At 72.2% G+C, this 115,343-nt stretch carries 99 protein-coding genes and 2 pseudogenes (2 of these 101 only partly in view); 65 read left to right on the forward strand and 36 right to left on the reverse strand.

The features are described from left to right. The 4 genes from OHT01_RS30660 to OHT01_RS30675 form a co-directional block, all read left to right on the forward strand. Positions 1–666 carry the 3' portion of an HAD hydrolase-like protein gene (locus OHT01_RS30660; RefSeq protein WP_328556339.1) on the forward strand. 363 nt of this gene lie to the left of the window's left edge, so only the last 666 of its 1,029 coding nucleotides appear in the window; its start codon lies beyond the left edge, outside the window; it ends in the stop codon at positions 664–666. Between the two features lie 61 nt (positions 667–727). After that, the gene (locus OHT01_RS30665) at positions 728–1,771 is read left to right on the forward strand and encodes a FecCD family ABC transporter permease (RefSeq protein WP_328556340.1); all 1,044 of its coding nucleotides are present in this window, start codon (positions 728–730) and stop codon (positions 1,769–1,771) included. An 11-nt stretch (positions 1,772–1,782) separates the two neighbouring features. Continuing rightward, on the forward strand, positions 1,783–2,862 hold the full coding sequence (locus tag OHT01_RS30670; RefSeq protein ID WP_328558330.1) for a FecCD family ABC transporter permease: 1,080 nt from the start codon (positions 1,783–1,785) through the stop codon (positions 2,860–2,862). Next, positions 2,859–3,818 (forward strand): ABC transporter ATP-binding protein, encoded by a 960-nt coding sequence (locus tag OHT01_RS30675; RefSeq protein WP_405917486.1) that lies wholly within the window; start codon positions 2,859–2,861, stop codon positions 3,816–3,818. The genes OHT01_RS30670 and OHT01_RS30675 overlap by 4 nt, the downstream gene beginning before the upstream one ends. Positions 3,819–3,849: 31 nt before the next feature. Here OHT01_RS30675 and OHT01_RS30680 read toward each other — a convergent pair whose 3' ends face one another. Then, complete coding sequence (locus OHT01_RS30680) at positions 3,850–4,197, reverse strand: SCP2 sterol-binding domain-containing protein (RefSeq protein WP_328556341.1); 348 nt, start codon at positions 4,195–4,197, stop codon at positions 3,850–3,852. 42 nt (positions 4,198–4,239) lie between these two features. Between OHT01_RS30680 and OHT01_RS30685 the strand changes: the two genes are divergently transcribed. The 6 genes from OHT01_RS30685 (at position 4,240) to OHT01_RS30710 (ending at position 10,903) form a co-directional block, all read left to right on the forward strand. Next, positions 4,240–4,557: a hypothetical protein gene (locus OHT01_RS30685; RefSeq protein ID WP_328556342.1), complete on the forward strand. Its 318-nt coding sequence runs from the start codon at positions 4,240–4,242 to the stop codon at positions 4,555–4,557. 54 nt (positions 4,558–4,611) lie between these two features. Continuing rightward, positions 4,612–5,427, forward strand: a complete 816-nt coding sequence (locus OHT01_RS30690; RefSeq protein ID WP_328556343.1) for a TlyA family RNA methyltransferase — start codon at positions 4,612–4,614, stop codon at positions 5,425–5,427. Next, on the forward strand, positions 5,424–6,329 hold the full coding sequence (locus OHT01_RS30695; RefSeq protein WP_328556344.1) for an NAD kinase: 906 nt from the start codon (positions 5,424–5,426) through the stop codon (positions 6,327–6,329). Before OHT01_RS30690 ends, OHT01_RS30695 begins: the two co-directional genes overlap by 4 nt. A gap of 138 nt (positions 6,330–6,467) precedes the next feature. Beyond that, positions 6,468–8,210: a DNA repair protein RecN gene (recN, locus tag OHT01_RS30700; RefSeq protein ID WP_328556345.1), complete on the forward strand. Its 1,743-nt coding sequence runs from the start codon at positions 6,468–6,470 to the stop codon at positions 8,208–8,210. A gap of 317 nt (positions 8,211–8,527) precedes the next feature. Then, positions 8,528–9,298 (forward strand): hypothetical protein, encoded by a 771-nt coding sequence (locus OHT01_RS30705; RefSeq protein ID WP_328556346.1) that lies wholly within the window; start codon positions 8,528–8,530, stop codon positions 9,296–9,298. Between the two features lie 456 nt (positions 9,299–9,754). Continuing rightward, positions 9,755–10,903, forward strand: a complete 1,149-nt coding sequence (locus OHT01_RS30710; RefSeq protein ID WP_328556347.1) for a glycosyltransferase family 4 protein — start codon at positions 9,755–9,757, stop codon at positions 10,901–10,903. Here the strand turns inward: OHT01_RS30710 and OHT01_RS30715 are convergent. From OHT01_RS30715 to OHT01_RS30725, 3 genes and pseudogenes are all read right to left on the reverse strand, one after another. Continuing rightward, positions 10,900–12,528: a PucR family transcriptional regulator gene (locus tag OHT01_RS30715; protein WP_328556348.1), complete on the reverse strand. Its 1,629-nt coding sequence runs from the start codon at positions 12,526–12,528 to the stop codon at positions 10,900–10,902. The genes OHT01_RS30710 and OHT01_RS30715 overlap by 4 nt on opposite strands. A 111-nt stretch (positions 12,529–12,639) precedes the next feature. After that, a pseudogene (locus OHT01_RS30720) lies at positions 12,640–12,729 on the reverse strand (BBE domain-containing protein); the annotation flags it as partial. 69 nt (positions 12,730–12,798) lie between these two features. Beyond that, positions 12,799–14,601, reverse strand: coding sequence for a glycoside hydrolase family 15 protein (locus tag OHT01_RS30725; RefSeq protein ID WP_328558332.1), 1,803 nt, complete (start codon positions 14,599–14,601; stop codon positions 12,799–12,801). Between the two features lie 539 nt (positions 14,602–15,140). Here OHT01_RS30725 and OHT01_RS30730 point away from each other — a divergent pair. The 15 genes from OHT01_RS30730 to OHT01_RS30800 all read left to right on the forward strand — a co-directional run bounded on the left by OHT01_RS30730 (position 15,141) and on the right by OHT01_RS30800 (position 32,823). Beyond that, positions 15,141–16,808, forward strand: a complete 1,668-nt coding sequence (locus OHT01_RS30730) for a CTP synthase (protein ID WP_328556349.1) — start codon at positions 15,141–15,143, stop codon at positions 16,806–16,808. 127 nt (positions 16,809–16,935) lie between these two features. Further along, complete coding sequence (locus OHT01_RS30735; RefSeq protein WP_328556350.1) at positions 16,936–17,562, forward strand: NUDIX hydrolase; 627 nt, start codon at positions 16,936–16,938, stop codon at positions 17,560–17,562. A 313-nt stretch (positions 17,563–17,875) separates the two neighbouring features. After that, complete coding sequence (locus OHT01_RS30740; protein ID WP_328556351.1) at positions 17,876–19,957, forward strand: tetratricopeptide repeat protein; 2,082 nt, start codon at positions 17,876–17,878, stop codon at positions 19,955–19,957. 162 nt (positions 19,958–20,119) lie between these two features. Continuing rightward, a complete protein-coding gene (gene ald / locus OHT01_RS30745; protein WP_328556352.1) occupies positions 20,120–21,244 on the forward strand; it encodes an alanine dehydrogenase in 1,125 nt (374 codons plus the stop codon). Between the two features lie 424 nt (positions 21,245–21,668). Continuing rightward, positions 21,669–22,796, forward strand: coding sequence for a ParA family protein (locus OHT01_RS30750; RefSeq protein ID WP_328556353.1), 1,128 nt, complete (start codon positions 21,669–21,671; stop codon positions 22,794–22,796). Next, a complete protein-coding gene (locus OHT01_RS30755) occupies positions 22,781–23,359 on the forward strand; it encodes a hypothetical protein (RefSeq protein WP_328556354.1) in 579 nt (192 codons plus the stop codon). The genes OHT01_RS30750 and OHT01_RS30755 overlap by 16 nt, the downstream gene beginning before the upstream one ends. Positions 23,360–23,377: 18 nt before the next feature. Next, complete coding sequence (locus OHT01_RS30760) at positions 23,378–24,712, forward strand: segregation and condensation protein A (protein ID WP_328556355.1); 1,335 nt, start codon at positions 23,378–23,380, stop codon at positions 24,710–24,712. Beyond that, the gene (gene scpB, locus OHT01_RS30765) at positions 24,709–25,365 is read left to right on the forward strand and encodes an SMC-Scp complex subunit ScpB (RefSeq protein WP_328556356.1); all 657 of its coding nucleotides are present in this window, start codon (positions 24,709–24,711) and stop codon (positions 25,363–25,365) included. The genes OHT01_RS30760 and scpB overlap by 4 nt, the downstream gene beginning before the upstream one ends. Further along, on the forward strand, positions 25,365–26,594 hold the full coding sequence (locus tag OHT01_RS30770; RefSeq protein ID WP_328556357.1) for a pseudouridine synthase: 1,230 nt from the start codon (positions 25,365–25,367) through the stop codon (positions 26,592–26,594). The genes scpB and OHT01_RS30770 overlap by 1 nt, the downstream gene beginning before the upstream one ends. A 198-nt stretch (positions 26,595–26,792) precedes the next feature. Next, on the forward strand, positions 26,793–27,761 hold the full coding sequence (locus tag OHT01_RS30775; RefSeq protein WP_328556358.1) for a sigma-70 family RNA polymerase sigma factor: 969 nt from the start codon (positions 26,793–26,795) through the stop codon (positions 27,759–27,761). Further along, the gene (locus tag OHT01_RS30780; protein ID WP_328556359.1) at positions 27,758–28,348 is read left to right on the forward strand and encodes a TIGR03086 family metal-binding protein; all 591 of its coding nucleotides are present in this window, start codon (positions 27,758–27,760) and stop codon (positions 28,346–28,348) included. Before OHT01_RS30775 ends, OHT01_RS30780 begins: the two co-directional genes overlap by 4 nt. Positions 28,349–28,372: 24 nt before the next feature. Further along, entirely contained in the window at positions 28,373–29,845 is a 1,473-nt protein-coding gene (locus OHT01_RS30785) for an MFS transporter (RefSeq protein WP_328556360.1), read from the forward strand. Positions 29,846–30,205: 360 nt separating this feature from the next. Beyond that, on the forward strand, positions 30,206–30,946 hold the full coding sequence (locus OHT01_RS30790; protein ID WP_328556361.1) for an NUDIX hydrolase: 741 nt from the start codon (positions 30,206–30,208) through the stop codon (positions 30,944–30,946). A gap of 11 nt (positions 30,947–30,957) precedes the next feature. Then, positions 30,958–31,980, forward strand: coding sequence for an ADP-ribosylglycohydrolase family protein (locus OHT01_RS30795; protein WP_328556362.1), 1,023 nt, complete (start codon positions 30,958–30,960; stop codon positions 31,978–31,980). Between the two features lie 3 nt (positions 31,981–31,983). Then, positions 31,984–32,823: a nucleotidyltransferase domain-containing protein gene (locus tag OHT01_RS30800; protein WP_328556363.1), complete on the forward strand. Its 840-nt coding sequence runs from the start codon at positions 31,984–31,986 to the stop codon at positions 32,821–32,823. On the opposite strand, the gene OHT01_RS30805 is transcribed toward OHT01_RS30800, so the two are convergent. The 4 genes from OHT01_RS30805 to OHT01_RS30820 form a co-directional block, all read right to left on the reverse strand. After that, positions 32,791–33,444 (reverse strand): nucleotidyltransferase domain-containing protein, encoded by a 654-nt coding sequence (locus OHT01_RS30805; protein WP_328558333.1) that lies wholly within the window; start codon positions 33,442–33,444, stop codon positions 32,791–32,793. The genes OHT01_RS30800 and OHT01_RS30805 overlap by 33 nt on opposite strands. A 156-nt stretch (positions 33,445–33,600) precedes the next feature. Beyond that, positions 33,601–34,011, reverse strand: coding sequence for a QcrA and Rieske domain-containing protein (locus OHT01_RS30810; protein WP_328556364.1), 411 nt, complete (start codon positions 34,009–34,011; stop codon positions 33,601–33,603). Next, the gene (locus OHT01_RS30815; protein WP_328556365.1) at positions 34,008–34,589 is read right to left on the reverse strand and encodes a DUF6529 family protein; all 582 of its coding nucleotides are present in this window, start codon (positions 34,587–34,589) and stop codon (positions 34,008–34,010) included. Before OHT01_RS30815 ends, OHT01_RS30810 begins: the two co-directional genes overlap by 4 nt. 25 nt (positions 34,590–34,614) lie before the next feature. Beyond that, on the reverse strand, positions 34,615–35,292 hold the full coding sequence (locus tag OHT01_RS30820) for a hypothetical protein (protein ID WP_328556366.1): 678 nt from the start codon (positions 35,290–35,292) through the stop codon (positions 34,615–34,617). A 327-nt stretch (positions 35,293–35,619) separates the two neighbouring features. On the opposite strand from OHT01_RS30820, the gene aroH reads away from it, so the two are divergent. The 5 genes from aroH (at position 35,620) to der (ending at position 40,326) form a co-directional block, all read left to right on the forward strand. Beyond that, positions 35,620–35,982: a chorismate mutase gene (gene aroH / locus OHT01_RS30825; protein ID WP_328556367.1), complete on the forward strand. Its 363-nt coding sequence runs from the start codon at positions 35,620–35,622 to the stop codon at positions 35,980–35,982. Next, the gene (locus tag OHT01_RS30830) at positions 35,979–37,064 is read left to right on the forward strand and encodes a prephenate dehydrogenase (RefSeq protein WP_328556368.1); all 1,086 of its coding nucleotides are present in this window, start codon (positions 35,979–35,981) and stop codon (positions 37,062–37,064) included. Before aroH ends, OHT01_RS30830 begins: the two co-directional genes overlap by 4 nt. A 339-nt stretch (positions 37,065–37,403) precedes the next feature. Next, positions 37,404–38,099, forward strand: coding sequence for a (d)CMP kinase (gene cmk, locus OHT01_RS30835; protein ID WP_328556369.1), 696 nt, complete (start codon positions 37,404–37,406; stop codon positions 38,097–38,099). Further along, positions 38,057–38,770, forward strand: coding sequence for a lysophospholipid acyltransferase family protein (locus OHT01_RS30840; RefSeq protein WP_328556370.1), 714 nt, complete (start codon positions 38,057–38,059; stop codon positions 38,768–38,770). The genes cmk and OHT01_RS30840 overlap by 43 nt, the downstream gene beginning before the upstream one ends. A 77-nt stretch (positions 38,771–38,847) precedes the next feature. After that, entirely contained in the window at positions 38,848–40,326 is a 1,479-nt protein-coding gene (gene der, locus OHT01_RS30845) for a ribosome biogenesis GTPase Der (RefSeq protein WP_328556371.1), read from the forward strand. Positions 40,327–40,419: 93 nt separating this feature from the next. Here der and OHT01_RS30850 read toward each other — a convergent pair whose 3' ends face one another. Both OHT01_RS30850 and OHT01_RS30855 read right to left on the reverse strand, forming a co-directional pair. After that, positions 40,420–40,755, reverse strand: a complete 336-nt coding sequence (locus tag OHT01_RS30850; RefSeq protein WP_405917496.1) for a hypothetical protein — start codon at positions 40,753–40,755, stop codon at positions 40,420–40,422. A gap of 319 nt (positions 40,756–41,074) precedes the next feature. Then, entirely contained in the window at positions 41,075–41,848 is a 774-nt protein-coding gene (locus tag OHT01_RS30855) for a hypothetical protein (RefSeq protein ID WP_328556372.1), read from the reverse strand. A 536-nt stretch (positions 41,849–42,384) separates the two neighbouring features. Between OHT01_RS30855 and OHT01_RS30860 the strand changes: the two genes are divergently transcribed. Together OHT01_RS30860 and OHT01_RS30865 are read left to right on the forward strand one after the other, a co-directional pair. Continuing rightward, the gene (locus OHT01_RS30860; protein ID WP_328556373.1) at positions 42,385–43,083 is read left to right on the forward strand and encodes a transglycosylase family protein; all 699 of its coding nucleotides are present in this window, start codon (positions 42,385–42,387) and stop codon (positions 43,081–43,083) included. 119 nt (positions 43,084–43,202) lie between these two features. After that, complete coding sequence (locus OHT01_RS30865) at positions 43,203–43,901, forward strand: LysM peptidoglycan-binding domain-containing protein (protein ID WP_328556374.1); 699 nt, start codon at positions 43,203–43,205, stop codon at positions 43,899–43,901. Here the strand turns inward: OHT01_RS30865 and OHT01_RS30870 are convergent. The 3 genes and pseudogenes from OHT01_RS30870 to OHT01_RS30880 form a co-directional block, all read right to left on the reverse strand. Continuing rightward, positions 43,789–44,517: an ABC transporter ATP-binding protein gene (locus OHT01_RS30870; protein ID WP_328556375.1), complete on the reverse strand. Its 729-nt coding sequence runs from the start codon at positions 44,515–44,517 to the stop codon at positions 43,789–43,791. The genes OHT01_RS30865 and OHT01_RS30870 overlap by 113 nt on opposite strands. Further along, the gene (locus OHT01_RS30875; protein WP_328556376.1) at positions 44,514–47,531 is read right to left on the reverse strand and encodes an ABC transporter permease subunit; all 3,018 of its coding nucleotides are present in this window, start codon (positions 47,529–47,531) and stop codon (positions 44,514–44,516) included. Before OHT01_RS30875 ends, OHT01_RS30870 begins: the two co-directional genes overlap by 4 nt. Positions 47,532–47,647: 116 nt before the next feature. Further along, positions 47,648–48,124, reverse strand: a pseudogene (locus tag OHT01_RS30880) (hypothetical protein); the annotation flags it as partial. 122 nt (positions 48,125–48,246) lie between these two features. Between OHT01_RS30880 and OHT01_RS30885 the strand changes: the two are divergent. The 4 genes from OHT01_RS30885 to OHT01_RS30900 all read left to right on the forward strand — a co-directional run bounded on the left by OHT01_RS30885 (position 48,247) and on the right by OHT01_RS30900 (position 51,802). Beyond that, positions 48,247–48,789, forward strand: a complete 543-nt coding sequence (locus OHT01_RS30885; RefSeq protein WP_328556377.1) for a hypothetical protein — start codon at positions 48,247–48,249, stop codon at positions 48,787–48,789. Between the two features lie 6 nt (positions 48,790–48,795). After that, entirely contained in the window at positions 48,796–50,076 is a 1,281-nt protein-coding gene (locus OHT01_RS30890) for an ABC transporter substrate-binding protein (protein WP_328556378.1), read from the forward strand. A 157-nt stretch (positions 50,077–50,233) separates the two neighbouring features. Further along, positions 50,234–51,235 carry a helix-turn-helix transcriptional regulator gene (locus OHT01_RS30895; protein WP_405917501.1) on the forward strand — a complete coding sequence of 334 codons (1,002 nt, stop codon included), beginning with the start codon at positions 50,234–50,236 and terminating at the stop codon, positions 51,233–51,235. A gap of 351 nt (positions 51,236–51,586) precedes the next feature. Next, positions 51,587–51,802 (forward strand): I78 family peptidase inhibitor, encoded by a 216-nt coding sequence (locus OHT01_RS30900; protein ID WP_328556379.1) that lies wholly within the window; start codon positions 51,587–51,589, stop codon positions 51,800–51,802. Between the two features lie 153 nt (positions 51,803–51,955). Here OHT01_RS30900 and OHT01_RS30905 read toward each other — a convergent pair whose 3' ends face one another. Both OHT01_RS30905 and OHT01_RS30910 read right to left on the reverse strand, forming a co-directional pair. Continuing rightward, complete coding sequence (locus tag OHT01_RS30905; protein ID WP_328556380.1) at positions 51,956–52,990, reverse strand: phosphatase PAP2 family protein; 1,035 nt, start codon at positions 52,988–52,990, stop codon at positions 51,956–51,958. Positions 52,991–53,241: 251 nt separating this feature from the next. Continuing rightward, positions 53,242–54,423, reverse strand: a complete 1,182-nt coding sequence (locus OHT01_RS30910; RefSeq protein WP_328556381.1) for a glycosyltransferase family 39 protein — start codon at positions 54,421–54,423, stop codon at positions 53,242–53,244. Positions 54,424–54,681: 258 nt separating this feature from the next. On the opposite strand from OHT01_RS30910, the gene OHT01_RS30915 reads away from it, so the two are divergent. Then, the gene (locus tag OHT01_RS30915; RefSeq protein ID WP_328556382.1) at positions 54,682–56,370 is read left to right on the forward strand and encodes an MFS transporter; all 1,689 of its coding nucleotides are present in this window, start codon (positions 54,682–54,684) and stop codon (positions 56,368–56,370) included. 172 nt (positions 56,371–56,542) lie between these two features. Continuing rightward, the gene (locus OHT01_RS30920) at positions 56,543–57,733 is read left to right on the forward strand and encodes an acyl-CoA dehydrogenase family protein (RefSeq protein WP_328556383.1); all 1,191 of its coding nucleotides are present in this window, start codon (positions 56,543–56,545) and stop codon (positions 57,731–57,733) included. Between the two features lie 51 nt (positions 57,734–57,784). Here OHT01_RS30920 and OHT01_RS30925 read toward each other — a convergent pair whose 3' ends face one another. Beyond that, entirely contained in the window at positions 57,785–58,222 is a 438-nt protein-coding gene (locus tag OHT01_RS30925) for a cell division protein SepF (protein WP_328556384.1), read from the reverse strand. Positions 58,223–58,511: 289 nt separating this feature from the next. Between OHT01_RS30925 and OHT01_RS30930 the strand changes: the two genes are divergently transcribed. Further along, positions 58,512–59,687 carry a DUF5685 family protein gene (locus tag OHT01_RS30930; RefSeq protein ID WP_328556385.1) on the forward strand — a complete coding sequence of 392 codons (1,176 nt, stop codon included), beginning with the start codon at positions 58,512–58,514 and terminating at the stop codon, positions 59,685–59,687. 104 nt (positions 59,688–59,791) lie between these two features. Here OHT01_RS30930 and OHT01_RS30935 read toward each other — a convergent pair whose 3' ends face one another. Continuing rightward, positions 59,792–60,748 (reverse strand): ABC transporter substrate-binding protein, encoded by a 957-nt coding sequence (locus tag OHT01_RS30935; protein ID WP_328556386.1) that lies wholly within the window; start codon positions 60,746–60,748, stop codon positions 59,792–59,794. A gap of 412 nt (positions 60,749–61,160) precedes the next feature. On the opposite strand from OHT01_RS30935, the gene OHT01_RS30940 reads away from it, so the two are divergent. The 8 genes from OHT01_RS30940 to OHT01_RS30975 all read left to right on the forward strand — a co-directional run bounded on the left by OHT01_RS30940 (position 61,161) and on the right by OHT01_RS30975 (position 72,691). After that, a complete protein-coding gene (locus OHT01_RS30940) occupies positions 61,161–62,009 on the forward strand; it encodes an amino acid ABC transporter permease (RefSeq protein ID WP_328556387.1) in 849 nt (282 codons plus the stop codon). After that, the gene (locus tag OHT01_RS30945) at positions 62,006–63,769 is read left to right on the forward strand and encodes an FAD/NAD(P)-binding protein (protein ID WP_328556388.1); all 1,764 of its coding nucleotides are present in this window, start codon (positions 62,006–62,008) and stop codon (positions 63,767–63,769) included. Before OHT01_RS30940 ends, OHT01_RS30945 begins: the two co-directional genes overlap by 4 nt. A gap of 49 nt (positions 63,770–63,818) precedes the next feature. Continuing rightward, entirely contained in the window at positions 63,819–64,601 is a 783-nt protein-coding gene (locus tag OHT01_RS30950; protein ID WP_328556389.1) for an amino acid ABC transporter ATP-binding protein, read from the forward strand. A gap of 125 nt (positions 64,602–64,726) precedes the next feature. Further along, a complete protein-coding gene (locus OHT01_RS30955) occupies positions 64,727–65,509 on the forward strand; it encodes a DUF1684 domain-containing protein (RefSeq protein WP_328556390.1) in 783 nt (260 codons plus the stop codon). A 263-nt stretch (positions 65,510–65,772) separates the two neighbouring features. Beyond that, positions 65,773–66,672 (forward strand): S1 family peptidase, encoded by a 900-nt coding sequence (locus tag OHT01_RS30960; RefSeq protein WP_328556391.1) that lies wholly within the window; start codon positions 65,773–65,775, stop codon positions 66,670–66,672. Positions 66,673–66,886: 214 nt separating this feature from the next. Further along, positions 66,887–67,813, forward strand: a complete 927-nt coding sequence (locus OHT01_RS30965) for a slipin family protein (RefSeq protein ID WP_328558335.1) — start codon at positions 66,887–66,889, stop codon at positions 67,811–67,813. A gap of 349 nt (positions 67,814–68,162) precedes the next feature. Next, positions 68,163–71,720, forward strand: coding sequence for a DNA polymerase III subunit alpha (locus OHT01_RS30970; protein WP_328556392.1), 3,558 nt, complete (start codon positions 68,163–68,165; stop codon positions 71,718–71,720). Then, complete coding sequence (locus OHT01_RS30975; protein WP_328556393.1) at positions 71,717–72,691, forward strand: DNA polymerase Y family protein; 975 nt, start codon at positions 71,717–71,719, stop codon at positions 72,689–72,691. Before OHT01_RS30970 ends, OHT01_RS30975 begins: the two co-directional genes overlap by 4 nt. Before the next feature lie 66 nt (positions 72,692–72,757). On the opposite strand, the gene OHT01_RS30980 is transcribed toward OHT01_RS30975, so the two are convergent. Then, entirely contained in the window at positions 72,758–73,132 is a 375-nt protein-coding gene (locus OHT01_RS30980) for a cupin domain-containing protein (protein WP_328556394.1), read from the reverse strand. A gap of 102 nt (positions 73,133–73,234) precedes the next feature. On the opposite strand from OHT01_RS30980, the gene OHT01_RS30985 reads away from it, so the two are divergent. Together OHT01_RS30985 and OHT01_RS30990 are read left to right on the forward strand one after the other, a co-directional pair. Continuing rightward, the gene (locus OHT01_RS30985) at positions 73,235–73,681 is read left to right on the forward strand and encodes a MarR family winged helix-turn-helix transcriptional regulator (RefSeq protein WP_328556395.1); all 447 of its coding nucleotides are present in this window, start codon (positions 73,235–73,237) and stop codon (positions 73,679–73,681) included. Between the two features lie 170 nt (positions 73,682–73,851). Continuing rightward, a complete protein-coding gene (locus OHT01_RS30990; RefSeq protein ID WP_328556396.1) occupies positions 73,852–74,712 on the forward strand; it encodes an esterase/lipase family protein in 861 nt (286 codons plus the stop codon). 233 nt (positions 74,713–74,945) lie between these two features. On the opposite strand, the gene OHT01_RS30995 is transcribed toward OHT01_RS30990, so the two are convergent. Beyond that, the gene (locus OHT01_RS30995; protein WP_328556397.1) at positions 74,946–76,010 is read right to left on the reverse strand and encodes a lytic polysaccharide monooxygenase auxiliary activity family 9 protein; all 1,065 of its coding nucleotides are present in this window, start codon (positions 76,008–76,010) and stop codon (positions 74,946–74,948) included. A 195-nt stretch (positions 76,011–76,205) separates the two neighbouring features. On the opposite strand from OHT01_RS30995, the gene OHT01_RS31000 reads away from it, so the two are divergent. Then, positions 76,206–76,691, forward strand: a complete 486-nt coding sequence (locus OHT01_RS31000; RefSeq protein WP_328556398.1) for a GNAT family N-acetyltransferase — start codon at positions 76,206–76,208, stop codon at positions 76,689–76,691. 148 nt (positions 76,692–76,839) lie between these two features. Here OHT01_RS31000 and OHT01_RS31005 read toward each other — a convergent pair whose 3' ends face one another. After that, on the reverse strand, positions 76,840–76,974 hold the full coding sequence (locus OHT01_RS31005; RefSeq protein WP_328556399.1) for a hypothetical protein: 135 nt from the start codon (positions 76,972–76,974) through the stop codon (positions 76,840–76,842). Positions 76,975–77,135: 161 nt separating this feature from the next. Here OHT01_RS31005 and OHT01_RS31010 point away from each other — a divergent pair, with 161 nt between their 5' ends. Then, a complete protein-coding gene (locus tag OHT01_RS31010) occupies positions 77,136–77,759 on the forward strand; it encodes a class I SAM-dependent methyltransferase (RefSeq protein ID WP_328556400.1) in 624 nt (207 codons plus the stop codon). A 181-nt stretch (positions 77,760–77,940) separates the two neighbouring features. Here OHT01_RS31010 and OHT01_RS31015 read toward each other — a convergent pair whose 3' ends face one another. Both OHT01_RS31015 and OHT01_RS31020 read right to left on the reverse strand, forming a co-directional pair. Beyond that, positions 77,941–78,441, reverse strand: a complete 501-nt coding sequence (locus tag OHT01_RS31015; RefSeq protein ID WP_328556401.1) for a DUF402 domain-containing protein — start codon at positions 78,439–78,441, stop codon at positions 77,941–77,943. After that, positions 78,422–79,351: a GNAT family N-acetyltransferase gene (locus tag OHT01_RS31020; protein WP_328556402.1), complete on the reverse strand. Its 930-nt coding sequence runs from the start codon at positions 79,349–79,351 to the stop codon at positions 78,422–78,424. Before OHT01_RS31020 ends, OHT01_RS31015 begins: the two co-directional genes overlap by 20 nt. Before the next feature lie 71 nt (positions 79,352–79,422). Here OHT01_RS31020 and OHT01_RS31025 point away from each other — a divergent pair, with 71 nt between their 5' ends. Beyond that, positions 79,423–79,797 carry a GntR family transcriptional regulator gene (locus OHT01_RS31025; RefSeq protein WP_328556403.1) on the forward strand — a complete coding sequence of 125 codons (375 nt, stop codon included), beginning with the start codon at positions 79,423–79,425 and terminating at the stop codon, positions 79,795–79,797. 851 nt (positions 79,798–80,648) lie between these two features. Here the strand turns inward: OHT01_RS31025 and OHT01_RS31030 are convergent. Continuing rightward, positions 80,649–81,743, reverse strand: coding sequence for a DUF5925 domain-containing protein (locus OHT01_RS31030; RefSeq protein ID WP_328556404.1), 1,095 nt, complete (start codon positions 81,741–81,743; stop codon positions 80,649–80,651). 167 nt (positions 81,744–81,910) lie between these two features. On the opposite strand from OHT01_RS31030, the gene OHT01_RS31035 reads away from it, so the two are divergent. Further along, the gene (locus OHT01_RS31035; protein ID WP_328558336.1) at positions 81,911–83,338 is read left to right on the forward strand and encodes a GH39 family glycosyl hydrolase; all 1,428 of its coding nucleotides are present in this window, start codon (positions 81,911–81,913) and stop codon (positions 83,336–83,338) included. Positions 83,339–83,395: 57 nt separating this feature from the next. Here OHT01_RS31035 and OHT01_RS31040 read toward each other — a convergent pair whose 3' ends face one another. The 5 genes from OHT01_RS31040 to OHT01_RS31060 all read right to left on the reverse strand — a co-directional run bounded on the left by OHT01_RS31040 (position 83,396) and on the right by OHT01_RS31060 (position 90,961). Further along, on the reverse strand, positions 83,396–87,403 hold the full coding sequence (locus OHT01_RS31040) for a lipopolysaccharide biosynthesis protein (protein ID WP_328556405.1): 4,008 nt from the start codon (positions 87,401–87,403) through the stop codon (positions 83,396–83,398). Continuing rightward, on the reverse strand, positions 87,396–88,193 hold the full coding sequence (locus OHT01_RS31045) for a polysaccharide deacetylase family protein (protein WP_328556406.1): 798 nt from the start codon (positions 88,191–88,193) through the stop codon (positions 87,396–87,398). The genes OHT01_RS31040 and OHT01_RS31045 overlap by 8 nt, the downstream gene beginning before the upstream one ends. After that, entirely contained in the window at positions 88,190–89,209 is a 1,020-nt protein-coding gene (locus OHT01_RS31050) for a glycosyltransferase family 2 protein (RefSeq protein ID WP_328556407.1), read from the reverse strand. Before OHT01_RS31050 ends, OHT01_RS31045 begins: the two co-directional genes overlap by 4 nt. Next, positions 89,206–90,024, reverse strand: coding sequence for a glycosyltransferase family 2 protein (locus tag OHT01_RS31055; protein ID WP_328556408.1), 819 nt, complete (start codon positions 90,022–90,024; stop codon positions 89,206–89,208). Before OHT01_RS31055 ends, OHT01_RS31050 begins: the two co-directional genes overlap by 4 nt. A 511-nt stretch (positions 90,025–90,535) precedes the next feature. Further along, a complete protein-coding gene (locus tag OHT01_RS31060; RefSeq protein ID WP_328556409.1) occupies positions 90,536–90,961 on the reverse strand; it encodes a hypothetical protein in 426 nt (141 codons plus the stop codon). Positions 90,962–91,299: 338 nt separating this feature from the next. On the opposite strand from OHT01_RS31060, the gene OHT01_RS31065 reads away from it, so the two are divergent. Beyond that, entirely contained in the window at positions 91,300–92,106 is an 807-nt protein-coding gene (locus OHT01_RS31065) for an SGNH/GDSL hydrolase family protein (RefSeq protein WP_328556410.1), read from the forward strand. Between the two features lie 96 nt (positions 92,107–92,202). On the opposite strand, the gene OHT01_RS31070 is transcribed toward OHT01_RS31065, so the two are convergent. The 4 genes from OHT01_RS31070 to OHT01_RS31085 all read right to left on the reverse strand — a co-directional run bounded on the left by OHT01_RS31070 (position 92,203) and on the right by OHT01_RS31085 (position 99,155). Next, positions 92,203–93,846 (reverse strand): serine/threonine-protein kinase, encoded by a 1,644-nt coding sequence (locus OHT01_RS31070; protein WP_328556411.1) that lies wholly within the window; start codon positions 93,844–93,846, stop codon positions 92,203–92,205. A 45-nt stretch (positions 93,847–93,891) separates the two neighbouring features. After that, positions 93,892–95,772 (reverse strand): urease accessory protein UreH domain-containing protein, encoded by a 1,881-nt coding sequence (locus OHT01_RS31075; protein ID WP_328556412.1) that lies wholly within the window; start codon positions 95,770–95,772, stop codon positions 93,892–93,894. Further along, positions 95,769–97,505 carry a tetratricopeptide repeat protein gene (locus OHT01_RS31080; protein ID WP_328556413.1) on the reverse strand — a complete coding sequence of 579 codons (1,737 nt, stop codon included), beginning with the start codon at positions 97,503–97,505 and terminating at the stop codon, positions 95,769–95,771. Before OHT01_RS31080 ends, OHT01_RS31075 begins: the two co-directional genes overlap by 4 nt. A 111-nt stretch (positions 97,506–97,616) precedes the next feature. After that, positions 97,617–99,155, reverse strand: a complete 1,539-nt coding sequence (locus OHT01_RS31085; RefSeq protein WP_328556414.1) for a DUF4331 domain-containing protein — start codon at positions 99,153–99,155, stop codon at positions 97,617–97,619. Between the two features lie 375 nt (positions 99,156–99,530). On the opposite strand from OHT01_RS31085, the gene OHT01_RS31090 reads away from it, so the two are divergent. The 3 genes from OHT01_RS31090 (at position 99,531) to OHT01_RS31100 (ending at position 101,314) form a co-directional block, all read left to right on the forward strand. Beyond that, positions 99,531–100,073, forward strand: a complete 543-nt coding sequence (locus OHT01_RS31090; RefSeq protein ID WP_328556415.1) for a sigma-70 family RNA polymerase sigma factor — start codon at positions 99,531–99,533, stop codon at positions 100,071–100,073. A gap of 55 nt (positions 100,074–100,128) precedes the next feature. After that, positions 100,129–100,929, forward strand: coding sequence for an anti-sigma factor (locus OHT01_RS31095; protein WP_328556416.1), 801 nt, complete (start codon positions 100,129–100,131; stop codon positions 100,927–100,929). Positions 100,930–101,044: 115 nt separating this feature from the next. Further along, entirely contained in the window at positions 101,045–101,314 is a 270-nt protein-coding gene (locus OHT01_RS31100) for a hypothetical protein (RefSeq protein WP_328556417.1), read from the forward strand. Positions 101,315–101,473: 159 nt separating this feature from the next. Here the strand turns inward: OHT01_RS31100 and OHT01_RS31105 are convergent, their stop codons facing one another. The 4 genes from OHT01_RS31105 to hmgA all read right to left on the reverse strand — a co-directional run bounded on the left by OHT01_RS31105 (position 101,474) and on the right by hmgA (position 106,149). After that, positions 101,474–102,682 carry a CaiB/BaiF CoA transferase family protein gene (locus OHT01_RS31105; RefSeq protein WP_328556418.1) on the reverse strand — a complete coding sequence of 403 codons (1,209 nt, stop codon included), beginning with the start codon at positions 102,680–102,682 and terminating at the stop codon, positions 101,474–101,476. Positions 102,683–102,753: 71 nt separating this feature from the next. Then, the gene (locus OHT01_RS31110; RefSeq protein ID WP_443043471.1) at positions 102,754–103,968 is read right to left on the reverse strand and encodes a type ISP restriction/modification enzyme; all 1,215 of its coding nucleotides are present in this window, start codon (positions 103,966–103,968) and stop codon (positions 102,754–102,756) included. Between the two features lie 41 nt (positions 103,969–104,009). Beyond that, positions 104,010–104,759 carry a GntR family transcriptional regulator gene (locus OHT01_RS31115; RefSeq protein WP_328556419.1) on the reverse strand — a complete coding sequence of 250 codons (750 nt, stop codon included), beginning with the start codon at positions 104,757–104,759 and terminating at the stop codon, positions 104,010–104,012. Positions 104,760–104,808: 49 nt separating this feature from the next. After that, positions 104,809–106,149 (reverse strand): homogentisate 1,2-dioxygenase, encoded by a 1,341-nt coding sequence (hmgA, locus tag OHT01_RS31120; protein ID WP_328556420.1) that lies wholly within the window; start codon positions 106,147–106,149, stop codon positions 104,809–104,811. Between the two features lie 296 nt (positions 106,150–106,445). Here hmgA and OHT01_RS31125 point away from each other — a divergent pair, with 296 nt between their 5' ends. The 8 genes from OHT01_RS31125 to OHT01_RS31160 form a co-directional block, all read left to right on the forward strand. Further along, positions 106,446–106,958 carry a hypothetical protein gene (locus OHT01_RS31125; protein WP_328556421.1) on the forward strand — a complete coding sequence of 171 codons (513 nt, stop codon included), beginning with the start codon at positions 106,446–106,448 and terminating at the stop codon, positions 106,956–106,958. A gap of 172 nt (positions 106,959–107,130) precedes the next feature. Next, positions 107,131–107,748, forward strand: a complete 618-nt coding sequence (locus OHT01_RS31130) for a TetR/AcrR family transcriptional regulator (RefSeq protein ID WP_328556422.1) — start codon at positions 107,131–107,133, stop codon at positions 107,746–107,748. Positions 107,749–107,988: 240 nt separating this feature from the next. After that, a complete protein-coding gene (locus tag OHT01_RS31135; RefSeq protein ID WP_443043472.1) occupies positions 107,989–110,298 on the forward strand; it encodes a molybdopterin oxidoreductase family protein in 2,310 nt (769 codons plus the stop codon). Between the two features lie 187 nt (positions 110,299–110,485). Next, on the forward strand, positions 110,486–111,163 hold the full coding sequence (locus tag OHT01_RS31140; protein ID WP_328556424.1) for a hypothetical protein: 678 nt from the start codon (positions 110,486–110,488) through the stop codon (positions 111,161–111,163). A gap of 52 nt (positions 111,164–111,215) precedes the next feature. Beyond that, positions 111,216–111,926, forward strand: coding sequence for a class F sortase (locus tag OHT01_RS31145; protein ID WP_405917525.1), 711 nt, complete (start codon positions 111,216–111,218; stop codon positions 111,924–111,926). A 238-nt stretch (positions 111,927–112,164) separates the two neighbouring features. Then, positions 112,165–113,508, forward strand: coding sequence for an ABC transporter ATP-binding protein (locus OHT01_RS31150; RefSeq protein ID WP_328556426.1), 1,344 nt, complete (start codon positions 112,165–112,167; stop codon positions 113,506–113,508). 102 nt (positions 113,509–113,610) lie between these two features. Further along, the gene (locus OHT01_RS31155; RefSeq protein WP_328556427.1) at positions 113,611–114,999 is read left to right on the forward strand and encodes an aldehyde dehydrogenase family protein; all 1,389 of its coding nucleotides are present in this window, start codon (positions 113,611–113,613) and stop codon (positions 114,997–114,999) included. Between the two features lie 10 nt (positions 115,000–115,009). After that, positions 115,010–115,343, forward strand: partial view of a Zn-dependent alcohol dehydrogenase gene (locus OHT01_RS31160; RefSeq protein WP_328556428.1) — the 5' end (the start) only. It continues 749 nt past the right edge of the window; the window shows 334 of its 1,083 coding nt (coding positions 1–334); it begins with the start codon at positions 115,010–115,012; the stop codon falls past the right edge of the window.

Consider the following 115,343-nt stretch of genomic DNA (forward strand, 5'->3'; position numbering starts at 1 on the left):
GGGCTGGAGCCGGTCGACTCCGCGGAGGACGAGCCCGTCGCGGTCGTTCAGGGGTACGGCGGTCCCGATCTGACCTGGTCGCGCTTCGCGGAGGCCTGCTACGCCATCGCGCGCGGTGTGCCCTGGTTCGCCTCCAACACCGATCTGACGATTCCGGGCGCACGCGGGATCGCGCCGGGCAACGGCGCGGCGGTCGAGGTCGTCCGCATCGCCACGGGCGCCGAGCCGCAGGTGGCGGGCAAGCCACTGCCCCCGATGCACCGAGAGACGATTCTGCGGACCGGGGCGAAGCGGCCGCTGGTGGTCGGTGACCGGCTGGACACGGACATCGAGGGCGCGTTCAACGGCGAGGTGGACTCGCTGCTCGTCCTCACCGGCGTGACGGACGGGGCGCAGCTCCTCGCCGCTCCGCCGCAGCACCGGCCGACGTATGTCGACGCCGATCTGCGCGGGATGCTCACCGGTCAGCCGGAGGTCGTCGAGGCCGGCGACGGGTTCCGCTGCGGGGGCTGGACGGCGACGGCCGGAAGCGGGGAGCTCGAACTGACGGGCGAGGGCGAGGCCCTCGACGGTCTGCGGGCCCTGTGTGCCGCCGCCTGGACGGCCGCCGGAGAAGGCGGTTGCGAGCTGGACGGGGGCAAGGCGCTGGCGCGCCTGGGGCTGTAGGCGTCACGGCTGGGGGTGCGGGCGGATCATCGTCGATGCGAGGGTAGGCTAACCTAACCTCGTGTTGGTCGACAGTCCTCCTGAACAGCGCGCGGAAACCGCCCCCGCGCCCCCAACCCGCCGGGCGATACGGACTCTTGGGCTCCTCGTCTCCGTGGGTGTCCTGCTGCTGGTCGCCCTGGCGAGTGTGGCGATCGGGGCGAAGGCACTGCCGCTGGACCAGGTGTGGCACGGCCTGTTCCACGACTCGGGGACCTACTCCGATGTCGTGGTCGGCGACCGGATCTCCCGAACCGTGCTCGGGCTGCTGGTCGGCGCCGCGCTCGGGCTGTCCGGCGCCGTCCTCCAGGCGCTCACCCGCAATCCGCTGGCCGACCCCGGTCTGCTCGGCATCAACGCGGGCGCGTCCGCCGCGGTCGTCACCGCGATCACCTACTTCGGCGTCACCTCGCTGAGCGGCTATGTCTGGTTCGCCTTCGTCGGGGCGGCCGCGGTCGGGGCCCTGGTCTGGTTCCTGGGCGGCAGCCGGGGCGCGACGCCGGTACGGCTCGCGCTGGCCGGAACCGCCATCAGCGCCGCGCTCTACGGCTATCTGCAGGCCGTGATGATCATGGATGACGCGGCGCTGGGCAAGATGCGCTTCTGGACGGTCGGTTCGCTCGCCTCCGCGACCGACTCGACGATCAAGCAGGTGGCCCCCTTCCTGGCCGTCGGCACGCTGCTCGCGCTGGCCCTCGCCAGGCCGCTGAACGCGGTGGCCATGGGCGACGACACCGCCCGGGCGCTCGGCGCCAACCTGAACCGCACCCGCGCGCTCTCCATGGCCGCCGCCACCGTGCTGTGCGGCGCCGCTACCGCCGCCTGCGGACCGATCGTGTTCGTCGGGCTGATGGTCCCGCACGTCGTCCGCTCCTTCACCGGCCCCGATCTGCGCTGGATCCTGCCGTACGCCACGGTTCTGTCGCCCGTGCTGCTGCTCGGCGCCGATGTCCTCGGGCGGATGGTCGCCCGGCCGGCGGAGCTCCAGGTCGGCATCGTCACCGCGGTGCTCGGCGGTCCGGTCTTCATCTTTCTCGTACGGCGACGGAGGACGGCGCAGCTGTGACGACCCGACGTATCCGACCGGCCGGGGCCCAACGCCTCCCGGCATCTCCCGCCCGCCGTGTCCGGGCCGTCCGCACGGGCGGCGGCGGGCTGTCCGTCCGCCTGGACATCCGCACCTTCGCCGTGGTCGTGCTGCTGCTGGTGGCCGCGGCCACCGCGAGCGTGGTGCTCATCGGCACCGGCGACTTCCCGATCCCGCCCGGTGACGTGCTCAGGACCCTGGCGGGCGACGGCAGCGCGAGCCAGGAGTTCATCGTCCACGACCTGCGGCTGCCGCGTGTCCTCGTCGGGCTGCTGGTGGGGGCCTCGCTCGGGCTGGGTGGAGCGCTCTTCCAGTCCATCTCGCGCAATCCGCTGGGCAGCCCGGACGTGCTCGGCCTCGGGCAGGGTTCCACGGCCGGCGCGCTCATCATGATCGTGCTGTACTCGGGCAGCGCCACCGAGGTCGCACTCGGGGCTCTCGTCGGCGGCCTCGTGACCGGGCTCGCCATCTATCTGCTCGCGTGGAAGCGGGGGGTGCACGGCTATCGGCTGGTCCTGGTCGGTATCGGTGTCTCCGCGATCGTCACGGCGGTCAACGGCTATCTCCTCACGAAGGCCGACATCGTCGACGCGGCCCGCGCCGTCGTCTGGATGACCGGCTCCCTCAACGGCCGTGACTGGGCGCAGGTCTGGCCGCTGCTCATCATGTGCCTGGTCCTCGTCCCTCTCGTGCTCGGCAACGCGCGCGGGCTGCGGATGATGGAGATGGGCGACGACGTGTCGTACGCCCTCGGAGTGAGCGTCGAGCGGACGCGACTGCTGCTGATGGTGGCCGCGGTCCTGCTCACCGCGGGCGCCACGGCCGCCGCGGGACCGGTCGGTTTCGTGGCGCTCACCGCGCCGCAACTGGCCCGGCGGCTCACCCGGTCGCCCGGACCCAATCTGGTGCCGTCCATGTGCATGGGCGCGACCCTGCTCATCGTCGCGGACTGGGCCTCGCAGCGGGCGTTCGGCGCCGACCAGTTGCCCGTCGGCGTCGTGACGGGAGTCCTCGGCGGCGTCTATCTGCTGTGGCTGCTGGTCACCGAGCGCAAGGCGGGCCGGATATGAGCGGCCCGGCCCGGCCGAGTGTGAACGTCGAGGCGAACCCGACCGCGAGCGGCCCGGCGAACCCGACCGCGAGCGGACCGAAGAGCGCGGCGCGGGTGAACGACCGGGCGCACGAGAACATCCCAAGGAGCACTGTGAACCGCCTGTCCGCCGACAACGTCACCCTCGGCTACGACCAGCGCGTCATCGCGGAGAAGCTGTCGGTGGAGATCCCCGACAACTCGTTCACGGTGATCGTCGGCCCGAACGCCTGCGGCAAGTCCACACTGCTGCGCGCCCTCTCGCGCATGCTGAAGCCCTCGGTGGGGCGTGTGCTGCTGGACGGACAGGTCATCCAGTCGATGCCCGCCAAGAAGGTGGCCCGCACCCTCGGACTGCTGCCGCAGTCGTCGATCGCGCCGGACGGGATCACGGTCGGCGACCTGGTCGGCCGGGGCCGCTACCCGCACCAGGGTCTGCTGCGCCAGTGGTCGGCGCAGGACGAGCGGGTGGTCCGGGAGTCGATGGCCTCGACCGGCGTCGCCGAGCTCGCCGATCGCTTTGTCGACGAATTGTCCGGCGGTCAGCGCCAGCGGGTGTGGATCGCGATGGCGCTCGCCCAGCAGACCCCGCTGCTCCTCCTCGACGAGCCGACCACCTACCTCGACATCCAGCACCAGATCGACGTCCTCGACCTGTGCGCCGAGCTCCACGAGACGCGGGGCCGCACGCTGGTCGCCGTCCTGCACGACCTCAACCACGCGGCTCGGTACGCCACCCACCTGATCGCCCTGCGCGGCGGCGAGGTCGTCGCCGAGGGCGCGCCGAACGACATCGTGACGGCCGACCTGGTCGAGGAGGTCTTCGGGCTGCGCTGCCAGGTCATCGACGACCCGGAGACCGGGACACCGCTCGTGGTGCCCGCGGCGCGCAGGGCACGGGCGAGGGCCGCCACGGCCGCCGAGGAAGCGTCCTGAGCCGGGGCTACAGAAGCGTGCCGAGCCGGAGCTACAGAAGCGTCCTGAGCCGGAACAGGTCGCGCAGGCCCGCCTCCAGCTTCACCCGGCCCGATCCCCAGGCCTTCGCGAAGTTCAGCTCGCCGTTCACCATGGACACCAGGTCGTCGCCGCTCATGGTCAGACGGATCTGGGCCCTCTCCGGGGGCGGCCCCTGCAGCGTGTCGAGCACCTCGATCCGGCCACCCCTGAGCCGGCCGACGAAGGTGATGTCCAGGTCGGTGATACGGCAGCTCAGCGAGCGGTCCAGGGCCGCCGCGGTGCGGACGTCGCCTTCGGCGCTCGCCATGTTGTCCGAAAGTTTGTCGAGTGCGGTGCGGCACTCCTCAGTCGTCGCCATCGTGATCGACGGTACCGCAGCCCTTCGCGGTAGCGTCGGGGCATGAACGACTCAGTGCCCGAGGGCGCGCTCCCCGAGGCCGTGACCGCGGCGGAGCCCGGCCCGCCCGCCGGAGCGGCGCCGCAACCCGCGTACGACCCCGCCGCGCCGGCCCCGCTGAACGTCCCGCGCGTCCCCTCGGGCGACGCCGGCGTCGACCAGCGGCTCGACCGGCTGGCCGACGCCGACGACCTCGCCACGGACGGACATGTCGAGGTGTACGAGGATGTGCACCGGGGGCTGCGCGACGCGCTCACCGCGCTCGACGTCCGTCCGGGAGTTCCGGCTCCCGCCGGTCAACCGACCGCCGGCCCTCGATGAGACCCTTCGGGGCACACCCGTCCATGCCGTACGACCGCAGGAGCTGAACCGAACGTGGCAGGAGTGGCACGCCGCCGCCTCGACGCCGAGCTGGTCCGCAGGAAGCTCGCCCGTTCACGCGAGCACGCCGGACAGCTGATCGCCGCGGGCCGGGTCAGCGTGGGCAAGACCCTCGCGACCAAGCCCGCCACCCAGGTCGAGACCGCCGCGGCGATCGTGGTCAGCAAGGACGACGACGACCCCGACTACGTCTCGCGCGGCGGACACAAGCTCGCCGGCGCGCTCGCCGTCTTCGTGCCCGAGGGCCTGAAGGTCGAGGGGCGGCGGGCGCTGGACGCCGGCGCGTCCACCGGGGGCTTCACCGACGTCCTGCTGCGCGCGGGCGCCGCCCACGTCGTCGCCGTGGACGTCGGATACGGACAACTCGCCTGGTCTCTCCAGAGCGATGAACGCGTCACCGTCAAGGACCGTACGAACGTACGCGAGTTGACGTTGGAGGCGATCGATGGGGAGCCCGTGGACCTTGTTGTCGGGGATCTGTCCTTCATCCCGCTCGGACTGGTGCTGCCCGCCCTCGCGCGGTGCACGGCGCCGGATGCCGACCTGGTGATGATGGTCAAGCCGCAGTTCGAGGTGGGGAAGGACCGGCTGGGCAGCGGCGGTGTCGTGCGCAGCCCGGAGCTGCGCGCCGAGACCGTGCGCGGTGTGGCGGGGCGGGCCCACGAACTGGGGCTCGGAGTGAAGGGCGTCACCGCAAGTCCGTTGCCCGGACCCTCGGGCAATGTCGAGTACTTTCTGTGGCTGCGTGCCGGGGCACCCGAACTCGACCCGGCCGACGTTGACCGTGCAGTGGCGGAGGGGCCGCGTTGACACAGACCCGAGCTCGTACAGTTTTCCTGCTGGCCCACACCGGGCGGCCGGCAGCCATCCGCAGCGCCGAACTGGTCGTCCAGGGGCTGCTGCGCTCCGGGATCGGCGTACGGGTGCTGGCGGCCGAGGCTGCCGATCTGCCGCTGCCGGACGAGGTGGAACTGGTCCAGGAGGCCACTCCGCAGTGCCTCGACGGCTGCGAGCTGCTCATCGTCCTCGGCGGTGACGGAACGCTCCTGCGCGGCGCCGAGTTCGCCCGTGCCTCCGGGGTGCCGATGCTCGGCGTCAACCTCGGACGGGTCGGCTTCCTCGCCGAGGCCGAGCGCGACGACCTGGACAAGGTGGTCGACCGGGTCGTCACCAGGGCCTACGAGGTCGAGGAGCGCATGACGGTCGATGTCGTCGTGCACCGCAACGGCGACATCGTGCACACCGACTGGGCGCTGAACGAGGCGGCCGTGCAGAAGGTGTCCGCCGAGAAGCTCCTCGAAGTGGTGCTGGAGATCGACGGGCGGCCCGTCACCGGGTTCGGCTGCGACGGGATCGTCTGCGCGACCCCGACCGGTTCGACGGCCTACGCCTTCTCGGCGGGCGGGCCCGTGGTCTGGCCCGAGGTCGAGGCCCTGCTGATGGTGCCGATCAGCGCGCACGCCCTGTTCGCCAAGCCGCTGGTCACGTCACCGGACTCGGTGCTCGCGGTGGAGGTGCTGCCGCACGTCCCGCCGGGCGTGCTGTGGTGCGACGGGCGGCGGACCGTGGAGCTGCCGCCCGGCGCGCGCGTCGAGGTGCGGCGCGGCGCCGTGCCCGTGCGGCTTGCCCGGCTGCACCACGCGTCCTTCACCGACCGGCTCGTCGCCAAGTTCGCGCTGCCGGTCTCCGGGTGGCGCGGAGCACCGCACTAGAAACGCGCCCGGCACCCGGTTCTGCCCGGGTGCCGGGGCACTTCCACGCGGGTCCTCGGCGAACGAGACCACCCCCGGAAGGTAACGCTCGGTTCTCTTTGCGGGGGGCGGCGTCGCACGGGGCTGGGAAAACCTCGTATGGTCGGGGACGTGTTGGAGGAGATGCGGATACGGTCGCTCGGAGTCATCGACGACGCGGTCGTCGAGCTGTCACCAGGCTTCACCGCCGTGACCGGTGAGACCGGCGCGGGCAAGACGATGGTGGTCACCAGCCTCGGGCTGCTGCTGGGCGGGCGCGCGGACCCGGCCCTCGTGAGGATCGGCGCCAAGAGCGCGGTCGTGGAGGGGCGGATCAGCGTACCCGCGGGCGGGACGGCCGTCGTACGGGCCGAGGAGGCGGGCGCCGAGCTCGAAGACGGTGTTCTGCTCATCAGCCGTACCGTTTCCGCCGAGGGGCGCTCACGCGCGCACCTGGGCGGGCGCTCGGTGCCGGTGGGCGTGCTCGCCGAACTCGCCGACGAACTCGTGGCGGTGCACGGCCAGACCGACCAGCAGGGGCTGCTCAAGCTGTCCCGGCAACGGCAGGCCCTCGACCGGTACGCGGGTGACGCGGTCGCCGTGCCGCTCGCCAAGTACACGGGCGCCTACCGCCGGCTGCGGGCCATCTCGGCCGAGCTGGACGAGATCACCACGCGCGCCCGGGAACGGGTCCAGGAAGCCGACCTGCTGCGCTTCGGACTCGACGAGGTCGCGGCCGTGGAGCCGCGCGCGGGCGAGGACGTCGAGCTGGCGGCGGAGGCGGAGCGGCTCGGTCACGCGGAGGCGCTCGCATCGGCCGCCACGGCCGCGCACGCGGCGCTGGCCGGCAATCCCGAGGACCCGGAGGGCATCGACGCGGCCACACTGGTCGCGGGCGCCCACCGTGCCCTGGAGGCCGTACGGTCGCACGACTCGGCCCTCGCCACGCTGTCCGGGCGGATCGGCGAGATCGCCATCCTGCTCGGCGATGTGGCGGGCGAACTCGCGGGCTACGCCGACGACCTCGACGCCGACCCGCTGCGGCTGTCCGCGGTCGAGGAGCGCCGGGCCGCCCTCACCCAGCTGACCCGGAAGTACGGCGAGGACATCGACGCCGTGCTCGCCTGGGCCGAGCGGAGCGTCGAGCGGCTCACCGAACTGGAGGGCGACGACGACCGGCTCGACGAGCTGACCGCCGAACGGGACGCGCTGCGCGGCGAACTGGGCGGACTCGCCCAGGCGCTGACGGACGCCCGTACCGAGGCGGCCGAGCGGTTCGCCGCGGCCGTGACCGCCGAACTGGCCTCGCTCGCCATGCCGCACGCTCGCGTGTCCTTCGAGCTCCGGCAGACCGACGACCCGGAGGGGGTGGAGGTCGGCGGACGCACGGTGGCCTACGGCCCGGCCGGTGTCGACGAGGTGGAACTGCTGCTCGCCCCGCATCCCGGGGCGCCGCCGAGGCCCATCGCCAAGGGGGCGTCGGGCGGTGAGCTCTCACGCGTGATGCTCGCTGTGGAGGTCGTGTTCGCGGGAACGGACCCCGTACCGACGTATCTCTTCGACGAGGTCGACGCCGGGGTCGGCGGCAAGGCCGCGGTCGAGATCGGGCGGCGGCTGGCGCGGCTCGCCAGGACCGCGCAGGTCGTCGTCGTGACGCATCTGCCGCAGGTGGCCGCCTTCGCCGACCGGCAGTTGCTGGTCGAGAAGACGAACGACGGGTCGGTGACCCGGTCCGGCGTGAAGGTGCTGGAGGGCGAGGACCGGATCCGCGAGCTGTCCCGGATGCTCGCCGGTCAGGAGGACTCCGAGACGGCTCGGGCCCACGCGGAGGAACTGCTCGCAACGGCCCGCTCCGACGGCTAGGACCGGTCGTCCGGTCGATCATGGCCGGAGACACGGCGCCCGGCACCGCGTCTCGCCGCGCTGTCGGGCACGCCCGCGTACGCCCGGATCGGGGGCGGCTCTCCACCGTGCGACACACGGCACCGGAGGGCCGTCGCCCGCTGCGACGCGAAGGGTCGGTCAGGCCGGACAGGCCTGACCGGGCGGCCCGCCCCGCGTGGCCGGGCCGCCCGCCGAGCGGATTCCGCCCTGGCCGCTCGTCCGCCCTGCGCGGCCGCTCATGTCGCCCCGTGGCCCCGGCGTCCGGACCGTCGCGCGAGCCCGTCTAGGGTGATCGCATGATCATGCGTATGGGCCGGAGTGCCGGATTCGGTACCGCCGCCGCGGTCACCCGCGCGTGCTTCGTCGCCCTGCGGTCCCGCCCGCCGGGCGGCGCCGCCCGCTGGACCCGCGCCAACTACGCCGGGCGGACCGTCGGGCTGTACGCGGGCCCCGCGACCGCCGTGGGCTCGGCGTTCGGGGCCGCGCGCGTCCACCCCGCCGCCGGGCTGGCCGTCGCCGTCGCCGGTGTCTGCGGGGCGTACGACGATGTCGCCGGAGCGGAGGACCCCCGGCGGGGGTTCCGGGCGCATCTGGGGGCGTTGCGCGGCGGTGAAGTGACCAGCGGGGCGGTCAAGTTGTTCGGGATCGCGGCGGCGGGGCTGGCGGCAGGCGCGGTTCTCAAGGAGCGGCCCGTCGACAGACTGCTCGCGGGGGTCGTGATCGCCGGTACCGCGCATCTCGTCAACCTTGTCGACGTGCGGCCGGGGCGGGCCGCCGGTGCCGTCCTCGCGCTGGGCGTGCCCGGAGTGCTGCGCGGCGGGCCCGCGGGCCGACTGTCCGCCGTGGCGATGGGCGCCGTGGCCGCCGTACTCGCCGACGACCTCGGCGAGCGCGCCATGATCGGTGACACGGGCGCCCACGCCCTGGGCGCGACGCTGGGTACCGCCGTCGCCCTGGGCAACGGGCGGGCGGGTCTCGCCGCCCACGCGGCGGCGCTGGTGGCCGCGACGGTCCTCGGGGACAAGGTCAGTCGGGCGGCGAGGACGTTGGGGCGAACCGGGGAGTGAACGGCCCGCGACGCGCCGCCCGCCGTGCGACGCGCCTCGTGGTGCGAGGGCGCACTCCCGCCGTGGGAGATGCCTCGTGGTGCGGAGGCGGATCTTCGCCGCGGGCGTGCCCTGTGGTGCGAGGGCGCGTTTTCGATGACCTGGATGGTTTGCGAGGCGGGAGGGGGCTTCTGGGCGTCGGAGGGCCCGCGATGCCTGGGTGGTTGCGGGTGCCGGGAGTCTGCCGGTGTGGTTCCGCCGTCACCGGATGGGCTACACGTCACTCGTGAGGGTGATCGTCGTCGCAGGGTTGCCCCGTCTGACGTGCCCTCGTCGTGATGGCGGTGCCGGAACGTCCGAGCGGCCTGGCATCCTTGGCGTCAGTACGCGGTGCACGACGTGCGGTGAACCCCCCTCCGCCCGACCCTCTGTACGTTTCCTCGTGACCGTCCGACGCCGAATCAGGAGCCCGGCCACGTGAGCCACGTGAGCAGCCACTCACCGCACGGCCAGTCGCCGCTGCGCACCGTACAGGTGCTCGGCGGCGGAAGCGCGGGCAGCAGCGCGCATGTGCGGTCGCTGGCCTCGGGCCTGGTCGCCCGGGGGGTGCGGGTCACCGTGTGCGCTCCGGCCGAGGCCGACCGCGTGTACGGGTTCACCGGAGTGGGCGCGCACCACGTTCCGGTGCCCCGCAGCAGTGATCCCGCCTCCGTGTCCGCGCTGCGGGCCGCCTGCGCGGACGCCGATCTCGTACACGCGCACGGGCTGCACGCGGCGCTGCGGGCGGCGCTGGCGCTGAGCGGGCGGCGCGTTCCCCTCGTCGTCACCTGGCACACCCGCTCTGAGGCCGACGGTGCGCGGGCCCACGTACTGCGGCTCCTTGAGCGGCGGGTGGCCAGAGCCGCCGCCGTGGTGCTCGGGACCTCGTCCGACCTGGTGGACCGGGCGCGCCGCCGGGGAGCGCGTGACGCGCGACTCGCCGCCGTCGCGCTGCCCGCGCCGCGCCCGCCCGTCGAGCCCGCGGAACCCGACCGGTCCCGGCACAAGGCGCGGGCCGAACTCGGCTCCACCGACCGGCCGTTGCTGATGGCGGTGGGTTCGCTCGACCGGCACCGCGGCTATCACACCCTGCTGGACGCGTCGACGGCGTGGTGCCGGCTCGATCCCGTGCCGCTGCTGGTGATCGCGGGGGAGGGGCCGCTGCGCGCCGCTCTCCAGCGCCGGATCGAGGACGAGGAACTGCCGGTCCGGCTCGTCGGGCGCCGCGACGACATCACGGAACTGATCGCGGCCGCGGACCTCGCGCTGCTGCCGAGCAGGTGGGAGTCCCGCTCGGTGCTGGCGCAGGAGGCCCTGCACGCGCGTGTGCCGCTCGTCGCCACAGCGGTCGGGGGCATCCCCGAAATGGTCGGCGACGCGGCCGAGTTCGTCCCCTACGGGAACGCGAAGGCGCTCGCCGACGCCGTCGTACGACTGCTCGCCGATCCGGAGCGTCGCCAGGTTCTGCGGGAGAAGGGTGCCCGGCAGGCCGCCACTTGGCCGACCGAGGACGAGACCGTCGCCCAAGTGCTCAGCGTCTACGACGAGTTCACCCAGCCCCGACCGCTGGGCCGAAACACGCCCTAGGGAACATGCCGGCGCGCCCGCAGTGCCAGGCTCAACGCCAGTACCGTCTGCGGGTCGTCCAGGTCAGTGCCCAGCAACTCGCCTATCCTGGCGAGCCGGTTGTAGAGGGTCTGCCGGTTGAGGTGCAGCTCGCGGGCGGTCTCGGCCTTGCGGCCCGCGTGCGCCAGGTACGTCTGCAGGGTGGGGAGCAGGGGCGGCTTGGAGCGCAGGTCGTGGTCGCGGAGGGGACCGATCGCGCGCTCCACGAAGGCGGCCAGGTCGGGGTGCTCGCGCAGCCGCCACAGCAACAGGTCGATGTCCAGACGGCGGGCGTCGTACCAGGGGCGGTCCGTCAGGCCCTGTGCCGCCGTGGCCGTCTCCGCCGCGTGCCGCAGCCCCGCCGACGCGGCCGCCCAGCCGCCCGCGACGCCGACCACCACTACCGGCGGCTGCGCCCCGGGCCGCTGCATGCCGGCGCGCTCCACCCCGGCGCGCAGCGCCGCCGCGACACGGTCCGCGACGGCCGCCCGCTCCGACTCCGAGCGCAGGCCGAGCAGCAGCGGGACCCGCCCCTCGACCGGGCGGACGCCCAGCAGGACCGGGACACCCACCGACGCCAGCTCCTCGGCGACCGCGCGGGCCAGGACCGCCCAGCCGCCACCGGGGGCCAGACCGTCGGCGAGTCGCATCACGACCGGCAGGAGCGGGCCGGTGCCGGGCTTGAAACCGAGCACCCGGGCCTGCGCGGGCGCGTCCTCGGCCTCGATACGGCCCTCGGCCAGGTCGGTCAGGAAGTCGCCGCGCCCCCGCGCCGCCAGTTCCTCCTCCTGGCGGGCCTGCATCAGCACGACGGCCAGGATGCCCGCGGCCCGCTCGGCGGCGATCCGGTGCACCGGGGCGACCGGCGCGCCGACCGGCAGCAGCACCAGGCGGGCGCGTACGGAGCCGGTGCCGGGGCCACCGCCGGGCACGTCGACCAGGGTGGTTCCCGCGGGCGGGTCCTCCTTGTGCTGGCCGCGCAGCCCCTCCCAGACCTGGAGCGGGTCGGCGCCCGCGGACCCTGCTCCGGCGGCGTACAGGAGCTGTCCGTCGGCCGACTCCAGGAAGACCGGGTTGCCGCTGAAGTCGGCGAGGATACGCAGGACTTGAGGCACTCCGCCGCCGCCGAGCAGGGCCTCGGTGCAGCGCCGGTGGACCTCCTCGGCCTGCTGGAGCAGTGCGTAGTGGCCGTTGACGATCTCGGTGTGGACCTCTTCCGTGACCGTCACGAAGGGCACCTCGCGGTGGAGCTGGACCAGCGGCAGGCCGGTGGACCGCGCCGTCTCCACGAGCGCGGCCGGCAGCCGGGTGAAGCGCGGGCCGAGCTCCACGACGAGCGCCGCGATCCCGCGCTCGGCCAGGGTGCGGACGAACGCGCGCTGGTCGGCCGGACGCGTGCCGAGACCGTATCCCGTGGTCAGCAGCAGTTCGCCGCCCTTGAGCAGCGAGGCGATGTTCGGGACCTCGCCGGCGTGCACCCAGCGCACGGTCCGCTGCAGCCGGTCGGCCCCCGCGATGATCTCCGGCAGCCCGCTGCGCAGTCCGGGCAGCTCAAGGGCGCGCTGCACGGTGATTCCGGCGCCTTGGGTGTCGTAACGGCTGTCCATGCAGCGGACGCTACCCGCGGACGGGTTCCCGGGGCATCTCCGGCCCCCGACCGGCGACGAACGACCGGCGATGGGCGACGGTCGGGGGCCGGAGCGCCGGGGGCGGCGCGGTCAGGCGGCCGCGCGTACCGGGGTGATGTTGTGGTTGAAGCGGAAGACGTTGTCCGGGTCGGACTCGGCCTTCACGGCGGCCAGCCGCCGGAGGCGGGTACGGCGGACGGGGTGCGCCGGGGACGGTCCGTCCGTCCGGCGCACCCGCTCCGGGCGGGCTCAGCCGCCGTACGCCCCGCTCGCCGTCAGCCGCAGGGCCGTGTCGATCAGCGGAACGTGGCTGAAGGCCTGAGGGAAGTTCCCGACCTGGCGCTGCAGACGCGGGTCCCACTCCTCGGCCAGCAGGCCGAGGTCGTTGCGCAGGGCCAGCAGCCGCTCGAAGAGCTTGCGGGCCTCGTCGACCCGGCCGATCATCGCGAGGTCGTCCGCCATCCAGAACGAACAGGCGAGGAAGGCGCCCTCGTCACCCTCCAGACCGTCCACGCCCGCGTCCTCGCCGGAGGTCGGATAGCGCAGGATGAAGCCGTCCGAGGTGGACAGCTCGCGCTGGATCGCCTCGATGGTGCCGATCACACGCTTGTCGTCCGGCGGCAGGAAGCCCATCTGCGGGATCAGCAGCAGCGAGGCGTCGAGTTCCCGCGAGCCGTACGACTGGGTGAACGTGTTCCGTTCCTTGTCGTAGCCCTTCTCGCAGACGTCCCGGTGGATGTCGTCGCGCAGTTCGCGCCACTTCTCCAGCGGACCGTCGGCGTCCCCGGACTCGATGAGCTTGATGGTGCGGTCCACCGCGACCCAGGCCATCACCTTGGAGTGCACGAAGTGCCGCCGCGGGCCCCGGACTTCCCAGATTCCTTCGTCCGGCTGGTCCCAGTGGTCCTCCAGATAGCGGATCAGCTTCAACTGGAGGAGCGAGGCGTAGTCGTTGCGGGAAAGGCCCGTCATATGGGCCAGGTGGAGGGCCTCGGTGACCTCGCCGTAGACGTCGAGCTGGAGCTGGTGCGCGGCGCCGTTGCCGACCCGGACGGGCGCCGAACCCTCGTACCCGGGAAGCCAGTCGAGCTCGGCCTCGCCCAACTCCCGTTCCCCCGCGATGCCGTACATGATCTGGAGGTTCTCCGGGTCGCCCGCGACCGCGCGCAGCAGCCACTCGCGCCAGGCGCGGGCCTCCTCGCGGTAGCCGGTGCGCAGCAGCGAGGAGAGGGTGATGGCCGCGTCGCGCAGCCAGGTGTAGCGGTAGTCCCAGTTGCGTACGCCGCCGATCTCCTCCGGGAGGGAGGTGGTGGGCGCGGCGACGATGCCGCCCGTGGGCGCGTACGTCAGGGCCTTCAGTGTGATCAGGGAGCGGACGACGGCCTCGCGGTAGGGGCCGTGGTACGTGCACTGGTCGACCCAGTCGCGCCAGAACTCCTCGGTCGCCTCCAGGGACTGCTCCGGCTCGGGCAGCGCGGGCGGCTGCTTGTGCGAGGGCTCCCACGAGATCGTGAAGGCGATCCGGTCGCCCGGCGCCACCGTGAAGTCGGCGTACGTGGTCAGATCCTTGCCGTACGTCTCGCAGTCCGTGTCGAACCAGACCGAGTCCGGTCCGGCGACCGCGACCGTGCGCCCCTCGTGCCGGTGCACCCAGGGCACCACACGGCCGTACGAGAAACGCATCCGCAGCGCGGAGCGCATCGGCACCCGGCCGGTGACGCCCTCGACGATCCGGATCAGCTGCGGCGCGCCGTCACGCGGGGGCATGAAATCGGTCACCCGGACCGTGCCGCGGGGTGTGTCCCACTCGGATTCGAGGATCAGCGAGTCGCCGCGGTACCGGCGGCGCGCCGCGGTGGGCGGCTGGGCGTCGGCCGCGTGGGCGGGCCCGAGCCGCCAGAATCCGTGTTCCTCCGTGCCGAGCAGTCCCGCGAAGATGGCATGGGAGTCGAAGCGGGGCAGGCACAGCCAGTCGACTGTGCCGTCCCGGCAGACCAGCGCGGCTGTCTGCATGTCTCCGATGAGTGCGTAGTCCTCGATGCGCCCGGCCACGTGCATCTCCAGTCGAACGGCCACGGCGCCCCTGCGCGGGGCGGTCGCTCTTGCGGTCAAAGGGAACGTAGGTACTGCGGAAATCTAGGCAATGGGGAGTCGGTAACTGCGGAACGTCGATGATGGGGGACGTCCGTCCTGCGTCGCTGCGAAACGTCAGTTGTCGGTTGCGATGGGCGATGCGATTGTCGTCTCGAAACGAACTGACAGGCCCTCTTTGTTCCGGATACGGACGGGATGGTGCCGTGTGCCGGACAGGCTCGGCAGCGAGTGTCCGAGCAGGATACGACGCACGTGGAAGATCCGCGTGCTGCTCCGGGCAACCCGGCTGAGCCGATCGAGTGAGCGGTGTGCGGGGTGTGTGCCCAGGTGTGCGCGGAGCGTGGCCGGAAGCAGCCTCGTCCGGTCGCTGATACCCTGGTAGCCCGTGGACCGGTGGGCAAGAAACCCCCGAACCGCAGCGACGGCACCCCCGGAAATCTCCGGGTCCCACGCCGGCACGCACCCCAGACCGCGACCACGGGAGCCCCCTCTTGGCCATGCCGCCCAGTGCTTTTCGAAACAGCACAGCCACGACGACCAAGCACATCTTCGTCACCGGGGGTGTCGCCTCCTCCCTCGGCAAGGGACTGACGGCCTCCAGCCTGGGCGCGCTGCTCAAGGCGCGGGGTCTGCGGGTCACGATGCAGAAGCTCGACCCGTACCTGAACGTCGACCCGGGCACCATGAACCCGTTCCAGCACGGCGAGGTGTTCGTCACCAACGACGGCGCCGAGACCGACCTGGACATCGGGCACTACGAGCGCTTCCTCGACGTGGACCTGGACGGTTCGGCCAATGTGACCACCGGCCAGGTGTACTCCACCGTCATCGCCAAGGAGCGGCGCGGCGAGTACCTCGGTGACACCGTGCAGGTCATCCCGCACATCACCAACGAGATCAAGCACCGCATCCGCCGGATGGCGACCGACGACGTCGACGTCGTCATCACCGAGGTCGGCGGCACGGTCGGCGACATCGAGTCGCTGCCGTTCCTGGAGACGGTCCGCCAGGTCCGTCACGAGGTCGGCCGCGACAACGTCTTCGTCGTGCACATCTCGCTCCTGCCGTACATCGGCCCGTCGGGCGAGCTGAAGACCAAGCCGACGCAGCACTCGGTCGCGGCGCTGCGCAACATCGGTATCCAGCCGGACGCGATCGTCCTTCGGGCCGACCGCGAGGTCCCCACCGCCATCAAGCGCAAGATCTCGCTGATGTGCGACGTCGACGAGGCCGCCGTGGTGGCGGCGATCGACGCCAAGTCGATCTACGACATCCCGAAGGTCCTGCACACCGAGGGCCTCGACGCCTACGTCGTCCGCAAGCTGGACCTGCCGTTCCGCGACGTGGACTGGGCGACCTGGGACGACCTGCTCGACCGCGTCCACAACCCCGTCCACGAGATCACCATGGCGCTCGTCGGCAAGTACATCGACCTGCCCGACGCCTACCTCTCGGTCACCGAGGCGCTGCGCGCCGGCGGGTTCGCCAACAAGGCCCGCGTCAAGATCAAGTGGGTCACCTCGGACGACTGCAAGACCCCGGCGGGCGCGGCCAAGCAGCTCGGCGACGTCGACGCGATCTGCATCCCCGGCGGCTTCGGCGACCGCGGTGTCTCCGGCAAGGTCGGCGCGATCCAGTACGCCCGCGAGAACAAGATCCCGCTGCTCGGCCTGTGCCTCGGCCTGCAGTGCATCGTGATCGAGGCCGCGCGGAACCTGGCCGACATCCCCGACGCCAACTCCACCGAGTTCGACTCCGGCACCGGCCACCCGGTCATCTCCACGATGGCCGAGCAGCTCGACATCGTGGCGGGCGAGGGAGACATGGGCGGCACCATGCGCCTGGGCATGTATCCGGCCAAGCTCGCCGAGGGCTCGATCGTGCGCGAGGTGTACGACGGCAAGGAGTACGTCGAGGAGCGCCACCGTCACCGCTACGAGGTGAACAACGCCTACCGCGCCGAGCTGGAGAAGAAGGCCGGTCTGCAGTTCTCCGGCACCTCCCCGGACGGCAAGCTCGTCGAGTACGTCGAGTACCCGCGCGATGTCCACCCGTACCTGGTGGCGACGCAGGCGCACCCCGAGCTGCGCTCGCGCCCGACCCGTCCGCACCCGCTCTTCGCGGGCCTGGTCAAGGCCGCGGTGGCGCGCAAGACGGGCAAGTAGGGCCAAGTAAGGCCAAGCGGCATCAGGTTGTACGGTGACCGGGGTGCGGGTCCGCGGGTGTTCCCGCGGGCGCGTGCCCCGGTTCCGTCACCGGACCGGACTCTTTTTGCGTGTGGGAGGACAGGCCATGACGATCAAGGACACCCCCGAGGAGTGGGAGGTCCGGGCGACCGAGACCCCCTTCAAGGGCAACAAGACCTCGGTGCGCACCGATGACGTGGTCATGCCCGACGGATCGGTCGTCCGCCGCGACTACCAGGTCCACCCGGGCTCCGTGGCCGTACTCGCCCTGGACGCGGATGACCGTGTCCTGGTCCTGCGCCAGTACCGCCACCCGGTACGCCAGAAGCTGTGGGAGATCCCGGCGGGCCTGCTCGACATCCCCGGCGAGAACCCGCTGCACGCCGCCCAGCGCGAGCTGTACGAGGAGGCGCACGTCAAGGCGGAGAACTGGCGGGTGCTGACCGACGTCTACACCACGCCCGGCGGCTGCGACGAGGCCATCCGGATCTTCCTGGCCCGCGAGCTGTCCGAGGCGCAGGGCGAGCGGTTCGAGGTCGAGGACGAGGAGGCCGACATGGAGCTCGCCCGCGTCCCGCTCGACGAACTCGTCGGCGGTGTGCTCGCCGGCGACCTGCACAACAACTGCCTGGTCGTGGGTGTCCTCTCGCTCGTCGCCGCGCGCCAGGGCGCCGGACTCGACGCGCTGCGTGAGGCCGGGGCGCCGTGGCCCGCACGCCCCTTCGAGGCCTGATCCCGCCTCCGGAGGGTCCCTCCGGGGCCTGATTCCGTCTCCCGGGGGCGACCGCCGGGGCATCGTCCCGCTGCCGGACGGTCCCTTCGAGGGCCGGTCACACCGCCGGAGCGCCTGTGCCGTCCCGCCGTCCCGCCCCGGACGGGTCGTATACGTCCGTTCGGGGCTGCCGGTCCTACGATCGCTTGATCCGATCGGGGGACGTCTCCGCCACGCTCCGCCCGGATCGTCGCAGAGCGTGAACTAGGCTCTGGAAACGCCCGCACCGGAGTCCCGGCGGGCTTGCGCGTGCGGTGGAACGGGAGCGTGGCCCGTGGCGGATCAGGCGGTGGACGACGGCGGCACCAAGGTGTCGGCCAAGGGGCAGCGCCCGGCTGCCGGGTCCGCTCCTACGAAGAGTCAGTTCCTGGGCCGTGCAAGAGAGTTGAAGGAACTCCGGGCGGACATCGAGCGGGCGGGGCTCGACACCATCGCGGGCCGCAAGGCCCCGCGGGCGCGGGTGCTGCTCATCGCGGGCAAGCCCGGCTCCGGCCGCACCGCGCTCGCCGGCCGGCTCGCCGCCCAGGTCGCCGAGAGTTACCCCGACGGCATCCTGCGCGCCAAGCTCACCGAACCCGACGGCACCCCGGTGCCCACCGAGGTCACCGCGCGGGAACTGCTCACCGCCCTCGGACTCTCCACACCCCCCGGAGCCGACGCCGACGACCTCGGCGAGCGGCTGCGCGAGGCCCTGGCGATCCGTCGGGCGGTGCTCCTGCTCGACGACGCCGCCGACGCCGAGCAGGTCGACGCGCTGCTGCCCGACTCCCCGGACTGCCTGGTCATCGCCGTCTCCGGCGGGCCGCTGACGGGCATCGCGGACGTCCGCCCCTGCACGCTCGGCGGTCTGGACACCAAGTCGGCCCTGGAACTCCTGGAGCAGTTCACCGGCTCGGTGCGCGTCACCGTCGACCCGCTCGCCGCCGAGGGTCTGGTCGAACTGTGCGCGGGCCAGCCCACCGCGCTGGTGCTGGCCGGCGGCTGGCTCGCCGCACGCCCCGCCTCCGCCGTCGCCGATCTCGCCAAGCACCTGCGCACCGAGGGCGAGGACGGTACACCGCTGGCCCGTGTCTTCCGGCTCTCGTACGCCTCGCTGCCGAGCACCGCCGCGCGGATACTGCGACTGCTCTCGCTGGCCCCCGCGGGACTCGTCGACCCGCACACCGCCTCCGCGCTGGCCGGCTGCTCGGTCCAGGTGGCGCAGACCACGCTCGACGAATTCGTCGCCCTCGGCCTGCTGCGGTCGGTTCCCTCACCGCTGCCGCAGTACGAGGTACCCGGCTGTTTCCAGCCAGTGCTCAGGGCGCTCGTCGAGACCCATGACCGGCCCGCCGAGGTGCAGCTGGCCCGCGCCCGCATGCTGGAGCGGACCGTACGCCTCCTGGTGTCCTGCCGCGCCATCACCGAGACCGACAGCTCGCCGGCCCGCGAGAAGCTCGCCGGAATGCCCCGTGCCCTGCGGTTCTCCAGTCCCCGGGCGGCCGAGGACTGGCTGCGGCTGCGCCGGCCCGCGCTCCTCGCCTCGGCCCGGCTGGCCGTCGCCGACGGGGAGCTGGACACCCTCGCCCGACGGCTGATGGCCGCCCTCGTGCGGGCGATGGTCGTCCATTTCGGCACCCAGGCCGCGGCGTCCGAGCTGTACGGGATCCACCGTCTCGTCCTGGACGTCGCCGAACGCCGGAACCTGCCCCGGGAGAAGGCCGCGGCCCTGCTCAATCTCGCGGACCTGGACGCGCAGACCGGCCGTACGACCGACGCCCTCGCCCGCTACCGGGCCGCGCTGGACGCCGGACGCGAGGCGAACGACCCGTACGCGACGGGCCGCGCGATGGAATCCGTAGGCGGCGCCCACCAGGAACTCGGGGACTACGACCGGGCCGCCGACTGGTACGGCAGGGCGCTCGCCGAGCGGCTCGCGCGCGGCGAGCGCGTGGACGCCGCCCGGCTGTACGGACGCATCGCCACCGCGCACACCTACGCGGGCCGCTACGGCGAGGCGCTGGTCAACTGGCGCGCCGCGGTCGCGGGACACCGCAAGAACGGTGATGTCGCCGCCCAGGCAAGGGCGTTGAGCGAGACGGCGCGCGTCCAGGAGTACGCGGGACGGCCCGAGGAGTCGTTGCGCACCTGCCAGGAGGCGGTCGAGTGGGCGCGCCGCGCGGACGACGTACGCCTGCAGGCCGCGTTGCAGCTCAGGCTGGCCGACACCCTGGACCGGCTCGGCGACCCGGCTGCCGCCCGGCTGCACCGGGCGGCGGCCGAGCGCATGCTGGGAGATGAGCTGCCGGAGAGCGCATCCGACATGGAACACGACGCTAACGCCTACGAAATCCGCAGTGCATCCGCTGAAGATTGATGCATTGAAAGGCTAGACAGAGAGAATCCCTTCATTAGACTGGCTCCGCCGCGTTCTTCCGTGGTGTCTCCCGGTGTGCTGCCGTACGTCGGGTATGACATGCATTGCCTGGCTTGCATCGCCTCGGCATGCATAGCCCCAGAGCCCTCTGAGTCAAGGACCGTGATCGACGTGAAGGTCGGCATCCCCCGCGAGGTCAAGAACAACGAGTTCCGGGTGGCCATCACCCCCGCCGGCGTGCACGAGCTCGTGCGCCACGGCCACCAGGTCTTCGTCGAGCAGAACGCCGGTGTCGGCTCCTCGATCACGGATGAGGAGTACGTCCACGCGGGCGCGCAGATCCTCCCCACCGCCGACGAGGTCTGGGCCACCGCCGACCTGCTGCTGAAGGTCAAGGAGCCCATCGCGGAGGAGTACCACCGCCTCCGCAAGGACCAGACGCTCTTCACCTACCTGCACCTGGCCGCGTCCAAGGAGTGCACGGACGCCCTGCTGGAGTCCGGCACCACGGCGATCGCGTACGAGACCGTCGAGCTGCCGAGCCGCGCGCTGCCGCTGCTCGCCCCGATGTCCGAGGTCGCGGGCCGGCTCGCCCCGCAGGTCGGCGCGTACCACCTGATGCGCGCCAACGGCGGCCGGGGTGTCCTGCCCGGCGGTGTCCCCGGTGTGCTGGCGGCCAAGGCCGTCGTCATCGGCGGCGGTGTGTCCGGCTGGAACGCCGCGCAGATCGCCATCGGCATGGGCTTCCACGTGACCCTGCTCGACCGCGACATCAACAAGCTCAAGGAAGCGGACAAGATCTTCGGCACGAAGATCCAGACCGTCGTCTCCAACGCCTTCGAGCTGGAGAAGGCCTGCCTGGAGGCCGACCTCGTCATCGGTGCCGTGCTGATCCCCGGTGCCAAGGCTCCGAAGCTGGTCACCAACGAGCTCGTCTCGCGGATGAAGCCGGGAAGTGTTCTTGTCGACATCGCGATCGACCAGGGCGGCTGCTTCGAGGACTCGCGTGCCACCACGCACGCCGAGCCGACCTTCCCGGTCCACAACTCGGTCTTCTACTGCGTCGCCAACATGCCCGGCGCGGTGCCCAACACCTCGACGTACGCGCTGACCAACGCCACGCTGCCGTACATCGTCGAGCTCGCCAACCGCGGCTGGGCCGAGGCGCTGCGCCGCGACGCCGCGCTGGCCAAGGGGCTCAACACCCATGACGGCAAGGTCGTTTACCGTGAGGTCGCGGAGGCGCACGGCCTGGAGCACCTCGAACTGGAGACCCTGCTCGGCTGAGTCTCCCGAAGGCTCCAGGAGTCGACATTGCGGCCGACTCCTGGCCGACAAAAGGCGATACGTCAACACGGGTCGTCAACAGCGCGTACCCGGCCGGACCTTGCCCGACAAGGTCCGGCCGGGTGTGTGTCGGGTCACTTTGCGACACTCGTTCAACTCGCCACGAACGTAACTCTTCAACCGATTCGCACACCGGTGAAACCTGCCGTGCGACGGCCTTACGCCCTTGACAGAGGGGTGTTCGGTTGCCGACACATCGGGTCGGGTCCGGCGGATTGTGTTGCTGCGGACCGGTGACACGCCATAGAGTCGCCAACCGTCGGCATGGTGCCACGCTGACCTATCGAGAAGTTTCCTGGTCACCAAGGAGGTAAGACGACTTGTGAATGAGTCGACATTTACTCCCGGGGGTGGTCAACCAGGAATGCCGGCGCGGGGCCAGAGCCCCACGGGGCTCGAGGCTGTCGGCTCCGTCGCTGTCCGCACCTTCGCAGCCCATCAGAGTCCCCGGATGACTCAGACAGCACACCCGAGCATGGATGGCCATCACGTGAACGCCATGGCCGGCAACGGAAGTGGCGAGAACCACACCCACTTCGCCGACTACGACGAACTGCCCGAGGGGCACTTCTACGACCCCGACGCCGAGTACGAGCCCGACCCGGAGTACGCGGCCACGCTCGCGCCCGACGCGGCCCGTCAGCGCCGTGAGCGCATCGGCCCGACGGGGCGCCCGCTGCCGTACTTCCCGATCCCGGGTCCGCTGACCAGTCACGGCCCCGCGACGATCATCGCGATGTGCAACCAGAAGGGCGGCGTGGGCAAGACCACGTCGACCATCAACCTGGGAGCCGCGCTCGCGGAGTACGGACGCCGGGTGCTGCTCGTCGACTTCGACCCGCAGGGCGCGCTGTCCGTGGGTCTCGGCGTCAACCCGATGGAGCTCGACCTCACCGTCTACAACCTGCTCATGGAGCGGGGCATGGCGGCCGACGAGGTGCTCCTGAAGACGGCGGTCCCGAACATGGACCTGCTGCCCAGCAACATCGACCTGTCCGCCGCCGAAGTGCAACTGGTGAGCGAGGTCGCCCGCGAGTCCACGCTCCAGCGCGCCCTGAAGCCGCTGCTGGCCGACTACGACTACATCGTGATCGACTGTCAGCCCTCCCTCGGCCTGCTCACCGTGAACGCGCTGACCGCGGCCCACAAGGTGATCGTGCCGCTGGAGTGCGAGTTCTTCGCGCTGCGCGGTGTCGCGCTGCTCACCGAGACCATCGAGAAGGTCCAGGAGCGGCTCAACCCCGATCTGGAGCTCGACGGCATCCTCGCCACGATGTACGACTCCCGCACGGTGCACAGCCGTGAGGTGCTCGCGCGCGTCGTCGAGGCCTTCGACGATCACGTCTACCACACCGTGATCGGCCGGACCGTCCGCTTCCCGGAGACCACCGTCGCCGGCGAGCCGATCACCACCTACGCCTCCAACTCCGTCGGTGCCGCCGCCTATCGCCAGCTCGCCAGGGAGGTGCTCGCCCGGTGTCACGCCGAGTGAGTCTGCCGGGGGCCGACGAACTGTTCCGTACCACCGGGGGCATGGCACTCCAGTCATCCACCCCCAACCGTCGGACCAACGGCGAGGCCCGGGTGCCGGCTCCGGCCGGCGAGAGCGACGCGGCGGCGGGGGAGGACGCGCCCCAGTCGGTGCCCGTCCAGGGCGGTGACGGCGAGGGCGACGAACATGTCGCCGCCGGCGCCGAGTCGTCCGGCGCGGGGGAGTCCCGCAGCCGGGGCGGCGCCCCGGACCGTTCGGGGCGGCGTCAGCCGGGGCAGGAAGGTTCTGGCGCCCCTTCCACGTCGGTGCAGTCGTCCCGCAAGCGGGCGCGCGCCGCCAACCGCCGGCCCAGCGGGCGGGAGCGGCACGACGAGAAGATCACGGTGTACGTGTCCGCCGAGGAACTGATGGACCTCGAACACGCGCGCCTGGTGCTCCGCGGTGAACACGGGCTCGCCGTCGACCGGGGACGGATCGTCCGCGAGGCGGTCGCCGTGGTCCTCGCCGATCTGGAATCCCGGGGGGACGCGAGCATTCTCGTACGACGGCTGCGCGGGCGGTAGCGGTAGCCTTCGACGGCTATGACCTCGAACGTCCCGCCCCCGTCCGCCGCCTCCGGCGGCCGTAGGCGTGCGCTGGGGCGCGGTCCTGGGACCGCCCCGGCGCCGGTCGAGGCCCCGTCCGAGCGGTCCGTCCCGCCGGCCGGACCACCCGAGGCCCCCACCGAGCCGCCCGGGACGCCCCGTGAGGCGGCCGAGAGCCCCGCAGACCCCGAGACACCGACCGAGCCGCCCCCGGCGCCAGGGACCCCCGCGGAGCCGCCTGAGGCGCCTGCGGAGGCGCCGGGAGCCTTCGCCGGGCCCGAGACGCCGGTCGAGCCGTTCGAGACGCCCGCGGAGCCGCCTGAGACGCCCGAGCCGCCTGAGGCGCCCGCGGAGCCGTCCGAGGCGCCCGTGGAGGCGCCTGGAGCCTTCGCCTCGACCGGGACGCACGTCGAGCGGGCTGCGACGCCAGGGACGGCGTCCGGACCGGCTCCGGGGGCCGAGGTGTCCGCCGAGGGCTCCGACGCCGCCGACGACTCCCGTGACGGCGTCTTCAAGGTGCGGCTCTCGAATTTCGAGGGGCCCTTCGATCTGCTGCTCCAGCTCATCTCCAAGCACAAGCTCGATGTCACGGAAGTGGCGCTCTCCAAGGTCACCGACGAGTTCATGGCGCACATCCGGGCGATGGGCCCGGACTGGGACCTCGACCAGACGACCGAGTTCCTGGTCGTCGCGGCGACCCTGCTCGATCTGAAGGCGGCCCGGCTGCTGCCGACCGCCGAGGTCGAGGACGAGGCCGATCTGGCCCTCCTGGAGGCGCGGGACCTGCTGTTCGCGCGGCTGCTCCAGTACCGCGCGTACAAACGGATCGCGGACATCTTCAACGCGCGCCTCGAAGAGGAGGCCCGCCGCTACCCCCGTACGGTCGGCCTGGAGGCGCAGTACGCCGAGCTGCTGCCCGAGGTCGTCATCAGCATCGGGGCGGAGGGGTTCGCGAGGCTCGCCGTGAAGGCGATGCAGCCGAAACCCAGGCCTCAGGTGTACGTCGACCACATCCACGCGCCGCTCGTCAGCGTCCAGGAACAGGCCCGGATCGTGGTGGCGCGGCTCAGGGAACTCGGCGAGGCCAGCTTCCGCTCGCTCGTCGAGGACACCGAGGACACTCTCACGGTGGTCGCCCGCTTCCTGGCCCTGCTGGAGCTCTACAGGGAGAAGGTCGTCGCCCTGGACCAGGAGGAGGCCCTAGGGGACCTGATGGTGCGCTGGACGGGCGGAGAGGGCGACGACCGGCCCCGGGTGACCGACGAGTTCGACCGGCTCCCGGAAGCGGTGAAGGACGACACGGGGCGCGGGACCAAGGAGGAGAAGGCGTGAGCGAGGAGACCACCCACACCCCCGCGGGGCCGCGCACCGCCGCGGACCTCGAACTCGGGCCCGCCCTGGAGGCCGTCCTGATGGTGGTGGACGAACCCGCCACCGAGGAACACCTCGCCAAGATCCTGGAGCGGCCCAGACGGCAGGTCGCGGACGCGCTGCGCGCGCTGGCCGACGAGTACACCGTCCAGGGCCGTGGTTTCGAGCTCAGACTGATCGCGGGCGGCTGGCGTTTCTACTCGCGTCCCGCCTACGCGAGCGCCGTCGAACGCTTCGTCCTGGACGGCCAGCAGGCCCGCCTCACCCAGGCGGCCCTGGAGACGCTGGCCGTCGTCGCGTACCGCCAGCCGGTCAGCCGATCAAGGGTCTCGGCGGTCCGCGGAGTCAACTGCGACGGCGTGATGCGGACCCTCCTGCAGAGGGGTCTCGTCGAGGAGGCGGGCACGGAACCCGAAACAGGTGCGATCCTGTACACGACGACGAACTACTTCCTGGAGCGAATGGGCCTGCGTGGTCTGGACGAGCTCCCGGAGCTCGCGCCCTTCCTCCCCGAGGCGGACGCGATCGAAGCCGAGACGCTGGAAGGGGTCCCGTCGTTCGATCCGGATGCACCGGATGCAGATGCAGACGACACGACGACGACGGAACTTTGATGCGAAGCAGTGGCAGCGGCAGTGGCAGGAACAGCGGGCGCGGCAACCCGCGGGGAACCGGCGGGAGTGGCGGTTCGCGCGGTAGCGACAGCCCCCGTGGAACCGGCGGGGGCGGTGGCTCACGTGGGAGCGGCAACCCGCGTGGGGCCGGCGGTGGCGGTACCCGCGGGGCGAGCGGTGGCGGCTCACGCGGGACGGGCGGGAGCGGCTCCCAGCCGAGGAGCGCGGCGGGTCGCGACGACCAGCCGAAGCGTCCCAGCAAGCCCCGTCCCGAGGAGCGCCGCTACGACGTAGGCCCCGGCGGCACGCACGAGGGCCCGAAGTCCGGGCGCGGAGCCTCCGCGCGCGGAGGCGCCAAGGGCGGCCCCAAGCAGGGCCAGCAGCGCGGCGGCCGGACGGAGCCCGCGCGCTCCCGTGAGTACGAGACGCGGACCGAGGAGCGCAACCGCGACCGGTACGCGGGCAAGCCGGACATCAAGTTGCCCAAGACCTTCCCGGGCGCCGAGGAGGAGGGCGAGCGCCTGCAGAAGATCCTCGCGCGAGCGGGCTACGGCTCCCGGCGCGCCTGCGAGGAGCTGGTCGACCAGGCCAGGGTCGAGGTCAACGGCCAGATCGTCCTGGAGCAGGGCCTCCGTGTCGACACGGAGAAGGACGAGATCAAGGTCGACGGGCTGACGGTCGCCACGCAGTCGTACCAGTTCTTCTCGCTGAACAAGCCGGCCGGTGTCGTCTCCACGATGGAGGACAACGAGGGCCGCCAGTGCCTCGGCGACTACGTCACGAACCGCGAGACCCGGCTCTTCCACGTGGGCAGGCTCGACACCGAGACCGAGGGTGTCATCCTGCTCACCAACCACGGCGAGCTGGCACACCGGCTGACCCACCCGAAGTACGGCGTGAAGAAGGTCTACCTCGCGCACGTCGTGGGCCCGATCCCGCGTGACCTGGGCAAGCGTCTCAAGGACGGCATCCAGCTGGAGGACGGGTACGCCAAGGCGGACCACTTCCGTGTCGTCGAGCAGACCGGCAAGAACTACCTCGTCGAGGTGACCCTGCACGAGGGCCGCAAGCACATCGTGCGCCGCATGCTCGCCGAGGCCGGCTTCCCGGTCGACAAGCTGGTGCGCGTCTCCTTCGGCCCGATCACCCTGGGCGACCAGAAGTCGGGCTGGCTGCGCCGCCTGTCGAACACCGAGGTCGGCATGCTCATGGCCGAGGTCGGTCTGTAGCCCTGAGCGGTCCTCCGTAAGCCCTTGGATCCCGCGCGGATCCAGCGGGCCGCGGACACTGCACGCGTACGACGGCCGGTCCCGGAACTTCTCCGGGGTCGGCCGATTCGTTTTCGCCTCCCGGCCGGTCTGTACCGGTGAACGGACCACCGGTGTGCCCCGGTGCGCCCCCGTGGGAACGAAACGAAGGGAGCGGCGATGACCGCGACGACGGACCGCGACGATTTCGTCCGGCTGACCGATCCGTACCGGCGGGAGCTGCTCGCCCACTGCTACCGCATGCTCGGCTCGGTCGACGACGCCGAGGACCTCGTCCAGGAGACGTATCTGCGGGCCTGGCGGTCCTACGAGGGGTACGAGGGCCGGGCCTCCCTGCGCACCTGGCTCTACCGGATCGCCACCAACACGTGTCTGACGGCCCTGGAGGGGCGGGGACGCCGTCCACTGCCCACCGGGCTCGGCGGGCCGGGAGACGCGCCCGAGGGGCCTCTGCGGGCCCCCGCGACGGACATCCCCTGGCTCCAGCCGCTGCCCGACAGGCTCGTCGACCCGGCGACCGTCGTCGCGGCGCGCGGAAGCCTGCGGCTCGCCCTGGTCGCCGCGCTGCAGAACCTCCCCGCACGGCAGCGGGCCGTGCTCATCCTGCGGGACGTGCTGGCCTGGCGGGCCTCCGAGGTGGCCGCCCTGCTCGACACGTCGACCGCGGCGGTCAAGAGCATCCTCCAGCGCGCGCGTGCCCGGCTCGACGAGGTCGCGCCCGAGGAGGACCTGGTGGTCGAGCCCGACGGCGCCGACGACCGCGAACTCCTCGACCGCTACGTGCGGGCCTTCGAGAACGCCGACATGGAGTCCCTGCTGGGGCTGCTGAGGGACGGGGTCGAGCTGGAGATGCCGCCCCACCTGGAATGGTTCAGTGGCAAGAAGGACGTCCTGCGGTTCCTGCGGGTACGGGTGCTCGCCGGGCGCGGGACGGGATGGATCCGCATGCTGCCCGTCCGGGCCAACGGGCAGCCCGCCGTGGCCGCCTACGAGCGCGGGGTCGACGGCGTGCTGCGCGCGCACTCGGTGCAGGTGATCACCGTCGAGGAGCACGGCGTCGCACGGCTCACGGTCTTCCTGGACCCGGCGCTGTTCGCCGCCTTCGACCTGCCCCCGGTGCTCGCGTGAACGCCGGAGAGCTGCTGGAGCGGTCGCTCGCGTACGCGCTGGGCAGCGTCGCGGCGGTGCCGCGCGAGGGCCTGGGGTGGCCGACGCCGTGTGCCGAGTGGGACCTGGGGGAACTGCTGCACCACCTCGACGACTCGGTGGAGGCGCTCCGCGAAGGTGTCACGGACGGGCGGGTCGGGCTCTGTCCGGCAGGTCCCGCCGCCGATCCGGTGAGCGCCTTCCGCGAGCGGGCCGGCGCCCTCCTCGGTGCCTGGGCGGCGATGTCCGCGGCCCGGCCCGTCCCGGCGGTGGGGGACCGCTCCATGGACGCGGGGCTGCTGGTGGCCGTCGGCGCCCTGGAGATCGCGGTGCACGGCTGGGACGTCGCGCGCGCCTGCGGCTCGGCACGGCCGATCCCGTCCGCGCTCGCCGCTCGACTGCTGCCGCTCGCGCACCTCGTGGTGGCGGACGCCGACCGCGGTGTGCGCTTCGCCGACCCGGTCGACGTACCACCGCGGACCCGGCCCGACGGTCTGCTCCTCGCGTTCCTCGGCCGGAGCCCCCGGCCGCGATTCCTTTTCGGCGCGGGCCCGGTCCGTCTTCCGTGATTGATCCTCACGGAAGGAACCGTCATGACCGACACCACCGCACGCGCCCCCGTCCAGCGGCCGTCCGCCGTGCCCGCACGCCGTGTGTGGACCGTCGTCCTGGCCGGGCTCGGGGCGCTGCTCTGCTCGCTCGACGTGGTCGTCGTGGCCACCGCGCTGCCCGCCCTGCGGGCCGACTTCGGGGCGAGCCTGTCCGACCTGGAGTGGACGATCAACGCGTACAACCTCGTCTTCGCCTGCCTCACCCTGACCGGGGCCGCGCTCGGAGACCGCTTCGGGCGGCGGCGCATGTACGTCGTCGGGCTCGCCGTCTTCACCCTGGCCTCGGCTCTCGCGGCGCTGGCCCCGGGACCGGGTCAGCTGATCGCCGCGCGGGTGCTCCAGGGCGCAGGCGCCGCGGTCCTGCTGCCGCTCACCCTGACCCTGATCAGCGAGGCGTTCCCGGCCGAGAAGCGGGGCGTGGCCATCGGGGTCTGGGGCGGGGTGACCGGCCTCGGTGTGGCGGCCGGACCCGTGCTCGGCGGCGCCGTCACCGAGGGCCTGTCCTGGCAGTGGATCTTCTGGCTGAACGTGCCGACGGGGCTCGCCATGCTGCCGCTGGCCGCCCTCAAACTGCGCGAGAGCCGTGGTCCGCGTCCGCAACTCGACGTCGTGGGGCTGCTGTTGGCCGCAGTCGGGCTGACCGGCCTGGCCTGGGCGGCGGTGCGCGCCCCGCAGGCGGGCTGGGCGAGCGCCGAGGTGGTGGGCGCGCTGGCCGCCGGAGTCGTCTTCGTGGCGGCCTTCCTCGGCTGGGAGCGGTCGGGGGCGCGCTACCCGATGCTGCCCCTCGGGTACTTCCGCAGGCGAGCCTTCTCCACCGCCAACGGCGTCGCCTTCCTGACGTTCATGTCGCTGCTCGGCTCCTTGTTCATGATCACGCAACTGTTCCAACTGGGCCTCGGCAACTCGCCGTTGCAGGCCGGTGTCCGCATCCTGGTGTGGACCGGAATGCCGCTGGTCGTGGCACCGCTCGCGGGCGCGCTCGCCGACCGGTTCGGGAACCGCCCCTTCATGCTCGGGGGGCTGGTCCTCCAGGCGACCGGCCTCGGGCTGCTGGCCTGGCAGGTGCAGCCCGGCGTCGGCTACGGACGGCTGGTGCTGCCGCTGATCGTCGCGGGCGTCGGTATCTCGATGGTCTTCCCGACCGTCGCGAACGCCGTGACCTCCTCGGTGCCGGCCGCCGACGCGGGGGTCGCCGCCGGCGTCAACAACGCGCTGCGCGAGCTGGGTGGGGTCTTCGGGATCGCCGTCGCCGCGGCCGTGTTCACGCGTTACGGGGGCTACGGTTCGGCAGCGGACTTCGTCGACGGCTGCGGTCCGGCGCTGTGGGTCTCCTCGGGAGTCGCCGCCGCCGGAGCGCTCGTCGCCGCTCTCGCTCCGGCGCGCGCTCGGGCGCAGGGACCCGGCACGGGCCGTAACGAGGTCCCGCGGCCGGAGGCGTCGCGCGCCGGGACCTAAGGGCTGTCCCGTAATCCCCGGCGGGCGCACAACGACAGCTACGGCACTCCCCCAAGCTCTTCGAGCAGGGGGGACCCCCACGCCGCGTTGTCGGATCGCCCGAATACGCCCAGTATGAGGACGACCCTCCGCCTTGCGATGCACCGCATCTGACGCCGCGCGCTGATCCACCGGGGATTACGGGACAGCCCTTAGTCGCCGTCGCCCCCTCGGAGGTGCTGCCCCGTCCCGCCGACCCGTCTCCCGAGCCGGCTTCGGGAGCTCAACTTGCCTGGCCGGAAGTCTTGTTGACGCCGCCTCGCTCCCTTTATAGTCGTACTGACCATAGTCAGGCTGACCATAAAGAGGGGCGTGGGGGCGGTGACAGGCGAAGGCCGTGCGCCGGGGGGCGCGGCACCCGCGGGCTACGACAAGTACGCCTTCGAGCCCTTCGCCGTCACCGTCGACCTGGCCGTCCTCACGGTGCGCGCGGGCGCGCTCCAGGTGCTGCTCGTCGAGCGGGGCCGGGAACCGTACGCCGGCCGCTGGGCCCTGCCCGGCGGCTTCGTGCTGCCCCGCGAGTCGGCCGAGGCGGCGGCCCGTCGCGAACTCGCCGAGGAGACCGGCCTGTCGGACATCTCGGGACTCCACCTGGAACAACTGCGCACCTACAGCGAACCCGACCGCGACCCCCGGATGCGGGTCGTCTCCGTCGCGTTCGCCGCGCTGCTGCCCGACCCTCCCGAACCGCACGGCGGCGGCGACGCGGCGCAGGCCCAGTGGCTGCGGTTCAACGCGCTCGGCCCGCTCGCCTTCGACCACGACCGGATCCTCGCCGACGCCCACGAACGCGTGGGCGCCAAGCTGGAGTACTCCTGCCTCGCCACGGCCTTCTGCCCGCCCGAGTTCACCCTCGGAGAGCTGCAGCAGGTCTACGAGACGGTGTGGGGCACCGCGCTCGACCGGCCCAACTTCCGGCGCAAGGTCCTCGCCACGCCCGGATTCGTCGAACAGGTCCCCGGCGCCGCGCGCCTCACCGGCGGCCGGGGCAAACCCGCCGCCCTCTACCGCGCGGGCGGCGCGAAAGTCCTGCATCCACCCCTGCTGCGTCCCACCTCGTAAGGACGGCCCCGATGACCAGCACGACCCTAGCGAAGCGCGCCGCCACCGGTTCCCTCATCGGCCTGGCCCTCGGCGACGCGCTCGGGTTCCCCACGGAGTTCAACTCCGTGCCCGACATCCTCGAGAAGTGCGGCCCCTGGCGGCAGATGGCGCTGCCGAGGCCCGCGATCGTCACCGACGACACCCAGATGACACTGGCGCTGGCGAAGGGGATGCGCACCGCCATGGACAGCGGTCTGCTCGGCCCGCTGCGGATGGAACGGCCGGTGCGCGAGGAGTTCGTGAAGTGGTACCGGTCGCCCGAGAACAACCGCGCCCCCGGCCGCACCTGCCTCGTCGCCTGCGACCTCCTCAAGAACGAGAAACTCCGGTGGCAGGAGGCGAGCCAGACCGGTTCCAAGGGGTGCGGCGCCAACATGCGGGTGGCGCCCGTCGGACTCGTCGGCGGGCTCAGCGAGGAACAGCGCGCGGGCGCCGCGCAGTTCCAGGCCGCGCTCACCCACGGCCACCCCACCGCGCTCGCCGCCTCGGACCTCACCGCGCACACCGTCCGACTGCTCGGCCAGGGCGTCGAACCGTCGGCGCTGATCGGCCTGCTGCTCTCGTACGCGCACGAGAACCGGCACCGGTACCACTCCCGTTGGCTCGGCGACCTGTGGACCTTCTGCCAGGACGGCGGCCCGGAGCAGTACATCTCCCGCGGCTGGGACGAGTGCATCGCCGTCCTGGAGAACCTGCGGCACGCCGTGCGCACCGCCTCGCCCGAGGCCGACCCCTGCCTGGCGACCGGTGCGGGCTGGGTCGCCGAGGAGGCGTTCGCCACCGGCCTGCTGTGCTTCCTGATGTTCGTCGACGAACCCGTCACCGCGCTGCGCCGGGCCGCCTGCACCTCGGGCGACTCCGACTCCATCGCCTGCCTGACCGGGGCGTTCGCGGGCGCCTGGCACGGCTCGGAGGCCTGGCCGACGGCCTGGGCCGACCGCATCGAGTACCAGAGCGACCTCATGTCGCTGGGGGCGCTCTGGGATGCTTGAGGGATGACAGACGTCCTCGGCATCGGCACCGACCTCGCGAGCGTGGTGGGCGGGCAGCCCGACCCCGTGCTCTTCGCCACCGTCTCCGGGGCCCATCTGTACGGCTTTCCCTCGCGCGACTCCGACGTCGACCTGCGCGGCGTCCATCTGCTGCCGACGGCCGACCTGGTCGGGCTGCGCGAGCCGGAGGAGACCCGGTCCCGCATGTGGTGGGAGAGCGGCGTCGAGATGGACCTGGTCACCCACGACCTGCGCAAGTTCGTACGGCTGATGCTGCGGCGCAACGGCTACGTGCTGGAGCAACTGCTCTCGCCGCTCGTCGTGCGCACCGGCGACGGGCACCGCGAACTGATCTCACTCGCCCCCTGTGTCCTCACCCGCCATCACGCCCACCACTACCGGGGGTTCGCGACCACCCAGTGGCGGCTCTTCGAGAAGAGCGGTGAACTCAAGCCGCTGCTCTACACCTTCCGCGTGCTGCTCACCGGCATCCACCTGATGCGCAGCGGCGAGGTGCAGGCCGATCTGCCCACCCTGGCAGGGCAGATCGAGTCCCCGGCGTATCTGCCGGACCTGATCGCCGTGAAGGCGGAGCGGGAGCACGGGGCCGCGGACGTCCCCCACGCCCGCGTGAAGGAGGACGTGGAGCGGCTGCACACCCTCCTCGACGAGGCGCAGGAGGCCTCGGCGCTCCCGGACGCCCCCTCGGGGTACGACGCTCTGCACGCCTTCGTCGTCAGGGCCCGCCTGGACGGCGTCGGGGAAGACCGGAACGGCGGCCAGGGGGGTCGGGACGGTGTCCGGGAAGGTCTAGGGACCACCGTCGGGGTCCTGGAGCGCTGAGGCGCGGCGGACCCGGACCAGGAAGTCCTCCACGCGCGCGTGGTCCGGCCCGGACGGGAGCGGGCTGCGGGCGGCCGCCTCGTCGGCCTCCGTCGCCAGCCGGGACATCCAGCGCTCGACCTCGCCCCAGGACACCTCGCCCCGCTTCACCGCCAGCAGCGGCTCGCGCTGCTCCCCGACGTCGATCGTCAGTGAGCCGCTGTGCAGCAGATCGCGTGAGCTCATCAGCAGGCGCAGCAGATGCATGGCGTGCTTCCAGCGCGGGGCGCCGTGCGTGCGGACGTCGGCCTCCAGCTTCTTGCGCTGGCCCAGCGCGTACCCGGAGAACGTCTCGTGCGCCCGGCGGGACAGGAACGCCTGCCGGAGGGCGAGGAGTTCGCGCCCGGTGTCGTCCACGTACTCGACGACCGGGGAGTGCAGACACTCCAGGATGTTCGGATTGGCGCGCAGCGCGAGCGCGCAGAACCGCTCCAGCTCCCAGCTGAACTGCTCCTCCGCGGGGCCCTCGACATGTGTCGGCGGCTTCTCGAAGCGCCAGAACAGCGCGGTCGGGGCGAGGAAGACGCCCCGGCGGTCCGTGTCACTGCCGTCCGTGGCCAGCCCGAAGGCCCGGGAACCCATCACACAGGAGTAGATCGTGTGGTCCCGCACCAGCCTGAGGGCCGCTGCCGGGACCGCCGCCCCGGAGGGCGCGGGTGACACGGGTGAGGCCGGGGGCACCTGGGGTGCCCGGGGTGCGCGAGGCTCGGAAGGCATGCCCGGAGCGTACGGGCCGCCTCACGCCAGACGGATCGAGTCCCCCTCCACGGTGATCTTCTCCGCGGGCAGCGGACGCGGCGCCGGACCGGCCTTCACCGCCCCGTCCTCGACACTGAACCTGCTTCCGTGGCAGGGGCAGTCGATGGTGCCGTTCGCGACCTTGTTCACCGTGCAGCCCAGGTGCGTGCAGATCGCAGAGAAGGCCTTGAAGTCGCCCTTCGCCGGCTGGGTGACCACGACCTTCTGGTCCGTGAAGATCGTGCCGCCGCCCACCGGGATGTCGCCCGTTTTGGCGAGCTCCTGGCCGCTGGACGCCTTCGGGGACGAGTCCGAGGAACTGTTGCCGCTGCCGTACTGGCTGCACCCCGCGAGCAGCGCGGACGCCCCCGTGGCGAGGATCACCGTGCGCCGCGTCGAGCGGTGGGTCATGTCGTCACTCCGAACGTACGGAAGAACCAGAAGGCGGACGTCAGCCAGATGGCCGTGAGCACGGTGAAGACCAGGCCGCCGATGATCGGCAGCAGCCAGCCGGGCAGGCGCTCCCAGCGGAGCAGCAGCATCTTGGCACTGAAGACACCGAAGAAGAAGCAACCGAGGAGCGAGTGCGCCAGCACGCGTGTGCTGTACGTCTGATAGCCCAACGCGTACAGGCAGTGCACCGCGACCGGCACCGCAACCAGGAACGCGATCCGTCCCGACCACCGGTGCAGCGCGGACGCCCAGCCCGGGCCCGGCAGCTTTCCGTACATCATGAGCGCCGAGACGAGCTGGACGAGCGCGAAGAAGAACGCCGTCGTCGCCAGCCAGGACTTCACCGCGCCCGTGCTGCTGAAGCCGGCGAGGTTGAAGGCCGTTCCCGCCGGGTCGTGGACCTTGCCGTAGACGCCGAGACCGACCGCGACCGCCGCGGCGACCAGGGCCGGGACGAGATAGCGGGCCGGGCCGGGGCCCCGGGCGGGTGGTGGAGAGGGGAAGCCCCGGGTTGCGGCGTTCGGGTCCACGGTCATGAACGGCTCCCTGCGGAAGAGGCGGTCAGGGGGTGACGGGGCGCGCGATGATCTTCTGTCCGTCGATCGTCACGGCGCCGGTCTCCGGGTCGATCACCGGTGCCGCGGACGGGGTGCCGTCCCGCTCGACGACGCCGACCTGCTTGCCGCCCGGCAGCACGATCCAGCCGCCGTCGACCTTCGCGCCGCGCACGGTGGCCGTGGCCCGGTACAGGCCCGAGGGCTTGACGGCCCGGTCGGCCGTGAAGCCGTAACGCTGCCCGCCGACCTCGGCGGTGCCGCGGAGCCGCTTGCCGCCCTGGAGGGTCCCGGTCAGCTCGTCGCCGTCGGCGCCGGTGAGCTTCATGCTGCCGTCGTCCCGCACATCGCCCTTGAGCCAGGACTCCTTGTCGTGCCCGTCGCAGAAGTACGCGATCGCCTTGCCGCCCCGCAGGGAGACCGCGACCGCCGAGGTGTTGTCGTCGGTGCGTCCCGCGTAATCCGCGTTGGGCACTGGGCTACGGGTGGGTGAGGGGCTGGGCGAGGGGCTCGCCGACGGCGAGGAGGAGCCCGGCGGCGCACTGGCCGACACCGAGACGCCCGGCGACGCCTGCCGGTACGGGTTCGACGCGTTCTTCGCCCCCGTCATCGCGTTGAGCGACAGCATGAACACGGCGAGCACCAGCCCCGCGAGAAGGGTGAGAAGGGGTCCTGGACGCTTCATTCGGGCCTCCCCCGAGGCGAGTCTCCTGCAATCAGAGCGGACTCGCGCGTCCGCGTCCAGAGGCGCACGGGCGCGTTCTCACCACAAGTGGCGGAATAGGGCGATTCGGGTGACATCTGCGGAGTCCGGGGCGGGGCGGACCGCCTCCGTCCGGCCGCATCCGCGAGGGCGGGACCGTCATGGGTGACGATCCCGGCGGTCTGCCGGGCGCTCCCCTCGGTGGGAGCGGGTTCCCGTCTCGTCAGGCGGGCGCCGCGCACCCGCGCCCGGAGGGCTGACTACGCTGGTGTGACAAGACGTGTACACAGATCAGCGAGGAGCATCACCGTGGCGGTACGAGCGGTCCGGGGCGCCGTCCAACTGGAACGGGACGAGGCCGGCCACATGGACGAGCAGGTCAGCGACCTGCTCACCGCCATCCTGGAGCGCAACGCGCTCACCACGGAAGACCTGATCAGCATCTGGTTCACGGCCACGCCCGATCTGCACAGCGACTTCCCGGCGGCCGCCGCGCGCAAGCTCGGCATCGTCGACGTGCCGCTGATCTGCGCGCAGGAGCTGGACATCGAGGGCGCGATGCCCCGGGTCGTCCGTGTTCTCGCCCACATCGAGTCCGACCGGCCGCGCGCCGACGTCGTGCACGTCTACCTGGGCGCCGCGGGCGCGCTGCGCAAGGACATCGCCCAGTGAGGACCGCGCTCGTCATCGGAACCGGGCTGATCGGCACGTCCGCCGCCCTCGCGCTCGCCGCGCGCGGCGTCGTCGTCCACCTCGCCGACCACGACCCGGAGCAGGCCCGCACGGCGGCCGCGCTGGGCGCCGGCACGGACGAGGCACCCGAGGGACCGGTCGACCTCGCGATCGTGGCCGCACCACCCGCGCACGTCGCCGCGACCCTCGCGGACGCCATGCGGCGCGGTCTCGCCCGCGGCTACCTGGACGTCGCCAGCGTCAAGGGCGGTCCCCGCCGCGAGCTGGAGGCGCTCGGCCTCGACCTCACCCCGTACATCGGCACGCACCCCATGTCGGGCCGCGAGAAGTCCGGCCCGCTGGCCGCGAGCGGCGACCTCTTCGAGGGACGGCCCTGGGTGCTCACGCCGACCCGCGACACCGACACCGAGGTCCTGAACCTCGCCCTGGAGCTGGTGTCGCACTGCCGTGCGGTGCCCGTCGTGATGGACGCCGACGCCCACGACCGCGCCGTCGCGCTCGTCTCGCACATGCCGCACCTGGTGTCCAGCATGGTCGCCGCGCGCCTGCAGCACGCGGAGGAGACGGCGGTACGGCTCTGCGGGCAGGGCATCCGCGACGTGACCCGGATCGCGGCCTCCGACCCCCGGATGTGGATCGACATCCTCTCCGCGAACCCCGGCCCTGTCGCGGACCTCCTCGCGGACGTCTCCGCCGATCTCGACGAGACGGTCCAGGCGCTGCGGGCCCTGCAGTCCTCCGACGAGTCCAAGCGCCGCGAGGGTGCCACCGGCATCGAGGACGTCCTGCGCCGCGGCAACGCGGGCCAGGTCCGCGTCCCCGGCAAGCACGGCTCCGCGCCGCGCGCCTACGAGGTCGTGGCCGTGCTCATCGACGACCAGCCCGGTCAGCTCGCCCGCATCTTCGCCGACGCGGGGATGGCCGGGGTCAACATCGAGGACGTACGCATCGAGCACGCGACCGGCCAGCAGGCCGGTCTGGTGCAGCTGATGGTGGAGCCGAAGGCCGTGCCGGTGCTCGGTGCGGCGCTGCGGGAGCGGGGCTGGGCACTGCGCCAGTAGGACCGTCGGCCTGCGCCGCGGCGCGTCCGGACAGCCCGTCCGGACAGCTCGCCCCGACAGCGCGCGCGGCCGGTCGCGGCTGCCTCCTCGTGGACGACCGCGGACGACCGTGGACGGCCGGGGGAGGCGCGGTCGTGCGAAGCCCGGGAGGCGCCCTGGCACCCGGTGGTACGGGCACGTCGGCGGGGATCGGCGCGGGCCCGGGCCGTGCGCGGGCGGGCTCCGCGAGCGGCCCCGGGGCGGGCCAGTAATACGGGGCCCGTGGAGCCAGTAACCTTGTGCGGGGCGCGATCGTGTCCCGCAGAGACCTCCACCCCGCACCAGGAAGGTGTTCCCACCGTGGACAACGGCGCCGCCCGTACCGCTCCGGCTGTGATTGTCGCCATCGACGGCCCCTCCGGCACGGGCAAGTCGAGCACCTCGAAGGCCGTGGCCGCCAAGCTCGGTCTGAGCTACCTGGACACCGGGGCCCAGTACCGCGCCATCACGTGGTGGATGGTCAGCAACGGCATCGACCTCACGGACCCCTCCGCGATCGCCGCCGTGGCCGGGAAGCCGGAGATCATCTCCGGTACCGACCCGGCCGAGCCGACCATCACGGTCGACGGGACCGACGTCGCGGGCCCGATCCGCACCCAGGACGTCACCTCCAAGGTCAGCGCGGTCAGCGCCGTGCCCGAGGTGCGTGCCCGGATCACCGAGCTGCAGCGCACCCTCGCCGGGTCCGCGCCGGCCGGCATCGTCGTCGAGGGCCGGGACATCGGCACCACCGTGCTGCCCGACGCCGACCTGAAGATCTTCCTCACCGCCTCCCCGGAGGCGCGTGCCGCCCGGCGCAGCGGTGAGCTGAAGGGCGCGGACATCGACGCGACCCGCGAGGCGCTCATCAAGCGGGACGCGGCCGACTCCAGCCGTAAGACCTCCCCCCTCGCCAAGGCGGACGACGCGGTCGAGGTGGACACCTCGGACCTCACGCTCCAGCAGGTCATCGAGTGCGTCGTCACCCTCGTCGAGGAGAAGCGGGCCGCCAAGTGACCGCACCCTCCGCGAGACGCGCCGACGTCGGGCGCAGGATCGGCGTCGGCCTGATGTACGGGCTGTTCAAGCCGCGCGTGCTCGGCGCCTGGAAGGTCCCCGCGACCGGTCCGGCGATCCTGGCCGTCAACCACTCGCACAACATCGACGGGCCGATGGTCATGGGCGTCGCGCCCAGGCCCACCCACTTCCTGATCAAGAAGGAAGCGTTCATCGGCCCGCTCGACCCGTTCCTGCTGGGCATCGGCCAGCTGAAGGTGGACCGCGAGATCGCCGACCGCACGGCCATCACCGACGCCCTCGGCGTCCTGGCGGCCGGCGGCGTCCTCGGGATCTTCCCGGAGGGCACCCGGGGCGAGGGCGACTTCGCCTCGCTGCGGGCCGGGCTCGCGTACTTCGCGGTGCGCAGCGGAGCCCCGATCGTCCCGGTGGCGGTGCTGGGAAGCTCCGACCGGACCAGCAGGCTCACCAAGGCGCTGCCCCCGCTGCGCAGCAGGGTCGACGTCGTCTTCGGCGACCCGTTCGAAGCGGGCGACGGCAGCGGCCGGCGCACGCGCCAGGCGCTGGACGAGGCCACCGGCCGCATCCAGAAACAGCTCAGCGCACACCTTGACCACGCCAGGCGTCTGACAGGGCGCCCGGAAAACGCCGGGCGCCCCGTCGGGCGTTAGGCGACACTTAGTAGTGGATCATCCGGTTTACGGGCGTTCCACCGATCACCACGAATGAACGACGAGGTACGGACTTCATGAACGACCACATCCAGCCCGACGGCTCGGCGGAACACGAGCACGGGGCGCTTGGCGATGCCGAGTACGCGGAGTTCATGGAGCTCGCCGCGGAAGAGGGCTTCGCCGTCGAGGACGTCGAAGGCGCGATCGAGGAGGCGGGCCACGGTCCGCTGCCCGTCCTCGCCGTCGTCGGCCGCCCGAACGTCGGCAAGTCGACCCTGGTGAACCGCATCATCGGCCGCCGCGAGGCCGTCGTCGAGGACAAGCCCGGCGTCACCCGCGACCGCGTCACCTACGAGGCCGAGTGGGCGGGCCGCCGCTTCAAGCTCGTCGACACCGGCGGCTGGGAGCAGGACGTCCTCGGCATCGACGCGTCCGTCGCCGCCCAGGCCGAGTACGCGATCGAGGCCGCCGACGCGGTCGTCTTCGTCGTCGACGCCAAGGTCGGCGCCACCGACACCGACGAGGCGGTCGTGCGCCTGCTCCGCAAGGCCGGCAAGCCCGTCGTCCTGTGCGCCAACAAGGTCGACGGCATGAGCGGCGAGTCCGACGCCTCGTACCTGTGGGCCCTCGGTCTCGGCGAGCCGCACCCGGTCTCCGCGCTGCACGGCCGCGGCACCGGCGACATGCTCGACGCCGTCCTGGAGGCGCTGCCCGAGGCCCCGGCGCAGACCTTCGGCACCGCGGTGGGCGGCCCCCGCCGCATCGCCCTCATCGGCCGCCCGAACGTCGGCAAGTCCTCCCTGCTGAACAAGGTGGCCAACGAGGACCGCGTGGTCGTCAACGAGGTCGCGGGCACCACCCGTGACCCGGTCGACGAGCTCATCGAACTCGGCGGCATCACCTGGAAGTTCGTCGACACGGCGGGCATCCGCAAGCGTGTCCACCTCCAGCAGGGCGCCGACTACTACGCCTCGCTGCGCACCGCCGCCGCCGTCGAGAAGGCCGAGGTCGCGGTCATCCTGATCGACGCGTCCGAGACCATCTCCGTGCAGGACCAGCGGATCGTCACCATGGCGGTCGACGCGGGCCGTGCCATCGTCCTCGCCTTCAACAAGTGGGACACCCTCGACGAGGAGCGCCGCTACTACCTGGAGCGGGAGATCGAGACCGAGCTCGCCCAGGTGGCCTGGGCGCCCCGGGTGAACGTCTCGGCCCGCACCGGCCGTCACATGGAGAAGCTCGTCCCGGCGATCGAGACGGCCCTGGACGGCTGGGAGACCCGTGTCCCGACCGGCCGCCTGAACGCCTTCCTGGGCGAGCTGGTCGCCGCCCACCCGCACCCGGTCCGCGGCGGCAAGCAGCCCCGCATCCTGTTCGGCACGCAGGCGGGCACCAAGCCGCCGCGGTTCGTGCTCTTCTCCTCCGGCTTCATCGAGCACGGCTACCGGCGCTTCATCGAGCGCCGACTGCGCGAGGAGTTCGGCTTCGCGGGCACGCCGATCCACATCTCGGTGCGGGTGCGCGAGAAGCGCGGCGCCAACAAGAAGAAGTAGCGCCCACGGGCAACGCGTGAGGGGCGGCTCCCCGGGGGAGCCGCCCCTCACGCATCACCGCTCAAAAAGACCTGCCGCTCAAAATCCCGCCGCTCAATGGCCCCTGCGCGGTGCGGGCGGCAGCGCGGCCGGGATGTGGTGCATCCCGGTGCCGTGCTGGCGTGCGCCCGGCTGCCAGACGGCCGTCGCCGACGTGGTCGGTCCGTGCTGCGCGGCGATCTGCCGCGCGGTGTGCGCCCCCGCGCTGTACGAGCTGTACGAGCCCGAGCTGAACGAGTTCGAACCGCGCCCGAGGCTCCCGAACGCCGTGAAGCCCAGGTTCTCCTCGCCGTGCCGGTCGCCGGGCAGGGTCCTGAACGATCTGACCCACTCGGCGTAGAGCGCGTCGTAGATCGGCGTGGCTGATGAGCCGCCCTGAGAATCCTGCACCGGTCGCGACGCCGGCACCTCTCTGCCCGAACGGATGGGGGAGCCCGAGGGAGGGACCGGCTGGAAGGGCCGGTGGCCGGGGACGTCGTAGGTGTGCACGTACGTGCCAACGACCCCGCCGCCCAACAGATGCGGCCGGCACGGTCATTTCACGGGTCGTCCGGAGTGATCGGCGCGCGCGGGGGCGCGACGGCGCGGGGAACCGCGCGGGCGGCCCTCGGCCGGTACCGGCCGCACACACCCGGTTCCCCGCCGAACGCCCGCGCGGCGCCCCGTCCTCAGTTCCCGCCGAGCCTGCGCACGGTGCCCTGCGGTGCGCTCACGTACCGGCGAGCGGCATCGCGGCCGCGACCAGCTTTCCGTTGGCCGCCGCCTTGTCGAGCGCGTCGCGCAGCAGGTCCTCCCGGGGCTGACGGCCGATCGAGCCGACCGGCGCCGCGAACAGGAGCACCTGCTGGTGCTTGTTGGCGGCGGCGCGCCAGCTGTCGGTGACCTGGAGCGCCTGGTGGGCCTGCCACCAGGCGACAGGTGAGCCGCCGCCGGTGCCCGGCTGGAGCACGGCGTGCAACTGGCCCGCCGCGAGCAGCACGGACCAGCCGTGCAGGACCGGCGGTACCGAGTTCAGCTCGATCGCGGGCATGAAGCCCTGCTCGATCAGCAGGGGCAGGAAGTCGTCGCCGATGTCGGTCGAGCCGGGTCGCACGATCGGGCCGGTCGGCTCGACGACGAGCGCCGGGTGCAACTCGCCGTTGATCAGCACGAGTCCGCTGGTGACACCGAGCACGGCCTGTTCGGGGGCGATGTCGGTGGGCGGGCCGTCGGGGTGGATGGAGCGGACGGCGCCCTGGAGTTGTTCCTCGGTGACCTGTACGACCTGCGAGGGCAGGCAGCTGGCGTGGGCGAAGGCGAGGACGGCGGTCTCGTCGCCGATGAACAGGACGGTGCTGGTGCGCTCCTGTTCCGAGTCGCCCGGGGTGCGGCACGACGTGCAGTCGTAACTGCCGGGGGCGTTCTCTCCGGCGAGCAGCCGGTCGGCTTCTTCGTCGCCGATCTCGGCGCGTACGTCGTCGCTGACGTCGAGCATGCGCGGCACGGTGGCTCCTCGGGATGCGGTGCGTGGCGGTGCCGGGTGGCTCCCGGCCCATGAATCGGGGGTTCCCGGCTCATGAAGATGTCAACGGGTGATCTGTGGCCGGAGTCACGCTCGAGAGCGAACGGAATCGAACCATCCGACGCCCAGGGTGAAGGCGCCCCCGGAATTGGTTACTCCCAGTCAACTTCAGCCAGCCCGAAGGAAGTTGATGGGGTGAACTGAGTCACAGATCGCATGAGGCGCAGGTCGACAAATCCGGAAATCACCCTATGAAGTGGGTGGCCGAAAATCGATGATACCCGCGGTAACGGCTAACTGGCCTCGAATGACAAAGAGTTGGTTGATATCGGGGCGCCCGGGTCCATAGGTTCCTGCGCTGTGTGCAACGAGCACCGCTCGGGTACGTCCGCCGGTTCGATCCGCAACGGATCACAGCACAGCCTCCGGTGGACGGGTCGGAGCACGAGGGCCGCGTCCTACGCGCAGGCCGTCGCGCCCCGTCCTGGGGGACCCCGGGTGTTTCGAGAGGGAACTACATGTCCGCATGTGCCGACAGCACTCACGAGAACAGTCATAAGGCTCGTACGGCGAACAGGACACGTACGACGGCGGTCCTCGCCGGGGCGGCACTGCTCGCCCCGCTCGGACTCCTCGCAGCGACCGGCCAGGCCGCCGCGGCCGACAGTGGAGTGTGGGACCGCATCGCCCAGTGCGAGAGCGGCGGCAACTGGCACATCAACACCGGCAACGGCTACTACGGGGGACTCCAGTTCTCCGCCGGCACATGGCGCGCCTACGGTGGCTCGGCGTACGCGCCGACCGCCGACCGGGCGTCCAGGGGCGCGCAGATAGCCGTCGCGAGCAAGGTCCAGAGCGCGCAGGGGTGGGGGGCCTGGCCCACCTGCTCGGCCCGAGCGGGGGCCTACGGAAGCGCGCCCGGCTCCCCGGGTGCCGGGTCGGCCACGGGCTCCGCGACCACCAGGTCGGCACCGAAGTCCGCGCCCGCGCCCCGGTCCGCCCCGGCGAAGCGGGAGCCGGCGAAGACGCCGGCCCGTCCGTCGGGCCATGTCGGCCGCGGTTCGTCCCGCGGCGACTACACCGTCCGCCAGGGCGACACCCTCAGTGCCATCGCCGCGCGGCACGGGACCACCTGGCGGAAGATCTACGCCGCCAACACGTCCGTCATCGGCGGTGATCCCGACCTGATCGTGCCCGGGCAGCGGCTCGACATCTGAGCCTCGCTCCCCCCTCGTCCCGGGCACGGAGCCCCGCCCGGTCGTCCGACCGGGTGGGGCCCCGGGCGTGCCGGGCGCGGCTGGGCGGGCGAGCGGGCCGGGGTGCTTAACGTGGCCCGATGTCCTTCATGCCGAGCGAGCGGAACCTGCCGACCACGCGGACCGCGGCCGGACCGCCGGGCGGACGGGTGCGGTACGCGGCCGTGGCCGCCGCCGCACTGGCCGCCCTCGTGCCCCAGAGCGCGGCCGCCGTGCCGCCGCCCCCGCTTCCGGGCCCCCGGGCCGCCCGGACGGCCTACGACTGCGCCAACGACGAGTGGCCCTGGACCTGTCTCGCCGAGTGCGAGAGCAGCGGGCACTGGCACGCGAACACCGGGAACGGCTACTACGGGGGCCTCCAGTTCTGGCAGTCCACCTGGGTCGCGTTCGGGGGACTCGCGTACGCTCCCCGCGCCGATCTCGCCACCCGCGCCCAGCAGATCAAGGTCGGCAAGAACGTGCAGGCGGTCCAGGGGTGGGGCGCCTGGCCCGAGTGTTCCCGGACGTACGGACTGCAGGGCCCCTTCCATGTGGTGAAGAGCGGCGAGACGCTTGCCTCGATCGCCCGCAAGTACCGGGTCAAGGGCGGCTGGCAGACCCTCTACACGGTCAACAGGAAGAAGATCGGCAGCAGTCCGAACCGGCTGGTCAAGGGCATCCGGCTCGTCATTCCGAAGGCCACGGGCGCCGCCCGGAGCGAGGCCCCCGCCCTGTTCGGCCCGTCCCTGGACCCGGCGGTGCGCCGCTCCGCGCCGCCGTCTCGGCCGCCTCTCCGCTGAACACGACCGCGCCGCGGCGCAGTTCATGGACGTACGTCGTCCGGCCCGTCCGCTCGCGCAGCCCCGGCGGCAGCCGCTGCTCGGCGACCACCACGCACGCGTCGAGGGCGCCGAGCAGCGCGTACGTCCGGGCCGCGACCGCCGGCGACATGCCCTGCGCGGGTTCGTCGACGAGCACCACGCGTACGCGGGCGGACAGGGCGCGGGAGAGGGCGAGCATGCGCTGTTCGCCGCCGGAGAGGGTGCCGGCGCGGCGGGGGAGGAGCGGGGCCAGCCGCGGGTAGGCGTCCAGGACGGCCGTGAGGTCGGCCCCCGCCAGCTCCAGGTTCTCCCGGACGGTCAGGGAACCGAACACGGCCCGGCGTTCCGGGACGAGGCACAGTCCGCGCCGGGCCCGCTCGTACGCGGGCAGGCGTGTCACGTCGGCGCCGTCCCAGACGACGGCGCCCGCGGACAGCGGCACGGCTCCCGCGAGGGCGCGCAGCACGGTCGTACGGCCGGAGCCGTTGCGGCCCAGCAGGACGGTGAGGCCGGGGCCGGGCGCGACCAGGGTCACGCCGTGCAGGGCCTCCATGGGCCCGTAGCGTACGCGCGCGTCGCGCAGGGCGATGCTCATCCGCCGGTCCTCGTGTCCAGGACGCGGTCGGCGGGCCCCGAGGCGACGATCCGCCCGGCCGCCATCACATGGACGGTGTGCGCCAGGTCGGCGACCAGATCGAGATCGTGCTCGACGACCAGGAGGGCCGTGCCGTCCGCGGCCAGCGCCCGCAGCACCCGGGCCAGCGCGGTGACCTCGGCGGCGTCCAGGCCGGCCGCCGGTTCGTCGAGCAGCAGCACCCGCGGGCTCCCGGCGAGCGCCCGGGCGAGTTCGACGCGCCGCAGCGTCCCGGTCGGCAGCCCCGCCGCGGGCAGTGAGCGCACCGGTCCGTCGAGACCGAGCAGCCGCAGTGTCCGCTCCACCGGCTCCGGACCGCAGGCGCGCCCCTGCTCGGCGCCCACGCGCACGTTCTCGGCCACGGTCAGCGACGGGAAGACCGCCAGTTGCTGAAAGGTCCGCGCGATCCCCAGCCGGGTCCGCGCGTGCGCGGCCAGCCGGGTGATGTCCCGCCCTCCCAGCAGCACCTGCCCGCCGGAGGGGCGCAGGGTCCCCGCGAGACAGTGGAAGAGGGTGCTCTTCCCGGCCCCGTTGGGCCCCACGACGGCCGTCACCCGTCCTGCCGGGATGTCGACGGAGACCCCGTCGAGAGCGGTGAACCCGCCGTACGCGACGCGCAGCCGACGGGCGGTCAGCGGGGACGGCGGAGCCGGGACCCGGCGCCCGGTGCCCTCCGCCGCCGGCCTCGTCGCACCGGGCCTGCCAGGAGACCCGGCCGTCACGGGGGGAGCCGGGGGCTCGGCCCGCGCCGGGCGGTCGGGCGGGCCGGCCGGTCCCGCGGGAGTCGGACCGGAGCCCGGCGCCGTGGACGCCGGTCCCGGTCGGGACGGGCGGCCCGGTCGCGGCTGCCGTGCGGGGGGCGCCTGCCGTGCCGGGCGCGCACTGTCCACCGGCCGCCGCGCGTCCGGCGGGTTGTCCGGCCCCCGGCCGCCCTCGCCCGGGCAGCGCGAGGCGGGCGGGCCTGAGCGGTCCGCGGGCGTGGTCGGCCCGGGTGGGCCGGAGTGGCTCAGGGCCTCGGCCGTCACGGGGAGCGCCGGGGGCTCGGATGTCCGGCCGGGGGCGGTCAGGGGCACCGCGCCCGTGGGTGCCCGCGGCGCGAGCGTCCCGGGCCGTGTCACGTCCGGCCGGAGCAGATACCGCCGCACGCGCTCTCCCAGGGGTGTCAGGGTGGCCCGGCGATGCAGCCGGAGCCGGGACGTCGTCGCCCGCAGAGCCGCGTAGGGGCCCTCGGGGAAGCGGCCGACGAGGACGGCGAGGAGACCGATCAGGGCGGCCGCCACCCCGCCGCGTGCCCCCGCGTCGAGCCCGACCAGCAGAGCCGCGGCGGCGAGCGCGCCGAGGACGCTGTCGGCACCGAGCACGACCACCGCCGCGAACCAGAGGAGGCCGCGCACGGGGTCGTACGCGGTGGCGTCGAAGGCGCGCACGCCCATGCCGAGCATGCCGCCGCCCAGCGCGGCCAGCGCGGCACCCGCGACGAACGCGGTCAGCTTCAGGGCCGGGACCCGGACGCCCGCCGCCGACGCGCCCGCCTCGTGGTCCCGCATGGCCGCCAGGGCACGGCCCGTCCGGCCCCGGCGCAGCGTGTGCGCGGCGAGCAGCGCGGCGGCCAGCAGGAGGAGTTCGAGTGCGTAGTACGCGCGGTCGTCGCCGAACCCGGCCGGGCGGGCCAGGGAGAGGCCGGACACCGCGTACGGCTGCGCGAAGACGAAGCGGCTGACGCCCACGCCCACCGCGAAGGTGGCCACCGCGAGCGCCAGGCCGTGCCGTTCGATGGCCGGCCACCCGGTCAGTACACCGAGCGGGGCCACCAGGAGCACGGCCACCGCCAGCGCGGCCAGTTCGGGCAGCCGCGGCACCCCGGGGAAGCGGCCCGCGGCCAGCAGCGCCGTGAAGAGGGCGCCCAGACCGGCGTACGCGGCCTGCCCCAGCGAGATCTGGCCACCGCGGCCGGTGACCACGACCAGGGACAGCAGGACGACGCCGAGCGCGGGCACCTGCACCGACGTGTGCAGGTCCGAGCCGGCGAAGCCGAGGGGCAGCAGGAACAGGACGACGGCGACGGCCCACGTCCCGGACGGTGTCCGCACGCGGGCCGGCGCCGTGCGCGGGAGCGCGTCGCGGGTGCCGATGCCGGGCAGCACGAGCGCGGCGACCAGCAGCGCGACCACGAAGAGATTGGCGCCGACGGCCTGGAGCAGCGGCTCCGCCCAGCCCGAGGGGTGCAGCCGGGTCAACTGGCTCTGGGCGACACCGATGCCGAGGGCGACGGCGACGGCGACCGGGAGACTGCGCATCCGGGCCGCCACGGCGACCGCCATCACCTCCATGACGAGCAGCGGCAGCCCGTACGGATCGAGCCGCACGTACGGTGCGAGGAGCACGCCGGTCAGGCCCGCCGTGAACGAGCCGAAGGCCCAGCCCGCCGCGGCCACCCGGTCCGCGTCGATCCCGCCGAGCACCGCGAGCGGGCGGTCGTCGACGACGGCCCGCAGTTCCGTGCCGAAGCGGGTCCAGCGTGTCACCGCGCCCACGCCCGCCACCAGCGCCGCGGCCACCGCCAACTGCCCCCATGGATCGGCCGACACCAGCGTCGGCGCGTCCGCCCGCGCCCCGGTTCCCCACACCAGCGCCGCCCCGCCGACCAGCAGCACGAACACGCCGATGGAGGCGACGAGGGTCTGCGCCGGGTCGCCGCCGAGGAGGGACAGCGGGCGGAAGACGAAGCGCTCCAGGGCCATGCCGATGGCCGGGGCGACCAGCAGCAGGGTCACCGAGGCGCCGAGCGCGAGCGGCCAGCCCCACTCGACCGTGAACTGGCGCAGCAGATACGCGCACACCATCGCGATCGCGCCGTGCGCGAAGTTGAGCACGCCGGTGGCGCGGTAGGTGACGACGAGCCCGATCCCGGTGAGCGCGGCGGCACCGCCGACCGAGAGCCCGGCGAGAGTGAGGTCGTACGTCAGCGAGGACATCAGTCGTCCGGATCGCGGGACGGGTCATCGGGAGCGGCCGGGAGACCGAGTGCGGACGGGCGTTCGGCGAGAGGGGGCCCGCCGACGACGGGGGAGGGCGGCCCGGCGGCGGTGGGGTCGTCGTCGGCGTCCGGCTCGCAGATCGGGCACGGCCCCAGGTCACCGCTCGCCAGGACGCGCGAGTCGACCGGTGCGGCCTCCGGCTTCCCGGCGACCAGGGGGCAGTCCGCGCGGTGGTACAGAGTGCCGCCGGGCACCATGCGGAGCTCGCCGCTGACGGCGACGGGCGCGGCGGTCGCCGCCTGCGCCGCATCCTCGGCGTCGGCGGACCCGGCGGCCACCAGCAGCCCGTACAGCTCTTCGACGCGGGCCGCCGCCGTCGCGTTCCTGCCGTGCGTGAGCAGCACCGCGCCCGCGATGATCAGCGCGGCGCCGGGCACGGTGCAGGAGGCGAGGTAGGGCAGCTGGCGCTCCGCGTACCGCTCGCCGGAGATGCCGTACCAGCCGATGAAACACAGCACCGCCCCCGCGGCGAGCGCGGCCCAGCCGGCCCACAGGACGGGGTGCACGGTCCGCAGTCGAGCTGTCCGCATCCGGACTCCCACACGTCGTGTATCTGTCCATGTCAGCCAATGGCTTGCACTATGCCTCCTGGAAGCTGACCCTGAAAGCACCGGGTGCACCTGGCCCGGACCGACACCCGGTGGTGAGCCAGATGGTTCTCGGGAGCGACCTCAGGCGGGGGAACGCCAGGGGAGTGGTGGCGACGGCGGTCCTCGTCCTCGCCGCGGCCCTCACAGCGTGCAGCGACGACAGCGGAGGCGCGAGTTCGGCTCCGCCCACCCCCTCCGTCGAGCATTCGACCAGCGCTCGGCCCAGCGCCACGGCTCCGGCCGACCCGGCGGCGGCCCAGAAGGAGATCAAGCAGAACTGGGAGAAGTTCTTCGACCCGGCCGTCTCCGCGAAGGAGAAGCAGGCCGTCCTGGAGAACGGCGACCAGATGGCGCAGGTGCTGAAGGGCTTCAACGGCGACCAGCGCGGTCAGCAGGTGAAGGCGAAGGTCGAGAAGATCGAGTTCACCTCGCCGACCGGGGCCGACGTGACCTACACGCTGACCCTCAAGGGCGCCACCGCCCTGCCGAACGCCTCCGGGACGGCCGTCGAGCAGAACGGCACCTGGAAGGTCTCCGTCAACACGCTCTGCGCGCTGGTCCAGCTCAGCGGCGACGCGTCGTCGAGTGCCGCCCCGGGCTGCTGAGCAGCGGTGCGGCGCACAGCGACCGGCGCCGCCGTCGCGGGACTGCTGCTCCTGGTGGGCACCGCCTGCGGCAGCCGGCTCCCCGAGAGCGACTTCGGGAACCGGGCCACGCCCACTCCCCGTCAGGCCGCCGCGCCGATCCGCGTCGGCATCATCAGCAGCGCCACCAGCCCCGTCGGCGGCTCCGCGTTCACCGGACCGCGGGACGGGGCCAAGGCCTACTTCGACCGGCTCGACGCCCGGGGCGGCATCGGCGGGCGGCCGGTCGAGGTGCGGCTGTGCGACGACGGCGGCAGCGGCGTCGGCGACAACACGTGCGTGCACCGGCTGATCGACGAGGACAAGGTCGTCGCCCTCGTCGCCACCACCGCGCTCGACTACGCGGGCGCCCCCCAGGTGTCCCACGCGCGCGTGCCCGACATCGGCGGCCAGCCCATCGGCCCCGCGTACGACACCTATCCGCATCTCTACGGGATCTACGGCAGCCTCGCGCCGCGCGACGGCACGCCGGGCTGGGGCGGCACCCTGTACGGCGGCACCGAGGTCTACCGCTACTTCAAGCGCGTCCAGGGCGCCCGCGCGGCCGCCGTCGTCTCCTACAACCAGTCCGCGTCCGCCGCCTACGCCAGGCTGGTCACCCAGGGGCTCAGGGCCGAGGGCTACCGGGTCGTCACCGAGCAGGTCGACTTCGCGCTGCCCGACTTCCGGGCCGCGGCGGCCGACCTGAAGGCCCAGGGCGCCGACCTCGTCTTCGACGCCCTCGACACCCACGGCAACGCCCGGCTCTGCAAGGCCATGGACGATGTCGGCGCCCACGTCATCGCCAAGGTCACCAACGTCCAGAACTGGACGTCCACCGTGCCCGAGGACTACAAGGACGCGCCGCGCTGCCGCAACGCGCTGTGGGCCACGGGGTCCAGCCGCAACTACGAGGACACCGGCGACGCCGCCGTACGGGAGTTCCGCGACGCCACCGAGGGGCTGAAGTCCCCTTCCCAGTGGCAACTGGAGGGATGGGCGGCCGCACGGTGGTTCACGGACGCGGCGAAGTCCTGCGCCCCGGCGGAGATCACGCGCGCGTGCGTCGACGCGTACATGGACCGGGGCAGGCCCTACTCGGCCGGCGGGCTGCTGATCCCCGTCACCTACGAGCGGCTGGCCAAGCCGCCGAAGACGCGCCGCGCCTGCCTCTCGGTGGCCCGCTGGCGCGACGGCAGGGGCTGGGTCTCCCAGGGGGACATGAACACGAACTGCTTCGACGTACCGCAGATCCCCTACCGCCCGTGAGGGCCGCCGCCGTCCCCGGGGCTCCCGGGCTCCGTTCCGGAGCGCCGTCCCGGACCCGGCCGCCGCTCCTCGGCCGCCGGAGGGGCCGGCGGCTTTCTCCGTTCTCCCGTCTCCTTGCGGACCGTAGCTGTCCGCAAGGGCTGGCAGACTCGGCGGCATGTTGGAGACATCCGCACGGCTGCTGCGCCTGCTCTCGCTGCTCCAGGCCCATCGCGAATGGTCGGGCGCGGATCTCGCCGGGCGGCTGGGCGTCACCCCGCGCACGGTCCGCCGTGACGTGGACCGGCTGCGCGAGCTGGGCTATCCCGTCAACGCGAGCCCGGGTACGGGCGGCGGCTACCAGCTCGGTGCGGGGGCCGAGCTGCCGCCGCTGCTCCTGGACGACGACGAGGCCGTCGCCGTGGCCGTCGGACTGCGCACGGCGGCCGGGCAGGGCATCGAGGGCATCGGCGAGTCCTCCGTGCGCGCCCTCGCCAAGCTGGAACAGGTCCTGCCGAGCCGGCTGCGGCGCAGGGTCGGCGCCCTGAACGCCTTCACCGTGCCGATGCTGCGCGGTCCGCAGCCCTCGGCCGTCGACCCCACGGTCCTCATCGAGCTGGCCAACGCCTGCCGCGACAGCGAGCGGCTGCGTTTCGAGTACCGGGACCACGCGGGCTCCTCGACGCGCCGCACCGTCGAGCCGTACCGGCTGGTGTGCACCGAGCACCGCTGGTACCTGGTCGCCTGGGACGTCGACCGCGACGACTGGCGTACGTTCCGGGCCGACCGCGTCGCGCCCCGGCCGCCGCACGGACCGCGCTTCACGCCCCGTACGCCACCGGCCGGGAACCTGGCCGAGTACGTCTCCAAGGGCGTCTCCACCCGGGCCTACGCCACGAACGCCGTCGTGCGGCTGCTGGTGCCGCTGGAGGAGGCGGCCGCGCGGGTCTCCCCCTCGGCCGGGACGCTGGAGGCCGATGGCCCGGACCGCTGTGTTCTGCGCACCGGGGCGGCGAGTCTCGACGTCATGGTCATTCACGTGATGCTGATGGGTTTCGAGTTCGAGGTCCTCGAACCCGCCGAGCTCGGCGACGCGATCAGAACGGCCCGGGACCTGCTGTCCCGGGCACTGGAGAGGCCGGGTCCCGGGGGTCCGCCCGACGCCGCCCGCGTCCCGTGAAGGGCACCGCGGGGGCCGACTGGAGCCGTGCGGGGGTTCTGTGCCGGAAGCGTGTATTTCTTATGCGGCGTCAGCTCCGGTGGCGCGCGGCGGAATCGGAGGGGACCGAATGAAAGGCGTCGGCGAGCGCGAGGGCGCACATTCCAAGCGCCTATTCGGGACTCCCGTACGACGGCTCCGAATTACGTTCGAAGGTGTGGTGAACAGTAGCGCGACCCTTCATACGGATGACGGAGTTCGCCGAAACACGTGTCGGGATCCTGTGACAGAAGCGTGACCGGCGGAGGATAGGTGACGCTTGGTCGCCGATCGGGCTTCCGCCGCCGGGGCGCGCCGCCTAACGTGGCGGTCATGGCAACCGATCCCCCCTCTGCCGCAGAGCCGCAGGACAGTCCGGACAGCTACGTCGGACTGGAGGTGAGCGAGGCCGAGGAGCGCGCGCGGGAGCACGGCTGGTCGTCGGTGCGCTCGCTGCCGCCCGGCGCGATCATCACCATGGAGTACCTGGTGGGGCGGCTGAACTTCGAGGTCACCGACGGTACGGTGACCCGCGCCTGGAAGGGCTGACCGCCCGGCCGGGACCGGACGCGCCGCCCGCCTCGGCACCGGTGGGCCGGAACACGGGCGGGTGACGCGACAGGACACGTGAAGGCCCCCGGCTCGATGAGCCGGGGGCCTTCACGGTGCGGGGAGAGGCTGTGCGTACCGGCCCCGCGGTGTTCAGTTGCCGGTCAGCGGCCGGGCCGAGGCGGCGGTGGCCGCGCGCGCACGCTCCGGGTGCGGCGGGCGGCGGCTGCCCGCCGGTGTCACCGGGGTGCGCTCCGAACGGGCGGTGTGCGGACCCGGGGCCAGGTGGACGGGGGCTCTGGGCGGACGGGAGGCGACCGTCTCCCGGGCCGGGACCTCGCTGTCCACGGCGGTGGGCCGGGTGGCCATGACCGGGGCGCCGGCCGGCGAGGGAGCGGGTACGGGTGCCGGCACGGGCGCCGTACGGCCGCGACGGTCGCGCCACAGGTCGCGCAGCGAGAAGATCCCGGCCTCGGAGCGGGCGATCAGCGGTTCGCACCAGGGCAGCGCCAGCAGGATCAGCAGACCCGCGGCCCAGCCCAGCAGGACATCGCTCAGCCAGTGCGTACCCAGGTAGACGGTGGTGAGGCCGACCCCGAGCGAGGTCACGGCGGACAGCGCGGAGAGCCAGCGCCTGGCTCTCGGGGTCGACGCCAGATAGGCAAGGATTCCCCAGGTCACGACGGCGTTGGCGGTGTGGCCCGAAGGAAATATATCGCCGCCCAGGCCCATCTCGTTCGAGCCGATGGTGATGGCGTAGTGCGGGCCCAGGCGGCCCATGCCGAGCTTCGCGGCGCCGACCGTGATGTTGAGCAGCAGCAGGGACGCGCCCAGGGTGAGCAGCGGGCGCAGCGTGTGCTGCCGCCAGGAGCGCCAGCCCAGCCACGAGGCGACCATCACGGCGGTGGGGCCGCGCTGGCCGAGCACCACGTAGTAGTCCAGGAACGCGTGGATCTCCGGCCACTGCTGGTACGGCCGGAAGAACATGACCTGCCAGTCGAACCGGACCAGCCACGACGTGATCGCCACGGCCCACACGATCGCCAGGTAGAAGGCCAGGGTCGCCGCGAAGAGGACGACCCTGTGCCGACTCATCCTCGGCACATCGATGTGGGCCGGTCGTTCCGGCTCACGGTCCAGCCGGGCGAAGACCCGGTCCAGACGGGTGAGGTTTCGTTCGGTACGCACTCAATCGACGTTACAGCGAGTGAGCTGCGTTCCAGGCCGATTCACTCGGTTTGTGATGACGATGTGATGTGGGATTCCTCTCAGGATCATGTTCATTTCCAAAGAATCCGCAATCCCCGGCGTGCGGAGCCTTCAATTCCATTGATCCTTTATGGCTTCGCTTTTATGGCACTTATATATTCGTTCACCGGATGATGGTGTGGAATTCTCCGGTCGCTCACCGCCCGCGCGCGGGCGCGCGGCGGGGCCGGTCAGGGAGGTCCCGAGCCGTTCAGCCAGAAGGCCCCGTAGACCGCCGAGGCCACCGCGACACCTCCGAGGACCAGCGCCGACCTGGACGTACGCAGCCGGGCCAGGGCCACCGCGAGAGGGAACAGGAGGGGGAAGGCGGGGAGCAGCAGGCGGGGTTTCGAGCCGAAGTAGCTCGACGCGCACAGGGCGAGCGCGATGACGACGCCGGTGTAGACCAGGAGCGCCGGCGGCTGACCCTGCCGTACGCACGTCACGTAGAGCCACAGGACCAGCGCGACCCCGGCGATCAGTCCGGCACCGGCCAGGGCGCCCGGGAACGAGGTGAACTTCTCGGCCACGAAGCGGCCGAAGGCGTAGCCGCCGTCGAAGCCGTTGCGCCAGCCCGCCTGGACGTCGAGATAGCCGAGCGGGCCCTTGCCGGTGCGGTGCCCCACCCACAGCACGTAACCGGCGGCGCCCAGCGGCGCGATGATCATGGCGAGGGCGCGCCGCCACCGGCGCGCGCCGTCCGTCCGGGGCGCGCTTCCGTCGCGCGGGTGCTCTCCCACGAACGAGGTAATCGCCGCCACCCACAGCGCCGCGACCACCGCGCCCCCCACCGGCCGGGTCAGCCCGGCGAACGCGGCGAGCAGGCCCGCTGTCAGCCAGCGGCCGGTCAGCACCGCGTACAGCGACCACGCGGCGAGAGCCGTGAACAGTGACTCGCTGTACGCCATCGACTGCACGACGCCGACGGGGAGGACGGCCCACACCAGCGCGGCGCACACCCCCGCCCGGCGGCCGTGTACATGATCGGCGACCGCGAAGATCCCCCAGGCCGCGGCGAGCGAGGCCGCCGCCGACACGAGCAGGCCCGCGTCCGGGTACGACAGCGGGGTCACCGCCGAGCCGAGCCGCTCCAGCCAGGGCAGCAGCGGGAAGAACGCGAGGTTCGAATGCACGTCACCGTTCGGGAGGCGGACCTCGTAGCCGTAGCCGAGTTCGGCGACCCGGGTGTACCAGAGCGAGTCCCAGCGCTGCGACAGCAGGCGGTGGGCGCTCCTGCCGTCCGCCGCGCTCCACAGGGCGAGGGTGATGAGCCCCAGGACGCGCACGGCCGCGTACCCGAGGAGGGCGGGTGCGGCGCGGCGCAGGGCACCCGCGAGGGGCGGCGTCGCGCCGGGCGTCTTCGGATCGGTCACGGGCTCGATTATCGGCCGCCCCCGGAACCGGCGGGCCGGGCGGGGGTGTGACGAGCGGTGCGGGCGTGGCGTACGCCACACTCCCGGCCAGGCGAACGTGAGAGGTCCGCCACGTGTCATCGGCGAGAACTCGCGTACGCTGACGGCTCACTCGCCTTTGTTGCGTGGGCCCGGGATTCCGCTCTTCGGGCCGCAGCCCCCAGGGAGTCCCCACCCTGCGGATCCGCCGGACGCGAGGGAATCTCTGGAGGTACGTACATGTCCGGGACGACCACGGCCGCTGCGCGATGCCGTCGGGAGACCGGGGCCGGTGCCAACCGCTGGGTCGTCCTTGTCGTCCTGTGCGTCAGCCTGCTGCTGGTCGCCCTCGACGCCACCGTGCTCCATGTCGCGGTGCCCGCCGTCACCGAGGACCTGAAGCCCGGCGCGATAGAACTGCTCTGGATCGTAGACATCTACCCGCTCGTCTGCGCCTCGCTCCTCATCCTCTTCGGCACGCTCGGTGACCGCGTCGGCCGCCGGCGGATCCTCCTCCTGGGCTACGCCCTGTTCGGCGTCGCCTCCGGCATCGCGGCCTTCTCCGGGAACGCACAGCTCCTGATAGGCGCCCGCGCCCTGCTCGGCGTCGGCGGCGCGATGATCATGCCCGCCACGCTGTCGATCCTGCGCCAGGTCTTCCCCGACCGGCGCGAGCGGGCGCTCGCGATCGGCATCTGGAGCGCCGTCGCCGCCGTCGGCGCGGCGGTCGGGCCGCTGCTCGGCGGCTTCCTCCTCGAACACTTCTGGTGGGGATCGGTCTTCCTCGTCAACATCCCGCTGATGATCATCAGCCTGCCGGTCGGACGGCTGCTGCTGCCCGAGTCCCGCGGTGACCGCGACGGTCCCTGGGACGTGGTGGGGGCGCTCATGGCCGCCGCCGGTCTGTTCGGACTCGTCCTCGGTGTGAAGCGCCTCGGCGGCGGCGAGGCGCCCCTCAGCCCCTTCACCCTCGCGCCGCTCCTCCTCGGCGCGGTGCTGATGGCCCTCTTCGTGCGGCGGCAGCGGCGGCGCGCGCATCCGCTGGTGGACCTGCGCATGTTCGCGCGTCCCGCCTTCAGCACCTCGGTCGGATGCATCGTCCTCGCCATGCTCGCCCTCGTGGGGCTCGAACTGATCGCCGCGCAGTACCTGCAACTGGTGCTCGGCCTGTCACCGCTCCAGACGGGGCTGCGGCTGCTGCCCCTCACCGTCGCGGCGATGGCCGCCGGGCTCGCGGGGGCGAAACTGCTGCGGCGGTTCGGGCCGCGCGCGATGGTCTGCTTCGGGTTCTGTCTCACCGCGGCCGCCGTGGTCACGCTCACCGCGATGGGCGGGCACGACAACACCGGGCTGCTGCTCTTCGGCTTCGTGCTGCTCGGCTTCGGTCTGGAGACCACGCTCTTCGGGGCGTACGAGTCCATGCTGAGCGAGGCGCCGCAGGCCCAGTCGGGCGGCGCGGCGGCGATCGGCGAGACCTCGTACCAACTGGGCGCCGGGCTGGGGATCGCACTGCTGGGCAGTGTGATGAACGCGGCGTACACGCCGGGACTGTCGTCCGTCCCCGGGGTCCCGGCCGCCGATTCCACGGCGGCGGGCCATTCGCTGGGCGAGGCGTACCAGGTCGCGGACCGGCTCGGAGGCGCTTCCGGCGGCGCCCTGCGGCAGGCCGCCCGTGACTCCTTCGTGCACGGACTGCATGTGACGCTGCTGGTGAGCGCGGGTCTGTTGCTGCTGGGCGCCGTGATGGCGCTGCGGCTGCCGCGGGTCATGGACTGCGGGGCACCCACGACGGACTCCGCCCCTGGCGCGTACTCCGGCCGGGCCGAGAACGCCGGACCCGCCGAGGACGGCTCCGGCACGGACTCCGCCCCGGGCCCGGCAGGAATCCCGTCCCCCCGGGACATCACCGGGACCCGGGTCTCCGCCTAGAGACCCCGGGGTGCGCCAGGGGGACTCCGGGTCTCTGCCCGGGACCAGGGGCGGCGGCATGATCCGTGCGAGAGCCGCCGGGTCTCCCTGGACTTGCGGGACACTGCGTCGTAACGTCGGGCCGAGATCCTTAACTAGCGGTGCTAGTTATCAACCTGCCGGAGGCTGTCGTATGTCCGCGTCCTCGAAGCTGCCGCCCTTCGACCCCGCCGATCCGCTCGGCATCGACGACCTGCTGGACGCGGAGGACCTCGCGATCCGCGACACCGTGCGGACCTGGGCCGCGGACCGGGTGCTGCCGTATGTCGCCGACTGGTACGAGAAGGGCGAGCTGCCCGGCATCCGGGAACTGGCACGGGAACTCGGCGGAATCGGCGCGCTCGGCATGTCACTCCAGGGATACGGGTGCGCGGGGGCCAGCGCCGTGCAGTACGGCCTCGCCTGCCTGGAGCTCGAAGCCGCCGACTCCGGGATCCGTTCGCTCGTCTCGGTCCAGGGCTCCCTCGCCATGTACGCCATCCACCGCTTCGGCAGCGAGGAGCAGAAGCTGGCCTGGCTGCCGGGCATGGCCTCCGGCGAGATCATCGGCTGCTTCGGACTGACCGAGCCCGACCACGGCTCCGACCCCGGTTCCATGCGCACGCACGCCAAGCGCGACGGCGGGGACTGGGTCCTCAACGGGCGCAAGATGTGGATCACCAACGGTTCCGTCGCCGGGGTCGCCGTCGTCTGGGCGCAGACCGACGACGGCATCCGCGGCTTCGTCGTGCCCACCGACGCACCCGGGTTCTCCGCTCCCGAGATCAAGCACAAGTGGTCCCTGCGGGCGAGCGTGACCAGCGAACTGGTCCTCGACGACGTACGGCTGCCGGCCGACGCCGTCCTGCCCGACGTCGTCGGCCTCAAGGGCCCGCTCGCGTGCCTCTCGCACGCGCGGTACGGGATCGTGTGGGGCGCGATGGGCGCGGCGCGCTCCAGTTTCGAGTCCGCCGTCGCCTACGCGAAGATGCGGGAACAGTTCGGACGCCCCATCGGCGGCTTCCAGCTCACCCAGGCCAAACTCGCCGACATGGCCGTCGAACTGCACAAGGGGATCCTGCTCGCCCACCACCTGGGCCGCCGCATGGACGCGGGACGGCTCCGCCCCGAGCAGGTCAGCTTCGGCAAGCTCAACAACGTACGCGAGGCCATCGAGATCTGCCGTACCTCGCGCACGATTCTGGGCGCCAACGGAATCTCGCTGGAGTATCCCGTGATGCGGCACGCCACGAACCTGGAGTCGGTGCTCACGTACGAGGGCACCGTCGAGATGCATCAGCTCGTGCTGGGCAAGGCGCTCACCGGGCTCGACGCCTTCAGGTGAAGGCCCCGCTCGTGAAGCCCCGGCAAGGCAGGGCCGGTGAGCGGCCCTGCCTCAGCTCTGGTTGAAGAAACCGTCCGTCTGACGGCTCGCGGCCTCGCCGCTGACGATCTCCGTGTTGGCCGGGGTCAGCAGGAAGACCCGGGTCGCCACCCGCTCGATGGTGCCGCGCAGGCCGAAGGTCAGTCCGGCCGCGAAGTCCACCACGCGCTTGGCGTCGGACGCCTCCATGGACGTGAGGTTGATGATGACCGGGACGCCGTCCCGGAAGAGTTCGCCGATACCGCGTGCGTCCCGGAAGCTGTCCGGGGTGACCGTGCCGATCCGGCGGCCCTTCTCCTCCGCCGTCTCGGAAGCAACCTTCACGCGCGGGTCGGTGACCCACGCGTCGCCGGAGTCCTGACCCTCGGCGTAGTCGTCGTCGTAGTAACGCTCGTCATCGTTGTCGTCGACGAGGCCAAGCCAGGCACTCGCCTTGCGCACCGATCCCATGGACGCCTCCTCTCACAGCGGTCTTTCGTGCTTCCGCATCCCCATGGTCGTCCATGATGCGGATGTCGCGCCAAGTGGATAGACGCCGCGCGGGGGTTTCGTGACGGTACTGGTGCACAGCGAATCCGTCGAGAGCCCGCGTGCCCCAAGGGTCGTACGGTATGCGGCTGCTGACTGTGAGTGAAATATGATTTCTCTCGGCGACCGGGTGACGAGCGGTGCGTACGGGTGAACGGGGTCCTCGATACGATGCCGCACCTCGACGTCGTACGTGTCACGGGGGAGTGTCGTGTTCGGAATCGTGAGGCCCTGCGCCCACCGCCTCGGTGAAGGGCTCAAGACGCAGTGGATGGCGCATCTGTGCGGGCTGTGTCTCGCACTGCGCGGGGACCACGGCCAGTTCGCGCGGGTGGTCACCAACTACGACGGCCTGCTGATATCGGTTCTGACGGAGGCTCAGGCCGAGCGCACGACGGGATGGCGGCGCACCGCCGGTCCCTGTCCGCTGCGCGGCATGCGGACCGCCTCCGTCGCGCAGGGCGAGGGCGCGCGGCTCGCCGCCGCCGTCTCGCTGGTGCTCGCCTCGGCGAAGGTGCGCGACCACGTCGCCGACGGGGACGGCCTCCTGGCGCGCAAGCCGGTCGCGGTCGCCGCGCGCCGGGTGGCCGCGAGCTGGGGGCGGGCCGGGGCGCGTACGGGATCCGAGGTCGGCTTCGACACGGCCGTCCTCGTCGACGCGGTGGACCGGCAGATCGGCGTCGAGGCGCTGGCCGGGCCCGGAACGCCGTTGCTGACCGTCACCGAACCCACCGAGACCGCCACCGGCGCGGCCTTCGCGCACACCGCCGTCCTCGCGGGCCGCCCCGGCAACGCGGTGCCGCTGGCCGAGGCCGGCCGGCTCTTCGGGCGGCTCGCTCATCTGCTGGACGCCGTCGAGGACAGGGAAACTGACGCCGCGTCGGGTGCCTGGAACCCGCTCACGGCCACCGGGACCTCGCTCACCGAGGCCCGTCGGCTCGCCGACGACGCCCTGCACGGTATACGGCTCGCCCTGCGGGAGGCCGAGTTCACCGACAGCAGGCTGGCGCATGTCCTGCTCGCCCACGAACTGGGACGGTCGGTGGACCGCGCGTTCGGGACGTCGGGGTGCGGGCATCCGGCGGAGGGCTCCTTCGGGCCGCCGCCCCAGCACGGAGGCGGCCCGTACGGCGGCAGCCCCTTCGGCGGCGGGCCGTCCTTCCAGCCCCCGACCCCCGGCAGGCGCGGATTCTGGGCCGGCTGCGCGTCCGCCATCGGGCTGTGCTGCACCTGCAAGATGTGCTGCGCCGCCGAGTACGAGGGTCCGTGGTCGCGCAAGAAGCGTGGAGGATGCCTGAACGACTGTGACTGCGACTGCAGTTGCTGCGAGGCGTGCCAGTGCTGCGAATGCTGTGAGTGCTGCTCGTGTTGCGACTGCGGGTTGTGACGGCGCGCTCGGAGCACTCCCGTCGGGGGTGCTCCGAGCGGTCGGGGAGCGTGCTGGGTCAGTCTCGGTCCTGCTCGGTCCGCCTCGGTCCTGTTCGGTCCCGCTCAGTCCTTCAGCTCCGGCGGGGAGATCTGTGACCTCGTGATCGCCGAACCCTTCGTGCCCCACTTGTCGAGGATCTTCTCGTACGTTCCGTCGGCGATGAGCCTGTTCACCGCGGCGCGGAAGGCGGGTGCCAGCGAGCTGCCCTTCTTGAAGGCGAAGCCCACGTCGAGACGGTGGAACTCGTTGAGGAATCTGACCCCTTGCTGGTGGGCGACGGCGTAGCGCAGGCCGTTGATGGTGCTCATCACGAGGTCGCTGCGGCCTTGCTGCAGCGAGGACCAGATGGCGCCCTGCTCGCTGTACGTCTGGACCTTGTAGTCCTTCTTGCCCGCCTCCCGGCAGACCTTCTTGTTCTCCTCCAGAGTCGCCTCGAAGGTCGTCCCGGCCGCGGTCGCGACGTTCAGCCCGCAGAGCTGCCGGATTTCGGTGATCTTCGGCAGCTTGCTGTCCGCGCGAGTGGCGAAGCCCTGGCCGTCGTTGACGTAGGTGACGAAGTCGATCACCTTGCGACGTTCGTCGGTGACGCCGAAGTTGCTTGCCCCGAAGTCGTACTTGCCGCTGTCGAGGGCCGGCAGGATCGCCTCGAAGCTCGCGGACTCGTGCTTCAGCTCGATGCCGAGGGTCTTGGCGACGGCGTCCGCGAAGTCGACGTCCTGCCCGGTCAGCGTCTTGCCGTCCGCCAGGTAGGAGGTCCCGGGCGGTGAACCGGACACGCTGATCGCCACGGTCAGTGAACGGGTCCCGGCCGGCAGCAACTTGGCGGCGGCGGCATCCTTGCGGATCGGCGAGACGACGTCCGTGGTGGGAATCTTGTCGGCCCGCGCCGCGGCCCGGGCGGTACTTCCGGCGGCGGCGCCGTCCGTACCGGATCCGCACGCGGTGACCAGCAGGGCCACCGAGGTAAGCAGCGCAAAGGACGCAAAATGCCTGTTTCGGGTACGCGAGAACGTACGCATGGTGTGCGGTCTCCTGAAGGCAGGGAGTGAAGAGGCGCAAAGGGAGGGGAGGGGTGCGCGTGTGAAGGCGTGGGGAAGAGGAGAAACGCGGAAGGCGCCCGTCCGGGACGGGGACACGCAGGGGGGTCAGCTCAACAGGAAGAGGACCACACGCGACCGAAGTCGATGTGGGAGCGCTTGACCAGCCACTGCCGCGAATGCATGGGCCAAGTGGAACAGGCATCTGTTTGTGCGTCAACTGCCCTGAGACGTACGGCTCACAGTATGGACAGCCTTGACATCGAGGGGAAACGCCCCCGTACTCTCATGCCACGGCCCTGCTGAGGGGCTCGGCCGTACGGCGCTCCCGGGCGCCCAGCGTGACCTGTGTGAAGGCACCCGTGTTCGACTCGACGCATCACGGAGTCTTCGCATGTCCTCCGACACCCTCACCGAGGTCGCCGCCGCACCGGACGAAGCGGCCTCCCTGCGCATCGTCCCAAGGCGTCGCACCGGCCTGTGGACCACCGCCGTCGCGGTTCTGGTCCTGCTCGGGCTCGCCCTCAACTCCGTAGTACGCAATGACGCGTTCCAGTGGGACGTCGTCGGCGAGTACTTCACCTCCGCCTCCGTGCTGCGCGGACTGTGGCTCACCCTCTGGCTGACCGCGGTCGTGATGACGCTCGGCTTCGCGCTCGGCACCCTGCTCGCCGCGCTCCGGCTGTCCAGCAACCCCGTACTGAGGACGGTGAGCTGGGGATACGTCTGGCTCTTCAGGTCGATGCCGATCCTGGTCCAGCTGCTGTTCTGGTTCAACATCGGGGCGTTGTACCCGCAGATCCTCGGTGTGCGCACGGTCGACCTGCTCGGCCCGGTGACCGTCGCCGTCGTCGGCCTCACCCTGCACGAGGCCGCCTACGCCGCCGAGGTGGTGCGCGGCGGCATCCTCTCCGTCGACCGGGGGCAGATCGAGGCCGCGCAGGCGCTGGGCCTGAGCCGGTGGCGCCGCTGGTGGCGGATCGTGCTGCCGCAGGCGATGCGCTCCATCGTCCCGCCGGCCGGGAACATGCTGATCGGCACCCTCAAGGGCACCTCCATCGTCAGCGTGATCGCCGTGCAGGACCTGCTCTACTCGGTGCAGCTCGTCTATCACCGCACCTACCAGGTCATGCCGCTCCTCATGGTGGCCACCCTCTGGTACATCATCGTCACCTCGGTCCTCGGCGTCGGCCAGCACTACGTCGAGAAGCACTACGCGCGCGGTTCGGAGCGCACCCGATGAGCACCGGGCGCCCCTCGTTGGTGATCGTCGGGGCCGGGCCGCGGGGGACCGGTCTCCTGGAACGGATCGCGGCCAACGCGGCGGAGCTGTACGGCGGTTCGGGGCTCGACATCCATGTCGTGGACCCGTATCCGTCGGGTGCCGGACGCATCTGGCGCGAGGAGCAGTCGCCGCTGCTGTGGATGAACTCCGAGGCGCGGGACGTCACGATGTTCACCGACGAGAGCGTCGACATGGCCGGACCGGTGCTCGAAGGGCCCACGCTCGACGTGTGGGCGGGCCTCGACGGGCAGACCTTCGCGGGCCGGTCCCGACAGGGCGCCTACCTGCGGTGGGTGTACGAGCGTGCCGTGGCCGCCCTGCCGCCGGGCATCCGGGTGCACCGTCATGCGTGCCGTGCGCTGCGGGTGAGCGGACCCCGTGAGGGCCGCCAGCAGGTGTGGCTGGAAGGCCGTCCCCGCCCGCTCCTCACCGACCTCGTCGCGTTGACGATCGGTCATCTCGACGCCGAACTCGACACCGAGCAGAGCCGGTTGGCCGCGTACGCGACGGAGCACGGGCTGGTCCATCTGCCGCCGGACTTCACCGCCGACAGCGACCTGTCGGCTCTCGCGCCCGGCGAACCCGTCCTGGTCCGCGGCTTCGGGCTCGCCTTCGTCGACCTGATGGTGCTGCTCACCGAGGGGCGCGGCGGGCGGTACGAGGGCGACAGCTACCTGCCCTCGGGGCGGGAGCCGATCCTGTACGTGGGCTCCCGGCGCGGGGTCCCCTACCACTCGAAGATCGGCTACGGCTGGGAGGGCGAACGGCCTCCGCTGCCACGGTTCTTCGGGCCCGCCGAGGTCGACGCCCTTCTCGCCCGCTCCGAGAGGCCCGACTTCCGGCGGGACGTGTGGCCGCTGATCGAGAAGGAACTCGGGTTCGCGCACTACCACCGCCTGTTCGCGGCACACCCCGAGCGCACCCGGGTCGCCTGGAGCGACTTCGAGGAGAGGTACGCCGCCGGTTCCGGTGCCGAGATCCGGGCCCTGGTGGCGTCCGCCGTGCCCGACCCGGCCGACCACCTCGACCTCGCCGCGCTCGACCGTCCGCTGGACGGGGTGCGCCACGCCTCGTACGACGACCTGCAGGACGGACTGCGGACGTACATCGAGGACGACATGAGGAGACGTCATGATCCGTCGCACAGCGTGGACCTGGCCGTCTTCCACGGGTTGCTCTCCGTCTACGGGCAACTGGTCCAGCTCGGTGACACGGGCCCGTGGTGGCACGGCTTCTTCAGTTGTGTGGCGTCGGGGCCGCCCGGACCCCGGCTGCGTCGGATGCTCGCCCTGTCGCGGGCCGGGATCCTGCGGTTCGTCGGCGCGGACATGACCGTCACCGCCGAGGACGGGGTCTTCCGGGCGGGCAGCTCCACCGTGCCCGGCGCGACGGTCGAGGCCCGGGCGCTCGTCGAGGCCCGGCTGCCGCACCCCACCGTCGAGCGCACCCGGGACGTACTGCTGCGCGAGCTGTACGCGGACGGGGCCGCCGCGACGCCCGAGGGGCTGCTCGCCGTCGACCCCGCCGACGGGCGCGTCCTGGAACGCTCCGGCACCCCGCACCCCCGGCGCTTCGCGCTCGGCCCGCACACCGACGCCCGGGGCTCGGGCGCCTTCACCCGGCCGCGTACCGGCGGCCCGGCCTTCCGGCAGAACGACGCGACGGCGCGCGCCGCGCTCACGTTCCTGCGGGCACTGTCCTGTCACGTCGCGGCCTGACGCCTCTTAGGCATCCCGCACGACGACACCTCGCGAAGGGAATCACCCGATGAGCACCTCCACGGCCGGCCCACCGGTCATGGTCGACATCAAGTCCGTCCACAAGCGCTTCGGTTCGCTGGAGGTGCTGAAAGGGGTCGACCTCGCGGTACGGGCCGGAGAGGTCACGGTGATCCTGGGACCCTCCGGATCCGGCAAGTCGACGCTGCTGCGGACCATCAACCACCTGGAGAAGGCCGACCGGGGCCGGATCAGCGTCGACGGCGCGCTCGTGGGATACCGGCGCTCCGGCGACACGCTGTACGAACTGCCGGAACGCGAGATCCTCAAGCAGCGCACCCGGATCGGCTTCGTCTTCCAGAACTTCAACCTCTTCCCGCACCTCACGGTGCTGGAGAACATCGTCGAGGCCCCGCTCTCCGTGCTGAAGCGCCCCCGGAAGGAAGCGGCCGGGACCGCGCGCGCCCTGCTCGACCGGGTCGGGCTCGCCGACAAGGCCGACGCCTATCCGAAGCAGCTCTCGGGCGGGCAGCAGCAGCGGGTGGCCATCGCCCGCGCGCTCGCACTGGAGCCGAAGCTGCTCCTCTTCGACGAGCCGACCTCCGCGCTCGATCCCGAACTGGTCGGTGAGGTCCTCGACGTCATCAGGGACCTGGCGCACCAGGGCACCACGATGATCGTCGTCACCCATGAGATCGGGTTCGCCCGCGAGGTCGCCGACACCGTGGTCTTCATGGACGACGGCCGCATAGTCGAGCAGGGCGCCCCCGCAGACGTACTCGACCGGCCGCAGCACGAACGTACCCGGGCCTTCCTCTCCAAGGTCCTCTGAGAACCCGGTCGCCCACCGGAAGCGGTCGCGGCGGAGCCCGACGAGGGCGTTCCGCGCGGAATACACGGGCACCACGTCGCACGCGCACCTCGGCCCGGCCGAGCCTGTATGGAAGGGTTGATCACATGACGACGGACGCACCCGAGGACTGGAAGCACTGGCAGGAGCACCGTGTCGCGACGGTGTCCGCGCCGTACGGCCCGCTCGCGCTCACCGGAACCCATTGGATCGAGGACTATCCGGAAGGGCGACTTCCGGACATCCCCGGGCAATGGGCCGTCAAGGGCGAGGGAGTGGCCCTGACCGCGGCCGCCGAGGACGGGCTCACCGTCGACGGCGAGCCCTTCACCGGCGACATCGTGCTGGACGCCGACTACGGGCCGACCGACGGGGCCCGGGTCGGGCGCGGGGAGCGGCGGTTCGTCGTCCTGGTGCGCGAGGGGATCTGGGGAGTACGCCACTACGATCCCGCGGCACCCGCCCGGCAGGCCTTCGCGGGCATCGAGGCGACCCCGTTCGACGGGCGCTGGGCGGTGCCCGGACACTTCACCCCGTACGGCGAGGGCCGTACCGTGCGCGTCGAGAACGCCGACGGGGTCACCCGGGGGCTCGCACTCGGCGGAGTCCTCGCCTTCACCCTGGACGGGCAGGACCTCACTCTCCAGGTGTCGGTCGAGAGCGACGGCTCGCTGTGGGCCGTCTTCGCCGACACCACCAGCAGGGACAGCAGTTACCGCTTCCGGTTCCTGCGCCCGGCGGCGCCCGACGCCGAGGGGCGCACGACGGTGGACTTCAACCGGGCCGTGCTTCCGCCGTGCGCGTTCTCCGACCATTTCGTCTGCCCGTTCCCGCCGCCCGGAAATAACCTGAGCGTGGCCGTCGCCGCGGGGGAGCGCCGACTGGGCTGAGGCCCCCGGGACTCAGGAAGGCACGGGGGGAAGCTGAAACCTTCAGTGGTCCGATGATCAATCTCCTCCGGGTGGAGGCAAGTTGAACGCTGCACGGCCGAAAGGCGCCCTTGCGTCTGTCGGCCGTGCCGCCGAATACTCCCCCTCAGCGCTTGTCAGGGGCATGGCTTGTCCGGAATCCGGACGGGCGGCCCCGGGCTGCGCCTCACGGGCCCCAACCCCACTACACGAGGGCCCCTTACTTCCCTTCGGAGGAATGAAACGTGAGGATCAAGCGCACCACCCCCCGTGGCGGAACGGCGAGACGGAGCCGGCTGATCGCCGTCACCACCGGGCTCGTCGCCGCCGCAGCGTTCGCGGTCCCCAGCGCGAACGCGTCCGACGCCCAGACGTTCAGCGCCACCCAGCTGAGCAGTGCCAAACAGTCGGTACTCAAGTCCGATGTCGCGGGCACCGCTTGGGCGGTCGACGCCAAGACGAACCGCGTGGTCGTCACCGTCGACAGCACGGTCTCGAAGGCCGAGATCGCGAAGATCAGGCAGCAGGCGGGCGGCAACGCGGCCGCGCTGACCATCAAGCACACCTCGGGCACCTTCAAGCCGCTGATCACCGGCGGCGACGCCATCTACGGCGGTTCCTACCGCTGTTCGCTCGGCTTCAACGTGCACAGCGGGAGCACCTACTACTTCCTGACCGCCGGCCACTGCGGTGAGGTCGCCTCCACCTGGTACTCCAACTCGGGCCACACCACGACGCTGGGCACGAACGTCGGCTACAGCTTCCCGACCAACGACTTCGCGCTGGTCCGCTACACCAACTCCTCGATCGCGCACCCGAGCGCGGTCGGCAGCCAGACGATCAGCAGCGCTGCCACGCCGAGCGTGGGCACGACGGTCTACCGGCGCGGCTCGACCACCGGTACGCACAGCGGCAAGGTCACGGCCCTGAACGCCACCGTCAACTACGGCAGTGGTGACGTCGTCTACGGCATGATCCAGACCACGGTCTGCGCCGAGGGCGGGGACAGCGGCGGTCCGCTGTACGGCGGCAGTGTGGCCTACGGTCTGACCTCCGGCGGCAGCGGCGACTGCACCTCCGGCGGCACGACCTTCTTCCAGCCGGTCACCGAGGCGCTGAGCTACTACGGCGTGAGCGTCGGCTGACCGACCGGTCGCGGACGGACCGGCCGTCGGTCGACTCGTCGACCACCGGCCCGGCACCCCCCACGGTATTCCGCGCGACCGGACCCAAGGCGAACAGGCGAGCCCCCGCACCCGACCGGCGTGCGGGGGCTCGCCCTTGTTCCCGTGACGGGGTTACCTTCGAAGCGCACGCTGTACACGCCCGGTGCGCCACGTCGGACCCTGGGGGGCCGTGATGGTCGAGGAACTGGTGGCGGCGGGAGTCTCCGTCGTGTCCGTGGGGCTGGTCTACACGATGACCGCCGCCCGCGTCGTCAAACAGTACGAACGGGGTGTGGTGCTGCGGCTCGGCAAGCTGCGCTCCGAGGTGCGCGGTCCCGGCTTCACGATGGTCGTGCCCTTCGTGGACCGGCTGCGCAAGGTCAACATGCAGATCGTGACCCTGTCCGTGCCGGCCCAGGAGGGCATCACCCGGGACAACGTCACGGTCCGGGTGGACGCGGTCGTCTACTTCAAGGTGGTGGACGCGGCGAACGCGGTCATCCAGGTCGAGGACTACCGCTTCGCGGTCTCCCAGATGGCGCAGACCTCGCTCCGCTCGATCATCGGCAAGAGCGACCTGGACGACCTGCTGTCCAACCGCGAAATGCTCAACCAGGGCATGGAGTTGATGATCGACAGCCCGGCGATCGGCTGGGGCGTGCAGATCGACCGCGTCGAGATCAAGGACGTGTCGCTGCCGGAGACGATGAAACGGTCCATGGCCCGCCAGGCCGAGGCCGACCGTGAGCGCAGGGCCCGGATCATCAACGCGGACGCCGAACTTCAGGCGTCCAAGAAGCTGGCACAGGCCGCCGAGGTGATGTCCGAACAGCCCGCGGCACTCCAACTGCGACTGCTGCAGACAGTGGTGGCCGTCGCGGCCGAGAAGAACTCCACCCTCGTCCTGCCCTTCCCCGTGGAACTGCTGCGCTTCCTGGAACGAGCCCAGCCCGCCCCACCCGCCCAACCGGCCCCGCCCGCCCAGTCGGTGGCGGCGCCCGAGCCGGCGCCCGCCCCTCAGCGGCCCGCCGTGCCCGATCCCCAGAGGCCCGCGGTGCCCGAGCAGGCGTCCGCTCCCCGGCAACCCGCCGTTCCCGAGGGGCCCGCCGTTCCCGAGTAGTCCGTCGGGTGCCGACGCGGCGGGAACGTACTGCGACGCGAAGTCCCGGCACCACGTCGTCAGCGTGCTCCGACAAGGTCGTCGTCGCCGCCGACCGTACGGGCCGGGTGCCGCGCCGAGGCGATCTCCACCTGGTCGGACTCCAGGGGCGGGCGGATCGCGATCGGCCCGACCTCCGGCGGGAGCGGCTTCCGGCGCTGTCCGCGCCCGGGGCATCCGGGTGTTTGCGCAGGTGGGACGGGTTCGAACGGGTGTCGTACAAGAGTTCGAGAATTGGTCTATGGTGGGGGTGAGGTAGCTGGGAACAAGTGTTCGAGAGCCGTAAAGGTTCACAGGTCGGGAGGTGTGCGTGCCGGGATTCACGCATCTGCACACCGCCTCCGGGTTCTCCCTGAGATACGGGGCCTCGCACCCGGAGCGCCTCGCCGCGCGTGCCTCCGAGCGGGGTATGGACGCCCTCGCGCTCACCGACCGGGACACCCTCGCGGGCTCGGTCCGGTTCGCCAAGGCCTGCGCGAAGGCGGGCGTCCGTCCGCTGTTCGGCGTGGATCTCGCGGTCGGGGAGCCCGTACGGGGGGAGCGGCGCCGCACCCCGGTGCGCGGCGGTGCCTTCATCGACGAGTCGGCACCCCGCGCGACCTTCCTCGCGCGGGACGGCGCGGCCGGCTGGGCCGACCTCTGCAGGATCGTCACGGCGACGCATGCGGGCGGCCGGGAGGACGGCCCGCCGCTGCTGCCCTGGCCGGACAACCACGCCGAAGGCCTGACCGTGCTGCTCGGCCCCGGCTCCGACGTCGGCCGCGCACTCGCCGCGGGCCGCCCCGACCGCGCGGCCGTGCTGCTCGGGCCCTGGCGGGAGATCTACGGCGACGCCCTGCGCCTCGAAGCCGTCTGGCACGGCCGTCAGGGCACCGGTCCCGGCTCCCTGCGGCTGGCCGCCCGCACGGTCGGCTTCGCCGCCGAGCAGCGCGTACGTCCCGTGCTCAGCAACGCCGTCCGGTACGCCGACGCGGGCCTCGGCCCGGTCGCCGACGTGCTGGACGCCGCCCGCCGGCTCGTCCCCGTCGACCCCCGGCGCGAGCTGGACTCCGGCGAGGCCTGGCTCAAGGACGAGGCCGCCATGCTGGGCGCCGCCGAACGGATCGTGGAGGCGGCGGGCTACCGCCGTGACACCGCGCACCGGCTGCTCGAACAGACGCGGGCCACCGCCGCCGCGTGCCGCGTCGACCCCGAGGACGACCTCGGCATCGGCGGCGTGCACTTCCCCGAACCGCGTCTCGTCGGCGCGGACCGGCGCGGCGCCCAGCGCGTCCTGGCCTCCCGGGCGGCGGCGGGCATGGTGCTGCGCGGCTACGCGGGCCGGCGCGCGTACTGGGAACGGATGCACCACGAGCTGGACATCATCGCCCACCACAACTTCGCCTCCTACTTCCTGACGGTCGCTCAGGTCGTGGACGATGTCCGGGAGATGGGCATCCGGGTGGCCGCGCGCGGCTCCGGGGCCGGCTCCCTGGTCAACCATCTCCTCGGCATCGCGCACGCCGATCCCGTCGAGCACGGGCTGCTCATGGAGCGCTTCCTGTCCAAGCGCCGCCCGGTGCTGCCCGACATCGACATCGACGTGGAGTCCGCGCGCCGCCTGGAGGTCTACCGCGCGATCATCGGCCGGTTCGGCACCGAGCGGGTCGCGACCGTCTCCATGCCCGAGACCTACCGGGTCCGGCACGCCGTCCGTGATGTGGGCGCCGCCCTCTCCCTGGACCCGGCGGAGATCGACCGGATCGCCAAGGCCTTCCCGCACATCCGCGCCCGGGACGCCCGCGCGGCCATGGACGAACTCCCCGAACTGCGCGAACTGGCGGGGGAGAAGGACCGGTACGGCAAGCTGTGGGAGCTGGTCGAAGCCCTCGACGCCCTCCCGCGCGGCATCGCCATGCATCCGTGCGGGGTGCTCCTGTCCGACGCCTCCCTGCTCGCCCGTACGCCGGTCATGCCGACCAGCGGCGAGGGCCTGCCCATGTCGCAGTTCGACAAGGAGGACGTCGAGGACCTCGGGCTGCTCAAGCTCGACGTGCTGGGTGTGCGGATGCAGTCCGCGATGGCGCACGCGGTGGCCGAGGTGGAGCGGGCCACGGGGGACCGGCCGGACATCGACGCGGTGGCGCCGGGCGACCCGGCGACGTACGGGCTCATCCAGTCCACCGAGACGCTGGGCTGCTTCCAGATCGAGTCGCCGGGCCAGCGGGACCTGGTCGGACGTCTGCAGCCCGCGACCTTCCACGACCTCGTCGTCGACATCTCGCTCTTCCGGCCGGGGCCGGTCGCCGCCGACATGGTGCGGCCGTTCATCGAGGCGCGGCACGGCCGGGCGCCGGTCCGCTACCCGCACCCGGACCTGGAGGGGCCGTTGAAGGAGACGTACGGAGTCGTCGTCTTCCACGAGCAGATCATCGACATCGTCGACATCATGACCGGCTGCGGGCGCGACGAGGCGGACCGGGTGCGCCGTGGGCTCTCCGACCCCGAGTCGCAGGGGCGGATCCGGTTCTGGTTCGCCCAGCACGCGACCGCGAAGGGGTACGACGTCGAGACCGTCGCGCGGACCTGGGAGATCGTCGAGGCCTTCGGGTCGTACGGCTTCTGCAAGGCGCACGCCGTCGCCTTCGCCGTCCCGACGTACCAGTCGGCCTGGCTGAAGGCCCATCACCCGGCCGCCTTCTACACCGGGTTGCTCACCCACGACCCCGGGATGTACCCGAAGCGGCTGCTGCTGGCGGACGCGCGGCGGCGCGGGGTGCCGATCCTGCCGCTGGACGTGAACCGGTCGGCGGTCGCCCACCGTATCGAACTGGTGTCTGAATCGGCGTGGGCCGACGGCTCCTCCGGCTCCTCCGATTCCGCCGGTTCTGTGGACTCCACGGGCTCCGCCGACCCGGCCGGCCGCTGGGGCGTCCGGCTGGCGCTCTCCGACGTGCACGGCATCGGCGAGGCCGAGGCCGCGCGGATCGCGGACGGGCAGCCGTACGCCTCGCTGCTCGACTTCTGGGAGCGGGCCCGGCCGAGCCGGCCGCTGGCCCAGCGGCTCGCGCAGGTCGGCGCGCTGGACGCGTTCGGCGCCAACCGCCGTGATCTGCAACTCCACTTGACCGAGCTGCACCGTGGGTCCCGGGGCGCGGGCGGCGGTCAGCTCCCGCTGTCCGGCGGGCGGAACACCGCCTCCGCCGGACTGCCCGATCTGTCCCCGGCGGAGCGGCTGAGCGCCGAGCTGGGCGTGCTCTCGATGGACGCCTCCCGCAATCTGATGGACGACCACCGTGCGTTCCTGGGGGAGTTGGGCGTGGTCACGGCCCGTCGGCTGCGTGAGGCGCGGCACGGTGAGACGGTTCTGGTCGCCGGTGCCAAGGCGGCCACCCAGACCCCGCCGATCCGTTCCGGCAAGCGGGTCATCTTCAGCACGCTGGACGACGGGACGGGCCTGGTCGACCTCGCCTTCTTCGACGACTCCCACGACGCCTGCGCCCACACCGTCTTCCACTCCTGGCTGCTGCTCGTGCGCGGAGTGGTGCAGCGCCGCGGCCCGCGCAGCCTCAGCGTGGTGGGCTCGGCCGCCTGGAACCTCGCCGAACTGGTCGAGTTGCGTGCCGAGGGCGGCCTCGACGTGGTGGCGGCCCGACTGGCCGAACCCGCACCGGAACGGCCGGGGGCGCCGGGGGAGCAGAGGGATCCGGGCGGCCCGGGGGAGCCGCGGCGGCCGGGAGCGTCCGGCGACGGTGATCCGGCCGGGGGCCGGACGATCCGGATGCCCACGGGGTACGAGATGCACCCCTGGGCCGATCTGCGTCCCGCGGGCGAAGGGCCCGCGGGCGGAAGGAAGTTGTGGCACCAGAGTCCGGGGAGTGCGGGATGACCATCCTCTGCGTACGTTTCCAGCTGCCTTCGACGCACGAGGCGGCTCTGCCTCGACTCCTCGGCGTACTGGAGGAGTTCACGCCCGTCATGGAGGCGCTGCCACCCGACGGCGCCCTGCTCGATCTGCGGGGTGCCGAGCGGTACTTCGGGCGCGGTGCCGTCGAGTTCGCCTCGCTGATCAGGGTGCGGACCCTCGCCCTGTACGGGATCGACTGCGTGGTCGGCGCCGGGCCGGGCCCGATGCTCGCGCGGATGGCACTGCGCGACGCCGCCCCCGGGGTGACCCGTGTCGTGCCCCGGGAGCCGGACGCCGTGGCGGAGTTCCTCGCCGGCCGGCCCGTCGCCGCGCTGCCCGGCGTCGGCGGTTCCACCGCCCGCACCCTGTGCGAGTACGGCCTCGACACCATCGGCAAGGTCGCGGCCGCGCCCCTGTCCACGCTCCAGCGCCTCACCGGCGTCCGGGCCGGCCGCGAACTGCACGAGAAGGCGTCCGGCGTCGACCGGAGCCGGGTCGTACCGAACGCCACCTCGCGCTCTCTGGCCGCCGAACACCCCTTCGAGTGCGACGAGTTGGACCCCTCCCGGCATCGCCGCGCGCTGCTCTCCGTGACCGGGGAGATCGGCACCCGGCTGCGCGCGCTGGAGAAGGTCTGCCGCACGCTGACCCTCACCGTGCGCTACGCCGACCGTTCCGCGACCACGCGCAGCCGCACCCTCAAGGAGCCGACGGCCCACTCCTCGACGCTGACCGGCACCGCGTACCGCATGTACGAGGCGCTCGGCCTCCAGCGTGCCCGGGTCCGGGCGATCGCCCTGCGCGCCGAGGGCCTGACCCCCGCGACGGGGGCCTCCCATCAGCTCACCTTCGACCCGGTCGACGAGAAGGTCCGGCGCATCGAGGAGGTCGCGGACCGGGCCCGGGCGAAGTTCGGCCCCCATGTGATCGGCCCGGGGACACTGGCCGCCTGACTCCCCGTACGCGGGTGAGGCGGCCTCCCGCCCCCTCCGGCGGGCCTGTCCGGCCCCTGGGCGGCCCTAGTTGGCCCAGGGCGGTGTGAGGACCGAGCCGTCGGCCAGTTCCGCGCGGAGGCCGATGGAGGTGGTGACCCAGGAGAGCGCGGTCTCCTGGGCCGGATTCTCGATGCCGAGGGCCACGCCCGGGGTGATGACCACGGTGTCGCCCGCGGTGATCCGCTCGGTGCGGCCGTCGAGCGTGACGAGCAGTTCGCCGGAGAGGAGATGGAAGATCTCCTCGCGGTCGACGGTGTGTACGGGGGCCCGGTGCCCCGCGGGGATCTCCGCGCGCCAGGCGCACAGCTCCTTGCTGCCGCTGCGGGGAGCGGCGTACGAGACGAAACGGGCGCCGTGGATCTCGTGGACGACGGCTTCGGACGAGCGGATGACGGACACGGGTGCCTCCTGGGTCGGGAATTTGGTCAAGTAGCTTGACCAAGCTTTCAGGAATATGGTCAAGCAGATTGACCAAATCGTCAAGGGTGTTTCAATGCACGCGTGCAGAACTCCGAGGCCATGGCCCTGACCGCCGCCCTGCTCGCCACCGCCGGCGAGCTGACGCAACGTATCCACGAAGGCGTGGTCGCCCGCGGATTCGCGGAGCTGCGCCCCGCGCACGGCTTCGCCTTCACGCGGCTTGCGCCGGACGGGGCCACGGTCACCGAGCTCGCCGCCCATCTCGGGGTCACCAAGCAGGCCGCCAGTCAGCTCGTCGAGGAACTCGTCCGCAAGGGGTACGTCGAGCGGCGGCCGCACCCCGACGACGCGCGGGCCAGGCTCGTCGTACTGACAGGGCTGGGGTGGGAATGCACCCGTGCGGCGGAAGAGGCGGCGGCGGACGCCGTTCGGGCGTGGGCCGAAGTGCTGGGAGAGGACGAAATGCGCGCGTTGTATACGCGTTTGCTGCGCATCGCGCCCTACGGTCCCATCAGGCCCGCCTGGTGACAGCGCGCTGACCATGGCAGTCGCTCTGGTTATCACTGGAAGTTTTTACTGACGCGTAACTTCACACTTCTGCTACTCGACCGTAACTTGACGAGTGAACAGCATCCTCGTGATCCGGATCACAGGGCGTAAACCCCCACAACTCCCTTGAGCCGCAAGGAGATCACTCGATGCTGCCCTGGAAGCGAGTGCTCAGACCCCTGGCCGCGCTGCTGCTGACCGCTGTCGTCGCGGTCATCCCCGCCGCCACAGCACACGCTGATTCCGCCCCCAGCAGTGGCTGGAACAACTACTCCTGCAAGCCGTCCGCCGCCCATCCCCGCCCTGTCGTCCTCGTCCACGGCACCTTCGGGAACTCCGTCGACAACTGGCTGGCCCTCGCGCCCTACCTGACCAGCCGCGGGTACTGCGTCTTCTCCCTCGACTACGGGCAACTGCCCGGCGTCCCCCTCTTCAACGGCCTGGGCCCCATCGACCAGTCGGCCGCGCAGCTCCAGGTCTTCGTCGACAAGGTGCTCGCCGCGACCGGCGCGGCCAAGGCCGACCTGGTGGGCCACTCGCAGGGCGGCATGATGCCCCGCTACTACCTCAAGTTCCTCGGCGGAGCCGCCAAGGTGAACGCCCTCGTCGGTATCGCCCCCGACAACCACGGCACGAACCTCGACGGTCTCGCCAACCTGCTGCCGTACTTCCCCGGCGCCGCCGGCCTGCTGTCCGCGGCGACTCCGGGACTCGCGGACCAGGTCGCCGGCTCCGCGTTCCTGACCAAGCTCAACGCGGGCGGCGACACCGTCGCCGGCGTCCACTACACGGTCATCGCCACCAAGTACGACGAGGTGGTCACGCCGTACAACTCGCAGTTCCTGACCGGATCCGACGTCCACAACGTCCTGTTGCAGAACCTGTGCGGGCTCGACCTCTCCGAGCACGTGGCCATCGGGATCTTCGACCGGATCGCCTACCACGAGGTGGCGAACGCCCTCGACCCGGCGCACGCCTCCACCACCACCTGCGCCTCCGCGTTCAGCTGACCGGCCGACCGGCTCGGCGGACCACTCGTCCATGGTGGTCCGACCGGGCATGCCCGGCGTGATCGTTCGACCGGCCGCGTTCCGGTCCTTCCGGAACGCGGCCGGCTGAGCACGCCGCCGGGGGCTGTCCGACCTGAGCCGCCGGTCAGCCCCCGGGAGTCGTCCGGCCGCCAGTGCCCGTCCGGCAATTCACACCGTTGCCCGCCGGGCGAACGGGAACTGCCGGGCAGGCCCTAGCGGCCGCGCCTGCTTCCCGGCGTCGCGCGCCGCCGGACCGAGGCGAACAGCGCCGCGGCACCGAGCGCCAGGGCGGCGGCGCCGCCGATCGCGGCGTACGAGGTCGAGGAGTCGCCACCGGTCTCGGCGAGATCCCGGGAGGAACCGGCGGCCTCCGGCAGGTTCCCCGCGGGGTCCGAAGCCGCGCCGACGTCCTCGGCGGTCTTCGCGTCCGCGGTGGTCCTGGTGTCCCCGGCGTCCCCGGCGGAGTCCGCGCTCGTGGCCGGCGCCGCCGACGTACCGGCTCCGCCGCCCCCGTGGCCGTGGTGGTCCACGGTCGACCTGCCGCTGCCGTCCTCGATCTGCCGGTCGGTGGGCGCGGACGCGCTCGGCGCGGGAGAGGTGCCGCCGCTCGCGCCCTTGCCGCCGCCCGTGTTCTCACCGCTGCCGCCGAACGCGACGTCGGAGCACGAGTAGAAGGCCTCCGGACTGTCCGAACGCTGCCAGACCGCGTACAGGAGCTGCTTGCCGGAGCGCTCCGGCAGGGTGCCGGAGAAGGTGTAGAAGCCGCCCGAGGCCGCCGGGTCCGTGACCGTCGCGACCGGGCGTGCCAGGTCCAGATCGCCCCAGGCCAGCGGCTGCGACGGGTCGTAGCCCGGCTTCGTGATGTAGACCTTGAACGTGCCCTTGTGGGGCGCGGTCACCCGGTACCTGAAGGTGTACGGGCCGCTGCTCACGCTCGTCGCGGGCCAGTCGGAGCGCGCCAGGTCGAGTCCCTTGAACTCGGTGCTGCCCGCGCCGCACAGCTTGCCGTCCGGGATCAGCTCCTGGTGCCGCCCGTTCGCGTCGCCAATGCGGATGCCGTTCCAGTCGTAGAGCGCCTGGGTGCCGCCCGCCGCGACGGCCGCCCTGCAGGCGTCCGACCGGGGGTTCTCCGGACCCTCCGCGTAGCACTGGGACACCCGGCTCACCGGGTCCCCCATCGAGCCGTGCGCCGAGGCCGGAGCCGCGGCCAGCGCGGACAGGGCGAACGGGGCGACACCGAGCACGGCGACGCCGACGGCCTTGCGGCGTGCGGACATGGGGGAACTCCTCGAACGGTCCTGGTGCGCGGGGGCGAGTCCCGCACGGCGTTCCGTGCGGGGATCCCGTGGGGGGCGATCAGAAAACTAGCCCCAAGAAACCGCGAAATCGCCTGCTGGAGGCGGGTGATGGAGATCCTTATGGCGCTGTTAAGGGAGTACTGAGACTGCGATCAGGTAGGTAGCGTGCGGGACATGAACGAGACGACCGAGGAGTTCCGGGGGACGCCCGAGGCGTTCGGAGTACGGGCTGCCGTCGCCGCGGACGTGCCCGCCGTGAAGGCCGTGATCGACGCCGCGTTCCAGCCGTACGTCGAGCGCATCGGACTCGTTCCGGTGCCCATGGAGGCGGACCACGCGGCGAATGTCGCGGCGGGTCGGGTGTTCGTCACGGGGGAGCCGGTGACGGGGCTCGTGGTCGTCGAGGAGCGCGCCGACCATCTGTACCTCGACACCATCGCGGTCCACCCCGATGCCCATGGCCGGGGCATCGGGGGACGGCTGCTGCGTTTCGTGGACGCACACGCGCGCGCCCTCGGACTGGACGAGATCAGGCTCTGCACGAACGCGATGATGTGGGAGAACCGGAAGATCTACCCGAAGTTCGGGTACGAGGTCATCGAGCGGCGCGCGGACGGCCCGTACGACCGGATCCACTACCGCAAACGGCCGGCGGTCTGACGGAGCCCACCGCACGGGGCCGGTCCGAGGGGGCCCATCACGGCCCGCACCGACCGGTGCCGATCGCGGGCCGGCGGCGGGTCCCCGCCGCGAACCGCTGATCCGGCGGCGCGCTCGTGGAGGCCGTGCTCCATGGGGCCGCGGCGGCTCAGCCGTCCGGCCACCAGGTGCGCGCGATGTCCTTCCGGACCTCCGGGCGCTCGGCGGGGCGCACCTCCGGCTCGTCCCGCGCACGGCGGGAGTCCGGCTTCCTCAGGGGCTTCTGCACGGTCACACGGCGCATGGCTGCCTCCTTGCGTCTACCGGAATCCGCGGTTGTACGGAGGTAGACCCTTTCGGGGAGAGTTCCTCATCGGTCGCGATCTGTCTGTGGCGGCGGTCACCCGTGGGCTGTCCTCGGTGGGCACCCGTCGATTGTCAGTGGTGGGTGCCACTCTGGTACGCATGGTGAGCAACAGTGGCATGAATCCGGGAACAGGCGTCGACTGGGACGCCGCGTCAGCCACCTTCGACGAGGAGCCCGACCACGGTCTGCGCGATCCCCTGGTCCGTGATGCCTGGGCCGCCCGGCTGGGCGACTGGCTGCCCGAGCGGCCCGGTGACCTGCTCGACGTGGGCTGCGGCACCGGCAGCCTGTCACTCATCGCGTCCGAGAGAGGCCACCGGGTCACCGGCGTCGACCTGGCGCCCCGCATGATCGACCTCGCCCGCGCCAAGCTGGCGGGACGTGACGCGGTGTTCCTCCTCGGTGACGCGGCGGCGCCGCCGGTCGGCGAGCAGCGCTTCGACGTCCTGCTCAGCCGTCATGTGCTGTGGGCGCTGCCCGATCCCGGGCGCGTGCTGCGGCACTGGCGCGGACTGCTGCGCCCGGGAGGGCGGCTGGTGCTGGTCGAGGGCGTGTGGGGGACCGTGAGCCCTGCCGGTATATCCGCCGAGCGGCTGACCGCCCTGCTGCGGCCGCTGGTGTCCGACGCGGCGGACCTGCGTGTGGAGCCGCTGTCGGCCGACGCGCGGCTGTGGGGACGGGACGTCGACGACGAACGGTACGCCGTGGTGGCCGGCTTCTGACCACAGCCGCCTGCCGATCGGGGCCGACACACGGCAGAACCGGCGTCGGCACAACCAGAGTCGGCGCCGACACACCGGAACCGGTGCCGAGACACCAGAGCCGACGTCGGCGCACCAGGGCCGGCATCGGCGCCAGAACCCGGCGGCGGCACCGGTGTGGGCGGCGGCAGCGGTCGGGTCTCTACGCCAGCAGCGCTTCGAAGCCGCCCTCGTGTGCCAGGGCTTCCAGGTCGTCCAGGGCCTTCTCGGCTGCGGCCGCGGCAGCCGGGTCGGTGACCGCCAGGCCGCTCTCGGCGAACTCGTCCTCGTCGAGGCGCAGGACGTCCGCGCCGTCGGCCGAGAGCCACAGATCCAGGTCGAGGTCCTCGACGACCACCCGGCCCCCGGAGACGGTGGCCGGCCGGGTGATGTCGCAGTACCAGCCCTTGCGGACGCCCGCCGCGTCCCGGACCTCCTTCACCGAGTACCAGCGGTCCCGCCAGTAGTACTCGGTGAAGACATCGCCCCGCTCGAACCGTACGAAGCCGAAGTCGCGGACGGTGTCGCCCGCCCAGGGTGCGCGCACGATCACCCGGGTGCCGTCGTCGGCGAGCAGCTCGGCCGGATAACTGATCTTCGTACGGCCTGCCTTGACGAGCACGATCTCCCACGAGCCGGGCGTGTCAGCCGAGGTCACGGACATACCTCACCTCCGTTGCGCAGACTTGATAACCGAACCAGGTGTTGATCGCCAGCATCGGCCCATTGTCGGCGTCGTTGCCCGTGAACGCCTCCGTGAACCCGGCCGCGCGGGCCCGGTGCAGGGAGTGGTTCTTGGCGAGTTTGGCGAGACCCCGGCCCCGGAAGGCGCGGCCGGTACCCGTCATCACGGTGCCGTAGCGGGTGCCGCCGTCGGTGCGGGCCGCGCTGAACGCCGCCGGGCGACCGTCGACGAGCGCGACCGAGGTGAGCTCGTGACTCAGGAGCGGGTGGTGCCAGGTCTCCGTCAGCCAGGCCTCGTAGTCCGTGAACTCGCGGTCGAGGTCGCTCGGTTCGTCGAGGAGCGTCTCCGCGTCCAGTACGAACAGCGGCCGCGGGTCGTCCGCGAAGTCCGCCCCGGTGCGCAACTCCACGCCGGACGGCGGTGGTTGGAGGGACGGCAGGGTGCCGTTCGCCAGGTCGAGGCGGAGGAAGCGCGCGGAGCGGGAGGCGCGATAACCCCGCTTCTCCGCGAAGGCCCGGTTCGCGGGCGCGTCCAGCACCCAGGAGAGCAGCCTGGTCGCGCCCAGGGCGGCGAGCCGTTCCTCGGCGGCGCGGGCCAGCAGCGAGCCGGCGCCGCGTCCCTTCTTCTCCGGGTGCACATAGATGTTGACGTTCCCCTGACCGGGCTCCGGGCTGTCGTGCACGAGCCCGACCTGCGCGGTGCCGATCGCTTCGCCGTCCTCCTCTGCCAGCAACGGCTGGTAGTGGGCGTCGGGATGGGCCTGTTCCAGGTCGTAGGCGACGGATTCCGGGGTGAAGAGAACGAACGGGAGTGCCTGGTGACGGATACGGGCGAAGGTCGCGGCGTCCGACGGGTCCCCGCGCCGCAGTTCGCGAACGATCAAGGTCATGGCATCGCACGCTACGCGGGGGCCGTGTGCGGATGCCTCTCATTTTCCGGCGGGTACGGGACAATCGCCGCGTGACCCTGAAGATCCGCATCGCAGAGGGGGCCGCGCCGTACGAGCAGGTGCGCGCCCAGATTTCCGAGCAGGCCCGGTCCGGCGCGCTGCCGGTCGGCTACAAGCTGCCCACCGTACGGGGGCTGGCCGAATCGCTCGGCCTCGCGGCCAACACCGTCGCGAAGGCCTACCGGGCCCTTGAGTCGGACGGGGTGATCGAGACGCGGGGCCGCAACGGTACGGTCGTGGCCGCCGCCGGGGACGCCGCGGAACGCGAGGCGGCGTCCGCCGCGCAGGCCTATGCCGAGCGGGCGCTACGGCTCGGCCTGACGGAGAACGCCGCCCTGGACGCCGTACGAGACGCACTGAGGGCAGCCTTCGAAGCCGACGCCTAGCCGCTCCCGGCGTCACCCGGGACCCGGGCTCGACGTGGGCCGGGTCCCGAGGTGGGCCGGGTCCCGAGGTGGGCCGGACTCGACACCGGCAGGGCCTCGACACGAGCAGGTCCCCGGCGGCGGCCTGGACCCCGACATCGGTCGGCCCTCCGGCACCGGCAGGGCCTCGGCACCGGCAGGTCTCCGACACGAGCAGGTCCCCCGCGGCCGCCTGGACCCCGACATCGGTCGGCCCTCCGGCACCGGCAGGGCCCCCGACACCGGCAGGGAACCGCCCGTGGCGGGAGCCTGTCCACGGCATCGACCGGGACCCGCGCCCGCGGCCCACGCCCGTCGGTCTTGGGCCGCCCAAGGCGTCGGCCAAGGCTCACCCCCCGGCACCAGCCGGGGGCCCGGCCCGGTCACGAGCCCCCAGCGGAGGCCGAGTCGGTGCTCAGGCCGGGTCTACCCCGGGCGCGAGCTCACCTGCCGACACCGTCCCGGTGCCAGCCCGAGACCGCCCCGGCATCAGGTCGGTGCTCATGCCGGGTCTACCCCGGGCACGAGCCCATCCGCCGACACCGTCCCGGCGCCAGCCCGAGACCGCCCCGGCATCAGGTCGGTGCTCATGCCGGGTCTACCCCGGGCACGAGCCCATCCGCCGACACCGTCCCGGCGCCAGCCCGAGACCGCCCCGGCATCAGGTCGGCGCTCAGGCCACGCCTACGCCGGGCGCGAGCCCATCCGCCGAGACCGGGCCCCGGCGCCGGCCGAAACAGGCCCCGGCGCCGGCAGAGACCGCCCCCGGCGTCAGCCGGAGGGGCCCGGTGGCTGTCGAGGCGCGCTCCCGGCTTCTGGGCCGGGGGCCGTTTCTACAGATACAGCCCCGCGTCCGCGCCCTCGCGCTGGTCGGGTACCGACGTCGGGGTCGTTCCGCGGCGCAGTGCGTACAGCTCCGCGAGGGTCGCGCCCTCGCGTGAGACGCCCTCCTCGGTGCCCAGCCAGCCCACCGCCTCGCGGCGGGTGAGCGCTCCGACCTCGATCCGGGCGAGGCAGCGACCGGGACGGACGACGGCCGGGTGGAGACGCTCCAGGTCCTCGTTCGTCGTGACGCCCACGAGGACGTTCCGGCCCTGGCCGAGCAGGCCGTCGGTGAGGTTGAGCAGCCGCGAGAGCGCCTGGCCCGCGGTGTGCTTCGCCTCGCCGCGGATCAGCTCGTCGCAGTCCTCCAGGAGCAGCAGCCGCCAGCGTCCCTTGCCGGTGCCGTCCTCCTCGCCGATCGCGATGTCCATCAGATAGCCGACGTCGGAGAAGAGCCGCTCGGGGTCCAGCACGCAGTCCACCTGGCACCAGTCCCGCCAGGAACGGGCCAGGGTGCGCAGGGCGGAGGTCTTGCCGGTACCGGGCGGGCCGTGGAGCAGCAGCAGCCGGCCCGCGATGTCCTCCGGGGTCGTCTTCATCAGGCGGTCCATGGCGTCCGCCACCGGCGCGGTGTAGTTGGCGCGGACCTCCTCCCACGTCCCGGCCGAGATCTGCCGGGTCGTGCGGTGCGGGCCCCGGCGCGGCGACACGTACCAGAAGCCCATCGTCACGTTCTCCGGCTGCGGTTCGGGCTCGTCCGTCGCGCCGTCCGTCGCCTGCTTCAGCACCTTCTCGGCCAGCTCGACGCTGGTCGCGGTCACCGTGACGTCGGCGCCCCGGTTCCAGCGGGACACCAGCAGGGTCCAGCCGTCGCCCTCGGCGAGGGTGGCGCTGCGGTCGTCGTCACGCGCGGAGCGCAGCACCCGGGCGCCGGGTGGGAGCAGGGTGGCCCCGGACCGTACGCGGTCGATGTTCGCCGCGTGCGAGTGCGGCTGCTCGCCCGTCGCGAAGCGACCGAGGAACAGGGCGTCGACGACGTCCGACGGTGAGTCGCTGTCGTCGACGTTGAGCCTGATCGGCAGAGCGTCGTGTGGGTTCGCAGACATGCCGCCATGATCTGTCATACGGGTGCCCGGTGCACCCGGTTTCCGCGGTGCGTCGTGTGTGTCGCCTTCGGTCCCGCTCTTCCGGTGTATCCCCTCCGCCCTGTTACAGGGCTGTGGGGTGACGGGATCTGTCCCGCGCCGGATTTCCCCCGTTACTGTGGCCCATGATGGGACGTCATGGGTGGAATTCGGGGGCGGGACGGTGGCGCCTCGGCGCGCTCGTCGGCGTGTGCGTGGCCGTGCTGGCCCTGGTGGTGACCCTGATCAACACCCAGCCGGGGGACGGCGGGAGCACCGCGGGCACCACCCGCGACGGAGACAAGGTGCACGGCACACCGGTGACTCCGCCCCGGACGGCGGGACCGGAGGTCGGCTGGGGCTTCACCCACACCCAGTTCAGCGCCGACGAGGGCAGTGCCACCGCCACCGATCGGGTCGAGGGGCTGATCGGCAAGGACCAGGTCCAGCTGCCGCAGAACCAGCACATCATGGGCTGGGGCGCGGGCAACCCCGAGCCGTCCAAGGGGCGTTACGACTTCTCCGAGTTGGACAGCCGCATCGACTTCGTCCGCAGGTCCGGTGGCACCCCGATCATCACGCTGTGCTGCTCACCGGACTGGATGAAGGGCGGCGAGTCCGGCGCCGACAAGACGAACTGGAGCCGGTCGTCGCTGGAGACGGCCCCGGAGCCGTCCCACTTCGCGGACTTCGCCGCGCTCGCCGCGACCGTCGCCCGACGCTATCCCGACGTACGGCACTTCATCGTCTGGAACGAGTTCAAGGGCTTCTGGAACGACAGCAAGGGCCGTTGGGACTACGAGGGTTACACCCGGCTCTACAACCTGGTCTACAAGGCGCTGAAGAAGGTGGACAAGGACATCATGGTGGGCGGCCCCTACCTGGTCATGGACAGCTTCGACCCGCGCCGGACCCAGGACGCCTCCCCGGCCGTGCGGGGCACCTGGGGGGCCATGGACCAGCGGGTCCTGGACGCCTTCGACTACTGGAACGAGCACAAGGCGGGCGCCGACTTCGTGGTCGTGGACGGCTCCAGCTACACCGAGGACGACGACACGCTGCCCGACGAGTTCGCGGCCACCGACAAGCTCACGGCCGTCGGCGACTGGGTGCGCGAGCGGACGCACGGACTGCCGCTGTGGTGGGCCGAGTACTACGTCGAACCCGCCGACGGCAACGACGAGCGCGGGGGCTGGTCCGAGAACCACCGGGTCGCCGTCCAGGCGAGCGGCCTGATCGCGATGGTCAAGGGCGGCGCCTCCTCCGGCTTCTACTGGAACCCGGAGAAGGAGAAGGGCACGGGCTGCGCCGGCTGCCTGTGGACGCCGACCGACACCGCCGACGGGGGGAAGGAACTCCCCATGTACGACCTGGTCTCCCGCTTCGGCAGGGCGTTCCCGCCGGGGACGGCCTACGAGAAGGTGTCCGTCGCCGCGGACGACGTGCCCAACGTGCGCGTCCTCGCCTCCGGCAGGACCGTCCTCGTGGTCAACACCCTGGACCGGCCGATCAGCGCGAAGGTCGACGGGAAGCGGTTCGCCATGGCGGCCTACGGGGTGAAGTGGCTGAGCCGGTAGTCCGGCCGGGCCACTTCACCCCGTACGTACGGCTCCGCGCCCGCCGTGCCGCCGGTCTCACTTCATCGTCAGGAACCGCTGCACGAGTGAGGCCAGCAGGACGGCCAGCAGGGGCAGCGAGAACCAGAAGCTGCTCTGCAGCCACTGCAACTGCCGCACGCCGGGCCGCACCGCCACCCGGACCCACTCCCGTGCCGTCAGCAGCACGATCAGGGCGACGGCCGCGAGGCCGCCGACGACCGACCAGGGCGTCCAGGTCACCTGCGGTCCGATCGGTCCGGGATCGGCCCGCGGGACCCCGCCCCCGGGCTGCTCGCGCAGTGCGTACATCGTCACGTCGTCGTTGACCAGGACCTTCCTCAGCTCCGCCCGCCGGTCGAGGTTGGTGATCAGCCGCGACTCCCAGGTCGTCGAATAGCCCACGTCCATCTCGAGGTAGACCACCTGGCTGCGGTTGACCATCAGATACGAGTTCGGGCCGGCGTCCTTGAGCGACTTGACCAGCCCGGACACCAGGACCGGGTCGACGGGCGCGAGGGTGGGCACGTACTGCACCTTCTCCATGTCCTTGGCGCCCCACGGCATCGCGGGTGTCACGTTGTCGACGGTGTTGTTGCTCATCCACAGCAGCCGGACCGTCGGATCGTCGTGCGCGTACACGTAGTTCATGGCGGCCACCTCGCCCGGCCTGATCCGCTCGAAGGCCTCGTTGCCCCAACGGGCCACCAGGAAGCCGCCCATGAGGAGCAGGCCCGCCATCAGGGCGGCGACCGGGGCGAGGCTCACCCGGTCCTTGTCGCGCTCCTCCGAAGTGACTCCGGTGCGCGGGAAGAGGGCGAGTCCCGAGAGCAGGGCCGCGCCCGGAACGGCGAACATGAAGACGCGCAGGGCCATCTCGCCGCCGTACGACTGCATGCCGAAGCCGAGGAACGGCACGAAGGTCAGGACGAGCAGCGACCGCTCCCGGTACCCGTGCTCGCGCCGCCGCCACCAGCCCCAGCAGGCGAAGACCATCAGGGAGCCGGCCAGCAGCACCCGGGCGTACAGCACGAGCTTGTGGGTCGAACTGCCGCCCTGGATACGGCCGGAGACCGACGTCGACACGTTGCTGCCGACCCCGCCCACCCCGCCGAACAACTCGTTGAAGTGGCCCGACCAGTACGGCTCGGCCATGAAACCGACCCAGACGGCGACCAGGACGGCGAACAGGATGGGCAGACCGCGCAGTTCGGAGCGGCCGACGAGGACGAGGACCGCCAGGACGCCCAGCATCACGAACGGGGTGAGCTGGTGCGCCGGGACGGTGGCCGCGAACAGCCCGATCAGGACCAGCAGGAGCACGGCCCGCTGCCGGCGGTCCGCCGGTTCGACCTCGGCCTCGCCCGGCCTTCGCGTCGCCCACAGCACCCGCGGCGCCCGGAACCACACGAGCAGGATCGCCACGAACATCAGGTACAGCAGATAGGTGAAGCCCTGCGGGGAGAAGTAGTCCTGGCCGACCCAGCCGCAGAGGGCGAAGAACCAGATGCCCGTCCACTTGGCGCGCCAGCTCGCCCTCATCGAGCGTACGAGCAGGAACATCGGTGCCAGATAGAGGAGTTGGATGGTGAGCGGCCACCAGCGGATGACCTCGGAGAGGTCGCTGACCCCGCACGCCTTCGCGACGAACGCGGCCGCCGCGAAGAAGCCGGGCCAGCTCCAGCGGGCGTCCAGGTCCGGTACGGCGGACCCCGTGCGGTCGATGAAGTCCAGGAACCCGAGATGCTGCCAGGCGGTCGCGAACCGCGGTTCGGTCTCGATGACGGCCGGCAGGGCGTGCAGGGACGCGACCGTGGCGAGCAGGGTGATCAGCAGCAGGCCCCGGTGCTCGCCGTTCAGCCAGAGCAGCGAGGCGAAGACGGTGACCAGCAGCGCCGCGCCGACGAGGGTGGGCAGCGGGAGCACGGAGATCAGGCCGAGGCCGCCCATGCGGGCCAGGGAGTCGTCGTCGAGGCTCAGCGCGGGCACCCAGTAGAGGAGCAGCGCGGAGAACAGGAGACAGCCGAGGAGGACGCCCGGCTTCGAGGGACGCAGGACGCGTCGGCGCCAGGACAACGGCGGCTCACCGGGCGGCCGTCGGCCGTCGGCCGCCGTCCCCGCCCCGGTCGCCTCCCGGGCTCCGGTCGCAGTCCCCACCTCGGTCGCCGGGCGGACCCCGGTGGCGGGCTGGGCCTCGGCGGCCGGGCGGGCCTCGGCGGCGGTCCGCGCCTCGGCGGGCGAGCCGCCGGCCGGTACGCCGGTATCCGGCGTGCCGCGGGTCGGCATACCGCGGGCCGGGGCGGCGTCGGACGGTGTGCCGCGCGTGCCGTGCGGAGCACTGCCGGAGTCCCGCGCCTCGAACGGGGAGCCGGTCTCCGGTGTCTCCGACGGGCCGAGCGACGCCTCCGAGCCCGGCTCGCGCGCCTCGACCGGCAGACCCACGGACGGCTGCCGCAGCGCCCAGGTCGGGCGCCGCACCGCGGGTGTCCCGCTCGGCGGCGTGCCGGGACCCGGCCGTACGTCGGGCCTGCGTTCCTGGTGGTCGAAGTCGACGTGGACGCCGAGCGCGAGGGTGTCCGAGTCGAGGGACCAGCTCGGGCCCCGCTTCTGCTCGCGCGGACCCGTGGCGGGGGCCTCGGGTGCCCCCAGATCGGCGAGGTCCCCGTCCGGCGCCACGTCCTCGGGCCGTTCGACGGGCGGGGCGGTGCGGACGATCCTGAACAGTCTGGGCGCGGCGATCGTCACGATCACCGCGAGGCTGGAGATCTCGGCGACCCCCGCGCCGGTCAGCCCCATCCGGGGCAGCAGGAACAGCGTGAGGCCGAGCACCAGAACGCACAACAGGCCCTGGAGATAGGCGAGTCCGGAGGTCCGGCTCTGGGCGCGCAGGACGGCGAAATAGGTCTCCATGACCACCCGCAGCAGCGCGCCGACGGCGAACCAGCGCAGCAGCGGGGTCGCCGCGTGCGCGTAGCCGTCGCCGAACACGTGCAGGATGAACGGGGCGCCGACGAAGAGCAGTCCGCACACCGGCAGCATGATCCGGGTCATGCGCCTGAGCGCTGCCCGGGTGTCGGCGGCCAGCCGGGCCGGCTCGTGCGACCCCTCGACGGTCAGCGAGGCACCCATGTTGATGGCGAGCAGGTTGACCGTGCCGCCTATGGTCGTGGTGATGTAGAAGTACGCGTTGTCGGCGGAGCTGACCTGCGACGCCACGATCACCGGCACGAGATAGACCACGGCGAGCGAGAACAGCGAACCGGTGTAGTCACCCGCGAGGAAGCGGCCGATCTCCTTGAGCGACGGCGGTTTCGCGTGGTCCTTCGTCGCCTTGATGTGCCGGGGGACCAGCCGCCGGAACACCAGCAGCCCGAGCGGCACCACCGACAGGGCGATGGCGGCGACCCAGGAGACGAAGACGCCCGACGTGGGGATCGCGGCGGCCAGTGCGACCAGCAGCACCAGCTTCACGGCGGAGAACACCGTGTTGCCCACCGGCACCCACAGCGCGCTGCGCAGCCCCGTCAGCACGCCGTCCTGGAGCGTCAGCAGCGACCAGGCGACGACCGCGATGACGAACCCGAGCCCGTGGAGCGTGCCGTGCAGGAAGCGGTACGAGGGCCCCCACGCGTTCAGCGTGAGCAGGAAGATCCCGGCGGCGAACGCCACGACCACCGAACTGCCCGCGTACGTACGGAAGATGAGCCGCCCGGTGGCACGCCCCGCGACCGGGATGAAGCGGGCGAGCGCGCCCGTCAGCGTCACCGCGGTCACACCGGCGAGGAGCTTCATCGCGGCGATCGCGGCGGAGCCCTGACCGACCGCCGCGTCGGTGTAGTAGCGGGCGGCGAGCAGCCAGTACCCGAGGCCGAGCACCGCGGAGATCCCGGTGTTGAGCATCAGGGCGTAGGCGTTGCGGAAGAGCTGGCTGCCCCCGTCGGCCCCCTTGCCGCCTCTGCCGGGCAGCCGGAGCCGGCGGCCCGGCCGCTGCTCGGGCGCCTCGGTCGTGGGCGTGGAGGCCTGGGTCGTGGTGGTCGTGTCAGACACGGGAACGGATGGCCTTCCGGCGGACCTGTCGTGCTCTTCGGACCATGGCGTACCCCTTGGTGAGGGCGCGGTCCCTGGCGAAGGTACGGGTGATCGCACGGCCCTCGACCAGCCGCTCGAACTCCTCGATACCGGTCGTACGGCGCACGGTGACGCGCTGCAGGGCGTACGGGCCCTGGCGGCGGCGCGCGAGGCCGTTGCCGACGGCGAGCGACTGGGCGAACCCCGCCTCACGCACCGCATGGCGCACCCGCGGGCTGGAGTAGCCGTAGGGGTACGCGAACGACACCGGGCGGGTGCCGAGTTCGCCGGCGATGATCTCCTGGCAGCGCAGCAGCTCGAACCGGAGCGCGTCGTCCGTGATCTGGTCGAGCTGCGGATGGGTGTGGCTGTGCCCGCCGATCTCCGTCTGTTCGCCCGCGAGCCTGCGCACCTGGCTCCAGTCGAGCATGGCGTCGAGGCCGCCGCCGGTGTCGTACGCGCCCCGGATCCAGCCCGTCGAGACGAACAGGGTGGACGCGAAGCCGTACTTGGCGAGCGCGGGCAGGGCGTGCCGGTGCACGCCGTCGTAGCCGTCGTCGAAGGTGATCAGGACGGGGCGCGCGGGCAGCGGTCCGCCCGAGCGCCAACTCGACGCCAGCCGGGCGGTGTCGAGGGGGGTGAAGCCGCGGTCGTCGAGCAGTGCCATCTGCTCGGCGAACGCCTCGGGGGAGACGGACAGCGCCCGGGTCGCGTCGTTGGGCGACCGCGCGATCGAGTGGTACATCAGGATCGGTACCGGTTCGGTCATGCCGCCGCCCCCTCGTCGTCCGCGTCCGGGCCCCCTTCGACCGCCGTGACCGGGACCACGGAGAACGCGGCGCCGCTCCGGCGGGCCCGGAGGCTCCCGAGTACGTACCCTCCGGCCGCTGTCAGTACCCCGGCGACGATGGCGCCCGCGCGGCCCGCGCCGCCCGGCCGGGCCAGCGCCGCGTCCCGCAGGCCGCGCAGCACGCCGGCCGGCAGTACCCGGGTCGAATAGCGGCGTTCCGACTCAAGTCCCTTGCCGGCTCCGACACTTCGGGCGACCAGGGCCTTGGAGAGGCCTTCGGCGTAGGCGCGGGTGCGGAAGTAGCCGAAGTGCTCACGGACTTCGGGCACCCGGTGGTGGATCACCGCCCGGTCGTCGATCAGCAGGATCGCGTCCGGCCGGGCACGGGTGAGACGGATGCACAGCTCCGTCTCCTCGCAGCCCAGCGGGCGCTTGTCGCCGTCGCGGCCGATGCCGGTCGCGAAGCCGCCCGCCGCCTCGAACGCCGTCCGGCGGAAGGAGGCGTTGCCGCCCAGGACGTTGCGGACCCGTACGCGGCCCGGTGGCAGCCCCTTGTACGTGCAGCCCACCACCCAGTCGAACTCCTCGGGGAACCAGGCGGGACGGCGGCCGGACGCCCAGATCGGCACCGTACGGCCGCCGACGGCCATGACCCGCGGATCGGTGTAGTCCTCGGCGAAGTGCAGCAGCCAGTCCCGTTCGGCGACGGCGTCGTCGTCGAGGAAGGCGATGACGGCCCCGCGCGAGGCGGCGATCCCGGTGTTGCGGCCGGCCGACAGACCGCGGGGGCCCGCGTTGGCGAGCACCCGCACCCCGTCCGTCTCCTTGTACTCCCCGCTCAGCCGTTCCAGGAGGACGGCGTTGTGGTCCACGACCAGCAGTGTCTCCAGGGCGGGCAGGGTCTGCGCCCGCACCGAGGAGACCGCCGCGAGGATGTCCTCCCAGCGGTCCTCGGTGTAGACGCAGATCACCACGGAGATGTCCCGCGTGCTCAAGACACCTCTCCCCGGCCGGAGTCGAGCTGCGCCGCGTGCGGCCTGCGGCGCAGCGCGCGCCGGTTGGAGCGTTCCCCGAGGATCACCTTGAGCACCCGCAGTCCGTCCCGCACGGCGCGCAGATTGCTCGTGCCGTGGATGCGGAGGTACTCGTGGCTCGGTATCTCCTGCACCTTGAGCCCTGCCTTGACGACCCGGATGTTCATCAGGGTCTCGACCTCGAAACCGGTGCAGTCGAGTTCGATCTTGTCGAGGCAGTGCCGCCAGAACGCGTTGTAGCCGTAGCAGAGATCGGTGTAGCGGGCGCCGAACTTGGCGTTGACGGTCGCGCAGAGCACGCGGTTGCCGAGTTTGCGGATCGGCGTCATGTCGGAGGTGCCGCCGCCGTTCGCGAACCGCGAGCCCTTGGCGAAGTCCGCCCCGGACACCAGCGCGGATACGTACGACACGATCTCGTGGCCGTCCGCCGAGCCGTCCGCGTCGACCATCACGATGATGTCGCCGGTGCACGCCTCGAACCCGGTGATCAGGGCGTCGCCCTTGCCCTTTCCGCGCTGCTCGACGACCTTGACGCCGGGCCACAGGTCACGGGCCACCTCGACGGTGTCGTCGGTGGAGTTGCCGTCGACCAGGACCACCTCGTGTATCCACGAGGGAAGGGTCTTGAAGACGTAGGGGAGATTCTCCGCCTCGTTCATGGCGGGAATCACGACACTCACCGGTGGCGTGATGGCCAGGTGAGAGGAGATGGGCCGGTACGTGGCGGCCACGGGTGGATCGTCGCCCGAGATGGCTGGGCGCAGGACTGAGCTCATGAGTCTGGTCCCTCTCGTCCGGTGGACCGCCCGCCCCTGGGCGGTCCGTCTCTTTGTCCGGTTCGAAAGGGGGGTTCTCACTGACGGCATGCCGAAATGGACCTCCGGGCATGCCGGGTGAGCTGGCAAAGCTGGCCGGCTCCGAAGAGAGAAGCCGGTCGCGCGGCACGACTCGGCACAGGTCTGGTCACCGAGTACGGCACCCCCCAACCGCGCCCCGCGCCGGGATCCATCGCGGTCCTGAGCCCTCCCCTGGAGCCGCTGATGATGGACCGATGCGGGTGAGATGTACGACGGTATTGACGATTGAGTCTGTATGGCAAGACCTGGAACGAGGCCTCACCTTTTTGTTGGTTTGACCGTTACTCAACACCTCGAACGGATTTCTCCCATCCGTTTGAGGGTTCCACAGGCCGGCTCGAACGGCTCCGGCCGGGTGTCGCCACCCACCCCTCGGGCGCGCGGATGTGCCGCGTCCTCGGGGAATCCCTGGTGTTCCGGACCCTGTCCGTCAGTGGTCCGTTCCGCCCCGCGTACGGCCTCGTCCTCGCCGGACCAGGGTCGGTGCGAGGATCAGCGAGCTGAGCGCGGCCACCGCCACGATCCCGCCGGGGACCGACCAGCGGTGCACGGCGAGCATGCCCTGGGCCACCAGCATGTTCAGGGTGACGGCGCCGGCGACGGACGCGAGGACGCGCCCCAGGGGCTCCAGTCCGCGCAGTGCGGCCGCGACGGCCGCCGACGGCGCCGCGAGCAGGAAGAACAGCGAGAACGGGCCGCGCAGAGGTGAGTCCACGTCGGCGAGCGCCAGAAACGCGCCGACGCCGCCGATCACGGTGGCGGCGCCCGCGAGCAGTGGCAGGAGGTCCCTCCCCGGACCTCGCCGCGACCGCTCCGCGGTGTCGGACGAAGAAGTCTTGACATGTATGGCCTGCATTGGCGACTTTGCCCCCTGAAGCGCCGGATGCCGGGTTTCAATGTGGCGCAGTCGGCGTGTGGCCGTCAAGGTTCGGACGGCGTTCCCGGGATTTCTGGTCGTCTTTGAACGACTGCTTCCGAAGTCGGCGGTTTCCTTCGGTAACTGCCCGGCACAGCAATGGAGTTGACGATTCGTCACTTCATGTCGTCAGGCTGTCATGGACATGTAGCCAAATATGTGATGAACAGGGACGGAGTCGGAGGTCGGGGCCGAAAGAGTCTTGGCATGGACACTTCCTGTCAACACGCGTAGCTGCTACCAAAGTTGTGGCAGAGATCCTGCTAAAGGGAGGTTCCATGAGACGTCCCAGATTTTCGGCATACATGACCTCACTCCTCCTCGCCGTCGGCCTCGCCCTCACCGGGGCAGCCGCGGCGCAGGCCCAAACCGCGGCGGCCACCGGCTATGTGGCGCTCGGTGACTCGTACTCCTCCGGCGTCGGCGCCGGGAGCTACATCAGCTCCAGCGGCTCCTGCGACCGCAGCACGAAGGCGTACCCCTACCTCTGGAACGCCGCCCATTCACCCTCGTCGTTCGACTTCACCGCTTGCTCAGGCGCTCGTACGGGTGATGTCACGGCGAATCAGCTCGGCCCGCTCAGCTCCTCCACGGGCCTCGTCTCGATCACCATCGGCGGCAATGACGCCGGCTTCTCCGACGTCATGACGACCTGCGTCCTGCAGTCGGAGAGCACCTGCCTCGCCCGCATCGCCACGGCGAAGGCGTACGTCGACTCCACGCTCCCCGGCAACCTCGACTCCGTCTACTCGGCGATCAGCGCCAAGGCCCCGTCCGCCCATGTGGTCGTCATCGGCTACCCCCGCTTCTACAAGATCAACGGTAGCTGCGTGACCGGACTCTCGGACACCGAACGGTCCGCGATCAACGGCGCGGCCGACTATCTGGACAGCGCGATCGCCAACCGCGCCGCCGCCCACGGCTTCACCTTCGCCGACGTCAGGGGCAACTTCACCGGCCACGAGATCTGCTCCAGTGCCGTCTGGCTGCACAGCCTCAACTGGCTGGACATCGGCGAGTCGTACCACCCGACCGCGACCGGCCACTCCGGTGGCTATCTGCCGGCCTTCTCCGGAGCGGTCTGACCCTTCGGGCACCGCCCCGGAACCCATCGAGAAGCACCCGTCCCGCAGGGGAGAAGGCCCGCCCCGTCCAGGGGCACCGACAGCGCCGCAGCCCCGTCAAGGGGTTGCGGGCACGGATGCGGAGGCCCCGTCCGTCGGGGTCTCCGTCGCACAGGTGATGGTGAACGGAACGGAGCCGGAGGTCACGCGGACCGGGCTGCGGACCTCCACGCTGATCTCGTTGGCGAACTCCCCGCTCGAGTCGTACGTCGTCGCCACCACCGTCTTCTGCTGTGTTCTGCCGCCGTCCGCGGGGAACGAGAGCGTCTTCCAGTTCGGATCGGTCACGTCACCGGTCTTCGTCACCCAGCGGTACTCGATCTCCGCCGGAACGCGCCCCACCGTGAAGGTCGCCGTGAACGAAGGGGCCTGTGTCGCGGGCGGCGGACAACTGCCCCTGTAGTCGGTGTGCCGGCCCGAGATCGTCACCTGCACCGTCTGCGCGGGCGGAGCGGTGGTCGAACTCCCGCCCCCGGGAGCGCTGCTGGAGGGACTCCCGCCGCCGGTCGCGCCGGCCGAGGCGCCGCCGCTCTTCTTGCCGCCGCTGGTCCGACCGCCGTCGGTGGTGCCGCCGCTGCCCCCGCCGCTGCTCCCCTGCCCGCTGTTCGCGGCGTTTCCGTTGTCATGGTTCAGCAGGGCGTACGTCAGCCCGCCGAGGGCGAGTGCCAGCGCCACCAGGCCCGCGATCAGGGCGACGGCCGCGCGGCGACCGCGGTCCGGTTCCGGCGCGGAGGTGGCCGCGGGCACGGTCGCGGGAGGCGGACCGAACCCCCGGGGCGGTGTCGGCGAGGACGGCGACGGCTGGTTGAACGCCGCGATCGTCGGCGCGTCGGAGGCCGCCGGCGCGGCGCCCATCGGCCGGGTGGGCGCGGTACCGCCCGCCGCGACCACGCGCAACTGGTGCTCGGCCGAGTCGGCGCTCGTCCGCTCGGCCGGGTCCTTGGCCAGCAGCCCCTCGATGACGGGGGCGAGCGGACCCGCGCGACGGGGTACCGGCAGCGGCTCGTCGACGATGGCCCGCAGGGTGCTCAGCGGAGTGTTCTGCCGGAACGGCGAGTTGCCCTCGACCGCCGCGTACAGCAGCACCCCGAGCGACCACAGATCCGACTCGGGTCCGGGGGTACGGCCCAACGCCCGCTCGGGGGCCAGGAATTCGGGGGACCCGATGACCTCGCCGGTCATGGTCAGGGCGGAGCTGCCCTCGACGGTCGCGATGCCGAAGTCCGTCAGGACGACCCGTCCGTCGTTCGCCATCAGGACGTTGCCCGGTTTCACATCCCGGTGCAGCACTCCCGCCTCGTGCGCGGCGCGCAGCGCCGCGAGCACCTCGGCGCCGATGTGCGCGGCGCGCTCCGGCGCCAACGGCCCCTCGGCGTCCAGCAGATCGGAGAGCGCGATGCCACGCACCAGCTCCATCACGATCCAGGGCCGGCCGTCCTGCATGGCCACGTCGTACACGGTCACGACATTGCGGTTGGAGATGCGGGCGGCCGCCCACGCCTCCCGCTCCAGGCGCGCGTACATCCGCTCGACCTCGGACGACGGAAGCCCGGCCGGGGCGCGGACCTCCTTCACGGCGACCTCGCGTTGCAGTACTTCGTCGCGGGCGCGCCACACCGTCCCCATGCCGCCTTCGCCCAAGGGCGACAGCAGCCGGTAGCGCCCCGCGATCACACGTTCACTGCCCGGATCTTCGGACACGTGCGTCCCCCATTCGCATCCGCGCGTTTTCTCCCCAAAAGTAGCTCAGCCGAGTACGGATGCCGCCCCCTTGAGCACCAATCCGGCCCCGAGGGCCAGAACGATCAGCGCCGATCCCAGGGGCGCGGTCCTGCGGACCAGCAGCACGAGGCGGCCCTCGGCCCATCGCGGGCGACGGGCCAGGGCCCGGTTCATCCCGCCGCCGAGTCTGACGACGGCGAACCCGGCCGCCGTCAGGGTCAGGGCGAGCCCGACGCCGTACGCGAGAACGAGGAGAAGGCCGAACCAGGCCTGTCCGAGCGCCGCGGCACCCACGAGCACGACCACCGCCGACGGACTGGGGACCAGCCCCCCGGCGAAGCCGAGCAGGATCGTCCCGCGGAGGGTGGGGGCGATCTCGTGGGTGTGACTGAAGCCGCCGTGGGTGTGTTCGAGGGTGCGGGAGCGGGGGGTTCCGCCCGAGCGATGGTCGTGCTCGTGCGGGTGCGGGTGCGGGTGCGGGTGGGTGTGGTCGTGGTCGTGGAGTCGGGGCGCGGGTGCCGTCGCGGTGGCAGCGCCGGCCGTCACCGACGCGGCGGCGTGAGCGAGTACCAGGGGGCGCGTCGGGTGGTCGGCGTGCCGGTGCGGAGCGTCCGCGTGGTCGTGGTCGTGTGTGTGGTCATGGTCATGCGTGTGCCCGGGGGCGGGAGAGTGCTCGTGGTCGTGCGTGTGGTCATGGGCCGGGGCCCGGTCGCGGCCGTGCTCGTGAGCGTGCCCATGGTCGGAGTCGTGTGCGTGCCCATGGGCGGAGTCGTGGGCGTGGTCGTGCGAGTGACCCGGGTCATGAGACTCCCCGTGGTCGTGGTCGTGGTCGTGGTCGTGGTCGTGGGTGTGGCCGTGGTCGTGCCCGGAGGGCCGGTTGAGCCAGGCCCGGCGAAGGAGGGTCGTGCCCGCCACGGTGACCAGGACGCCGCTGGACACGCCCAGCCAGGCGATCACGGAGGGGGTCGCCGCCGAGCCCGCGGTGACCAGCAGGCCGAGCGCGACGACCCCGAGTGTGTGGGTGACCGTCACGGAGGCGGCCAGCGGCAGCACGTCCTTCATCCGGGCCCGGCCCCCGCGCGCGGCCGCCGTCGCCGCCATCAGGGTCTTGCCGTGGCCGGGCGCGAGCGCGTGCATCGCGCCCAGGAAGACGGCGATGACCAGGGCCAGCGCGGCGAAGCCGAACGTGAGGTGGTGCCGGGCCACCAGGTCGTTCAGGTACTGGGTCCAGCGGTCGGCGCCGCGCGGCAGTACGGAGGCGGCCGGAGCGTCGCGCCGGTCCTCGACCAGGGCGGGACCGCCGGGGCGGACGCGCAGCGACGCGGTCGCGGTGTCGGCGGGCGAGGAGAGCAGGGCCTTGGGGTAGGTGGTCAGCTCCGCCGACACCGACTTCCCCGGTACGTCCGAGGAGGTGAGCGTCATCCGGTCGCCGCGGGCGGTGATCTCGCGCCAGCCGGGGCCCCGTTCGGCGCCCGCGCTGTGGAAGCCCACGGTGACCGTGCCCGCGCTCGGCAGGGGCGCCGTCAGCCGGCACTCCACCCGCAGGGTGTTGAGTCCCGCCTGCCCGGGCCGCAGACGGGCATGGCTCGCGCCCGACTTGAGGGCGACCCCCCGGCCGCCGACGGTGACCTTGCTGCCCTGGGCCGCGTTCTCGCACCGCTGCCGGGCCCACTCGGCCATCCCGAGCCTCTTGATGTCGGGCTTGGCCTGGGTGGCGGGGATCTCGGCCAGGTCCTCGACGTGATCGATCCGCAACTGCCCCGGGGCCGCGACCAGTCCGTCGTACCGGTTGACGGTGAAGTTGCCGAGCGGATGCGCGCTCGCCTGTCCGGAGGGGACCAGCACGAGCGCGCAGGCCGCGGTCAGGACCGTTCCGCAGACGGCGAGGAACCGAGGCGCCCTCACCGCGCGGCCTTCAGCGCGGTACGGGCCTTGCGGGCGCCCAGCGGCGAGAATCCCGGGTTCAGGTCGAGGGCCGCCTTCAGCGCCGTGCGGGCCTGGTCGGCGTGGCCGGTGGCCTGCTCGATGATGCCGCGGTGATAGAGGAAGGAGGCGTTGCGGTACCCCGTCGCCGTCGCCTTGCGGGCGTACGGCAGGGCCTCCGCGTCGTGGCCCGACACATGCAGGGCCCAGCCGAGCGCGTCCGCGGTGTGCACGGTGTGCCGGCGGGCCCACTCGGCTCGGGCCGCCTGGAGAGCGGCCTTGTGGTCGCCGTGGTCGGCGGCGGCCAGCGCGGTGTCGAGGTCGGCGTTGACACCGTAGGAGTGGGCGAGGGAGATCCAGGCGTTCACCAGCGTGTACTGGTCGCGGGCCTTCTGCGCGTCGCCCGCGGCGCCCCGTGCCTCGTACAACTCGCCCAGCTCGACGAGGGGTTGAGGGAGCGGGTAGCGCTGTACGACCAGCTCCATCCCCTTGATCGCCGCCGCCCGGTCGCCCAGCGCGGCCTGGGCACGGGCCCGGCCCTCAAGTGCGGGGAGGTAGTTGTCGTCGGCGGCCAGTGCCCGCGCGTAGTACGTCATGGCGGAGTGGTAGTCGCCCTGGCTCCAGGCCAGTTGGCCGAGCGCGGTCGTGACGTACGAGACGTCGCCACGGCTGGTGGCCGTGTCGAGGGCCTGCAGCAGGACCCGGCGAGCGGTCTTCACGTCGCCGCGCAGCTCGTGGACGTAGGCGTACCGGGTGAAGACGGGGACGCCCGGACGCCGGGCGTCGGCCAGGTCCGCCGCCTTCGACGCCTCGTCGTAGCGGCCGAGTTCGACGAGCGCGTCGATGCGGGAGGACAGCGCGCGCTCGCTGTAGGGGTTCTGCTCCAGCGCGAGGTCCGCGTACTTCAGGGCGTCGGCGAAGTCGTGCCGGGCGGCGGCGAGCGCGGCCCGTCCGGCGAGCGCGGGATCGTAGCCGGGGCGCAGTTTCAGCGAGCGGTCGAGAGCCTTCTGCGCCTGCGGATAGCGCGAGGGGTCGCCCTTGGTGCGGGCCTGTTCCACATAGGCGAGGCCGAGCGTCGCCCAGCCGCCGAAGTCCTTGGGCTGGGAACGGAGTTGGGCCTGGAGGGCGAGGATGCTCGCGTCGAGGTCGCCGCTCGCGAGGAGCTGCGGTGACACGCCGTTGGACACGGGGGCGACGGCGGGGGTCGTCGCGCCGTCCCGCAGGGCTCCGAGCACCACCGCGCCCGCGGTCATGGCGACGGCCAACGCGGCAGCACAGAAGCCGAGTTGGGCCGCTCGCCAGCGACGCTGCGACTGCGACAGCCGACGTACCGCGGCCACCCGCTCGTCGGCCACGCCCGCGACGTCCGCGGTGCCCTCGCCGGACGCGACCGCCGAGGGTTCCCCACCGGACGCCGCTTTCGCGGTGTCCCCGCCGGAGACGACCTGGCCGGTGTCCTCGACGGACGCGGCTTCGCCGGTGTTGTCCTCGACGGGCGTTGCCTCCGAGGTGCCGCTGTCGTGCGGCAGCACCCCTGTGTCCTCGCCGTCGGTGGGAGTGTCCTCGACGGGCACGGCGCCCGTGGTGTCCTCGGCCGGAGTCGGAGCCGCAGTCGCTTTCGCGGTGTTCTCGGTGGGCGTGGCCCCCACGGTGCTGTCGTCGGGCGTGGCCTTCGCGGCGTCCGGCGTCGCGTTGTCGTTCGTACGCGGGGACATGCCCTCTCCTCAAGATCCTTGGCGGAACGGTCGTTGCGGGGGGTGGGGGCGGCGCGGCCCGCACCGTGGGGGATTGAACTGCGTGCGGGCCGCGCCAGTCGGTGAGCCGGGTCAGTAGGCCCGGTTGTACGTCCGTCGGCGCCACCACAGCAGACCGGAGCCGATGAGCAGGATGCCCGCGGCGCCCGCCGCGGCGGAGCCCGCGATCAGCACGGTGTCGGTCCCGCCGCCGGAGGCCCCGGCGGGCTGGAGCGCGTCGCCGAGCTGGCTGCGCACGTCGGTCCCGCTGGTCGTGCCCTTGGCCAGGGCGCCGCGCGAACCCGAGGTCGGCTCGGCCACGTACGGGAAGGACTTCTCGAACTTCTTGTCGTTCTTGTCCACCGCGTCGCCCAAGTCGTTCTTGGAGCCGACCAGTTCACCCTCGACGACCTGGAGCGAGGCGTCGATCACGTCGTCGGTGAGCCGGCGTCCGTTCGGGAAGCCCGCGTTGTCGCCGTCGAGTACTCCGAGCCGCTTCGGGTGCATGGACGGCTTGATCGAGGTGTTGAGGCGCAGTTCCTCCGCCGGACGTACGTGGGGCGGCTGGTTGAGGCCCTTCACGCCCTTCAGGAACACGTCGACCAGGTCGTTGCGGGGCTCCGCCGGGGCCTTGATCTTGTAGATCGACTCGATCAGCTTCGGCAGCTCGGGGTTGGTCACGTTCTTCAGGAACTGGCCGTCGTCCCAGGGCGCGGACGCGTTGAACTTGTCCTTGTCCTTCTGCGGGTTGACGACCTCGTTGACCAGCGGCATGCCGAGACGCGAGACCTGACGGTAGTTGCCGCGGGCGTCCCTGCGCTGAGTGGTGGACCAGATGCCGACGATCGGCTGTCCGGCCGACTCGCGGATCATGTCGTTCGGAACCTGCAGGGCTATGGAGTTGACGTTGTAGCCCTTGAGCGTGTCCCGACCGACCTCGGACAGGTTCCCGCCGTAGAGCAGGTCGAAGACGCGCAGATCCAGGAAGAACGGGTCGTCCGCCTGGCCGGCGAACGTCGTCGCGCCGCCCGCGGTCTTGGACACCGCCTGGTAGCGCAGCTTGGCGTAGTCCGGCATCGAGGCCTTGCCGACGTCGGACGGCGCGACCGGAACATCGTCCGCGATCTTGGTCTTCGACACCAGCCTCTGGTTGTGCAGTCGCAGTACGTCGATGTCGTACGTCTGCGTGATGTTCAGGTCGGGGTCGTCGAGGCTGGTGACCGGACCTGTGTTGTAGAGGAAGGTGTTGCCGTTCTTGCGGTGCGTCTTGAAGGTGTAGCGGTAGATCAACTCGCCCTGTGCGTCACCGTTGTTGTCGATGTGGATGTCGTACTGGGCGTCGTCGGCGAACGTGTAGAAGTTCGGGCCGCCGGCGGGTTCCTCGAACGGAATCCAGTTCGCCACGATCGTCGTCGTGTCGGGCTTGTCCGGGCTGACGAACGCGTACACGTCCGTGTTGTCGTACTGGGGAGTGCCCGAGATCAGCGGGGCCTCCCGGTGGCTGGAGGCGGAGGCCGCCCCCGGTGCCAGCGCTGTCGCGCCGGCGGCTGCGAGCCCCCCGGCGGCCAGCGCACCGCATACGAGGGTCGTGAGAGCCCTGCGTCCCACACCGCTCCTGGAGATAGGTGTCATGCCGTCCGTCCTCTGTCCAACTTGCCTGACGCACGCCATTCGGAGCGGTCGCCGGGGTGGATTGGTCGAATCCCAAACGTGTTTACGGCGGTTACCTCGGCTTGTTTCATCGGCGTGCCCTTTTCTTCGGCGACGGCCCGCGGACCGGCCGGCCGCGGAAGCGCGAAAACGCCGGCCGAGGACACCCGGACCGGCCGGCCGGCGGCACCGGGACCCGCCGGCCGTCGGCGGGCGGACCGATCGCTCGTCGGTACGCGAACTGATCGGCGACGGACACGCGTTTTCGGCTCGCTGATCCGTAACCCATCCGTAGACGGGTTCGCTGCGAAGACGTAAGGGAAAGGACGGGCCGTGCACGGCCGGAGAGGGGGACGGGTGGAGGCTGACGAACTACTGGTGCTGGTGGCCGGAGGCGACCAGAAGGCGTTCGAGGAGCTGTACGGACTGGTGTCCGGGCCGGTGTTCGGACTGGTGCGCCGTGTGGTGCGGGACCAGGCGCAGTCGGAGGAGGTGTCGCAGGAGGTCCTGCTCGAACTCTGGCGCTCCGCGGCGCGGTTCGACCCCGGACGAGGCAGTGCCCTGTCCTGGATCCTCACCCTCGCGCACCGCCGGGCCGTGGACCGGGTGCGCAGCGCCCGCGCGGCCACCGAACGAGAGCAGCGCGAGGGGCAGCGCAACCACCACCCCGCGTTCGACCAGGTCGCCGAGGAGGTCGAGGCCGGACTCGAACGCGAATGGGTCCGCCGCTGCCTCGACCGGCTCACCGCCCTGCAACGCCAGTCCGTCACCCTCGCGTACTACGACGGCTACACCTACCGTGAGGTCGCCGAACGGCTCTCCCTGCCGCTCGGCACCGTCAAGACCCGTATGCGCGACGGGCTCACCCGCCTGCGTGACTGCCTGGGAGGTGTCGCGTGAACACCACCGACCGCCTGCCCGGCCACGATCGGCACGGAAGAGAGGGGGGTGCCGCATGAGCGTCCTCGACCGACTGCTGGGCCGCGATCTGCACTCCCTCGCCGCTCCCTACGCCCTCGACGCCCTGGCGAGCGACGAGCGGCGCCGATTCGAACGCCATCTGAAGGGCTGTGACCGCTGTGCCGAGGAAGTGCGGGCATTGACCGAGGACGCCGTGCGGCTCGCCTGGTCCACGGCGGCGTCCCCGCCGGCCGCGCTGCGCGAGCGCGTGCTGGCCGCCGTACGGACGACACCTCAGGAACCGGCCGTCCGGGACCTGTCCCGCGACCTGCCCCGGGCGCGCGCCGCCCATCAGCCCACCCGGGCGCGTGCCCCCAGGCTCCGCCCGCTGTTCGCCCCGCTCGCCACCAGCACGGCCGCGGCGGCCCTCGTCGTCGCCTCCCTGTTCGCGGTGCAGGCGACCCAGGCGCGGGACGACCTGGACCGGGAGCGCGCCCAGGCGCGTGAGATCGCCCACGTTCTCGCGGCACCCGACGCGCGGGCGACCGGAGATCGGGACCCACAGGGCCGCGGAATCGGAGTGGTCGCCTCCGCGTCCGAGCGGAGCGCCGTCGTGACGTTGAGCGGGCTCGGCGCCCTGCCGGACGGGCGCGTCCGTCAGCTGTGGCTCATGCGCCCCAACGAGAAACCGCGTTCTCTCGGCCTCTTCGAGGGCGACACGCCCCTCGTCGCCGACGGACTGAATACGAACGCGACGTCACTCGCAGTGACCGTGGAACCTCACGGGGGCTCAGCACAGCCCACTACCAGGCCCGTTGTCCAACTCGCCCTGGAAACGGTTGGATTCGGAGAGTAATCGTCAACCCCCTTGCGGGGAAGGTGAATCCTTTGTCCGAGATACACGAGCGCCACGAGGGGGCGATAGGGTTAGTCTGCCCGGGCCGGGTGGACTTGTACGGGTGGGGAGTGACATGGAACAGATAACAGTGCGCGGCAGGGCACGCGTCCCTGCGATCACGTGCGGGAGCAGCGCGACCAGTTCGCGCCTCGACCGTCATCTCGCGGTGCTCGGCGGTCCCGCCATACCGCAGCGCGAGACGGTCGAGGCGACGTCACTGATGCGCGAGCTCACGGCGCGTGACACCGCGCACGACAGCGGCTCCAGGGGTGCGCGCGTGCGGCGGGTCTCGCTCTTCGCGCCGCTCAGGCGGCTGCGCCGTTCGCTGTTCGGCGACCGCTGAGCGGCTTTCGGCACCGGCGTTCCCCGACCCGCGCTCCGGCGACTCCACCGTTCCGGCGCAACGCTGCCCTTCCGCGTCCGTCATCCCCACGGCGGGCAGCGGCGCCCGGTGGTCACCACGGCCGGAGCGCGGGTCACCACCTTCACTGAGCCGTACGGCTCAGCGCACCACTCCGTCCCGCCGCAGCTCGGCGACGTCCGCGTCCGTCATGCCCAGCGCCCGCAGCACCACCCCTGTGTGCTCACCGAGCCGCGGGACGGCCCCCATGCGTGCTTCCTCCCCGCCCGGCAGCGTGATGGGAGGCAGCAGCGCTCGCAGCGGCCCGACCGGTGACCCCACCTCGCGCCAGCGGTTCCTGGCCGCCAGTTGCGGATGCTCCGCCACTTCCCGTACGTCCCGCAGCCGGGCGCAGGCGATGCCCGCGGCCTCCAGCCGGGCCACGGCCTCGTCGGCGCCGAGCGCGCCCAGCGCCTTCGCCACCAGCGCGTCCACCCGTTCCCGGTTCGCCACCCGCGCCGGGTTCGTCGCGAACTCCGGATCGTCCGCCAACTCCGGTCTGCCCAGCACCTGTTGGGCGAGCCGCCGCCACTCCCGGTCGTTCTGCACCGACAACAGCACGCGCCCGCCGTCCACCGTCGAATAGACGTCGTAGGGAACGATGACGGCATGGGCGAGGCCGGTGCGTTCCGGAGGTGTCCCGCCGTGCATCGCGTGGTGCAGCGGATGCCCCATCCACTCGGCGAGCGCGTCCAGCATCGACACCTCCACCGGGCCCCCGCGGCCGGTCGTCCCGCGCCGCACCAGTGCCGCCAGGACCCCCGAGAACGCGTACATGGCCGCCGCGATGTCCGCGGCCGGGATGCCCGCCTTCACCGGCTGCTCGGGCGTCCCCGTCACCGACACGAGCCCCGCCTCGCACTGCACGAGCATGTCGTACGCGCGTTTGCCGGCGTACGGCCCGGACGCCCCGTATCCCGAGATGTCCACGGCGATCAGCCGCGGATGCTCGGCGCACAGGGTCGCCGCGTCCAGGCCCATCCTGGCCGCCGCCCCCTGGGCGAGGTTCTGCACGAACACGTCCGCGTCCGCGACGAGCCGCCGTACGACCTCCAGCCCGCGCGGATCCTTCAGGTCGACGGCGACGGACTCCTTGCCCCGGTTGCACCACACGAAATGCGAGGCCAGGCCCCCGGCCGCGGTGTCGTAGCCGCGGGCGAAGTCCCCGCCGTCGATCCGCTCGACCTTGACGACCCGGGCGCCGAGATCGGCGAGCTGCCGGGTGGCGAAGGGGGCGGCGACGGCTTGTTCGACGGCGACGACGGTGATGCCTTCGAGGGGCAGAGGCTGTGGCTGCATGCCGTGGATCATGGCCCCTCGGCAATACTTTTGTCATGCACGGATGTCGACGGGGTGATCCGGTGTCTTCGGGCGGGACGTTCCTAGATCAGTGCGAACTGGCCCTCCGGGCCCTCTTCGTGGTGGTCGAGCACGGAGGCAGGGCGGCGAGCCGTGTCCGGGACCGGGAGCACTCCGGCCGTGCGCAGCTCCGCCCGGGTGATCGGTGATCGAAGCTCCAACTCGGCCTGCTGGGGGCGCAGTTCCGCGAGCAGCGCGAGCACGGTGATGAGTTCGAGGAGCTCGGACGTCCACGCCTGCGGCCAGCCCGCGGGGCCGATCGCCTCCAGGGTGCCCGGTTCGGGTGTCCCGGTCCTGGCCGCGAACCACTGCTCGATCACGCGCACGCCGTCGACCTCGAAGTCCCAGGCCTCGGGCGGTACCGGTGAGATCCTGCCCTCGCCGAGGTGCAGGGACTCCTCGGCGCGGTCGTAGTACGGGTCGGTGAGGAGGGGCCCCGCGGTCCGGCCGGCTCCGTGGGGGAGGGCGGTCAGTGGCGCGCGCACATACGGGCGTCGGCCGCCGGGCAGCTTGGGGCGCTCGCCCCCGCGGCGCATCAGCCTCAGCATCCGACGTCCCAACTCAACGCCGTACGCCCAGAGTTCGGGGTCGGCGGTGAGCGGAACCGTGCAGCCGTCCCGGCCGCGCCGGGCGACCGCCATCGTCCAGGCGAGGACGTCGACGGGGGCGGGGGAGTGGCCGAGCCGGGTGCCGAGATGCTCCGACAGGCCCGGTGCCAGGTTCGGTTCACGGCCGCCGGGGCGCCGGTAGAGAGGCCGCACCCGGCCTCCGCGGCCGGCGCTCAGCGGCAGCGCCGAGGCGGCCAGCAGGGCCGGACCGGACGCCTCGGGCCCGGAGCCCTGCTCGACCACGAACACCTGGTCCTCTCCGGCCACCCGCCACAACTCGGGTCGGGCCGCGTCGATCAGCCGGTGGTCGGGAATCAGCCACTGCTCGTCGAAGGGTGCGCTCAGGACGCGGACCGGGTCCGGGCAGGGGGCCGACGCCCGCGCGAGGCGCCCCGTCCCGCTGGACTGGCCCGGCAACTGGGCGACCGCCGAGTGCGTCGTACGCGCCCGAGTCGGCCCGAACAGCGCCTCGCGGTCCGGCCCTTCGGCGCGTACGAGGGCGTCCCAGCGCGCCTTCAGGGAGGCCGTGTCGGGCGCCGTCGGCCACCTCCGGCCCAGCTTCGGCGGTGCGACGGACCACGGCATGAGGTCCGCGAGCAGCGGAGCGGCGTCGGGCGTCACGCTCGGCATCGTACGACGCGGGCCCCTCGTACGGTCCCCGTACGGCACGGTCAGTGGGCGTCGAGGGTGACCGTGAACGAGAAGCGGTCGCCCCGGTAGTGGATGACCGCCACGTCCAGCACCTGCCCGTCCTTGCCGTGGATGACGCCGGTGTAGCGCAGGATCGGGCTGAGCAGCGGCACTTGGAGCAGGCGCGCCGTCTCCGGGTCCGCGAGCCTGGCCTCCACCGTGTCGGTGATCCGGCCGATCCCGACTCCGAGCACGTCCCGCAGCACCTTGGTCATCGGCCAGCGGATCAGATCCTCCCGGTCGATGCGGTCGGCCAGCTCGGGCCGGAGGTAGTTGCGCGCGTGGTTCGTCGGCTCGCCCGTGGCCTCGTCGCTGCGCAGCCGGTGGTACGTCGCCACCTCGTCCACATCCGGGAAGAATTCGGCCAGTTCGCCCGGGACGGCCGCCTTCCCCTGGTCCAGCAGCTCGGTCGTCATGCCCGACTGCTGGGCCACGATCGCGTCCACCGAGCCGAGCAGCCGCACGGGCGAGCCCCGCCGCGCGCTCGGCTCGATGAACGTGCCCCGCCGGCGGTGCCGGGTGATGAGCCCCTCGGCCTCCAGCTCCTTGAGCGCCTGCCGCATGGTCAGCACGCTCACCCCGTAGTGTCCCGCGAGCTGCTCCTCGGTGGGCAGGCGCAGCGGGTCCTGGGGGGAGCGGCCGAGTATCGAGGCGCGCAGGGACTGCGACACCTGATACCAGAGCGGCAGCTTGCGGTTCAGGACGATCGAGTCCGGAGCGAAGGAGGTCACGAGGTATCCGTACAGGTCGCGGGCGTGGAAGGCAACGGCCGGCGACGCCTCAGTCGGCCGCGGGGAAGTGCCGCCGGAGGCCCTGCCACACGTCGTCGTAGCCGCGCTGGAGATGCTCCGCCCGTGCCGCCTGGGCCGTCGCGGTCACCGGCCAGCGCGTCTCGAACATGAACGCGAGCCCGTCGTCGATCTTCTGCGGCTTCAGCTCGGCGGCGCTGGCGCGCTCGAACGTCTCCTGGTCCGGTCCGTGCGCCGACATCATGTTGTGCAGTGAGCCGCCGCCCGGCACGAAGCCCTCCGCCTTCGCGTCGTACGCGCCCTCGACGAGTCCCATGTACTCGCTCATCACGTTCCGGTGGAAGTACGGCGGCCGGAACGTGTCCTCGCCCACCAGCCAGCGCGGCGCGAAGACGACGAAGTCGACACCGGCCAGGCCCGGGGTGTCGGACGGGGACGTCAGCACCGTGAAGATCGAAGGGTCCGGGTGGTCGTAGCTGATGGAGCCGATCACATTGAAACGGTGCAGGTCGTAGATGTACGGCACATGGTTGCCGTGCCAGGCGACCACGTCCAGCGGCGAGTGGCCGTACGTCGCCGTCCAGAGGTTGCCGCAGAACTTGTTCACCACCTCGACGGGGCCCTCGACGTCCTCGTACGCGGCGACCGGGGCGAGGAAGTCCCGGGCGTTGGCCAGTCCGTTGGCGCCGATCGGGCCGAGGTCGGGCAGTTGGAAGGGCGCCCCGTAGTTCTCGCACACATAGCCCCGGGCGCCCCGGCTCCGCCCGCCCTCGGGCGCGGTGTCCAGCAGCTCCACCCGGAACCGCACCCCACGGGGGATCAGCGCCACCTGGCCCGGTTCCACGTGCAGCAGACCGAACTCGGTGCGCAGCAGGAGGCCGCCGCGCTCCGGGACGATGAGCAGCTCGCCGTCGGCGTCGCTGAACACCCGCTCCATGGACGAGTTGGCGTGGTAGAGGTGCACCGCCATGCCGGTGCGCTGGGCGGCGTCTCCGTTGCCGCCGAGCGTCCACAGGCCCGCGAGGAAGTCCGTCCCGGCGGGGGGCTCGGGCAGCGGGTTCCAGCGCAGCCGGTTCGGGTCGGGCACCGACTCCGTGAAGGGCGCCGTCCGCAGGGTGCCGTTGTCGGTGCGGGTGAACGCGGGGTGCGCCGCCGACGGCCGGATCCGGTACAGCCACGAACGCCGGTTGGACGCCCTCGGCTCGGTGAACGCGGAGCCGCTCAGCTGCTCCGCGTACAGGCCGAGCGGTGCGCGCTGCGGCGCGTTTCGGCCGTGCGGCAGGGCCCCGGGGGCCGCCTCCGAGCTGTGTTCGTTGCCGAATCCGGAGAGGTAGGCCAGCCCTTCGGCCGTCTTCCTCGCGTCCCCGCTCATGATCGCTCCCTCGCGCCTGATTCCTATGCATCACCGTAGGATTCAGTCCCGTCCCGCGCAAGAGGCCGGCCGGGCGCACCGGACGGGATCGGCCACGAGCCGTGCGCGGATCTTCGCGGGGTCCGCGCACGCGGGCCGGTTCGGGCACGGGCCGGGCGTGCTTCGGGTGCCTCCGGGACCGGCTCGGGGGGTGGCCGGAATTCGCGCGGTCGTAGTACTCCGGAGTGGCCGCGCGGTCCAATAACCCGACTCCAGGGGGATCCGGCCGTAAGGGGCCTTGTTCTACGCTCCGGGACATGCGGTGGACGCGTGGACTGCTCACCGCGCTCGCGGTCTGCGCCCTGCTCGGCGGAGCCGCGGGCTGCGGCACCGGTGGAGCGCACGGGCGGGAGGTCACGGTCTCGGCCTCGCCCGTGGGCACGTTGCTCGACGGGACGGACGAGGAGGGACGGCTCTTGCGTGAGGTGGGCAGGCAGGGGGCGCCCGAGGTCGCGATCGAGATCCAGCCGGATTCCTCGGACAACTGGGACGTCCGGCTGACCGTCCGCAACTTCCGCTTCTCGCCCGCCGGTGTGCGCGCCGTGCCGGTCGCCGGGCGCGGCATCGCCCACCTCTACGTGGACGGCCGGACCGTCGCCCGGCTCCGCACCGCCGATTACCACCTGGCCGGGCACCTCCTGCCGCGCGGCACCCACCACATCACCGCGCGGCTGTACGCCGACGACGGCACCGTGTGGGCCGTCCAGGGCAAGCCGGTCGAGAGCACGGCCGACATCACGGCGTCCGGCCCGGAGTCGGCGACACCCTGAGCGGCGGCCCCGGGGGCGGCGGCCTGGCCCCCGGAGACGCCGACGTCGACGGCCGCGACAACCGCGCCGCAGGTCATACCGGGGACGGAGATCCCCGGGGCGAGATGAGTGGCCACGGCACGCAGGTGCGTACTGAAGGGGGAGGTTCACCGGACCCCGGCGGAAAGGCATCATGAAGACCGTGCCCCATGCGACCTCGCTGCGCAGAGCGCCCGTACAGCGGCGCAGCGCAGAACGACTGACCAGAATCCTCGACGCCTGCGCCGACCTCCTCGACGAGGTGGGCTACGACGGTCTGAGCACGCGGGCCGTGGCCCAGCGGGCCGGTGTGCCCATCGGCTCCGTCTACCGCTTCTTCGGCAACAAGCGCGCGATGGCCGACGCGCTCGCCCAGCGCAACCTGGAGATCTACGCCGAGCGCGTCACCCGGAGCCTGCGGGAGGCGGAAGGGGGAGGCTGGCGGGCCGCGATGGACGCGGTGCTCGACGAGTACCTGGCCATGAAGCGCACCGCGCCGGGCTTCTCCCTGGTGGACTTCGGCAACCAGATACCGGTGGGTGCCCGCTACGCCGAACCCAACACCAGGGTCGCCGACCGCCTCACCGAACTGCTCTCCGGCTATCTCGACCGCGCCCCGGACGACGATCTGCGCCGCTGCTTCCTGATCGCCGTGGAGACCGCCGACACGCTGGTCCACCTCGCCTTCCGGGTCGATCCAGACGGGGACGAGCGGATCATCGAGGAGACGCGCGTGCTGCTGCGGGCGTATCTGGCCAGGGTCCTCGACTGACCGGTCGTCTCCCGGACGTGGAGAGTCGTAGGGGCATCCCCGCCCGAAACCTGGCGAGCCGTGCTGACGTTCCCGCCCGGAGCCCGGAGCCCGGAGCCCGGAGCCCGGAGCCCGGAGCCCGGAGCCCGGAGCCCGGAGCCCGGAGTAGGCGGCAGGGAGCGGGGAGTCGGGAGCGCGGTCGGCGCGCGGAATTCCGGCGTGACCCCCGGTGGACCCTCCCCGTCATGCGTACCGGTCGGTATGCTCAGTGCGTCCGTGTGCCACCGAAGCCACCGCCCTCCGGGAGGACCCGTGTCCCGCACCTCCGGCACCACCCCCGACTCCCGCACCGCCCTGCGCGTCTGTCCCCTGTGCGAAGCCACCTGCGGGCTGACGCTGACCATCGAGGGGACCCGGGTGACCGGCGCCCGCGGTGACCGCGACGACGTGTTCAGCAAGGGCTTCATCTGCCCGAAGGGCGCCTCCTTCGGCGCCTCCGACGGCGACCCCGACCGACTGCGCACCCCCCTCGTGCGCGAGGACGGTGAACTGCGCGAGGCGACCTGGGAGGAGGCCTTCGACGCGGTGGCCGCCGGGCTGCGCCAAGTCGTCGAGCGGTACGGACCGAACGCGCTGGGTGTCGTCCTCGGCAACCCGAACGTGCACACCATGGCAGGCGCCCTCTACCCGCAGGTCCTGCTCGGCGCCCTGCGCACGCACAGCGTCTTCACCGCCTCCACGGTGGACCAGATGCCCAAGCACGTGTCGAGCGGTCTGCTGTACGGAGACGCCAACGCGATCCCCGTGCCGGACCTGGACCACACCGACCACCTGCTGCTCATCGGCGCCAACCCGCTTGAATCCAACGGGAGTCTGTGCACCGCCCCCGACTTCCCCGGCAGGCTCCGGGCGTTGCGGGCCCGCGGCGGCACGCTGACCGTCATCGACCCCCGCCGGACCCGCACGGCCAAACTCGCCGACCGTCATGTGGCCATCCGCCCCGGCACCGACGCGTCCCTCCTGGCGGCGATGGCGTACGTCCTCTTCGAGGAGAAGCTCGTCGACCTCGGCGCGCTCGCCCCGCACGTCCTGGGTGTCGACGAACTCCCGGACGCTCTAAAGGACTTCACCCCTGAGGCGGCGAGTGCGGCCTGCGACGTGGACGCCGGGACCATCCGGGAGCTGGCGCGCGAGCTGGCCGCCGCGCCGACCGCCGCCGTCTACGGCCGGATCGGAAGCTGCACGGTCCCGCACGGCACCCTGGCGAGCTGGCTGGTGGACGTCCTCAACATCCTCACCGGCAACCTCGACCGGCCCGGCGGCGCCCTCTTCCCGACGGCCGCCACCGACCGGTCGCCCCGCCCCGCGGGCCCCGGCCACGGCTTCGCGCTCGGCCGCTGGCACAGCCGGGTGAGCCGGCACCCGGAGGCCAAGGGCGAACTGCCGCTGGCCGCCCTGGCGGAGGAGATCGACACCGCGACCCCCGAAGGCAGCCCGGTCCGCGCCGTCATCGCCGTCGCCGCCAACCCCGTTCTCTCCGCACCCGACGGCCTCCGCCTCGACAAGGCGCTCGACTCGCTGGACTTCATGGTCAGCGTCGACCCGTACCTGAACGAGACCTCGCGCCACGCCCACGTCGTACTCCCGCCGCCCCCGCCCTCCCGGAGCGCGCACCACGACTTCGCGTTCAACACCCTCGCCGTCCGCAACCAGGTCCGCTACAACCGTCCCGCCGTCCCCCTGGAGGAGGGCCGGATGGCGGAGACCGAGATCCTCGCCCGGCTCGTCCTCGCCGCGACCGGTATGCACGGCGCCGACCCGTCCGCCGTGGACGCGATGGTCATCGACGGCACCCTCGCCAAGGCGGTCGGGGACACCACGTCGCCGGTGCACGGGCGCGACCCGCGGGAACTCGCCGCCGCCCTCACCGGTGAGAACGGTCCCGAGCGCCGTCTCGACATGATGCTGCGCCTCGGCCCCTACGGCGACGGCTTCGGGGCGCGGCCCGACGGCCTGACCCTGGACGGGCTGCTCGCGCACCCGCACGGCATCGACCTCGGGCCGCTCGCCTCCTGTCTGCCGGGACGGCTGAAGACCGGCAGCGGGAAGATCGAGCTGCTCCCCGGGCCGATCGCCGGCGATCTGCCGCGTCTGCGCGAGGCGCTGCGCGAGCGCCCGGCGGCCATCGTCCTGGTCGGCCGCCGTCATCTGCGGTCCAACAACAGCTGGATGCACAACGTTCCGGCGCTGACCGGCGGTTCCAACCGCTGCACCCTGCACGTCCACCCCGACGACGCGGCCCGGCTCGGGCTCGCCGACGGGTCGGCCGTACGCGTCAAGGGCGCCGGAGGGGAGGTGACCGCCCCCGTGGAGGTCACCGACACCGTGCGGCGCGGTGTGGTGAGCCTCCCGCACGGCTGGGGACACGACCGCCCCGGCACCCGGATGAGCCACGCCGCCCTGGACCCCGGCGTCAACGTCAACCAGCTCCTGGACGGCTCGCTGCTCGACCCGCTGTCCGGAACGGCGGTCCTCAACGGGGTCCCCGTGGAACTGGCGGCCTGCCCCTGAGCCGGCACCGCGGCCCGGGGCCAGGGCGGAGACGTGCCGAGCCGTCGTGGCCCGGGGCTTCCTTGCGCCGGAAGAGCGATACCTGACGGGTGACCGGGCGCCGTTGCTGATCTTTTCGCGGCGTATGTGAGAAGTAGTCAGATGAACTGAAGTTTGTATGAAAATCATCTGATTCGGAGGAACTCGCATGTCCACCTCGTCCCTCTCGTACCGCCCCGGTGTCCGCCGAGGCGCCGGCGCGCTCGTGGCCCTCACCGCCCTGGGCACCGCCCTCCTCGGCGCCCAGGCCGCCGTCGCCGCCCCAGGTGACAACGGCGACGTCAAGGTCCACGACGCGAACACCGCGGTCGACAACCAACGGGACGACCCGAAGGTCTGCCACTTCTACCTCGACGGCTTCAACTTCGACCCGGGGCAGCGGATCACCTGGTCCATCGTGACCCAGCCCCTGGTCGCGGGCGGCGCCAACCTCAGAGGCAGCCTGGACCTGCCGACCGGTCAGGGCCGGACGCCCCTGCCCAACCTGACCCTCCCGGACGGCCAGTACAAGCTGACCTGGCGGTTCGTGGGCGAGAACGGCGCGGGCAAGAGCAAGGTCTTCAAGGTCGACTGCCCGATCGGCGGTCCGACCTCGACCGCCTCGCCGACCCCGACGCCCACCGGCCTCGGCGGTGGCCCCGGCGGTGGCTCCGGCGGACCCCAGGGCGGTCCGGGCGGTCCCAACGGAGGTCCTCCGGCGGGTGGCGGCGGTCTCGCCCACCCGCAGAACTTCTCGCCGGTCGCCGGTGCGGCTGCCGCGGGTCTCGCGGTAGTCGGAGGCGTCGTGTTCCTGCGGCTGCGCCGACGCCCCGATGGCGCCGCGTAGACGACGGAGGCCCTGGTACCGGACGCGCGCCTACCGCCTGACGCGGACCCTGGTGGTCACCGTCGCACTGGTGGCGGGCGGCGTCTGGTGGGCGGGGGACGGCGAGCCCGCCGGCCCGGTGGCGTCCGGCGTCGTACGCGACGCCGGTGCCGCCTCCCCCGCTCCGGCCGGTAGGGCGGGCGCCGGCCACGCGCCGGACGCCCGCCCCGGCGGTGACGCACCCGGCTCCCGGCCGCACCGCCCCCCGGCCGCCCGTCCGGCCCGGCCCGCGTCCGAGCCCACGCCGCTGCCGCGCTCCCGGGCCGCCTCCCTGCGCATTCCCTCCCTCGGCCTCGACGCGCCGGTCGTCGGCCTCCGGCTCGACCGCGACCGGAAGCTCACCACGCCGCCCATGGACCAGCCGAAACTCGTCGGCTGGTACACGGACGGTCCCACGCCCGGCGAACGCGGCACGGCCCTCGTCGTCGGCCACCGCGACACCCGGACGGGACCCGCCGTCTTCGCCCCGCTCGAACGGATCCGGCCCGGGGCGCGCGTGGAGGCCCGGCGCGTGGACGGCCGCGTCGCCGTCTATACGGTCGACGCCGTACGCACGTACGCGAAGGCGCACTTCCCCGACCAGGAGGTGTACGGGAACCGCGGGCGGCCCGAACTCCGGCTGATCACCTGTGGCGGCGCCTTCGACAGGAAGACCGGATACGCCGCCAACGTCATCGCCTTCGCCCACCTCACGGTGATCCGGGGCCGGACCGGCACCCGGTGAGACGCGCCGCCGGGCACCGGACCCGGGCGCCCGGCCAGGGCCGGTGCCCGGCGCCGGCCCGACCGGTATCCGATCGTCCGTTTCCGCCCGTACCGAACCGGCCCGTCCGATACCGCCGAGTGTCTTCCCCCGGGTGTGTGCGGTCCGTTAGCTTCCGTGACTCAAGGTCCCGTACGACCCGTACGGGACGACCGGCCGCGGAGCACCAGCGCCTTGCACGCCCCCGGGGGCACCTGTCATGACACGCGCCATCTCCCTGCACCACGTCAGCAAGTCGTACACCCGCGGGGCCCGCGTGGTGGAACGGCTCTCGCTGGACATCCGGCCCGGCGAATTCCTCGTCCTGCTCGGCCCCTCCGGCTGCGGCAAGTCGACCGTGCTGAGGATGATCGCGGGGCTGGAGGAGGTCACCGAGGGCGAGGTGCGGCTGGACGGGGAGTACGCCAACGACCTGCCGCCGTCCGAGCGGAACATGGCGATGGTGTTCCAGAACTTCGCCCTCTACCCGAGCATGACCAGCCGCGACAACATCGGCTTCCCGCTGCGCATCGAGACGCCCGGCGAGGACCCGCGCGCCCGGGTGGACGCCACCGCGCGGATGCTCGGCATCCAGGATCTCCTGGACCGCTTCCCCAACCAGCTCTCCGGCGGCGAGCGGCAGCGCGTCGCGATGGGCCGGGCGATAGCCCGCCACCCCTCCGCCTTCCTGATGGACGAGCCGCTGTCCAACCTCGACGCCAAACTCCGCAACCACCTGCGGGCCGAGATCTCCCGGCTCACCAGGGACCTGGGCGCCACCACGGTCTACGTCACCCACGACCAGGCCGAGGCCATGTCGCTCGGCGACCGGGTCGCCGTGCTGCGCGGTGGAGTCCTCCAGCAACTGGGCACGCCCCGCACGGTCTACGGACTGCCCGCGAACGTCTTCGTCGCCGCGTTCATCGGCACCCCCCGGATCAACCTGCTGCGCGGGCTCGTCCGGGCCCCGCTCGACGGGGCCATGACGATCAGCCTCGGCAAGCAGTATCTGCGGCTGCCCGAACCCCTGTGCCTGGACCACCAGTTGCTCCGGGTGCAGCAGGGCCGTGAGGTGATCGTCGGGCTGCGCTCCGAGGCCGTCCGGCTCGCCAGGCCCTCCGAGGCGCGGCCCGGCGAGGTGGCGATCAGCGGCCTGGTCGAGCATGTCGAGTTCCAGGGGCACGAGGTCCTCGTCCACTTCAACACGGGCTCGCGGCCCGCCTTCGTGCCGGACCTGGAGTCGCCGCGGCCGACGCGGGCGACGCGTCGGCGTCGGCGGGACGGCACCGTCCTGGACCGGCTCCGGGGGCGCGCCGGGGCGCTGCGGGCCGGGCCGGTCGTCGTCCTCGACCATCCCTCGGACGCGGAGACCGATCTTCCCGGACAGACACCGCCCGAGGGCCGGCTGCCCGGCGATCTGGTGGTGCGCACCACGCCGGACATCGAACTCCGCCACGGCATGCAGGTCCCGCTCCTCGTGGACATCGCCCATCTGTTCGTCTTCGACCGGAACGGCGAACGGATCTGCCCGGCACCGGCGCGGCTGCCCGATCTGGAGGAGTGAGCACCGGGCGGGGCCTCCCGCGCGGCGGGTCCCCCTGGCGCCGCAAAACTATCACCGCTAGTTTAGGGTGCGGACGACGCTGCCCCGCCCGGGAGGAACACGATGAAGGCACATGACGGCATGTACATCGACGGGGCCTGGCGCCCCGCCGCCGGACGGGACACGATCGAGGTCGTGAACCCGGTCGACGAGCAGGTGATCGGCCGTGTCCCGGCGGGCTCGGCCCTGGACGTCGACACCGCCGTACGCGCCGCCCGCGCCGCGTTCCCCGGCTGGGCCGCCACCGCGCCCGCCGAGCGGGCCGCCCGGCTGGCCGCGCTCAGGGACGTCCTGGCGGCTCGCAAGGACGAGATCGCCGAGACCGTGACCGCCGAGCTCGGAGCGCCGCTCGCGTTCTCCCAGGCGGTGCACGCGGGCGTCCCGGTGCTGGTCGCCGGTTCCTACGCCGAGCTGGCGGCGACGTACGCCTTCGAGGAGAAGGTCGGCAACTCGACCGTCTACCAGGAGCCCGTCGGTGTCGTCGGCGCGATCACGCCCTGGAACTATCCGCTCCACCAGATCGTCGCCAAGGTCGCCCCCGCGCTCGCCGCGGGCTGCACGGTCGTGCTGAAGCCCGCCGAGGACACCCCGCTCACCGCCCAGCTCTTCGCCGAGGCCGTGGCCGAGGCCGGCGTCCCGGCCGGTGTCTTCAACCTCGTCACCGGCCTCGGCCCCGTCGCGGGGCAGGCCCTCGCCGAGCATCCGGACGTCGACCTGGTCTCCTTCACCGGCTCCACCGCGGTCGGCAGGCGGATCGGCGCCACCGCGGGCGCCGCCGTCAAGCGCGTCGCCCTCGAACTCGGCGGCAAGTCCGCCAACGTCATCCTGCCGAGCGCCGACCTCGCCAAGGCCGTGAACGTCGGCGTCGCCAACGTGATGTCCAACTCCGGCCAGACATGCAGCGCCTGGACCCGCATGCTGGTCCCCGCCGACCGCTACGACGAGGCGGTCGAACTGGCCGCGGCCGCCGCCGCGAAGTACGGCGACCGGATCGGCCCTGTCGTCAACGCCAAGCAGCGGGACCGGGTGCGCGGTTACATCGAGAAGGGTGTCGCCGAGGGCGCGCGGCTCGTCGCGGGCGGCCCCGAATCCCCTCGTGAACAGGGCTACTTCATCAGCCCCACCGTCTTCGCCGACGTCACCGAGCGGATGGCGATCGCGCAGGAGGAGATCTTCGGCCCGGTCCTGTCGATCCTGCGTTACGAGGACGAGGAGGACGCCCTGCGGATCGCCAACGGCACCGTCTACGGGCTCGCGGGCGCGGTGTGGGCCGGCGAGGAGTCCGAGGCGGTCGCCTTCGCCCGGCGCCTCGACACCGGCCAGGTCGACATCAACGGAGGGCGCTTCAACCCCCTGGCCCCCTTCGGCGGTTACAAGCAGTCGGGCGTCGGGCGCGAACTCGGCGCCCACGGCCTGTCCGAGTACCTCCAGACCAAGTCCCTCCAGTTCTAGGAGCGTTCACGTGGTTCGCGCCGCTGTCCTTCCCGCCGTGGGTGCCCCGCTGGAGATCGCCGAGATCGAACTCCCCGACCCGGGACCGGGCCGGGTCCGAGTCCGGCTGGCCGCCGCCGGGGTCTGCCACTCCGACCTGTCCCTCTCCAACGGCACCATGCGGGTGCCGGTGCCCGCCGTCCTCGGACATGAGGGCGCCGGTACCGTCGTCGCGGTCGGCGAAGGCGTCACCCAGGTCGCGCCCGGCTCCCGAGTTGTCCTCAACTGGGCTCCCTCGTGCGGGACTTGCCACGCCTGCTCACTCGGCGAGGTATGGCTGTGCGCCGACGCGCTGACCGGCGCGG

This window comes from Streptomyces sp. NBC_00358, assembly GCF_036099295.1.
GTDB lineage: Bacteria > Actinomycetota > Actinomycetes > Streptomycetales > Streptomycetaceae > Streptomyces.

Bases quoted from the DNA above. Each gene is read 5' to 3' on its own strand.
- OHT01_RS30810 (WP_328556364.1), bottom strand. From the start codon at position 34,011: ATGACCCACCGCTCGACGCGGCGCACGGTGATCCTCGCCACGGGGGCG.
- OHT01_RS30775 (WP_328556358.1), top strand. From the start codon at position 26,793: ATGACCGCGACGACGGACCGCGACGATTTCGTCCGGCTGACCGATCCG.
- OHT01_RS30920 (WP_328556383.1), top strand. From the start codon at position 56,543: ATGTCCGCGTCCTCGAAGCTGCCGCCCTTCGACCCCGCCGATCCGCTC.
- OHT01_RS30770 (WP_328556357.1), top strand. From the start codon at position 25,365: ATGCGAAGCAGTGGCAGCGGCAGTGGCAGGAACAGCGGGCGCGGCAAC.
- OHT01_RS31125 (WP_328556421.1), top strand. From the start codon at position 106,446: ATGCGGTGGACGCGTGGACTGCTCACCGCGCTCGCGGTCTGCGCCCTG.
- OHT01_RS31045 (WP_328556406.1), bottom strand. From the start codon at position 88,193: ATGACCGAACCGGTACCGATCCTGATGTACCACTCGATCGCGCGGTCG.
- OHT01_RS30945 (WP_328556388.1), top strand. From the start codon at position 62,006: ATGAGCACCGGGCGCCCCTCGTTGGTGATCGTCGGGGCCGGGCCGCGG.
- OHT01_RS31000 (WP_328556398.1), top strand. From the start codon at position 76,206: ATGAACGAGACGACCGAGGAGTTCCGGGGGACGCCCGAGGCGTTCGGA.
- OHT01_RS31065 (WP_328556410.1), top strand. From the start codon at position 91,300: ATGAGACGTCCCAGATTTTCGGCATACATGACCTCACTCCTCCTCGCC.
- OHT01_RS31030 (WP_328556404.1), bottom strand. From the start codon at position 81,743: ATGTCTGCGAACCCACACGACGCTCTGCCGATCAGGCTCAACGTCGAC.
- OHT01_RS30900 (WP_328556379.1), top strand. From the start codon at position 51,587: ATGGCAACCGATCCCCCCTCTGCCGCAGAGCCGCAGGACAGTCCGGAC.
- OHT01_RS30975 (WP_328556393.1), top strand. From the start codon at position 71,717: ATGACCATCCTCTGCGTACGTTTCCAGCTGCCTTCGACGCACGAGGCG.
- OHT01_RS30925 (WP_328556384.1), bottom strand. From the start codon at position 58,222: ATGGGATCGGTGCGCAAGGCGAGTGCCTGGCTTGGCCTCGTCGACGAC.
- OHT01_RS31150 (WP_328556426.1), top strand. From the start codon at position 112,165: ATGACACGCGCCATCTCCCTGCACCACGTCAGCAAGTCGTACACCCGC.
- OHT01_RS30865 (WP_328556374.1), top strand. From the start codon at position 43,203: ATGTCCTTCATGCCGAGCGAGCGGAACCTGCCGACCACGCGGACCGCG.
- OHT01_RS30950 (WP_328556389.1), top strand. From the start codon at position 63,819: ATGAGCACCTCCACGGCCGGCCCACCGGTCATGGTCGACATCAAGTCC.
- OHT01_RS31130 (WP_328556422.1), top strand. From the start codon at position 107,131: ATGAAGACCGTGCCCCATGCGACCTCGCTGCGCAGAGCGCCCGTACAG.
- OHT01_RS30915 (WP_328556382.1), top strand. From the start codon at position 54,682: ATGTCCGGGACGACCACGGCCGCTGCGCGATGCCGTCGGGAGACCGGG.
- OHT01_RS30995 (WP_328556397.1), bottom strand. From the start codon at position 76,010: ATGTCCGCACGCCGCAAGGCCGTCGGCGTCGCCGTGCTCGGTGTCGCC.
- OHT01_RS31015 (WP_328556401.1), bottom strand. From the start codon at position 78,441: ATGTCCGTGACCTCGGCTGACACGCCCGGCTCGTGGGAGATCGTGCTC.
- OHT01_RS31010 (WP_328556400.1), top strand. From the start codon at position 77,136: ATGGTGAGCAACAGTGGCATGAATCCGGGAACAGGCGTCGACTGGGAC.
- OHT01_RS31140 (WP_328556424.1), top strand. From the start codon at position 110,486: ATGTCCACCTCGTCCCTCTCGTACCGCCCCGGTGTCCGCCGAGGCGCC.
- OHT01_RS31095 (WP_328556416.1), top strand. From the start codon at position 100,129: ATGAGCGTCCTCGACCGACTGCTGGGCCGCGATCTGCACTCCCTCGCC.
- OHT01_RS30875 (WP_328556376.1), bottom strand. From the start codon at position 47,531: ATGTCCTCGCTGACGTACGACCTCACTCTCGCCGGGCTCTCGGTCGGC.
- OHT01_RS31005 (WP_328556399.1), bottom strand. From the start codon at position 76,974: ATGCGCCGTGTGACCGTGCAGAAGCCCCTGAGGAAGCCGGACTCCCGC.
- OHT01_RS30685 (WP_328556342.1), top strand. From the start codon at position 4,240: ATGAACGACTCAGTGCCCGAGGGCGCGCTCCCCGAGGCCGTGACCGCG.
- OHT01_RS30965 (WP_328558335.1), top strand. From the start codon at position 66,887: ATGGTCGAGGAACTGGTGGCGGCGGGAGTCTCCGTCGTGTCCGTGGGG.
- recN (WP_328556345.1), top strand. From the start codon at position 6,468: ATGGTCGGGGACGTGTTGGAGGAGATGCGGATACGGTCGCTCGGAGTC.
- hmgA (WP_328556420.1), bottom strand. From the start codon at position 106,149: ATGAGCGGGGACGCGAGGAAGACGGCCGAAGGGCTGGCCTACCTCTCC.
- OHT01_RS31135 (WP_443043472.1), top strand. From the start codon at position 107,989: ATGCTCAGTGCGTCCGTGTGCCACCGAAGCCACCGCCCTCCGGGAGGA.
- OHT01_RS30795 (WP_328556362.1), top strand. From the start codon at position 30,958: ATGACCAGCACGACCCTAGCGAAGCGCGCCGCCACCGGTTCCCTCATC.
- OHT01_RS31110 (WP_443043471.1), bottom strand. From the start codon at position 103,968: ATGCCGAGCGTGACGCCCGACGCCGCTCCGCTGCTCGCGGACCTCATG.
- OHT01_RS30785 (WP_328556360.1), top strand. From the start codon at position 28,373: ATGACCGACACCACCGCACGCGCCCCCGTCCAGCGGCCGTCCGCCGTG.
- OHT01_RS30805 (WP_328558333.1), bottom strand. From the start codon at position 33,444: ATGGGTTCCCGGGCCTTCGGGCTGGCCACGGACGGCAGTGACACGGAC.
- OHT01_RS30955 (WP_328556390.1), top strand. From the start codon at position 64,727: ATGACGACGGACGCACCCGAGGACTGGAAGCACTGGCAGGAGCACCGT.
- OHT01_RS31055 (WP_328556408.1), bottom strand. From the start codon at position 90,024: ATGAGCTCAGTCCTGCGCCCAGCCATCTCGGGCGACGATCCACCCGTG.
- OHT01_RS30680 (WP_328556341.1), bottom strand. From the start codon at position 4,197: ATGGCGACGACTGAGGAGTGCCGCACCGCACTCGACAAACTTTCGGAC.
- OHT01_RS30870 (WP_328556375.1), bottom strand. From the start codon at position 44,517: ATGAGCATCGCCCTGCGCGACGCGCGCGTACGCTACGGGCCCATGGAG.
- OHT01_RS30715 (WP_328556348.1), bottom strand. From the start codon at position 12,528: ATGGACAGCCGTTACGACACCCAAGGCGCCGGAATCACCGTGCAGCGC.
- OHT01_RS30940 (WP_328556387.1), top strand. From the start codon at position 61,161: ATGTCCTCCGACACCCTCACCGAGGTCGCCGCCGCACCGGACGAAGCG.
- OHT01_RS30820 (WP_328556366.1), bottom strand. From the start codon at position 35,292: ATGAAGCGTCCAGGACCCCTTCTCACCCTTCTCGCGGGGCTGGTGCTC.
- OHT01_RS30705 (WP_328556346.1), top strand. From the start codon at position 8,528: ATGATCATGCGTATGGGCCGGAGTGCCGGATTCGGTACCGCCGCCGCG.
- OHT01_RS30675 (WP_405917486.1), top strand. From the start codon at position 2,859: ATGAGCGGCCCGGCCCGGCCGAGTGTGAACGTCGAGGCGAACCCGACC.
- OHT01_RS30815 (WP_328556365.1), bottom strand. From the start codon at position 34,589: ATGACCGTGGACCCGAACGCCGCAACCCGGGGCTTCCCCTCTCCACCA.
- OHT01_RS30800 (WP_328556363.1), top strand. From the start codon at position 31,984: ATGACAGACGTCCTCGGCATCGGCACCGACCTCGCGAGCGTGGTGGGC.
- OHT01_RS30760 (WP_328556355.1), top strand. From the start codon at position 23,378: ATGACCTCGAACGTCCCGCCCCCGTCCGCCGCCTCCGGCGGCCGTAGG.
- OHT01_RS31100 (WP_328556417.1), top strand. From the start codon at position 101,045: ATGGAACAGATAACAGTGCGCGGCAGGGCACGCGTCCCTGCGATCACG.
- OHT01_RS30860 (WP_328556373.1), top strand. From the start codon at position 42,385: ATGTCCGCATGTGCCGACAGCACTCACGAGAACAGTCATAAGGCTCGT.
- OHT01_RS30735 (WP_328556350.1), top strand. From the start codon at position 16,936: ATGACGATCAAGGACACCCCCGAGGAGTGGGAGGTCCGGGCGACCGAG.
- OHT01_RS31155 (WP_328556427.1), top strand. From the start codon at position 113,611: ATGAAGGCACATGACGGCATGTACATCGACGGGGCCTGGCGCCCCGCC.
- OHT01_RS30730 (WP_328556349.1), top strand. From the start codon at position 15,141: ATGCCGCCCAGTGCTTTTCGAAACAGCACAGCCACGACGACCAAGCAC.
- OHT01_RS30935 (WP_328556386.1), bottom strand. From the start codon at position 60,748: ATGCGTACGTTCTCGCGTACCCGAAACAGGCATTTTGCGTCCTTTGCG.
- der (WP_328556371.1), top strand. From the start codon at position 38,848: ATGAACGACCACATCCAGCCCGACGGCTCGGCGGAACACGAGCACGGG.
- OHT01_RS31105 (WP_328556418.1), bottom strand. From the start codon at position 102,682: ATGATCCACGGCATGCAGCCACAGCCTCTGCCCCTCGAAGGCATCACC.
- OHT01_RS31020 (WP_328556402.1), bottom strand. From the start codon at position 79,351: ATGACCTTGATCGTTCGCGAACTGCGGCGCGGGGACCCGTCGGACGCC.
- OHT01_RS31080 (WP_328556413.1), bottom strand. From the start codon at position 97,505: ATGTCCCCGCGTACGAACGACAACGCGACGCCGGACGCCGCGAAGGCC.
- OHT01_RS30750 (WP_328556353.1), top strand. From the start codon at position 21,669: ATGCCGGCGCGGGGCCAGAGCCCCACGGGGCTCGAGGCTGTCGGCTCC.
- OHT01_RS31035 (WP_328558336.1), top strand. From the start codon at position 81,911: ATGGGACGTCATGGGTGGAATTCGGGGGCGGGACGGTGGCGCCTCGGC.
- OHT01_RS31060 (WP_328556409.1), bottom strand. From the start codon at position 90,961: ATGCAGGCCATACATGTCAAGACTTCTTCGTCCGACACCGCGGAGCGG.
- OHT01_RS30885 (WP_328556377.1), top strand. From the start codon at position 48,247: ATGGTTCTCGGGAGCGACCTCAGGCGGGGGAACGCCAGGGGAGTGGTG.
- OHT01_RS31085 (WP_328556414.1), bottom strand. From the start codon at position 99,155: ATGACACCTATCTCCAGGAGCGGTGTGGGACGCAGGGCTCTCACGACC.
- OHT01_RS30990 (WP_328556396.1), top strand. From the start codon at position 73,852: ATGCTGCCCTGGAAGCGAGTGCTCAGACCCCTGGCCGCGCTGCTGCTG.
- OHT01_RS30895 (WP_405917501.1), top strand. From the start codon at position 50,234: ATGTTGGAGACATCCGCACGGCTGCTGCGCCTGCTCTCGCTGCTCCAG.